The following is a 93966-nucleotide window of genomic DNA, read 5'->3' as shown; positions in this document are numbered from 1 at the left end:
GGCGGTGCTTCCCACCCGGGGACTGTGCTCGGCTGCTGTGCTCGCATAGGTGGCGGACTGGGCGGTGCTTCCCACCCGGGGACTGTGCCCGGCTGTTGTTCCCATCCAGGTGGCGGACTGGGCGGTGCTTCCCACCCAGGGACTGTGCCCGGCTGCTGTTCCCGCATAGGCGGTGGGCTGGGCGACATTTTCCACCCGGGAGCTGTGCTCGGCTGCTGTGCTCGCATAGGTGGCGGACTGGGCGGTGCTTCCCACCCAGGGACTGTGCCCGGATGCTGTTCCCGCACAGGCGACGGACTGGGCGGTGCTTCCCACCCGGGGACTGTGCCCAACTGCTGTTCCCACACAGGTGGCGGACTGGGCGGTGCTTCCCATCCGGGGGCTGTGTCCGGCCGCTGTTGTTCCCATGCGGGTGGCGGACTGGGCGGTGCTTCCCATCCGGGGGCTACACTCGGTTGCTGTTCCCGCGAAGGTGGCAGATCGGACGGAACTTCCCATCCAGAAATTGAGTTCGGTAGCACCTCTGGTGATTGGATCGACTGTTCTGATTCCGGCACAGAGGACCATGCAGACGGAGCTTCTGATCCACTAGGTGCATCTGGATAATAGACAAAATATGGTTCTTCCAGTTCGATCGGCGGATCCGGCGGCGGAAGTACAAAATCCGGCTCTACCTCTTCCGATTCGGATACATAGACATCTGCATTCTCGTCCGGCTGCTCATCAATCACATAAGGAGGGGTCAGTTCTCCATAATGATCCTGAAAATCCCCAAGAAACCGCTCCCCACAATAAGGACAATATTTAAAATCGCTTTTGACATTATTCCCACAGTTTTTGCAGAGCATCTTTTTCCCTCCGCACCATAATATAAGGACATTATATCACAAAAATATTTTGGGCGCAATAAAAACCCCGGTTCTCACCGGGGTTTTCTTTGGAACTCTTTGAGGGTTTAATCAATCACAGGCTCAATCAAGCCATAAGTACCATTATGCCGTTTATAAATCACATTTACCCCATTGGTCTCCGCATTCAAAAAGAGGAAAAATTCATGTCCAAGCAGGTTCATCTGGAGAATTGCCTCGTTCACGTCCATCGGACGCATATCAAACCGTTTAATCCGCTCGATATGGTATTCCCCGACCTCGCTCTCGTGCTCCTCACCCGCTTCAAGATTTGGGGCGTCAAACGCGGTTTCACGCAGCCTTTTTTCCAGTTTGTTCTTGTTTTTTACGATCTGGCGGAAGAGGGAATCCACCACCGCCTCCAAAGAATCAAAGCGGTCGGAAGTGGTTCTTTCCGCGCGGTAAAACATCCCCCGCGACTGAATCGTTACCTCCACTGTCTCGCGGTCCCCTTCATTGGTCACAGTAACGCTGGCATTTGCACCATCGTCAAAGAACCGATCCAGTTTACCAAGTTTGCGTTCGATGCGATCTTTGAAAGAATCGCGCACAGATGTTTTACGGGCTGTGATGGTAATATTCATAAGTTCAACCCCTTTGTTTATCATGGAAACCCGGCAGAAACATCCATTGACTTTCAACAGTTTGTCCAGATTTCCTGACCTTATTATATATCACATTGGTTGAAATTACAATAGGCTAGACAAAAATTCACAAAGAATTTTATTTTATTGCCTACCTTTCAGCACTATCGAAACGATCCCGCAAGCGATCCCGCCGATTGGGAAAACCACCCAGGCAGGGCTCCATGAATCCGACAGGATACCGATCGCCAGAAAGACCGCTGCCGCTGCAAGGAGAATCACTCCGCAGATGGTTTCCACCTTTTTGGCAGCATTGGAGACATCTGGCTGGTGGCGCCGGTTGTAGCCCTCAACATTGTACTTCTCTTTCTGCAGCCCAAAATAAATAAAAATCCAGCTTGCGGCGGCTACCAGCAACATAAATCCTGCGGACGCCCGATCTTCTGAAACTTGAAGCTCCAGGAACTGCATCAGGAGCACGCCCAGAATCAACAAAGTGACACTGGAGGCCATTGCGATTGCAAACCACTGTCCGAACTGCTGTCTCTGCGCATCGGTGTAGAAATCGACGATCTGCGGATGCTGTTTTTCAAAATATTCCTTTCGGATGCCAAACAGCACAAACAGAAAGAGGCCGATCGTGAGACAGGGAAGAAAACATAGATAGGCCAGTGTTTCGCTGCTTTCCTCCATCCAGAGAAAAGCAGCCAGCCCCAGGATGATCAGCGCTACCCCTCCCGCAGTCGCAACGCTGAACTGGTTGTAAAACCGGTCGTACTGCGCAGTATCCTCCACCATGTCTTTCTCCACATCCCCGCGCACCAGCATATCCAGATCGCAGGAAAACAGGCTGCAAATCTCAAGCAGATTTTCCATCTCCGGGTAGCTCTGTGCAGCCTCCCATTTGGAAACCGCCTGCCGGCTGACTTGCAGATGTTCTGCAAGCTGTTCCTGAGTCATGTTGTTCTTTTTCCGTAGGAGCTGCAGGTTTTCTGAAAATTGCATTTGACCTCACCTCATGTTCAAATTTGATGGTTTGATTCTACCCGGGAAGCCCCGCAACTTCTACCAACTTGCTGTTACCTTTGGATATTTTTCGCGCAACTTCTGGTTGCATCCGCTTTACATGCGGGTTTACAGACAAAGACAGCCGCCGTTCTTCTCTGGCGGCTGTGCTCGTACCATCAAGGCATTTGGAAAGCATCAGAAGCATTCTTTCCAAGTGTGAAGCGAGATTGCCGCACACTGGCTTTAGATTACATCGTTATTCAGTACAAAAATCCTGCCAGCACTGAAAAACAAGCAGTTGTTTTTCAGTGCTTTGACTGGATCAAATGGTTCGATGAGCATGGCGGGTCACATGGCAGCCCATGTTGACCGCCACGGGGAGACTGGCGATGTGGGTCGCACCCGCTTCAATATTAACCGCGAGTGCAGTTACCCGCCCGCCGAACCCCTGCGGCCCGATCCCGGTCTGGTTGATCCGCTCAAGCATCCGCTTTTCCAGTTCGCGGTAGAACGGGTCGGGATTGCCGGACGAGGTGTCCCGGCAGAGAGCACGTTTGGCGAGCAGGGCACAACCTTCAAAATTACCGCCGATTCCCACTCCGACAACAACCGGCGGGCAGGGATTGCTCCCCGCTGTCTCAACCGCCTGCACAACATAATCAACAATCTGATCCGCAGTGGCGGCTGGAGTCATCATCCTGAGGCTGCTCATGTTCTCGCTGCCCGCCCCCTTGGGCGCAACGGTGATCGAAATCCGATCTCCTGGCACCATCCGCAGATGAAGCATCGCCGGCGTATTATCGTTGGTATTGACCCGACGGAGCGGGTCTCCCACCACCGAGCAGCGCAGCAGCCCATCAAGGTAACCCTGCCGCACTCCTTCATGGATTGCATCCTCCAATCCGCAGACATGCGCGTCCTCGCCCAGTTCGGCAAAAACGACCGCCATCCCGGTATCCTGACAGACCGGGATACACAGTTGTTCCGCTGTCTCATAGTTGCGCACAATGTCACCCAAAACCTCCCGTCCCAACGGGGACTCCTCGATCTGGCAGGCGTGTGCAAGGCAGTCCTTCATATCCTGCGGCAGGACTCTGTTCGCCTCGATGCATAGTTCTTTGACTGTCTGGATCACCAATTCCCGGCTGATTTCACGCATCTTCAGCGCACCTTCTTTCCGTTCAAAATCACCGCCGACGGACGGCCGCAGCATTCGAGCGGTTCCCGGTCGAAAAGCAGGATGTCCGCGTCCTTGCCTGCTTCGATCGAACCAACCCGGTCGGAAATCTCACAGATCTTCGCCGCCTCAATCGTGATCGCCCGAAGTGCTGCCTGCGGTTCCATCCCATGTTCAACAGCGAGCCGCGCACTCATCAGCAGGTAATGTTCAGGCACTTCTGGATGGTCGGTGCAGATCGCGACCTGCACCCCTGCCGCCCGCAAAATTCCCGGGCCAGAGGCACTCGCGTTCGACAATTCGGGCTTCGTGCGTGCGCCAATCAGCGGCCCGACAATTACCGGGGCCTGTTCTTCAGCAAGCTCATCCGCGACCAGATGCCCCTCTGTGCCGTGGACGATCACATAGCCAAACCCAAATTCGTCTGCAATCCGGATCGCAGTAAAGATGTCATCGGCGCGGTGGGCATGGATATGTGCCTTGATCCGATGGTCAAGCAGCGGCAGCAGCGCTTCACATTTGGCGTCGTACTCCGGCTCATCCAGTTCATCGTCCTTTGCTGCTTCCGCAAGCTGCTTGGCATATTTCTGCGCCTTGGCGAGCTGTTCCCGAATCAGCGCGGCAACCGCCATCCGGGTCGCCGGACCGCCATCCTTCTCGTGATAACAGTTTTTCGGATTCTCCCCCATCGCCATTTTGATCGCCAGCGGCGCGCGGACGATCATCTTGTCCACCCGTTTCCCGCAGGTTTTCAGCGCGCAAAACTGACCCGAAATCGGGTTTGAGCTGCCCGGCCCGGTTACGACAGTGGTCACGCCATAGCTCAGTGCCTCAGCAAACGAACGGTCAAACGGGTTGACCCCGTCGATCGCCCGCAGGTGCGGGGTCACCGGATCGGTCTCCTCGTTGCCGTCGTCCCCCTCAAAGCCCATCCCGTCCTCCCACATCCCAATGTGGGAATGTGCGTCAATCAGGCCGGGCATGGCGATCTTCCCCTGTGCATCTATCGTTTCAAAATCCGCGGGGCAATCCTCCATCGGCCCCACCGAGACGATCTTTTCCCCCACGATTTGAATATAGCCGCTCGCATAGTCCCGTCCGGCCATCGTGCGTATCTCTGCATTTATAATCAGCATCTGTTCTATCCTCCAACAAAAAAGGGCACCGCGGTGCCCTTCGATTCCGGAATCCCCCGGCGCGATTATCTGGATGAATTGCGGCTTCGGGACGTCCCGCGCTTGACATCGGTATACCGCTTGAGATCGGACATCTTGTCGTCGCTCGCCTGTTTAAACTTGCTCATCATGTCCTCAAACGACATATTCTCATTCGTAATGGGCTGGCGGCGCTCAAACCCATAAGAAGCCTCTCTGGGGGGCCTGCGCTGATGCTGCTGACGCGGAGGGCGATCCCCCTGCTGCCCGCCCTGATGGCTGCGGAACGGGCGCTGCGGCGGCGCGGAAGGGGCGGGCGCTGCCTGCTTGATCGACAGACTAACCTTTCCCTCGGGGTTGATCCCGATGATCTTCACCTTTACCATCTGGTTCAGGGAAAGATGATCGGAAATTTCCTTGACATAAGACGAAGCGACCTCGGAAATATGTACCATCCCCGTCTTGTTTCCCGGCAGCTCCACAAAAGCTCCAAACTTCGTGATACCGGTCACTTTACCCTCTAAAATACTCCCTACCTCAAGCTGCATAATGTATTACGCTGCCTCCCTTAAAAATCTTGTGTTTTCACCATTTGCCGCAACCTGATAAAATCGCTCGCGCGATGAAAAACCGTTAAGAACCCGCCGCATCCCGAAAGACGTGTTCATCCGAATACCCCATCCCCAGCTTGTCCCGCGCAATACGTGCAAGATAGGTCTGGTCGTCCCCGAGGGAAATCTGGCGTTTAATCTCCTTGTTGCTGATCCGCTGCTCCTCACACTGTTGGATTACCATCTGCAGCTCCTCCTGCTTTGAGACAATCTCCATATGCAAAGAGGCGAGCGAAACAACAATGTATACTCCAAGGAGGAAAAGGCTGATCTTCAATACAGGATTCCTTCTTTTAATCCGTTCTTTTTTCCGTACATGCTCTGCTTTCATCTTTTCAGCATACCTTTTCAGAAAATTTGGCGCGTCATCCTCATGAAGTTACTTTTTCAAATTATACAATATCTTACGTCTCTTTTTCAAGGGTATATTCAAATTTTTTGCCTGCTTTTTCAGAATTATACTGCTTTTATGCAGAATTTTCCGTCCAAAGCGGCCTGCCTTTTCCAAAAGGTGTACAATAGGCGCAACAAATATCCGCCAGAGGGTGCACAGCACCCATCTAGCTGCCCGGATGATTCCCTTGGAGACCCGGATCACCAGCGCACCAATCGTACAGTAGTAGAGCAGAAATCCGACTCCTTCCCCAATCAAAACGAAAATACGAATTTGCCCGTTGTCGGCGGCGAGCATATAAAAAAAGGTGGCTCCGGCGCAGATCACAGAAAAGAGCAGGTCCTCGGCGAGTACCGCGAGCGTTGGATGCGGCAGGGCGATCCGGAGGATGCGGAATAGGTCATAGCAGACCCCCAGACCAGCACCAAGTGCAATTGAGAGCAAAAACAGCCAGGTCTGTCCTGCGATTGTAATTCCCATCTGCACCCCTCCCCATTTAGCGGAACAGCCTGCCCAAAATACCGCCTCGTACCGGCAGGTTATCCGCATAGGACAGTCCGTCGATCCGCTCCCCTTCCAGGCTGAGTTCCCCGGTATCTACATCAATCCGATTGATGTGAAGCCCTGTCCCCCGAATTGCAAGCTCCCCCGTTTCGCAGAAAAGCACCACACTCTGCTCGTCAAAGCTGTCGATCTCGGTCACTCCAGTGACAGTCATCTTCCTGCGTCCCTCCATAATGATATTGTGCGGCGCGGCTGGCTTTTTTTCCTCGACCATCGTGTTTTACCTCCCTTGTCGTTCTCTTTAATAGGTATGCGCCATCCGGGAAAAAAATACACGCCTCCCTGCAAAAAACCAGGCAGCGCGCATCATCGGCAGGTTCTGTCACCAAAGTCTATTAGAACCCGTATTCACAACCATTCGACACCGTCTGATCATGAATACAGGTTCTTATTTTTAAGTGGTCTGGCTGTCAAGCAGATAATGGAGCATCTGCTCGGGATTTTCAAGGAAACGGCGGGTCAGCTGATAGTGTTCTGTTTCGCGATAGGGGGCGCGGCGAATCCCGCTTCCATCTAGCAGAAACAGGTCTGAGCCGGGATAGGCCATCAAAATCGGTGAGTGGGTCGCAATCACAAATTGTGAGCCTTCCCGCACCAGGTCACCGATCCGGGAGAGCAGGGTCATCTGACGCATAGGAGAGAGCGCCGCTTCCGGTTCATCGAGGATATAAAGCCCGTTGCCGCCAAACCGGTTGAGCAGTAAAGACAGAAAACTCTCCCCATGTGACTGTTCATGCAGGGAAATCCCCCCATAACTGTCGATGATTCTCGCCCCCATAGGCCCCCTGTCCAGCTGCTCAATATTGCTCGCCAGATTGTAAAAGCTCTCGGCACGCAGGAAATAACCGTCCCGCAGCTTTCGTGCCCCCTTCCAGAGCCGGAGGAACCGGTGCAGGCCAGAGTGCGAATCAAAGGTGCTGAACCGGAAATTCCTGCTGCCTCCCTCCGGATTGAACCCAAATGCGACCGCGATCCCTTCGAGCAGGGTAGATTTTCCCGAACCGTTCTCCCCCACGAAAAAGGTGACCGGACTTTGCAGATCCAGCCCCTCCCTGGCGATCTGGCGGATGGCAGGCAATCCGGCCAGATAGGACCCCTCCGGGAGGCCGTCCGGAACCAGAACCCTGCGGATAAACAGGTCGTTCATTCTACGACGGTGTAAGCGTCGGCAGCGGTCTCCTTTGTCGCATATTCGCTCACCTTGACCACCTTCACCTTGAGCGGCTTCTGCCCCATATTGATCTCGATCAGGTCGCCCTCCTTCACGTCGTAGGATGCGCGGGCGATCTTCCCGTTGACCACGATCCGTCCTGCGTCGCAGGCTTCGTTTGCGATGGTGCGGCGTTTGATCAGCCGGGTCACTTTCAGATATTTATCCAGTCTCATGCTCATTCTCCTTAACAAAAACAAAAAGCCCGCCGCATCGGATGCAGCGAGCCTACATAAATTCCTTACTTACCGGCAACGGCATCCTTCAGAGCTTTGCCTGCGCTGAAAGACGGGACGGTTGCGGCTGCAATCGTAATCGGCTGCTTGGTAATCGGGTTGATCCCCTGGCGCTCCTTGCGCTCCTTGGTTTCAAACGTACCGAATCCAACCAGTGTGACCTTCTCTTTCGCGACAAGCGCTTCAGTGAGTACCTCAATCACAGCGGTCAGCGCTTTTTCGCTGTCTTTTTTGGACAGCTCAGATTTCTCTGCTACCGCATTGATAAGATCTGCCTTTGTCATATTTTGACCTCCATACCTTTTAAAAATCTTTGACTATATCTTCAGACAAAATGCCTGTGATAATACATCATTTCTGTTTAATTTCTTTCCAGAGCCTGTCCAGCTCCTCAATCGGCGTGGTTTTCATGTCAATCCCACGCTTCCGGGCAAGCGTCTCCACCTGTTCGAACCGGCGGATAAACTTTTCGCAGGAATTGGTCAGCGCGTGTTCCGGATCGGCCTTAACAAATCGCGCCACATTAACCGCTGAAAAAAGCAGATCCCCCAGTTCCTCTTCGATATGGGCCTGATCCCCTTCACCGACCGCTTCCTTCAGTTCGGAAAGTTCGCTCTCGAGGTCGCGCATCGCCCAATCGCAATCGGTATAATCGAACCCGGCTTTCGCCGCCCGATGCTGCACCTTCTCGCTGCGCATCAGCGCCGGCAGCACTGCTGGTACGCTGCGCAATGTCTCAGCAGCGGTTTTCTGCCCCTTGCTCTCCTGCTTGATCCGATCCCAGTTGGAAAGCACCTCACCGGTTCCGGAGACAGCCACCTCACCAAACACATGCGGATGGCGTTCCACCAGCTTTTTGCAGATTCCGTCGCAGACGTCCGAAAATCCGAACCGTCCGGCTTCCTCTTCCATCCGGGCATGAAACACGACCTGGAGCAGGACATCTCCCAGTTCCTCCTGCAAAAGCACAGGATCCTCCTTGTCGATCGCCTCGACAACCTCGTAGGTTTCCTCCAGAAAGTTTTTGCGGATCGTGTGGTGATCCTGCTCCCGGTCCCACGGACAGCCATTCTCCCCCCGGAGAAGTTCCACGATTTCCAGCAGGTCGGATATTCCATACTGTTTTTTCTGCGTAAACCTGTCCAACATCACAAAACTCCCCTTCTATCCGCTTTTTAAGAGGACTTTTAGTATTCTAACCTAAAAGAGAATGTTTTTCAAGTGCCTTTGCAAACTTTTCTCCCCCCGGAAGCATGAAAATATCCGTTTTTGTCACAGTTTTTGTCAAAAATACAACACAGAGGTAGACCAGACCCCCGATTGCGATTGCCAAAAGCGTCACAAAACGGCTCGGAATCAGGCGAAAGATCAGATCATGGGAGGTGCGGGCGGCGACAGCACAGCAGACCGATGCAAAAAGCGGCTTCCCAAATACGCTCCCCGCCGGGATGCGGACGCCGGTTACACCCACCAGCGCCCAAAGGCTGGCCAAGACCACGAGCAGGTAACAGGCAAGCGTCCCGACCGGTGCAGCCTGAATATTGAGCTGCGGCACCGCAACCAACAGATAGTTCAGTCCGAGCTTGAGCAGACCGCCGATCAGCAGCAGACGGACTGGAAGTCCGGCGCGTCCCACCGCCTGTAGAATCGCATTGACCGGCAGCGAAATTGCCACAAAAACCGCGCTGATTCCCATAATCCGCAGGGCAGGGGCAATGACCGCAACCTCCATCGGCCTGGAAAAAAAGAGCAGGCGCAGCACCGGTTCTGCCATGGCGCAGACACCGAGTCCGGCAGGCATCGCTATCATTGAGGCAAGACGGAGCGAGGAACAGATATTGCGTTCGAGGGAAAGCCGGTTATGGGTCGTCCAGGCGGCGGTCACTGCGGGTAACAGGCTCACCCCAATCGTGGTAGTCAGAGAGGGCACCAGATTGTAGATCGGAACCGCAAGGCCGGAATAACAGCCATAAAGATAGGAACCAAGTCGGTCGAGCCCTATCCCCGACGGGATCGCCCCATCGTACATTGTGAGCAACAGCTCCGGGGCGTTTATGATTGCGTGGTTCAGGCGGTTCATCACCGAGATCAGGTCGATAAAGGAGGTTAGATTGGAGATCACTGCCGCAAAGCAGACCGGCAGGGCGAGCGCCACAAGCCTGCGCGCAAGGGCCCGCGAGGATGCTGCCGGAGGCGCGGCACGCCATACTTCCGGGCGGATGCTGCCTTTCCCCAGCTTGTGACGGACTACCATATAAAATGCGCCGCAGAACGAACTGACCGTTACACCAAGGATCGCGCCCGCTGCCCCGTAGGGCAGCACCGCAAGCTGTGCCTGCTCGAGTGAGGGATACACCGCCCCAAATACGGTGCCCCCTGTCTGGTATTCGCGCAGCCCGGTATAGACAATCCCATACGAGAATGCCAACCCGAATAGAAGCCGTGTCACCGCCTCTACCACCTGTGAAATTGCGGTCGGAAGCATCTCCTGCATCCCCTGCCAGTAACCCCGGAACGCCGCCATCACGCACCCCAGGAACAGGGCGGGCGAGAGTGCCTGAACGGCCAGCCTGGCGTCCGGATTGCGGACCAGATCGGAGAACCAGCCCGCTCCCATAAACATTACAAAAGAGCCCGCTGCCCCAATGATAAAAAAGACCCCTACCGAAACCCGAAGGAGCCTGCGGGCATCCCGCACCCGTCCCCGCGCCATACTTTCGCTCACCAGTCGTGAGACCGCTACCGGCACTCCTGCTACAAACAGCGCATAAAGCGGATAATATAGGTCATAGGCAACATTGAAACAGCTCATCCCAACCCCGCCCAGAATATTGGTCAACGGGATTTTGAAGAGCGCCCCAATCAGTTTCACAGCCACTGTCCCTGCTGCCAGTATGATCGTACCATACAAAAAGCTCTGTCTGTGCTGCTCCTTCACAGGGAATCCCTCCATTCTCTTGTTCAGGTATATGATCCTGCGGACAGGATTATGCAGTCTGCTGTCCAATCCGGCTGCTATATTGGAAAGATGCTCCAAAACAGTTGAAACGGGTCGAAAAATCGGGTAAAATAGAGGTATCTGAATTCAGGAGGACTGCCTTATGTACCAGACAATCGGCATTATCTGTGCAATGGACAAAGAATTTGCGCTGATCCGCGATGCACTCAGCCACGGGCAAACCGAAAAAGTGGGGCTGCTGACCTTTTACGTCGCCGAACAGAATGGCAAAAAGATCGTTGCGGCGGTCAGTGGGATCGGCAAGGTCAATGCCGCCTGCTGCGCACAAATGATGATCTCCCGCTTTGGAGCGGAATGCATCCTCAACAGCGGGGTATGCGGCGCACTTTCTCCCACCCTGCACCGGATGGATATTGTGCTTGCGGATGAGCTTTGTTACCATGATCTGGAGGAAGAACATCTGCGCGATCAGCTTCCAGGATTTTCCCGGTTCCATCCGGACACCGAGCTGAACGGCCTGGTCCGGACTCTCTGTAAAGAGCAGGGGCTTTCCTGCGTCACCGGACGGGTCGCATCGGGCGACGCGTTCGTCCTTGACCCCGCAGTAAAAGCGGAAATCGCGTCCCGCACCGGCGGCGATGCGATCGAGATGGAAGGCGCAGCGATTGGGCATACCTGTGCGCTGAACCAGCTTCCGTTTGCGGTAATCCGCTGTGTCTCGGACGGCCTTTCCGACTCCGAGATGGATTACAACACCTTTGCCGGGATCGCCGCGCAGAAATGTGCAAAACTTGTGCTTGAGGCGATCTCCCGTCTCTGATTCAATCTCCACAGATGAAAAGAACGCCGCTCCGCTTTTTCGCAAGGTGGAACGGCGCCCTCTTTTTAGGGCCTGCTTCATATTTGGGGTAAGAGCGTTTTAACAGCGAAAACCTGGATCCCTGGCCAAGCTTCCAAGCGATAAGTATCCTCTCTGGGGCTTCCTGATTGTACCAAACTGCGAAAAGCCGAAGACCCTTTTTGGCTGCTAAAAGAGCCACATCTGGTAAAGCTCTTCCAAGCGCGCCTGTAAAAACGGCTCGATTGATTCCGCATCGGCAATCGTGCAGTGAAGGTCCGCATTCTTTCCGGTAAGCGAGATGAGCGCATCCGCCGCGATCTGCGCCGGGAGTTCCCCGCCCGCAAAGGAAAACGAAAGCAGCCGTTCCATCCCCGCCATCTTGAGCGGGAAAAACGGGCAGCCATACCGCACCGAAAAATCGCAAAGCTGCATCCCCCGCGCTGGATAGGGATCGCTTCCCCTCCATGGGCAGAGTGTCGCGCAGAGTGCTTCCCGTTCGTTCCCGGAAAGCGGCAGGACCTTCAGGTTCCATGCATCCGAATGCAGGAGATCGGAATAGATCACGGTGACCCCTGTAGGCACGTCCACGCTGCTGACCGCCAGCTCGCAGACCGGTTTCTGACGAAAAACCCCCATCCGATCGAGCAGCCCTACCCCCTGCACCGGTGTGGCCGACCGGGAAAACGCCTCTATCAGTTCCCCGGTTTCTTCCCGGGAAATCCCGCGCGACCATAGCATAGCCGGGATCGCTGCCAGCGAGCAGGCAGACAGCATCTCTATCTCAAGCGCATTGTCCCGCAGCCACTGTGCGAGGATGTGGGAGGATAATGCTCCCGCTCCGCTGCCGGAGAATGCCAATCCGAGTTTCATGGTAGACCTCCTCCAATGAAGATACTACCATCTTATGTCCAGCCCGGCTCAAATGTCACAGGGTCAGTCGAGCGGCTGGTAAACCGCCATGATTGCCAGTGCAGTCCGGAGGCCATCCACCGCCGCACTCATGATCCCCCCTGCGTAACCCGCGCCCTCCGCACAGGGATAGACCCCTTTTACTGTAAGAGACTGGTAATCTTCGCCGCGCAGAATCCGTACCGGAGAGGAAGTCCGGGTTTCGACCCCGGTAAGCAGGGCATCCTCCGCCGCAAATCCCCGGAGTTTTCTGTCAAAGTCAACCAGCCCCTCCCGCAGCAGGCCGGTCACAAAATCCGGAAGAATTTGGGTAAAGTCACACGGGGAAATCCCGCGCGCATAGGTAGGCTCTACCCGTCCAACGGTCAGTCCTGGTTTCCCTTGCAGGAAGTGCCCGACATCCTGGGCCGGTGCGCGATAGTCCCCCTCTGCCGCCAGATACGCCGCCTCTTCCAATCTGCGCTGAAATGCCACTCCATCAAGCGGATGGGTTCCGTAGTCCTCCGGCGCAACCCCAACCACCAGCGCGGAATTTGCATTTTTCCCATCCCGCGCATAGCAGCTCATACCGTTGGTAACGACCCGCCCTTGTTCGGATGCGGATGGCACCACCATTCCGCCCGGGCACATACAGAATGTGTAGACGCCGCGCCCATCCACCCGTTTGGAAAGCTGGTATTCCCCGGGAGGGAGGACGGGATGCCCCGCTAGATCGCCATAAAGCCCTCTGTCGATCTGGCTTTGCAGATGCTCGACCCGCACCCCTACCGAAAATGGTTTGGGCGCAAGTGCAAACCCATGCCGGTGAAGCATCTCAAAAGTATCGCGCGCACTATGCCCCGCCGCGAGGATAAGCTGTTCCGTCGGGATTTCCCCGTCCGATGTCACTGCCGCTGCCAGCCGTCCAGATGAAATCCGCAGGTCGGTCAAGCAGGTGCCGAAACGCACCTCCCCGCCCAGCGCGATGATTTCCTTCCGGATATTCCGGACCACCTGCCGAAGCCTATCGGTTCCAATATGCGGCTTTGCTTTTTGCAGAATTTCTTGCGGTGCACCGAATGCCGCCAGTTCACGCAGAACCCAGCCGCATTTTGGATCACCGATCCGGGTGGTCAGCTTCCCGTCTGAGAAGGTGCCCGCGCCCCCTTCCCCAAACTGCACATTGGTGCGCTCATTTAAAATACCCTCCCGCCAGAACCGCTCAACAGCTTCCACCCGTTCTTCCATCGCGGCACCCCGTTCAAGGATCAGCGGGCGGTATCCATTTCGCGCAAGCAGCAGACCCGCAAACATCCCTGCCGGGCCGAATCCGACCACTACCGGCCGGTGATCCAGCGGTCGGGCACCTCGCGGTATCTCCAGCGGCTTGTCCTCCGTCCAGATCGCCCGGTTCCCCGGCACGCGCGCCGCGGCAGATGCCTCTCCACCCTCAAGCGAGATCGAAACGGTATGCACAAAATGCGGTTTCTCCCGTTTGCGGGCATCGAGCGAGGTCTTGGAAATGCAGGCGGAAACCACCTCCCGCTCGGATACGCCCAGCAGCTTGACCGCTTTGGCGATTGCGGCGGATGGCGCTTCCTCCAACGAGGTGCGGATGGCATGGATCAAAATTGGCATTAATAACTCTCCTAAAATATTTTTTACAAATCATTGACAAGTAAACGAGCATTTGATATTATTAATATCGAAAGGTGGGTGATTTTAATATTTTTAATATAATAAAAATATATTATAATCAAGGAGAATAATCATGAAAAAAAGACGTTTTCTGGCTAGTTTTTTTGCACTTTGTATGTTTCTTTCAGCAAGCAACATAAGTGCCTTCGCAGCTGAAAATGAGGACGTAACCGTGCAACCCCCTATCGTTATTGGGCGCTATGATGGACCTCTCTACGGATTTGAAGATTCTGGTGAACCAAATCCAAGAATTATTACCACGGCACGAGTGAATTCATATGCGACTTATGACTCAAAGAATGGCGTTCAAGTACATATCACTTTATATGCGTCTCCCTTTGAAGATCCCCAATTCACTTCAATGGCTGGAGATGTAAATGTCGATCTAAGCGGAGAATCGACCAAAACCGAATTTCTCGAATTTGCAGATGGAGAGCGCTCTATAGAGACCGATGTAGATACCGGGGCGACAGGTAAAAAAGGCGATAAGGGAAGAATTTCTGTAGAGGGCGTAGCTACCGCTAATAAATCCCTATCGGGTGGCGGGGAATTTAACGTTGCATATTCTATTACGATCCCATGAGAACTATATTTAGTATATCTAAAACTAATGGATGGAGCATACTTCTGATCTGCATCCTGCTGCTCGGCGGATGCGGGAACAGCGCCGCCGCAAAACCGGTCATCGGACGGCTGTGGACGCTGGAACGGTTCTCGGCCCTTGGGGAGGAATCCCCTGAACCCCCGGAGGAACCGCCTCTGGTGGAACTGGTCTTTGCGGATGACCGCACCTTTACCCTCTCCGACCGCACCAGCCAGCAGGAATGGCGCGGGACCTATCGCGCGGAAAAGGTGTACGACTTCTATGAAAAAGGCGGGGTTTCCTGCCGTCTGGAGCTGGACTTTGCGGACAGTCCGACACCCGTTATCGGAAGCTACGGGACAAGGTACTACTATGACGGCACCCAGCTCCCATCGCTGCTGCTTTCCTCCGAAGATTGGGTCTGTTCCTTCCTTGCATATGAATAACACTGTCCATCCGCCGAAACAGGGGCGCCCGGATTCTCCGGGCGCCCCCAGTTTATTTTTCGTCAATCGTGACCACAGCGGCGTATTCCCCGACCGCCCATGCCAGTTTCCGTCCCGGCACCGAGATCGAAACCGGCAGACTGCTCGACCCGGTTGAAAGCTCACGCTCTGAAAAGTCAATCTCTGCAACGATGTCTTTGGCGGTAAGCGTCTCCATCACCTCGGAACTCCCGATGATCCGTACTCCAAAAAGCTGTGTGGTATTGATCGTCACATCGTAGTTGATCGGCACATTGACCGGCGTGATCTGTGAGACATTGAAGTATGCCTCAGTCAGACCCTCCCCGCCAAAGCTGACACCGACCGAACGCAGATTTTCCACACTGATAAACCCGGTTGGCAGGCTGATGTCAAACACCTGTACAAATCCCGGCGTCACCTCACTCAGGTCCACATAACCAATCTGGAGTTCCTCGTAAGAATCCACCACCTCCTCGGGTCCCGCAACCAGAATGCTGTTGTCTGTCATCTCAAACCGCAGATCGTCCCGCGGGAATCCAGAAGGCATATTCAGGTATTCAAAACGGAGCGGCAGACGTTTCTGTTTGAGCACCTGCACAGTTACATTCGCGGAATCGCTCTCCATCGTGAGCCTATCTTTGGGAATTTCGTGACCTTCCTCATCAAACAGTTTAATCTCGCTGCGGATGGTCTGGTTTTCGGTCAGCGGACGCCCGGAGAACGATGCAGACACGATGCACTGTGCAATCCGGCTGATGTCCGCTTCCGGGCCGGTCACCTCGACCGCGCGGGGACTGATCGTTGTCCCTGCATTCAGATACCCGTCAGGCACCTGAGGACCGTCAATATCCATTTTTACTTCGAACCGTTTGGTGGTGATCCGGTCAACCCGCACATTCACCGTAGACGGCTTGATCTCACGCACCACATAGTTTTGATTGGCAGTCAGCACATTTTTGAGCTTGACCGCATAATCGCCCGGGGTGGAGATCCCTTCCAGATCAGCAACGATCCGGATTTCCCCCTCCTCCAGTCCGCCGACGACAATCCGCCCGCCCTCGACTACCACTGTGACTTCCGCCTGCGGATCCTCAACAATCCGCAGGCTGTTGATCGAAAGCAGCTCTTCTTCCGCATAAACATCGACCGGCACCCCTTTGAACTCCCAAGGGATTTCATTGTCGACAAAAATGACGACAAACATCCACGAAAGAACGCCCATCACGAGCGAAAAGATCATCAACAGGCGGCGGCTTTGGAAAATCTGCCCAAAATCCAACTTCTTCATGCTTTTTTCGCCTTCCTCCGCTCAAATTTTTTCTCGGAAGGTTCACTCGGTTCCGGGAGCAGCTCGTCGGTGAGGTACTGGCGCAGCCGTTCAACCGAGTAGCCGCGCTCAAGCTTTCCATCGCGGCAGACAGTAATGAATCCCGTTTCCTCCGACACCACCACGACCACTGCATCACTCATCTCGCTCATTCCGAGCGCGGCGCGGTGGCGAGTCCCCAGTTCACGGCTGATCTCCGAATTATCCGACAGCGGCAGGAAACATCCGGCCGCGTGAAGCCGCCCGTCCCGGACGACCATCGCACCATCATGCAGCGGGGAATTGGGAAAAAAGATGTTGCCGATCAATTCGGCGCTGGGGCCGGAATCAATCACGGTGCCGGTCTTGATGATGTCGCCCAGACGGGTGTTTCGCTCAATGACCACCAGCGCACCGATCTTCTGCCGGGAAAGGGACGCCGCCCCTTCCACCAGTGCATCTACAAACCCTCTCCAGCGCTCTCGAACCTCGCCCTCATCCATCCCAGAAGAGAAAAACTTCAATTTTCCGATCTGGGAGCGCCCTACCTGTTCGAGTGCGCGGCGCAGCTCCGGCTGAAAGACCACGACCATCACCACAAGTCCGGTTTGCAGGATATTTTCCATCAGAAAGCTCAACGTCCGCAGCCTGAGCTGGGTGGCGAGGACGCTCATCAGCAACAGGATCATAATTCCCTTGACCAGCTGGGCTGCGCGAGTCTCCCGCACCAGTTTGGCCACCTGGTAGAACAGGTAAGAAATAATCGCGATGTCAAGCAGGTCCTGCGGCAGTACCGTACCAAATACGTTTCTCAGATTGTTCCATAAATCCGCCATACGCTTTCATTCCCCTCGGCTTTTGAAGAGGCGGCCAGCGAACCGGCCGCACAGTTCTCTTATCTTATATTTTATCACATGCTATCATGAAATCAATCCTTTTTTTCCACAAACCGGACAATATTCTGCACCGCACAGATTAGCCCGCGTGCATGCTCCTCGGTATTGAATGCCCCTGCACTGACCCGGACCGTACCGCCGATGCCGATGGTGCCGAACTTTTTGTGGGCGGGAGGCGCACAGTGCAGGCCACCCCGCACCGCAAATCCTGCGCGGTTGAGCTGACTGGTGACCTCCTCGGAGCTAATCCCCTCCACATTGAAGCTCAAAACCGGCAGGTTTACGCCATATTGAGGAGGGGCCGTATATAGTTTTACCCCCTGAATTCCGGCAAGCCCCTCATAAACACATCGCGCAATGTAGGTTTCATGCCGGGCGATCCGCTCCGGGCCACGCTGGTTCACAAAGTCAATCCCAGCCCCCAGCCCGATAATCCCGGCGGTATTGAGCGTCCCTGATTCCAGCCGGTCAGGCATGAAGTCCGGTTGGCTGTAGTCGGCGGATGCGCTCCCGGTGCCGCCCTCCACCAGAGGGCGCAGCCGCTCCCCAAACCGGGTGATAAGAAGGCCTGTCCCCGACGGCCCATATAGCCCCTTATGCCCCGCCGTACAGAGAAAATCAATCTGCATGGCAGACAGGTCGATCGGCTCGACTCCTGCGGTCTGGGCAGCGTCCAGCACAAAATACAGCCCATAGGCGTGTGCAAGCTGCGCAAGACGCTCGACCGGCAGTTTGATTCCAAAGACGTTGGATGCATGAGTGCAGATAATCGCCTTGGTATTGTACCGGATTGCATTTCGGAACGATTCTACCGTCTGGTCATCCTCCTCAAACGTTTCCGCGATCGTGTAATCCAGCTCCCCACGCATCGAGAGCGCATGTACTGGCCGAAGCACCGAATTGTGCTCGAGGTCGGAGATAATCACATGGTCGCCCGGCCGTACCAGCCCTTTGATCGCCGTATTCAGGGCATAGGTGCAGTTTTGGGTAAAGACCACCTGCCCCGCATCCTCCGCGCCAAAAAATGCCGCGACCTTTTCCCGCACGCAGTAGACCTGACGCGCTGTCTCGGTTGAAAGGTCATGCCCGCTGCGCCCAGGGTTTGCCCCATAACGGAGGATTGCGAGATCCACCGCGTTTTTGACTGCAGCCGGCTTCGGAAAGGTGGTTGCAGCATTGTCAAAATAAACCATCCTTCAGCCCCCCTGAATCTCCACGACCTTGATCCCCGCACCCGCGAGAATCCCTGCCGCCTTCGACACATCCCCGCTGATCCTGATTCCATAGCCGCAGCCCTGGTTGCTGTTTGGCGCGGTGTTGCGCTGGACATATGCGCTGATCCCGCTGCTCTCCAAAAGTTTCTGGCCCCGCATCGCACTGGTGACCGAGCGGACCACCAGAACAGACTGTCCGTTGTTCGCCATATCAAAAGTCCCCTAACATAACAAAATACAGCGGTCCCACGGCTGTCCGCCGAATGGAAATACCGCTGTATCATCTTATGCATTTCCAGGACGATCTGCTCCCTCTTACGGAAGTCTTAGCCGTCCAGCCGGTCCCCGACCCGCTCAAGCAGACAGACCGCGTGCGCACAGATTCCTTCTTCCGCGCCGGTAAACCCCATCTCCTCCTCGGTCGTCGCCTTGACGTTGACGTTGCCCGGATTGGTAGCGCAGGCAACCGCGATGTTCTCCCGCATCTTGCTGACATATGGCTTCAGCTTCGGTTCCTGCGCCACCACTGTTGCGTCGATGTTTCCGATCTGCCAACCCATCTCCTCCATCACCAGGCGCACCTTGCCAAGCAGCCGAAGGGAATCGGCATCCTTGTAGGTCTGATCGCTGTCCGGGAACAGACAGCCGATGTCACCAAGTGCAAGCGCACCGATGATCGCATCCATCACTGCATGCAGCAGGACATCCGCGTCCGAATGTCCCAGCAGCCCGAGCGTGTGCGGTACCTTTACCCCACCAAGCACCAGCCTGCGGCCTTCCACGAGCTGATGTGCGTCATATCCATGCCCAATCCTGAAATCCATCATTGTTCCTCCATCTGTCGTTCTGCCAGAGCCTGCGCAATCAGCAGGTCGACTGGCGTCGTAATCTTGAGATTCGTATATTCCCCCCGGGAGAGATAAACCTTCTGCCCAATTGCCTCCAACATCTGGCAGTCATCTGTAAAATCCTGGCCTGCCTCCCGGGCGGACTGCGCCGCTTCCCGGTACCGGCCGAGCCGGAATACCTGTGGGGTCTGCACCGCATAAAGGGTTTGACGGTCGGGGGTCGCGCAAATCATCCGGTCGGCGTCTGCCACCTTGATCGTATCCACCACCGGCACCGCGGCGGCGGCAGCTCCGTAACGGATCGCGCTGAGCACCGCATCGGCGATCACCTGCTGGGAGACAAGCGGTCGGGCGCCATCGTGCACCGCAAGATAGTCCGCTTCCCCGCTGACCGCTTCCAGCCCCTGCATGACCGACTGCTGGCGGGTCTGCCCGCCGGCAACCACCGAACGTACCTTGCCGATCCCATAGCCGTTGACCAAAGCAAGCACATCGGGAATGTCGTCCGAACGGGCCACTACCACCAGTTCATCGATCCAATCGCTCTGGCTCAAAGCCTGCATGGAGCGCACCAGCACCGGCACCCCGCAGACCTCCTCAAACTGTTTATCCAACCCATTCATCCGGGACGCGCTGCCGGCCGCCGGGATCACCGCCGATACAAACGGCTTTTCCCACTCCTGTTTTGATGCCATCCTTCCGCTCCTCCCATCGTTTCATCCACCCGCGCGGTTCCGCTTGCCAGTGATCTCCCGGATTTCCAGACGGATCACCGCCACTTTCGAAAGGGATGCCCGAATATAGGCGTTCTGTGTTTCCGCCATCGACGGGGTCAGTCTGCCGCAGAGCAGCTCAAGCGCCCGCACTTTCTCCGCCTCTTCCTCGACCAGCGACGCTCTCCCCTGCACGATCGCGCTTTCATAGCGGGTGGTGAACTTCTCCTCGATGACCTGCCCCGAACCCACCACCGTAAAGGATGCCTTCGGGTTTTCCCGCAGAAAATCGAGCTTCTGCCCCTCCTGCGCACAATGGATATAAACCGCATTATCCTGCGGTACATAGACATGATTGACCGGTACCCCGTACGGCTGCCCATCCGGCGAAACCAGCGAAAGAACTCCATAACTGCTGCTGTCGAGCAGCCTGCGCGCCTCTCCCTGGGAAACCATCCGTTCGGCTCGTCTCATCCAGCCCACCCTTTCCAAAATTCCCGATCGTCACTCCCGCTAAAGTGACGGTATGTTGTACATTTTTCTTTATTATATCAGATTTGCCAGGCAGGTTGCAAGAGGATGCGTGTATTCCCGAACCTGAAACATGGGTAGGAAATCTGTGACCTGCGGAGCCGAGCCTGCAAACCGGTAATTTCATCCATTGATTCTTGCGCCTCTCTGTTGGTTGTGATAAAATCAAACTGACGAATCAAGCGTTATGGGGGATTGTTATGATTATTATTGCAATAATATGTACCATTTTAGGTGGTGCTCTCGGGGCATTTCTCGAACCTGTTTCTTTTTCTGTTTCCATTCCGATTGCGATTATGGGCGGCTTTATTCTAAGAACCTGTATTCATAATCAGAGGATGCCGGATGGGCGAGGGATTTTGTTGCCCTGCAAGGCGAAAAAACGCAGACAATACTTTGTGTATTGCAAGATTTTTCAACGCGGCAGGCCTGCAAAAGACCCGCTCAGACGGTGTCGAATGGTTGTGAATACGGGTTCTAAGAGCAATTAAGGACAAAAAAGATTAGGGGCTGTTTGAAAAATCGAAACAGCCGTCTTGGATGTCGGGCAAAAGGTTCCTGGTGTCCGGCATTATCGACACGAATGGGAAAAGAGATGATATCCGCAACCGGTTGTAAAACCAGATTCTTCATGGTACAATGGTTGGGACAGGGGGCATGTTTCCGACGCAGCAAACACGTCCATGACCCACAGGGAAATCAAAAACAGGAGGTTGTTCGGATGAAATACACCAAAGAGACCCTGATCGGTGAAGCGCTCGATCAGGACCTATCCCTCTCGAAATATTTTATGGAAATGGGGATGCACTGTCTGGGATGCCCGGCCTCGCGCGGCGAATCCATCGAGGAAGCCTGCATGGTACATGGGGTCGACTGCGAAGCGCTCCTGAAAAGGCTGAATGCCCATGCAGGTTGAACCAACGGCGCTCCGCCTGCCCAAACTCGATGCCCGCCTTTCTGCGATCGCTTCATTGGTGCGTCCGGGGGTACGGTGCGCCGATATCGGGACCGATCATGGCCACCTGATCGCGTGGCTTGCCGCCAGTGGGCGGATTCTATCTGGATTTGCGTGCGATATTAACCGCAAGCCGCTTGATAAAGCGGCTTGTTCGCTGTCGGAATACGGCGTATCGGACCGCGTGAAGCTGATTTTGTGCGATGGGCTTTCGGGGCTGCATCCGGGCGAGGTGGACGACATTGTAATCGCCGGAATGGGCGGCGATCTCATCTGGGAGATTCTGTCCACCCAAAGCTGGACCCGCGACCCGGCTCTGCGGTTTCTGCTTCAGCCGATGACCAAAACCGAACGCCTCCGGCGCAGCCTGTGGGAAAACGGATTCGATATCCTGCGGGAAGAACCGGCGGAAGCCGGCGGATTCCCATATACAGTCTTGCAGACAGCCTATACTGGGAAGGTGCGCCACCCTTCCCAGATCGAGGCATATACCGGCCTGCTCTGGCAGGACAGCCGCCCCGCAGCGATAAACTATCTCGAAAAGGTCACGCGGCAGGTGCGGGAAAAGGTGGAGGGGCTGTCTGCCAGCGCCCAAAACCGGGAAGAATATATGTCATACCGAACTTTACTGACAGAATTGGAAAGCAGGTGTAAAAAATGACCATACAAGACGTATACAATAAAATTGATCAGGCCGCACCGTTCTCGCTGGCAATGGAATTCGACAATCCCGGCCTTCTGGTCGGCGACCCTTCCGAAGAGGTAAACGGTGCGCTGGTTGCGCTCGATGTGACCGACGAAGTGATCTCCGAGGCGGTATCCAGAGGCGCGAACCTGATTGTCACCCACCATCCGGTGATCTATTCCCCACTCAAACGGGTGACTTCCGACCTGCTGGTCTGGAAACTGGTGCGCGAAAACCTGTCGGTTATCAGTGCGCATACCAATCTGGACATCGCTCGGGGCGGTGTAAATGACATCCTTGCCGAAAAACTTGCATTGTCCGGGGTAGAAACGCTTCCGCCCGACCACATGGTGCGGGTCGGGACTGTCGAACGCGGGATGACTCCACCCGAATTCGCCTATTATGTGAAGCGCATGTTGGAGCTTCCCGCAGTGCGGTACTGCGACGGCGGGCAGGCGGTCGAACGGGTCGCAGTCTGCGGCGGAAGCGGCGGAAGCTGTTTGGAAGAGGTCATTGCAAGCGGCGCACAGGCGTTCGTGACCGGTGATGTCAAGCACAGCGTGATGCTCGAAGCCGTACATCGTGGGATCACCCTGATCGACGCAGGGCATTATGGCACCGAGCATCATGTACTGGGGTATCTGTCCGGACTGGTGCGGGATGCGTTGGGTGGAGATGCTGTTGCAATTGCCCGCAGTGACGCTGATCCCGCGACCGTCATCTAAGAGAACGAATTGGAGAAGCATATGAAACCAGTTTCGCTCAGCAAAACTGAATCTTACGACCTTCCGCAGATGCTGGAAGCGGTTCGGCGCCACCTGGACCTGCTGGACTTCCGGATTGACCCTGGTTCCAAAGTTGTGGTAAAGCCAAACCTGATTATGCGCTGCCGCCCCGACCGGACGGCAACCACCAACCCAGTTGTAGTGGAGGCAGTGATCCGGTCAATCCAGGCCATGGGCGTGTCGGACATCACCATTGCCGACAGCCCCGGCGGTCTTTACACCCCGCAGGTGCTCGCTGCAAATTATGAACAGACCGGGATGAAGGCGGTCGCAGAGCGGTGCGGGGTCGCACTGAACCTTTCCTGCGGTTCGAGGACAGTGCGGTACGAAGAAGGCCGGCTCTGCCGCGCATTCGATCTGATCGACCCGATTGCGGGCGCGGATGTGGTTATCAACCTCTGCAAACTGAAAACCCACTGCATGACTACCCTCTCCTGCGGGATCAAAAACCTGTTTGGCTGCATTCCAGGGCTGCTCAAGCCGCAGCTCCACTACCGGTTCCCGGACGGGAGGCAGTTCGCGCAGATGCTGGTCGACCTATCCCTGCTGGTCAGGCCGTCGCTGACTCTGGTGGATGCGGTGGACGCGATGGAGGGGGACGGTCCGACCGGCGGCAGCAGGCGGCACATCGGACTGACCGCTGCCGCTGTGGGGGATGGTCTTTATGCCCTCGACCTGATGATGGCGCATCTGATCGGCCTGGGGCCTGGGCAGGTTCCAATGCTGGCGGATGCGGTTGAGCGGGGACTATGCCCCGCCTGTTGGGAACAGGTCAAGCTTACCGGGGACCCGGATGCGCTCTCCTGTGCAGTGACTGATTTCGTCATGCCCGCGAGCAAAACGCTTGATTTTACAGGAAATGTGCCGCGCCCACTCGCCGGACTGATTCGCCGGCTGGAACCGCGCCTCGCCCCTCGCCCGCAGGTGCGCGGGAAAGACTGCGTTGGCTGCGGAAGATGTGCCGAAAGCTGCCCTGCAAAAACGATTGTGCTTGAAAACCGCAGGGCAAAGATCGACCTTTCCAGCTGTATCCACTGCTTCTGCTGCCATGAGATGTGTCCTGTCAAGGCGATCGACATCAAAACAACCCGCATTTTCCGGTTTCTCTCAAAATCTTGAATCCATCTTTTCTGTACAAAGGGGAATCCAGCATGAAAAAAATACAAATAATGGCTGCTGTTCTGCTGATACTGTTTGTTCTTTCGGCGTGCAGCTCCCGCAGTGAAAATCCTGCTCAGGCGGCTTCCGTCTCCCCCGAACCGACGGGCAGCAGTCAAGCCGAACCGCAGCCGGACGATCCTCCCGAGGAGGAGCTTTCCGAGCTGCCTGCTGTGGTAGGCAGCTATACCTTCGAAGTGCGCGGTGTGGAACCGCAGAACTACCCTGCCCTGGAAATCTATGCGGATGGGACATTCCGTTTTACTGCGAATCTGCTCAACTATCTGGGGCATTTCGAAGGAGGCTGTAAAGTCGACAATATGCAGGTCACGCTGACTGTGGATACGGTCGATTTTGAGGGGTTTACTGCGGACCAGGTCGGAGAGATTTACTTTGAAGTTGCAACTGGCAATGATCTGATCTATATGGGGAATGACTCGGAGGAACAGGCCATCGGCGTCACCAACCCGTATGACCTCTTTAAGCGCCAGAAAATGAATGCCGGAAAAGAACCGGAAACTTCCTCCGCAGAGGAATCCAGGGTTTCGATCAAACTGGTCAGCAACACGAGTTATGGTGAGAAAGAGCTAAGCGAACAAGCGGCGGTCGGGCCGATCCTTTCTATGTTGGAAACGCTCTCCCCCCTTTCCGACACCGACGACCTGATCGAAAAACGAGAAGGCAGTCCTTCGATCAACCTGACAATCATCCGGGATGGGAGCTCTGAACAATGGATCATCTTTCCCGGGACACCCGAATCAATCGGCGAGGAGGTTACAGTCCTGTTTGGTGAAAACGGACAGTCCTCGACCGATATCGGCCTATTCGAAATGTTGAACGGCATCCTGGTTTCATGAATGCACCAAAAAAGGGATTCGACGGTTTACCGTCGAATCCCTTCTCTTTTTTCATCCCAGTCGATGAAACGATGTTCTCTTAAAATTTCAAAATACCGGATCAACCGCGGCAGCAGCGGTTCCGCCTGTTCCCCGAACTGCTCCCGCACCGCCTCCGAGATGGCATAGACCGACCGCTCTCCGTCGATCATCTCCCAGACAAAGCTGCCATACCGGTCGAGCGCAATCCGGCTCTGCTTCGGACGCCCCAGAAACTGCGCAATCCGGTCAAAAAAACCGGTATGCACCACTGTGACTGTCACCATTCCGTCTTCGCCCTTTTCCCAGGAAAAAGACGGGTTCCTACAGGGGATAAAATCCAGATAATTCTGCTTCTGTCTGGCCATCGGCTCAACCAATGCGGCTCGCTTTGCGCCAGATCGAAAATTTAAGCACCGACAGAATCAAAAGCACGAAAAAGACGAGGGAACCAATACTGCCAAGGGAAAGTTTTTCTGAAAGGTCAAGCACTGCGTCAAGATAGACCGGCTCACCGAGGGAGTCTACACCGACTTTGATAACCGCAAACACCGCAAGCAAAACACCGACCAGCCCTTCCCCGGCAATCATACCGGAGGTGTAGAGAATACCGCTGTCAATCGCATCTTTGCGTGCCTCGTCCGAGCGAGCCTTCCGACGCTCAAACCAGAGGCGGAGCAGGCCGCCCGCCATGATCGGTGCACTGAGGTGGATCGGCAGGTAAAGCCCGACCGCGAACGGGAGCACCGGAATCCGCAGAATTTCAAGCCCCACCGCGATACCTGCACCGGCAAACACCAGTGTCCATGGAAGGTTCCCGTTCATGACCCCTTCTACCACCATCTTCATCAGCATCGCCTGCGGGGCGGGCAGCTCTGTCAATCCGAATCCCCATGCGGCATTCAGCAGATAGAGCACACCGCCAAGTGCCAGTGAGGCGGCAACCACTCCGATCAGCTCCCCGATCTGCTGTTTTCTGGGAGTCGCGCCGAGGATATAGCCGGTTTTCAGGTCCTGGGAGGTATCCCCCGCGATTGCCGCGATGATACAGATAACCGACCCGATCGCGATTGCGCCGCTCATGCCATGTCGCCCAACATCTCCGGTATATTTCAGCAGGATGGTGGAGAGCAGCAGGGTCGCGATAGCCATGCCCGAGACCGGATTGTTGGACGATCCGACCAAGCCCACCAGCCGCGCGGAGACTGTCGCAAAGAAAAAACCGAACAGAGCGATTGCAACTGCTCCAAGCAGGGTCACTGGGATGGCAGGCGCCAGCCAGATAACGATGATAACGACCGAGATGATGACTGCAATCAGCCGCATCGGCAGGTCATCATCGGTGCGCAGCGAACTTTTGGAAGAGGGGCCCCGGTTGTAGCTCTGAACCGATTGCAGAAAGGTCCGGCCGATCAGCGGCAGCGATTTTGCGAGACTCAGGATGCCGCCGGTTGCTACCGCCCCCGCTCCAATATATTTGATATAGTTGTTCCAGAGTGTCGAGGGATCCATCGTGGAGACCGGGTCTGTGCCGGGAAAGATAATCGACACCCCGCCAAACAGCGAGATCAGCGGCATCAGAACCAACCAGCTCAGGATACCGCCCGCCATCATATAGGAGGAGATGCGGGGTCCGCAGATGTACCCGACGCCGAGCAGCGCGGGCAGGACATCAATCCCAACTGCGGCACCTTTATAGCTTTTGAGATCGTAGTTGACCTTGCTCGGAAAAAGCTTCAGGCCATCCGCAATAAATTTATAGGCTGCTGAGATGCCAAGGCCGGCAAAAACCGTGGTGGACTGGGAACCACCGCGTTCCCCGGCGAGCAGTACTTCCGAGCAGGCGGTTCCCTCCGGATAAGGAAGGACGCCATGCTCCTGTACGATCAGGGCCTTGCGCAGAGGGATCATGAAGAGAACCCCGAGCAGACCTCCACAGAGTGCAATCAACGAAATTTCAATCAGGGACGGGCTGGAGACACCCCACTCGGCCGCCCACATGAACAGCGCCGGGAGGGTAAAGATCGCGCCTGCCGCGACCGATTCACCAGCAGAGCCGATCGTCTGCACCATATTATTTTCAAGTATTGAATCCTTGCGCAGCAATACACGAATAATCCCCATCGAGATCACTGCGGCGGGAATCGACGCCGAAACGGTCATACCAACCCGCAGCCCGAGATAGGCGTTCGCCGCACCAAAAAGCACAGCGAGCAGGATTCCAAGAACTACCGAGGTCGCGGTGAATTCCGGGACGATCCGATCAGCGGGGATGAATGGTTTGAACGAGTTATTTTTCTCCATCTGTTTTACCACTTTCTTTTGGATTGAGGGGAGCGATCAGTTCCGTACGGCAAAACGAACCATCAGACGGTTCCTTTCACAGCTCAAATGGCTGCCAGTCCGGTTGACGGCATGTCCGAGCCTATTTTTCCACATTTTTACCGCGCGATTCATCAAAAGAAGAATGACACCGCAATGCGACGCATTGCAGTGTAAACCACAAATCTCCGGTCAGATCAACTCGATTGCGTTGGTAATAATCTGGAAGGTTTTTCCGATCGAATCCAGCTTCCAGAACTCATTGGTCTGATGATAGGTGACCGGGTCTTCCGGGAAAAGTGCACCGAACGCGACTGCATTTTCAAAAGCGCGCGCGTAGGTACCGCCGCCGCATGAAACGGGCGGAAGATCTGTCCCGGTGCACTCCTGGAAAACCCTTTGCAGAGTCTGCACGAGCGGGGAGTCCTTTTTCACATAGAGCGGCGGCATATAGGAAGTGTTGCGCGTCTCAAAGCCGAACTGCGCTGCTGCTTTTTCGGCGGCTCCGACTACCTGTTCGAGTGGAACGGTGACCGGAATGCGCAGGTCACAGCAAAGGCTGGCGTGCTTTTCATCCACATGAGCAATTGCGGGATTGATTGTCGTGCAGCCCGAAGGCTCGTCCGAAAATGCGATTCCAAGCCCCTCGGCGGTCGCGATTCCGGCGAGCGACAGGAATGGATGCTCTATCCCCTGCGCGCGGAGCTGTGCGCACAGTTTCAAAAGGGCGTTTTCCCCCTTATGCGGCTCCATTGCATGGGCCGCGCGTCCCTCCGCCTCATAATGTTTCCCTGCAAATTCCGCTTCGGCAAATGCGGGAACAATATTGTACATCTGCCCACAGTGGAGCGAAAGAGGCGGGATCGAATCATCGAGGTCACGGTGAAAATCCAGATGCAACAGACCCTTTTCAGCGAAGGTCACAGGATACTCCGAGTCCGGGGTGAATGCACAGTCAGGCAGCTCTTCAGTCTTTTTATACCGTTCAATACACCGCCATCCACCAGCTTCTTCGCTGCCGCCCAGAACCAGGCGCACCCGTTTGCCGAGATTTACGCCGCTGGCAGCGATCGCCTTCATTGCGTAGAGTGCGACCATCGCGGGACCCTTATCATCCGAGACGCCACGCCCATATAACTTTCCGTCAATCACAGTACCATCGAATGGATCAGCAACCCATCCTTCCGGATCGACCGAAACGGTATCGAGATGTGCGACGACCGCCACCAGCCGTTCTCCCTCACCCATCTCGATCCAGCCCGCATATCCATCGAGATTTTTGGTGCGAAAGCCAAATTTTCTGCCGAGATCTAACATATATTCGATTGCATCGTAGATGCCCTGTCCCAGCGGAGCCCGCTCGCTTACAGGACCACAATCTCCATTCACACTTCTAATTTTGAGCAGACCTTTTAGATCATTGATAAACTGGGCTTCCTCCCATGGATATTGTTTCATAGTTTCGCTCCTTTGCTGTTTCAGTCAATACCACTTTATCTATTATATTGTCCAAAAAATCGTTTGTAAAGCCTTGTCAGAAAAATGTTCCAAATACCTGACCGAAAAAAGTAATTTTGTGCCTCCTGGTAACCTCTTTTATCAAAAATGTGGTCCCGCAAAAATACAGTCCATGCATGGTGGATTTTAACTGGTGTCCAGGGAAAGCTATCATTGCATGGTTTCAAAAAAATGTTTTTTGGAATCCCCGGCAGATTTGCCGCAGCAAGATGGTTATAAGCATCCGATTTCATAGCGAAAAATAGTTGGCAGGTGATTTTTTTGGTGGTGGTTGCCGCAAAAGATCCAGACAAACAGCTTTTTAAACTGCTTCAGTGTCACGGTGGACGGATTTCTCTTTTGAATGTGCGTACCCTGTCCGCAAAACTGGAAGGGGAAACGCCTGACCTGGTGTTCGCAACTGGACCACGGTTTCCGCGTCTCTCCTGCGAAAACGCAGTTTTGATTCTGCGCAATGGCAGAGAACTACCCGTGGGACCCGTCAACCGGCACGCAATCGCAATTCTGAACAGTTCCGACCCGCGCACGCTCAAGCAGGCTGCGAGCCGTCATCTGCCCGCGCTGACCTGCGGACGCCTGAGTTCTGACACCTTTACCCTCTCCTCGCTGACCCCGGACAGCGCAGTGATTTCTCTCCAGCGCCCGGTGCACGCATTTGATGGCTCCACTGTCGAACCATTTGAACTTCCTGCCGCATTTTCTTTTCCCCCCGATCCGTTCTGCCTGCTTGCGTGTGCCGCCATTTTCTGTCTGCTTGGCAAAAAAAATCCGCTCGCGGGGTTGAGCCGCTGGCATCTGAGCCTATAGCACCTGCTATCCAGAGCAATGATTGCAGATCCGATCTTATTTTTTCATAGAAGGTACAGCCCATTCAAAGCAACCTCCCTGACTTTTTAATCGGGATAAGCTGAAATCTGGATACACACACAAGATTTGTCAGTGATAATCCATTCCCTGTGGACGATACTAGTACTGCAAACGCAATCAATTCTACCAAACGATTTTAAGGAGTGTATATCATTATGGCTAGTAACAAACATGTTGTCCCCGAGGCGAAAGATGCGATGAACCGTTTCAAGATGGAGGCGGCGAACGAAGTCGGCGTCAACCTGAAACAGGGCTACAATGGTGATCTGACCTCCAGACAGGCTGGTTCGATCGGTGGCCAGATGGTCAAAAAGATGATTCAGGCATACGAGAACTCGATTAAGTAAACCCTACCGGACAGCCCTATGATATAGTCAACATCCTTGAAACCCATTCTGCTTTCAAGGAAGGGGACAAGGCGTACCTGTTGACTATATAAGACGAAACAGAGCCGTCAAAGTCGGCTCCCTGCGGGCAAAAAACGCAGGCTTCAAAAGAAAGTAATGATCCTTTTGAGGTTTTTCGACTATAAAACCGGGTGGAAAAGCAGTTTGCTTTTCCACCCGGTCTCTGTTTTTAGGGAGCGTGCTTTCAAATTGATCTATTTTACATTTAAGTTCATAACACAGAAAAAAGGACAAGCAAAAACAAACCGCTTTTTGCTTGTCCTTTTCCGCATTCTGTCTGATAACCGCTCTGTTTTTATGTTGCCTTAAAAAGTTGAGATACGGCAGACTATTTCATCATGCTGGCAACTTCATCCGCAAAGTTCTCTTCCTTTTTCTCAAGGCCCTCGCCCTTCTCATAGCGGACAAATCCAGTGATCTTAATAGAACCGCCAAGCTCTTTTGCAGTCTGCTCGGTATACTGTGCGATGTTAATATCGCCATTCTTTACAAATGCCTGCTCAAGGAGGCAGTTCTCCTTGTAGTATTTTCCGATTCTACCATCAACCATCTTCTCGATGATATTTGCAGGCTTGTTGCTGAGCTTCGGATCATTCGAAATCTGCGCCTTGAGAATCTCCTTCTCATGCTCGATCACGTTAGCCGGAACAGCAGCGGAATCCAGATATCCCGGATTGATTGCCGCAACCTGCATCGCAACATCTTTTGCGTAGGCACCAAAGCCTTCTTTATCGGCAACATCCGAATCGAAGGTAACCATAACACCGATCTTACCGCCGCCATGGACGTAAGTGGTCAAAACACCCTCCGCATAGGTGAAGCGGCGAATCTTCATGTTCTCACCAATCGTGAGAACTTTGTCACGCAGCTCTTCCTCGACCGTCAGATCAGAACCAACCGCTTTCATCGGCAGAAGCTCTTCCACCGAAGCAGGTTTATTTGCCGCAACTGTTTTTGCACAGGAAGTGACAAACTCCATGAACTTTTCGTTCTTCGCGACAAAATCAGTCTCCGAGTTGACCTCGATCACGACGCCCACTTTTGTTGCCTCGTCGACCATCGCAAGTACAACGCCCTCAGCCGCAATCCTGCCAGCCTTTTTGGTAACAGCTGCGAGCCCCTTTTCACGGAGCACCTCGATTGCCTTATCCATATCGCCGTCGGTCTCGGTAAGTGCCTTTTTGCACTCCATCATGCCGACGCCGGTTTTCTCTCTCAACGCCTGTACGTCTTTCGCTGTAAAAGCCATTTTATTCAAACCTCCATTCTATCGTTTCCGCACAATCGAATTTATTCCGCTGCCGCTTCCTCTTCTTTCTCTGCAGCAGCTTCTGCGGATTCCGCACCCTGACGGCCTTCAATGATTGCATCAGCCATTGTGGCAGAAAGCAGCTTAACCGCACGAATTGCGTCATCATTGCCCGGGATTACATAGTCGATTTCGTCCGGATCACAGTTGGTATCGACGATCGCAACGATCGGAATACCAAGCTTTTTCGCTTCTGCAACCGCAATCTTCTCTTTTCTGGGGTCGACAATAAACATTGCTGCCGGCAGCTTCTTCATATCCTTGATACCGCCAAGGAACTTTTCGAGCTTCTCGATCTCGAGGTTGAGCTTGCTGACCTCTTTCTTCGGCAGACGGTCAAAGGTTCCATCCTCTTCCATCTTGCGCAGCTGTGCGAGACGGTCGATTCTGCGGCGGATGGTCTTGAAGTTGGTCATCATACCGCCCAGCCATCTGGCATTTACATAATAGGCGCCTGCGCGAGTCGCTTCCTCACGGACCGAATCCCCCGCCTGTTTCTTGGTCCCGACGAACAGGACATTCCCGCCATTTGCGGCAAGGTCGCGGACAAACATATACGCCTCGTCCAGTTTCTTGACTGTTTTCTGGAGGTCGATGATATAGATGCCGTTTCTCTCCGTAAAGATATAACGTGCCATTTTAGGGTTCCATCTTCTGGTCTGATGACCAAAGTGAACGCCCGCCTCCAACAGTTGTTTCATAGATACTACGCCCATGATAAATTCCTCTCTTTCGGTTCATTTCCTCCATCACGCTTTCGGCTCGCCCTATCATCCCCGTGAGGACACCGACAAAACGATGGCATGATGTGTGTTTTGCTGACAATCGTTCCATATCAGCCGTAATATAATACCATAACCAGAAAGGAATTGCAAGAGGGTGCGGTGCATTTATCCGGAATAGTTTGTGTAAATTTCCAAAAAAAATTCCGCAGCAGCAAAAACTGTGCGGAATAAAGTCCAATCTGCTTTTTAATCTGCCTGACAGATTTTTGAAAACGGGGTTTCAATCGCCTGATGCGGGCAGGCTTTCGCACAGTTCCCACAGCGGATGCACTCCGGACTATTCGGAGTTTGGTGAACCGGTATATCCAAGCCGCATGTCCTCTGGCAAAGACCGCATGCCGTACATTTTTCAGCATTGATCCGATAACGATAGAACGCGATCGGGTTAAAAAGCCCGTAAATCGCACCGAGTGGGCAAAGATACCTGCAAAACGGACGATAGATCAGCATGGACAGAACCAGCAGAACCACCAGAATCAGATTTTTCCATGCAAACAGCCACCCGATCGTCTGCTGTAGCGAGGGGTTTGCAGAGACAAGCGGCCATCCGCCAAGCAAAGTGCCGGATGGACAGATATATTTGCAGAACCATGGTTGGCCCTGCCCGATAAAATTCACTGCATAAAGCGGCAAAAGGATCACAAACCCCGCCAAAATCAGGTATTTGAGAAATTTCAGCCAGCGATCCCCCGGAATTTTCCGGAACTTTTTGGGAAATGGGATTTTGTGGAGAAGGTCCTGTACCAGTCCGAACGGGCAAAGCCAGCCACAGACAAACCGTCCCAGAACCGCCCCGAACAACAGGAGAAAACCCGAAACATAAAATGCAAATTTGTAGTTTCGGTCCGCAAGCACAGCCTGAAGGGAACCGATTGGGCAGGAACCAAGCGCTCCTGGGCAGGAATAACAATTCAAACCGGGAACGCAAAGGGATTTTGTCTTTCCCGTGTAAATCTTACCACGAAGAAATCCTGCCAGATAGCCATTTGTTAATGCAGTAAAGCCAATCTGCACCAAAAGGCGCAGCCGGTTTCCCGCTCGTTTCAGATGATTACCCAATTCCGATACACTCCAAACAGATATTTGCCGCTTTTGTAAACACGGTATATACCTCTCCGCGCAGGATGCCAGCAACGATCATAGCTGCGCCGACAATAAGCAATGCCGCGGCCTTCCAGTTAGCCTGCACCAGCTTCACTATGCACCATCTCCAGACGTTTTTGAATTTCCTCCGACCACTTGTCCTTTGTGCGGGCACCAAGGTGAGGTTCCCCCACCAGGTTCCCCTCTTTATCCACAAAAATGGTTTCGGGCACCGCCTGCACATATCGCAGTTTTGCATAGATCAGATCAGTAGACGGCATCAGGTGGAGATAGTCCGCACCGGTCTCTTGGATAATTTCCTTCGCCAAATCCACCTGTGACTGGACCACATTCCAATTCTGGTCATAAACATCCATCAAAATACCGACAATCTGCACCCCCTGATCCGCATATTCCTCTGCGAGTACGCCAAGGTCTGGCATCTCCCCGAGGCAGGGATTGCAGTAGGTCGCCCAAATGTTTATCATGGTCAGGTCAGCATTCGAAAAAATTTCCTGCGTGACCTCATTGCCATCCAAATCGGTGGTTTTAAAATTCTTCAGGGTTGGTTCATCCGGATTGGCATCTCCGGACATATTTTCTGAAGAGACAGGCTCCTCCACCTGTGCAGAAGCAGACGAGGATGCAACAGGTTCACTGCTCTGCTCCTGTCCTCCCCCTGACTTCGCACATGCAGACGACGACAACACCATAAGTGATGCCAGCATCACCAGAAGCAACCGGTTTTTATTGAACATCATACGCAAATCCTCCCATATCCAATCGGAGCAATCCAGTTCTGAAAGCTCCTGTTTTCAGTCATTGGTCAACCCGCTTCCAAATAACATGTCACTTCGAAGCGATTTGGCTATATGTATGCCCATCTTCAAACGAAAAGTAGCCAAAACTGCGCATCGAAAGAAAGTCGGTTTCGGTAAAGATGATATGATCTGTCAGCTTGATCTGCACTGTTTTCAAGGCTTGGTAAAGCTCGTGTGTGACAGAAATATCCGCATTTGAAGGATTCACCAGTCCCCGCGGATGGTTATGAGAGAAGATGACAGACACCGCCCGGAACCGAAGCGCCAGTTCAACAATGTTGCGGATATAAACTGACGCCATATTTATGGTTCCCTCACCCACAATATCGCAGTAGGAAACTCTCCCCTTGTTATCCAGAAAAAGGACACAGATATTTTCCCGGTTCGATCTGCCGATGAACTTCGGACGCAGATATTCCACCGCCTGCTCTGTTGTTTGAATTACCGCACCTTTTTTGTTGTATGCATTAAGATAATAACGGCAGCCGGATGCAAACAGTTTGATCAGAACAGCAGCGTTCTCACCGATTCCCTCTACCTCGCAAAGCTCTGGAACCTCCGCATCAAATACAGCAGTGATGTCCCCAAAATACTGGATCAAACGATGTGCCAAATCATTGGTATCTCTTCGGGGTATCGCATAAAACAGGATTAGTTCCAGCACCTCATGTGGTTCAAACCCATCCAGGTCCTCTTTCAAAAAGCGTTTTTTGAGCCGCTGCCTATGACCATCATGATAGCCGGACATCCTTTACACCACCCGACCTGTTTCTTTTATTCCGGAAGCTTTCTGCTTCCGGGCTTCACCGCCGGCAGCTTCCCCTCACGGCAGAGCGGGCAATCCTGCGCTTCCCACGAGACGACCTCTACCGGATAAACCGCCTTGAACGGGAACCCAAAGTCAACAGCCCCGTTGCTGCGGTCGACGATCGAGCCAATCCCGACCACCACGCCGCCCAACGATTTCACCAGCTCGGCAACCTCTTTGACCGAACCTCCAGTGGTCACAACATCTTCGACGAGCAGGCAGCGCATTCCAGGCGTGACCTCAAACCCGCGGCGCAGTTCCATCTTACCGTCAACCCGCTCGGTGAAGAAATTTTCGCACCCAATCTGCCGGCTGACCTCGTAGGCCATCTGTACTGCTCCCATCGCGGGACCAATCACGACATCAATTTTTTCATCCTGATAAAGCTCTGCAAGCGCACCACAAAGCTCCTCACTATATTTCGTATGCCGGAAGATTTTGGCACACTGCATATATTTGTTGGAATGGCGGCCGGATGTCAGAAGAAAGTGCCCTTCCAGCAGCACACCGGACTCTTTTAAAATCTCTTCTACTCTTTCACGTGTAATCATATATACAACCTCTTTCTGAATTGTTATGGCGGCGCAAACCTTTGCTTCTGCGCATATTATAGCAAATCCTTCGTTTTTTGCCAATAGAATCTGCCGTATTTTAAAAAAATATGCTATAATGGCTGTAAAAAGAGCTGGTATCACAATTACGGCCAGAAGATATGCAGGTTTCCGCTCTGGTAGCCAATTCCAGCAAACTGCTGCAAAAGCAGCGTTTCGAATCCTGAGAACGGAGGAACTTATGAAGGAATTCACAATCAATGCCAATGATGCCGGCCAGCGGGTAGATAAATTCCTAACCAAAGCGGTCCCGCTTCTGCCGCAAAATCTGCTTTACAAATATATCCGGCTAAAACGGGTAAAGCTGAATGGCAAGCGCTGCGAAATTTCCACTCGTTTGGCGGAAGGGGACCTCCTTGCCCTCTACATCAACGATGAATTCTTTTCTCCTCCGCAAAAATGTCTGGAATTCTTATCGGCTCCCATGCGGCTTGACATTTTATATGAGGACGACAACCTTCTGCTGGTAGACAAGCGCCCGGGGCTTGTCGTACATGAGGACGACAGCCGCCTTCCTGATACCCTGATTAATCGAATCCTGCACTATCTCTATCAAAAAGGAGAATACCAGCCCGGGCAGGAAAACAGCTTTGTCCCCGCTCTCTGCAACCGGATTGACCGGAACACTGGCGGGATCGTGATTGCGGCAAAAAATGCCGCCTCCCTGCGCGTGCTGAACCAGAAGATCAAAGACCGGGAACTGCAAAAACTCTATCTCTGCATCGTCCATGGAAGGATGCCAAACACTTCCGATACCCTCAAGGGATACCTTGTCAAAAACAGCGAAACCAATACCGTTACGGTTTCAGAGCGCCCGCTCAAAGACGGCCGGACGATCCTCACCCGTTATCGCGTCCTTGCAGAGCATGGCCACCGGTCCCTGCTTGAAGTCGATCTGCTCACCGGCCGTACCCACCAGATTCGGGCACACCTGGCTTCTATCGGGCATCCGCTGCTCGGGGATGCAAAATATGGACATCAACGCGACAATAAGGGAACCGGACACAAGTTTCAGGCGCTTTACTCCTATAAACTAACCTTTCGATTCCGCACTGATGCCGGGATTCTCAACTATCTGGACGGAAAAACATTTACGGTCCCAAAGGTCTGGTTTCAGGACGAATTTAATGATATGGAAAAGACATCCCATCGGATCATATGATCCGATGGGATGTCGCTTTCTTATGCACTGACGGGGATCGACTCACAGCGGGACTCGCAGGTGACGATAGCACCAGTGGGGCATCCTGTGACACACTTGCCGCAGTTGATGCATTTCTCCGGATCAATCGAAGCGACATTATCTGTCACAGTAATCGCGCCCTGCTCACAGGCTTTCTCGCACTTCTTACAGCCGATGCAGCCATTTTTACAGACCTTGCGTGTTACAGCGCCCTTATCCTTGGAACTGCATCCAACATAGATCGTGTTGGTAGCAGGGATCACCGAGATCAGATGGTTCGGGCACACCTTGGAGCACATTCCGCAGCCGACGCAAACCGACTTATCCACAACCGCGATTCCGTTTACAATCGCAATCGCGCCATACTGGCAGACGTTCATGCAGTCGCCAAATCCGAGACAGCCGAACTGGCAGCTCCCCTTGCCGTTATAGAACATCTTGCTTGCCGCACAGGTCTGTTTGCCCTGATAATCCATGCTGTCCTCGGTAACATTACAGTTTCCCGAGCAGTGGACAACCGCGTACTGCGGTTTGACCTCTTCGGCTACAACACCCATTGCAGCGCTGACTGCCGCCGCAGTCCCTGCACCGCCAGGGATACAAAGGTTGGTTTTTGCACCGCTGTGCGCGACCGCTTTTGCATAGTCATCGCATCCGGCGTATCCGCACGCACCGCAGTTTGCGCCCGGAAGCTCTGCGCGGATCGCATCAAACAGCTCATCGGCGGGCATTGCCATCACCTTTGCGGCAATCACGAGGATCACAGAGCAGACAAGGCCGATCCCGCCAACAATTACGACTGGTAACAACATCTTTACTACCCCCTATCAATGGAACAGGCCGTCAACGATGCCGCTGAAGCCCATAAAGCTGACCGAGCAGATCGCTGCCGCAGTCAGGGTGATCGGGATTCCCTGATATGCCTTCGGGATCGTCCTGGCTGCGTCAACACGGGAACGGACGCCCGAAAAAAGCACCATCGCCAGCATGAAGCCCAGACCGGAACCGACCGCATTGACCATCGACTCGGCAAAATTGTAGCCTTCATCCAGATTGAGGATGGTGACGCCGAGCACCGCACAGTTGGTGGTAATCAGCGGAAGATAGATTCCCAGTGCAGCATGCAGGGATGGGATGTACTTTTTCAGCGCAATCTCGATGAACTGCACTAACGCCGCAATAATCAGGATGAATGCGATCGTCTGGAGGTAGGCCAGCCCATTCGGGAGCAGAATGTATGTGTAGATCGGCCAGGTTGCAGCGGTGGCCAGCGCCATGACAAAAGTTACCGCAACGCTCATGCCGAAAGCGGAATCCAGCTTTTTGCTGACGCCCAAAAACGGGCAGATACCCAGGAACCGGGAGAGGACGTAGTTATTGAGCAGTACCGCGCTGATGAGAATAATTGCAAATTGTTTCATGCGTTACAGCCTCCTTTTTGGGCAGCTTTGCAGGCCGCAGCCGACGGGCAGCCTTCACAGCCAAACTCTTTTTTCTTGATCGCTTTGCCTTTGGTCAGGAAGTTGACCAGCGCAACCAGCGCTCCAAAGACCATGAAACCGCCGGGAGCGAGCAGGAATACGATGATCGGATTTTCCCAGTGGAGGTTGATGCCATTCTGAATGCCGATCCAGGAAGCGCCGGACATCCAGGTCCCGTTGCCGAGGATCTCACGGACCGAACCCATGCAGAAAAGCGCAAGCGTAAAGCCGATGCCCATGCCAAGGCCATCCAGTGCAGAGGAAATTACGTCGTTTTTGTTTGCGAACATCTCGGCGCGGCCGAGGATGATGCAGTTTACGACGATGAGAGGCAGGAATACGCCGAGCGCGCTGTCAAGCGCCGGGGCATATGCCTTGACCAGGAACTGGACGATGGTCACAAACGCCGCAATGACAACGATATAGCAAGGGATTCGGACGGTGTCCGGGATCACCTTTTTGAGCAGAGAGATTACGATGTTGGAGCAGATCAGAACAACGGTAGCCGCAAGGCCCATGCCAAGCCCATTGATCGCCATGGTGGTGACCGCAAGGGTCGGACAGGTACCGAGGATCAACACCAGAACAGGGTTTTCTTTGATAATACCATTGGTCAATGTTGCCAGATAACTTGGTTTCGCCTTTGTAGAATTAGCCATTATACACCCTCCCCTACGCGTTTACGCTGTCGAACGCGGTATAAGCAGTCTGTACGCATCTTTTAAATGCATTGGACGAGATGGTTGCGCCGGTAATCGCCTGTACGCCCTCAACACCGCTGGATTCCACCCCAACAAACCGCTGGATGAAATCCGCCGAACCGGTTTTGGAACCAAGTCCCGGGGTTTCACTGTTGTCAAGCAGCTTTGCGCCCGTGACCTTTCCGTCAGAGCTGATGCCGACCATAATCGTATATGCACCGCCAAACCCCTTGTCCTGCACTTTAAATGCATAACCAAGCCCACTGTCGTCCTTGGCCACAGTAAGCACGCCTTCCAGTTCAACCGGAATCTCGGTAAACGATGCCGCACCCGGCAGCACCTCGATCATCGCCGCATCCGAAGCTGCTTTTTCAGAAGCCGCAATCAGAGGAGCTGTCGCGGTATAGGTTGCGCCGAGCAGCGCCGAGCAGACAATACAGATAACCGTCAGAACAATTACAGGTTTTGTCATATTCATAAATCGCACGCCTCCCCTTATTTGTTTTTCTCTGCAAAGACAGCGCCAAACGGTTTGGTCATCGTGAGGCTGTCGATGTGCGGAGTCAGAATGTTCATCAGAAGGATCGCAAAGGACATTCCTTCCGGATAGGAACAGAATGTGCGGATCACCATCGTGATGAAGCCGATACCGATACCAAAAATAATCTGGCCTTTCGGAGTGACCGGGCTGGTCGAATAATCGGTCGCCATGAAGAATGCACCGATCATAACACCGCCGGTGAGGATTGAGAAGATCGGATCCTGTCCAAAGAGAAGCGCAAATACAAAGACGCTGCCGATCACCGAAACCGGGATATGCCAGGTGATAATGCCGCGCCAGAGCAGGAATGCACCGCCGATGATAAGCGCGATCGCGCAGGTCTCACCCAGCGAACCACCATGCTGCCCGAGCAGAAGCTGCATAAATCCGGGTTTTTCGACAACATGGCTGCTAAGCGGGGTCGCCGCTGCAAGGTAATCAACACCCATGACATTGCACATCGCACGACCGGGGGTAGCACTTGCAACGGTATCCGCAACGCCATGCAGGGGCGCAACCCAGTTGGTCATTGCGGTTGCGAACGAAACCAGCAGGAAGATACGGGCGGTCGCCGCCGGGTTTGCGAAGTTGCAGCCGATGCCGCCGAACAGGCATTTTACCACAACGATCGCAATAAACGAACCGACAATGGCCATCCAGAGCGGAAGCGTAACCGGGACATTAAATCCAAGGATCATGCCGGTGACAACTGCGCTGCAATCATGGATACTGCTCTGGGTTTTGGTCACCATACAGAAAAGCTGCTCAAAAACCACACAGGAAATCACACAGGTTGCCACCAGTACGAGTGCAGGAAAGCTGAAATAATAGAGCGCTGCCAGAAGGGACGGAAGCAGGGCGATTGCCACTGTGAGCATGACCTTCTGGGTATTGATCGAATCTTTGACATGTGGGGACGGGGTCATCATCAGCTTGGAGCTGACCGCCGATTCCGTCTGTACCACCTGATTTTCAGTGTTTGTAGCCAAAATAAGCCCTCCTATCTTATTTTTTCGCCGAAGCCGCACGAACCTTCTGTTTTGCCAGTTTGTTTGAGAAGGTCAGGTTCCGTTTGGCGGGGCAGACATACGAACAACAACCGCATTCCATGCAGAGCATGACCTTCAGCCGGTTCAGCATTTCGATATTGTCGTTTTGGGCGGCAAGTTCTATCTGACGCGGCTGGAGCTGGTAGGGGCAGGTGTTCATGCAGCGCCCGCAGCGGATGCAGGGGCTTTCCGGCTCGATAATCGCGCGCTCCGAGCTGAATGCGAGCAGAGCATTGTTGTTTTTGAGTACCGGATAGCTGTCGCTGTAAACGAGAATGCCCATCATCGGACCACCCATAATCAGCTTTTTGGCAGGCTTTTTATAACCGCCGCAGAAAGCGATAACATCCGCATAGCGGGTACCGATCGGGACAACCACATTCTTCGGCTCGGCGATCGCATCCCCATCGACAGTCAGGCATTTGGTGACCAGCGGCATCCCTGTGCGCAGGTACTGCCCGATAAACGCGACCGAAGTCACATTATCCAAGATGACGCCGGCATCCGCAGGCAGCATCCCCTCTTTGACCACCCGCCCGGTCGTCTCGAAGATCGTGACTTTCTCGGCCCCCTTCGGATAGAGGGATGGCAGACTGCAAACTTCGACGCTGGGATCGTTCGCAGTCTCTTTTTTGAGCAGTTCGATCGCCTTCGGTTTGTTGTTTTCAATGCCGATCTTCACCTGTTTGATCCCGATGAACTTTTTGATTGCCGCAATTCCGTCCAGAATATCCTGCGTACGCTCAAGCATCGTGCGATAGTCGGAAGTAATGTAGGGTTCGCACTCCGCCGCGTTGATGACCAGTGTATCGACCGCATCCAGATTTTTGGGGTTCATCTTGATGTGGGTCGGAAAACCTGCGCCGCCAAGCCCCACCAGACCGGAATTCTTGATCGCCTTGACAAAATCCGCGTGGGTTTCCACAACAGGCGGCTTCACATTTTCATCCACTGTCTGCTCGCCGTCAGCCGCAATGACGACGACCTGGCATTTCGACCCGTTGGCGACCACGATCTCGCTGATCTCCTTGACGGTGCCCGAAACGCTCGAATGGATCGGTGCGGAAAGGAACGCATCACTGTCGCCAACCAGGGTCCCGACCTTTACGGTATCCCCCTTTGCGACGACCGGCTTACACGGCGGTCCCATGTGCTGTGACATCGAAATGCAGACTTCCTGCGGGATCGGCATCACGACACTAGGGCTGTTTTCCGTGTTTTTGAAGTGTCCGATTTTCGCACCCTTCATGGTTTTTTGCAAAAAACTCATTTCCCTTTTCCTCCTTGAGATTTACATTGCAAATTATCATTGAAGCACTTGAAAAGAAGCATTCTGATTCTTTTCAAGCCTGCGGCGAGACTGCCGCAGGCGGCTGCTGACAGCAGCCCTGTTCAGATTACAGAATCATCCAACACGCCCTGCGTGCTTCTGCCTGCCGCTTAAAAACAAGCTCTTCTCTTTCAGTATGTTGACTATATCACAATTCTGACGCTGGAACATCAAAAAAAGATTCTGTTCAGATACGGCAGGAGCTGCCGCAAGAGTATGCCGGTCAACAGCCCCATCCCCACTCCGGAGATCATCAAAACCGGCAGGTAATAAAACACCGCGCTGCTTTCAAGGATCAGAGCTGCCACAGAAATCTGCCCGACATTGTGGGACACCCCTCCGGAAATGCTCAAAAAGGTATGGCTCAATCTGTTGCGGCCCAGCTTTTTCAGCAGCAGCATCATCGCCACCGAAAGCAGCCCCCCGGAAAGGCTCAGACACGCACCAACCAGTCCGCGGGTCAGGAGGACAAAAAACGCCTTCAGCCCCGCCAATAGAAAGGCTTCCCGCTTACCCATACAGAACAGGCAATACATGGTTACGACATTGGAAAGCCCCAGCTTGATCCCCGGAATTGGGACCAGTCCGGAAAATCCGGCTTCTACAAGGTTAAGCACAACCGAAAGTGCGAACAGAAGCCCCAGAAGCGCAGGTCTTGCCGCTTTGTATCTCATGGCGTCCCCTCGAACTGGTAGACACCAGTCTGATCTGCCGGAAAAAATCTGTCTTTCAGATTTTCCGAAACATAAACCCGGTTTTCCAGATCAACCGCCACCAGGCCACAATCAAAGTTATTCAGATTCTCAACCACAAATTCACGCCCCATGATGAACAGCCAGGTTGACATAAAATCGGCGTACGCACCGTCCGGAGAGATTACCGAAACCGACATCAGCCCCTCCTGGGCAGGATAACCGGTTCTCGGGTCAAGGATGTGGTGGTAACGAACCCCACCCTGCTCAAAAAAGCGTTCGTAATCTCCTGACGTAGCGATCGTAAGATCCGGGATCGTGACAACCCCAAAATATTGGTTGGGCGTGCCTCTCGGGTCACGGATGCCAAATTTAAAGGGGGTTTTGTCCGGCTTTTCCCCGATCACCATGATGTTCCCCCCGATCGACAGATACCCGGACTTGACACCGCATTCCTGTGCGATTCTTCTGGCAACATCGCAGGCATACCCTTTGGCGATCCCCCCAACATCCACCGCCTGCCCTTCCCGGGCAAGACGGGCAGATGCAGAATCTGGATCGAGCTGAACGTCCTGATAGCCCACCAACGCGAGCAGTGCATCAATCCGGCTCTGCTCCGGAACCTGCGGATGATCGGAGGTAATCCCCCATGCAGAAGCGAGCGGCGCGATGGTCACATCAAAAATGCCGCTTGTTTGTTCCGCATATGCAACGCTGCGGGAAAGCAATTCATATGTATCTTCCGAAAGCTGGACTGCGTTTTTCCCCGCATTCCGGTTCAACTCGCTGATCTCTGAATCCTCCAAATGCATCGACATCCGGGATTCAATCGAGGAAAGCTCCTGCGCAACCATATCTCTTGCCTCTTGCGCATGCTTCCCATAGAAACTATATTGCACGACAGTGTCCATCACGAATGAGGTTCCTGTTACCAGACGGTTTGCAGACGCCCGTTCCAGCGCTCCAAGCACCAGGGCGATCCCCAAAGCAGAGATCAGGAGTGCAACCCATTTCTTTTTTACCATTCCGTCCCCTCATTCAACTACTTTTTCCCAGCCTGCCCTCACGAAAACACCCCGCGGGCAAGCGGGGTGTTTCCCTAAGATACAAGCCGAACAGCTTATTTATCGCAATCGCAATGATCGTCCCCGCAGTCCTCTTCCAGATCGAACTCGAGCAGTTCACCGCAGTTCGGGCAGGTAGTCTGCCCCTCTTCCAGCATGTCGGAGTCGATGCAGACAGTGTCCCCGCAGGTCGGGCAGCAGACTTCGTAGAGGTCGCCGTCCAGATAATCGTCATCCTCATCGTCCTCACAGCCGCAGCCACACTCATCATCGAGGTCATAGAAATCCTCTTCCAGGCTCCCCAGATCCTCGTCGATCGTTTCCACCTGCTCACTCAGCTCATCAATCTGAGACTCCAGGTCGGAAATGGTAAGGGACATATCATCTATCGCACCAATCAGCGCATTGATAATCTTCCCTTCTTTGGTCGAATCATCAATGCCCAGCCCCTCGGCCAGTCCCTTGATATAAGCAGCTCTTTCGGTAATTGTCATAGCAGTTACCTCCCTTTTTTATAAAATATCACAATAATCGAAAAAATCTGTAATTATGCGCGCTCCATATATTCACCGGTACGGGTATCCACTTTGATGTGATCCCCTTCCTCGATAAACAGCGGAACCTTGATCTCAGCGCCTGTCTCGAGCTTTGCGGGCTTGGTAGCATTGGTCGCGGTATCGCCTTTAAAGCCGGGATCGGTCTCAACGACCTCCAGCTCTACAAAGAACGGGGGCTCCACACCGAATACATTCCCCTTGTAGGAAAGAACCTTGCAGTCCATATTTTCCTTGACAAACTTGAAATTGTCCCCAAGGGTATCTGCGGAAATCGGGATGTTCTCATAGGTCTCATTATCCATAAAATAATAGAGATCGCCGTCCTGATACAGGTACTGCATGTCCTTTCTCTCGACAAACGCAGTCGGAAATTTTTCGGTCGGGCTGAAGGTTTTCTCAGTCACCGCACCAGAAATGACATTCCTGATCTTGGTTCTGACAAACGCTGCGCCCTTTCCAGGCTTCACATGCTGGAACTCGATGATCTGGACAACATTTCCATCCATCTCAAAGGTCACGCCATTCCTAAAATCGCCGGCAGAAATCATATTGTTACCTCCAAAAGTTATGATACAATCCTTGATGTTCCCCGATTCCAGGCAGGGCAACGCTGTATCAATGATTAACACTCTAATTTTATAGCAAAATCACAAATATTGCAAGCCCTTTTGCGGGGAATCTGATAATTTATTCTGTATATCCATACAAAATCTTACAGTTTCAGGATGTTGAGAAGATGTCGCAAACCTGATGCGGGCTATTGCCTGTACTCGCCTCAACGGATGGCTATTATGGGAGGACCAGCAGCTTTTTTTCGGATGCGGTCAAATTCTCGCATCCATCCGCCGTAATATGGACGAGGTCCTCAATCCGCACACCAAACTTCCCCTCCAGATAGATGCCAGGTTCCACCGAAAGCACCATGCCTGCCTCGCAGATTGTTTCGTCAGACTTTGAAAAAGCTGGCGGCTCATGGATCTCAATTCCCAGAGAATGCCCGGTCCCATGTCCGAATGCCTCCCCATATCCGGCCGCTGTAATCAGGTCCCGCGCAGCCGCATCGACAGTCTTACAGGAGACTCCCGCGCGCACCGCTGCGATCCCCGCAAGCTGGGCATCCAGCACTGTTTGATAAACCCGGTGCTGCTCATCCGAAAGCGCACCTACTGCGACAGTCCGGGTCATATCCGAGCAGTAGCCGTCGATCATGCAGCCGAAATCCATCGTGATAAAATCTCCTCGCTCTACCGGTTTTTCCCCCGGCACTCCGTGAGGCATGGAGGAATTTTTTCCAGAAACCACGATGTAATCAAAGGAAGGGCGCTCGGAACCATGCCGGTAACAGAAATCCAGCAGCTCGCCGGCGATCTCACGCTCGGTTCGGCCTTCCTTAATATAACCGCAGATGTGGGAAAATGCATCATCGGTAATCTTCTGGGCCGCTCTGACCGAAGCGATTTCCTCCGGCGATTTAATCATCCGCATCCGCCGGATCGCCGAGTCAATCTCCGGCTTCGAAACCAGAGAAACCTTGGGGAGGCCTTCTTTGAATCGGGCGTATTGAGAAAGGTTCAGATAATCCCCTTCGACCGCCGCCGTCCGGACGCCATGTCTCTGGAACCATTCGCTGACCTGCTCAAACAGTTTCCCCTGCAAAACGACCTCGCATCCATGGATGTCTTTTTTTGCACGCTCGTAATAACGCGAATCAATCAAAAAGACCGCTGGCGCCTGTTTGAAAACCAGCAGGGTACCCGCTGACGAACGCAGCCCGGTGAAATACTGCCGGTTGACCGCTTCGCAGATCAGCATTGCATCGATATCATCCGGCAGCTGCTGCGCAAGCCTCTGTAGCCTGTCTTCCATCTGGATATTCCCTCCTCATTCGATCCGCGACAGTGCATCGACTGCCAGCAGGTAGCTTCCCTTTCCAAACCCAAAGATACCGCCCTTGCAGACCGGCGCGATCACCGAAACATGCCGGAATTCCTCCCGCGCATGAACGTTTGACAGGTGGACTTCGATCACCGGAATACGGATGGCCGCGATTGCGTCTCGGATCGCGATGCTGTAATGGGTATAAGCGCCTGCATTGAGGATCACCCCGTCGTAAACGCCCCGCGCCGCATGCAGACGGTCGATCAACGCCCCTTCGCTGTTCGATTGGAACACATCACATTCCATCCCCAGACGGTTTGCATATGCGACCGTCTCCTGATTGATCGAATCAAAGCTCTCGGAACCATAAATTCCCGGTTCCCGCTCCCCCACCAGATTGATGTTGGGTCCATGCATCAGCAGTATCTTTTTCATGTGATATTTCCCCCCGCTGTCAGATAAAGCTCCTTCATTGCAGCCGCATCCTCTGCCTGTGTTCCTGCGGATTCGCAGATAATCGTCGGCGTGCAGCCCTTCTTCACGATCAGTTCGGCAACCGGTTCAAACTCCGGTCCGAATTCAGTATCCGCAAAGGTCAGATGGCATTTTTCACCGCCTGGGATGGTGTAGGCAATCTTGCTGAAATGGGAATGGAACATCCGCATCCGGTCGATTCCGATTTCATTTTCCATCTTCTCAAAAATTTCAGCGAATGCCGCCGCCGTGTTCAGGCTGCCAAATGTCCGGGCGTTCAGGTGCCCAAAGTCAATACAGGGCAGGATCCGTTCATCGAGCCTGCAAAGCGTGAGCACCTCTTCCAGCGTGCCAAGCTGGTTGACCTTGCCCATTGTTTCCGGACACATATGGATGTGGGAAAGCCCTTCCCCGTCGAGTGCCGCTATGCATTTTCTGGTGGTGTCAATCGCCAGCTCAAGCGCCTGCTCCCGACTGATTTTTCCACAGGAGCCGGTATGGATAACCACCCGGTCACCCCCCAGTGCGTCAACCGCCCGCGCTGACTGCAATACATAGTCAACACTCTTGTCCCGCTTTTCAGGGTCGACACTCGACATTGAGATATAGTAGGGGGCGTGCAGGCTGAGCTGAATGTCCTGCTCCGCCGCAACCTGCCCGAATGCTCTCGCAGCGGCCTCCGAAATTTTAACACCCCGTCCGCACTGGTATTCGTAGGCATTCAAGCCCCATCTCCCCAGATATTCCGGGATCTGTGTATTTTTTTTATAGCCCAGTTCAGAAAAGCTTTGCGCATTCCCTGCCGGGCCAAACCTGGTTTTCAAATTCATAATTCTTTTCTCCGATCTCTGCGCAGAACCACTCGCTCGGCTGCGCGTTTCAATTTAAAAAACAGGAACCGCTCCAACTCCATTGGCTCAACCAGAATCGAGACGATCCCCGCCAGATTACCGCAAAGTATATCGGTAAAAATCTGATCTCCAATCAACGCCATTTCCCGCTTCTGGACCCCCAGCCGCTCGCCTGCACGCCGCACGCCCCGCGTCAATGGCTTTGCCGCGTTTGCGATGCATCCCAGCCCCAACTTTCTGGCGAACGGCTCTACCCGTTCAGGGCGGTTGTTCGAGAGGATCAGCAGCTTGATTCCCGCCTTTTGCATCTGTGCGATCCATCTCCGGGCCTCATCCGGGACCTCGGGGTTATCATGGGTGGTCAATGTATTGTCCACATCAAGCAAAACCACCGAGATCTGGTGCACCGTAAACCATTCCGGAGCAATCTCCCAAATCCGGCGGAACCTGTAACAGGGGTAAAAAAGCGACATATGCGCCCCTCCATTGTGCTGTTTTGCGTATCCCGGAATAAATCTTCAACGAGTGCTTCACAGCATTTCCATAGCAAAGCTGCTTATAATAATCTTCTTCGAAGATCCCGCCACGGGCTTGAAAAGAAGCACTCTGATCCTTCTCTCGAGTGCTTCGATTATAGCACAGATGTCCGATTTTTACAACTATGGAAAAGGAAAAACCGGCAGGAGATTCCCGCCGGTTCCTGTTCACAATATGCAATTATTTGAACTTGCGCTTGCGAGCAGCCTCAGATTTCTTTTTGCGCTTGACAGAAGGCTTCTCGTAGTGCTCTCTTTTACGGACCTCAGCGAGAACGCCGGAGCGGGCACAGGAGCGTTTAAATCTACGCAGCGCGCTGTCCAAAGACTCATTGTCTTTAATTCTGATTTCTGACATTTACCAATTCCCTCCCCACGCCTTAAGGCCGGAGTTATCATCCACAGTTTGTGGATAACATAGTTAATTATACAATGCATCTGTGCAATTTGTCAAGCCATTTACTTCCAACCAAAAAAATTTCATGATTTCGCCACAAAACTACGGTTATGCAAGCATCTGGTATATTTTTTATTTGCGGCTGTTTTCCTCAAAATACTGGTCGATCGCTTCACGCAGCCGCTGCCGCGCCTCATCCATCGTGATCCCGGGAGTCTGTGCACCTGCCATCGTGTGATGTCCTCCACCGCCGAGCTTTTCCATAATAATCTGGACATTGAGCTGTCCCATACTGCGGGCGGAGTAGGAAACTCCCTTGCCCTGCTCGAACATCAGGAACGATGCCTGCACACCGCTGATATTGAGCAGTTCGTCAGCGGCCTGCGCCGCCGTGACCTGGATTTCCGTATCGTCCCGTTCGGTCGACCATGCGATCGCACACCCCTTGTAAACCTGCGCATTCGCAACCAGTTTGGCTTTGCGCTGGTAGGCTTCCATCGTTGAGGCGAACAGCTTTCTCACCTCTACTGTATCCGCACCCATCTTACGCAGATAGGCGGCAGCTTCGAAGGTACGCACGCCGGTTTTGATGATAAAATTTTTAGTATCAAGCATGATTCCCGCAAGCAGGGCCTCTGCTTCCGGCCGCCCGATCTTGATCTTTTCATTAAAATACTGCACCAGCTCGGTGACCATCTCGGACGCGCTCGACGCATACGGTTCGTGGTAAAAGATTACAGCATTGTCGATGTGTCCGACCATCTTTCGGTGATGGTCGATCACGACAACCGTATGACACGCATTGTACAGATCCACCGACTCGATGATGTTGGTTGTGTGGGTATCGCAAACCACCAAGAGGGTTTTTTTAGTCGCCCGCTGGAGCGCATCCTCGGGTTCAATCAGCAATCCATGGTAGCCGTTCTCGAGCATCCGGTCATAAATCTGGTTGACCAGATTTTTTTCCCGGCGGATCGCGATATATGCTTCTTTGCCCATCATCTTTGCGGCCTTCATGATTCCCACCGACGCCCCAAAGCAGTCGAGGTCAGCCATCCGGTGTCCCATAACGATCACATTGTCGCTGACCTTCATCAACTCTTCAAGCGCATTTGCTACAATACGGGTTTTAACTTTGGTGCGCTTCTCAACCCCGCTCGATACGCCTCCAAAGAATTCATAACCGCTCGCCCCGCGCACCGCGGCCTGATCCCCGCCGCGCCCAAGCGCCATGTCCAGAGCCTGCCGCGCAATCTGCTCACTTTCGGGCAATGTCTCCGCATCCCTTCCGACGCCGATCGAAAGGGTGGCAACCATATGGCGGTCGGTCTCGATCGCCCGGATCTGTTCAAGAATCTGAAACCGTCCCGAGATGATCCCCCGCAGATACCGTTCCTCCAGCACCGCAGTGAACCGGTCCCGTTCTGCCCTGAGCAGCAGCCCGCCATTATCGGTGATATACTTGCTCACCGTATACTCGATCTGCCCCATCATCCGGGTGCGCTCATTGTCAGGCAAGCCCTGCTGAATCTCCTCGTAGTTGTCCACAAGGATCAGCATAACCGACGGACGGCTCTCGAAATATTCCTGTGTATACTTTTTCAGCTCGGTGTTTTCATAGAAATACACCATATAAAGCGTATCGCTCTCGCTGACTGCCGGGACAGTATAAACCGCGTAGTTTCTGTCGTGATAGGAAACATCATATCCGCCAATTGGGCAGGGGTGGGTAATCTCGCCGCCCGCAAGGATCGTATAGATGCTGCGGGAACAGGTCTCCTCGCCCTTCAGCACAATTTTTTCCGCCAGAGGATTACACCAGAGGATTTCTCCATCCGCGGCGCAGACAAAAACAGGGATCGGATAATCCCGCAGGGCATCCCGCTGGATCGTATTAAGGGCATGTGCACTCTGCATGAGAAATGTGTTGATCTCCTGCCTCGCGTTACAGATATGCCAATAGGTGAGGCCGACACAGGCACAGGATACAAACGCACAGATGTAGAACAGCCGTACGTCGAAGAATGCCGCCGAAACCGACATCGCGATACAGCAGCCCGCAACAATATATAAAATTGGTTGGATCAGGGTTTTGTTTCTTTTCACAGGGATACCTCGCCCGTCTCTGAGATTGGATTCTGCATAAGCCCAATCTATATTTATGTAGATGGATTCTGTGGAGCCATCCGATCAGCATACGATTTCTCGTCCGCAGACAGCACCCCAACGGCATACTATGATTATTATACCATGGCTTTTGTAATCTTGCAATCCCTTCGTCCCTCTTATTGGAAAGGGCACCCAGCCTTGAACTGTAAAATCTGTATCGTATTTCTTTCCCTGTAAACAGCAAAAGGGCGGCTGCCTGACTTCGGTAGCCGCCCTGAATCATAAACTGTATTTATTATGCGTAGGTGTCGATTTTTTGCGGTTCTTCCTCTTTCTGAGCCTCTTTGTGCCTGTTTCCACTCGCATCTTCGGCCTTCCCCGGATCTTTCGCTTCCAAACTTTCGTCCTCGGTTTCCTTGCTCTCCTCGAGCAAATCTCCCAAGCGCCCACTAATGTCCATTTCCATCTTGCGCACCTTGCTGTTCAGGCTTTCCAGCTCATCTCGATTGACCTGCAAAGCGCCGCCCCATTTGCCAAAGGTTGCGTCATCTGATTCGATCGTGCGTGCAAGCGTTTTGGCCGCACGCGCAAGACCGTTCTTCACCGAATTCAGCTGTTCGACCGTATCTAGGCTTGTGCTGGAAGAAATCAGGCCATGCACCGTCTTGGTGTCCACATGCCGCGTCTCTTCCGGCGTTTTCTCCGGCTCAGACTTCTGAGACGATTCGGACGATTTTTTGTTCGACTGCTCCTCCCGCAACTCCTGAATTCTCTGCTGCTTCTGCGTGATCTGCTGCTGATAATTTTCAATCTCGCTCTCCAAAAGCTTCTGTTTGGCTTCTCTCTGCGCATCGCTCAATGTCTTGTCTTTGCTCAGCTTGCGTATATCGATCCGCCGCTTTTTCACTTCTTCCTTGAGAGACTGAATCTCTTTATTCAGATTCTGAATGGCATTTCCATTTTTTCCGCCGCGCCCGGCCTGCTGAGCCTGCGCAGTCCCAACTGTCCCAACTGCCCCAACATTCATTGTTTCTCCTCCTTAAACGGTTATATTGAAAACAAGCAGATACCCGCCTGTTATATACGGATGTTCACTGATTTGTTCGAAAAAACGAGCTTATTTCCTGACTTCACAAGTGCATGATCCACAGATTCTCTTGTCACACTGTCCAGAATACTTTTATCAAACGGCTGCCCTGGCTCCCAGTTTGGATTGACGGCCTTAACAGCATCCACAAATGCCCGCGTGTATGCCCTTTCATACTGTCCGAGCGTCCATGTCCCCTTTAGCCTGTCTTCTTTTGGGATACTAAGCTGGAACGCCCGGAACACTTCCGACCGCTTGGTGGTATCCCCATTTGCAACGCCATATTCCTGAAGAAAATGCCGCTTGGTTTCATCGAACATTTTTTGGCGCGCATCCTCCGAAACATTGATAATCTGGTGTCTTTCGGATTCCGGTATCCCAGTTGCAATCATTCCCGGCACGACAATCCCGCCCGGCCCGACATAATCCCCATCGGCGTTATATTGTCTCATCCTGTTTTTGATCGCGCTAACAGTTGTGTACCCGGCCCTTCCGTCGAGCGCACCCATCATATCCTTCATGACAACCTGATACTGCCTGCTGTTGACATCAATCCCCGCCGCCTTTAGTTGGTTCTGCACCTCGGGCGATGACAGGGACGACACCGAGAGCTTCGACATGGGGGACATCGGTGAGGAAATCCCCAACATCTGCTGTAAAAATGTAATGTTATAGTTGCCGCGGATCATGCTTTGTCCCTCCCCTGCTGACCGTTCCCAGCTATGTCCTTTTAATTATAATAATCGGCCGGCAGGCTAAAAAGGAAATGCTCCATCAAAAAAAATTTCCGAAGATCAAGCCCGCGTCGCCGTACTGTCAGGTTTTGGAAGGTGCAAAGGCTGTTTGACCGCTTCCTGTGCCACCTGCACACTTTTTGCGACCAGGAGCACGATGTCCTTGTTCTGTTCCGAAAGTGCGTTGAAGATCATCAGCATATCTGACCTCCTGTTTCTTTCCATGTCGAATCCTCCTCCCTGTTTTATCTCTTATTGATTTTATAGTTTTATTTTACATCAATAAGAGTTTAAAGTCAACCCGTACATGCTATTTTTCTTGACTTTTTTATCATTTATTGATATTATGAGATTGGAGGTGCTGCAAATGAATAATCGTATCCGCGAGCTGAGAAAAACACTTGGCCTGCGCCAAAGGGAATTTGCGGAACGGATCGGCTTAAAGCAGAACGCGATCAGCTATATGGAGAAAAATGGTTCTACAGTCACTGAACAGAACATCAAATCCATCTGTTCTCAGTTCAACGTCAATGAACACTGGCTACGCACCGGATTGGGTCAGATGTTTCTTGAAAATGAGAAAAAACAGAAGGAATTTTTTGAGATATTTGATGCACTTCTGCCGGATCTCCAGGATTACCTGATTAAGACCGCCAGAGACCTGCTGGATACCCAATCCCGGCTGCTGCCGGATTTGAACAGAGAAAATTGACTAACATCCTCTCAGGAAATCTGCGTTGTTTTCAGGTCTGCTGACTATACCGGTACTTTCCGGCAACACTATGGTCAGTGATTTGAAAAGGAGTGTTTTTCATGCTGTATCCAATCCTCAACGATGCCCGGGCAGTGATTGATCTTGGCGGCATCTGGCGGTTCCGGCTGGATGACGGGTCCGGTGTCGAACAGGGGTGGCAGGCCCGTCGATTGGAAAACTGTGATACCATCGCCGTTCCCGCTTCCTACAACGATCAAAAGGAAGGAGAAGCCTTCCGAGACCACTATGGACTGGCGTTTTACCAGACAGAATTTTCGGTTCCTTCCCTGCTCACGCAGGAACGGCTGGTACTTCGGTTTGGTGCGGTGACCCATCATGCACAGGTATACCTGAACGGCAACCTGATGATCTCCCACAAAGGAGGATTTCTGCCATTCGAGGTGGAAATTAGCGGGATGGTCCGGGATGGTTCCAATCTGCTGACTGTCGTGGTGGATAACCGGATCGACCACAGCACCCTCCCGGTCGGATGCGAAACGCCCGGGCAGCTCGGCGGTATGATTCCCGCCGACCCGGAAATTACCCTGAAAAAACAGAACTATCCCAACTTTGACTTTTTCAACTATGCCGGGATCGTCCGTCCGGTCAAACTTTACTCGACTCCAAAAGCGTTTATCGAGGACCTGACTGTGGTGCCCTCTGTACACGGAAACGATGCGGAACTTTCTTACGAGGTCAGGACCTGTGGTTCCGGTGAAGTTTCACTCACCGTGACCGACGAGGACGGAATCGAGGTTGCGCAGGCGTCCGGCGCATCTGGACAGATCACCATCCGGAATGTGCGGCTCTGGCAGCCGGGAAACGCCTACCTTTATACGGTCTGTGTGCGGTTTGGGACAGACTGCTACACGCTTCCGGTTGGGGTGCGCACTGTCGAACTACAGGGAAACCAGTTCCTCATCAACAGCCGCCCATTCTATTTCAAAGGGTACGGGAAGCATGAGGATTCCTACTTCCGCGGACGGGGGTTGGACGAGGCGCTCAATGTCAAAGACCTCGCATTGATGAAATGGCAGGGAGCCAACTCGTTCCGCACCAGCCACTATCCCTATAGCGAAGAGATGCTCCGATTGTGCGACCGGGAGGGGATCGTCGTGCTGGACGAGGCTCCAGCCGTAGGAGTCAACCTCAATTTTGGACTCTCAAACCACGGAAATGCAATCAACACCTATGAGACCATCCGCACGCATGAGCACCACCGGGAGGTGCTCCGCGACCTTGTGGCCCGCGACAAAAACCATGCCTGCGTCGTCATGTGGATCGTTGCCAACGAAGCGGATACAGCTTCCCACCCGGACAGCGCAGTGGACTATTTTCAGCCTCTTCTCTCGCTGGTCCGGGAGTGTGACCCGCAAAAACGGCCGGTCTCCCTCGTCGCAATCCAGAACGATTATCGGAAAGACAAGGCGATGCTGCTTTCGGACGTGGTCTGCCTCAATCGTTACTACGGCTGGTACGTTTACGGCGGTGATCTGGAAGCGGCGAAACAGGCGCTTGCCAAGGAGCTGGATTATTGGGCGCAGACTGGCAAACCGGTCATGTTCACCGAATATGGCGCGGATACAGTAAGCGGCCTGCATTTGGCCACCCCGACCATGTTTACCGAGGAATATCAAGTGGACTACTACCGAGCAAACAACGAAGTTGCTGACCGATATCCCAACTTCATTGGCGAGCAGGTCTGGAACTTCGCTGATTTTGCAACTTCGCAAGGCATCCTGCGGGTGGATGGAAACAAAAAAGGGCTGTTCAGCCGAGATCGCAGACCCAAGCTCGCGGCGCATTATTTCCGCCAACGCTGGCACGAAATCCCCGATTTTGATTATAAGCACTAGGAGCTGCTTGAAAAATCGAAACAGCCGTCTTTTTCTACAAAAATTGGAAGCGGCCGAAACATGGATGTTTCGGCCGCTTCTATTTCATGCCGCTCCTTTCTTCAACGCCGATTTCATAAGAGATTGTTTTGCAGTACATCTCCCATACACTGCGGCAATGATCCAAAAGCAACAGGCCCCCATTCAAAAGCCACACGGCTGGTACTCTGCCTTGTACATAGTACAGAGGGGCATCCTGGAAATCCCATTATTTTCGCAATTTCAAAAGATATTTTCGCAAATATCCCCCAGACAGGGGTTTTCATTTGATATGCTAAATCTATGATATATACTTTAAAATCGCTCGAAAATGCCCCCACTCCGTTTGCACACTATTTGCAAAAAATTCGGGCGTTTCGCATCTTTTCGAACTTTGTAAAGCTCATATAACGGCTTCAGAATCCACTTTGCAAAGGATTCAGTAAAATTAAGTAGTTCTAAAGGTGCGGAACTATTTTTGTATTTTGTGCGCAAAGCTACAGAGGAAAACTTGCTCTTCTTTCAGCGGTAAAAAACAAAGCGGCGGTAAGGAATAATCCACTTCCTTACCGCCGCTTGCTGCGTTTATATGGAATCATCCGGACGCATTTTTCAGAGGATCGAATCCAGTCACACACTGGCACCTGGCAACCTTTTTCAGCGGCGCAGACGATGTAAAATTCTGTCTTTATAGAGAATCCCCACCAGACCAATCGCAGCGGTCAGCAGAAAGATCAAAACTGTCATCTCCCAGTTCCCACTGCTCATCGTCGACCCCATTAGCGTAGAAGTAACCACAGACGGGATGCGCGCAAACGTCGAAAGGAACAGGAAAGATGCTGGTTTTATCCTGCTGATACCTGCCAGATAGGTCAACATATCTTTGGGAGTTCCTGGAATCAAGAAAAGGATAAACGTCACAACCTCAGCCTTTTCCGCGCTCTTGAAAAACTTAAACTCGTCCAGTTTTTCCTTGCCAAAAATTCGTACAACGGCTGGATAACCCAGTTTTCTTACAGCAAAAAAGATCGCTGTAGAAGCCATCAGAATCCCTGTCAGACAGATCATCAGCCCGCCCCATGCACCGTATAACATCCCGGCAAGCAGCTCAACCGGCTCCCCCGGGATAAAGGCAATGATGATCTGGAAAATCTGGATGCCGAGCAGGATCAAGCACCCCTTCCAGCCAAGAGAATAGACCCATTTCTGAAACTGTTGCTGAAACTCTGGCTCCTCAATCTTTGCAAAAAATGGCATACAGAGCAATGTCAACGCGCCAATTACCAATACTGTGCCTGCAACCAGCAATCCCAGTCTAATAAATTGCTTTTTTTCTTGCGAGGACCAATGCCTCATTTCTTCAAATCCTCCTTATTCAGCAGATACCAAAACCTTCTGTTGGTTCTGCCTCTGAAAAGCCACAAAACCGTCCAAAGGAACACGGCTGCAGCGGCTATTATGTGATTTTTTTATTAATATCTTCTTTTCGATAACATCTCTGAAAACTCAAGAATTTGTTACAACCGAGGCTCCAAACGGCATTAACGCAAGTCTAGCGATCTTAAAACACTGTATCCCGATCGGAATGCCTATAATCGTCAAGCTCCACAGGCATCCAATCAACGCGGCCTCTGCCGCAAGCAGCAAGCCGCTGGCTATCAGCCAGAGGATATTCAGCAGCATCGTCCCCGCTCCCCCGCCATACCGCACCTCTTTCCCAAAGGGAAAAAAACTGAGCTGCGCGAACTTAAAGCACTGTATGCCCACCGGGATTCCCACAATGGTGATGCACCAAAGCACTCCTGCCAAAACCCAGCCGAGCCCGAGCCAAATTCCACCAAATAGAAACCAGATCAAATTTCCAAGACATCCCATTTAGATTCCCCCTTTGTCAATATCGTCAGAAGGCGGAGCACATCTGTTGTCTGCGAAAACCATAGAGCATCGTTCCAAACTCTAGCAGTTTATTCAAGGATAACATATTTCCCGAGAAACACCTGCTTTTTAGCCTTTGGAGAATACCCTTTCTAACGCAGGAAGTGGCCACTCTAAACATAAAACGAGCAAAAGTCCAAAAAGACTTCAAAATTCGGAAAGATGTACAGAAAGGACGCTCCGATTTCCAGAGCGTCCTTTTGAAAAAGCAACAGCTAAAACTTATTCGTTGATCTTGATAACAACACCCGAACCAACGGTACGACCACCCTCACGAATCGCAAAACGCAGACCTTCTTCGATCGCGATCGGAGTAATCAGCTCAACATCCATCTCAACGTTATCGCCAGGCATACACATCTCAACGCCCTCGGGCAGTGTGATCACGCCGGTAACGTCAGTGGTACGGAAATAGAACTGCGGACGATAGTTGTTGAAGAACGGGGTATGACGGCCGCCCTCATCCTTTTTCAGGATATAAACCTGTCCACGGAATTTGGTGTGGGGATGGATCGAGTTGGGCTTACACAGAACCTGACCACGCTCGATCTCGGTTCTCTGAACGCCGCGGAGCAGTGCACCGATATTGTCGCCTGCCTCAGCATAGTCAAGGATCTTGCGGAACATCTCGATACCGGTAACGACAGTCTTTCTCTTCTCATCGGTCAAACCAACAATCTCAACCTCATCACCAGTGTTCAGCTTACCGCGCTCAACACGACCAGTCGCAACGGTGCCGCGTCCAGTGATGGTGAAGACATCCTCAACCGGCATCAGGAACGGCAGATCAGCCTTACGCTCCGGAGTCGGGATGTAGTCGTCAACTGCCTGCATCAGTTCAAGGATCGGCTTATAAGCGTCATTGCTGATATCATCCGGTGCCTCAAGAGCCTGAAGTGCAGAACCCTTAACGATCGGAATATCATCACCCGGGAACTCATAGCTCGAAAGCAGCTCACGGATCTCCATTTCGACCAGCTCAAGCAGCTCGGGATCGTCAACCTGATCCGATTTGTTCATAAAAACAACGATATAAGGAACGCCAACCTGACGGGAGAGCAGGATGTGCTCACGGGTCTGGGGCATCGGGCCATCCGCAGCAGAAACAACCAGAATCGCACCATCCATCTGTGCAGCACCGGTGATCATGTTCTTAACATAGTCAGCATGTCCCGGGCAGTCAACGTGCGCATAGTGACGGTTGTCGGTCTCGTACTCAACGTGAGCGGTATTGATCGTGATGCCGCGCTCTCTCTCCTCCGGGGCCTTATCGATCATGTCGTAAGCCTCGTATTTCGCCTGGCCTTTCATTGCCAGCGTCTTGGTGATCGCCGCGGTCAGCGTGGTTTTGCCGTGGTCAACGTGACCGATGGTGCCGATATTTACATGCGGCTTGTTTCTTTCAAAATGTGCCTTTGCCATCGTAAATGTTCCTCCCTTGTAATCCTTATTTTTTTATCATAGGTCTCTTGGTCTTATTCTACCAAGTTAAGCTGCAAAATGCAAGCCTAAAAGACAGATTATTCCGCTTTTTTGCCGCGAGAACTCATGATATCCTCGGCAATCGACTTCGGAACCTCGATATAGTGGCTCGGTTCCATAACATAACTGCCGCGTCCCTGGGTTTTGGAGCGCAGATCGTTGGAATAACCGGCCATCTCGGAGAGCGGCACAAACGCCTTGATCTCCTGCGCACCGAACACCGCTTCCATTCCCTGAATCTGTCCGCGGCGGCTGTTCAGGTCGCCGATAACATCGCCCATATAGTCCTCCGGAGTGTTGACCGCAACCTTCATGATCGGTTCGAGCAAAACAGGGTCAGCTTTCGACATCGCCTGTTTGAACGCCATCGAAGCGGCGATCTTGAACGCCATTTCAGAGGAGTCAACCTCATGGTAAGAACCGTCGTAAAGGGTGACCTTCACGTCAACGACCGGATAGCCGGCGAGCACTCCCGCCTGCATTGCGCCCTGAATACCCTGGTCGATCGGACCAATGTACTCTTTGGGGATCGCACCACCAACGATTGCATTGATAAACTCATATCCCTTGCCGCTCTCGTTCGGCTCGATCTTGATCTTGACGTGACCATACTGGCCTTTACCGCCCGACTGACGTGCATATTTGTGATCGACGTCAGCAAGCTTGCGGATGGTCTCCTTATAGGCGACCTGCGGTTTACCGACGTTCGCCTCGACCTTGAACTCACGGAGCAGACGGTCGACGATGATCTCCAGATGGAGCTCGCCCATGCCTGCGATGATCGTCTGACCGGTCTCCTGATCGGTCCAAGTCTTGAAGGTCGGATCCTCCTCGGCGAGCTTACTCAGGCCAATACCCATCTTTTCCTGACCAGCTTTGGTCTTAGGCTCGATCGCCAGGTTGATAACCGGCTCCGGGAACTCCATCGACTCGAGAATGATCTCGTGTTTCGGGTCGCAAAGGGTATCGCCAGTGGTCGTATTCTTCAGGCCAACTGCCGCAGCAATGTCGCCTGCATAAACCGTATCGATATCCTTGCGGTGATTGGCATGCATCTGAAGGATACGGCCCATACGCTCGGAATTCTGCTTGCTCGAATTATAAACAGTCGCTCCTGCATCGACAGTACCCGAATAGACGCGGAAGAAGCAGAGCTTGCCCACATATGGATCGGTTGCGATCTTGAACGCCAGAGCTGCAAACGGCTCTTTATCGCTCGCATGGCGAACCTCGGACTCTTCAGTCTCGGGGTTGGTCCCCTTGATCGCCTCAATATCGGTCGGAGCCGGCATAAAGTCGATCACCGCATCGAGCAGCTTCTGGACACCCTTATTTTTATAAGAGGTACCACAGCAGACCGGAACAATGTCGTTATTAATTGTCGCCTTGCGCAGCGCAGCTTTGATCTCTTCGATCGTAATTTCCTCGCCCGCGAGGTATTTCTCCATGATCCCCTCATCGGTTTCGGAGATCGCTTCGAGCATCTGCTCACGATACTCTTCCGCCTTCTCCTTCATCTCCTCGGGAATCTCCTCGACGCGCATATCCTTGCCGAGGTCGTCGTAATAGATGTCCGCCTTCATCTCGATCAGGTCGATGATCCCTTTGAAAAAGGTCTCTGCACCGATCGGGAGCTGGATGGGCACCGCATTACATTTGAGGCGCGCGCGCATCATATCGACGACACGATAGAAATCCGCGCCCATGATGTCCATTTTATTGACATATCCCATACGCGGGACATGGTATTTATTTGCCTGGCGCCAGACGGTTTCCGACTGAGGCTCAACGCCGCCCTTTGCGCAGAATACGGTGACCGAGCCATCGAGCACTTTCAGCGAGCGCTCAACCTCAACCGTGAAATCAACGTGTCCAGGGGTGTCGATGATGTTGATTCTGTGGCCCTTCCAGTAACAGGTGGTCGCAGCGGAGGTGATGGTAATACCACGCTCCTGCTCCTGCGCCATCCAGTCCATTGTCGCCGTACCCTCGTGGGTCTCACCAATCTTGTGGTTGATGCCTGTATAATACAGGATTCGCTCGGTAGTGGTGGTTTTTCCGGCGTCAATGTGGGCCATTATGCCGATATTACGGGTTAATTCCAAAGAGACGTCTCTTGGCATAGTGTCCTCCCTTATTTTTTGCGCACCGACGCCGGTTCAGCAAAAGCTGACCCCGCCGGGTGAAAGATAAAATAGACCTGCGAAAACCCGTAGCGCATTACCAGCGGTAATGTGCAAACGCTTTGTTTGCATCCGCCATCTTGTGGGTATCCTCGCGTTTTTTCACCGCGCCGCCGGTCTGGTTCAGCGCGTCCATGATCTCCCCGGCCAGACGCTCTTTCATCGTCTTTTCGCCGCGGTTTCTGGAATAGTTGGTGATCCAGCGCAGACCGAGGGTCTGACGGCGTTCCGGACGGACCTCCATCGGAACCTGATAGGTGGCGCCGCCGACACGGCGTGCTTTTACCTCCAGCACAGGCATGATGTTTTCCATCGACTGCTCGAAAGCCTCCAGCGGGTCCTTGCCGGTTTTTTCTTTGACAATATCGAATGCACCGTATACAATCTTCTGGGCAACGCCCTTTTTCCCATCATACATGATGTTGTTGATCAGGCGTGTCACCAGCTTGGAATTGTAAACAGGATCAGGCAAAACGTCACGTTTTGCAATGCGACCTCTTCTTGGCACTTCGCTTCCCTCCTTCATAATTGTAATGAATTCATTGGTACTCGAAAGTGACAAAACTTCCGTACGTGCCAGTTTTCAGCCGCTCATCTATTATGATAGCCTGAAAATGGCAGAATACTCGAAAAGTTTTATTACTTCTTGGCACCAGCCTTCGGACGTTTGGCGCCGTATTTGGAACGGGCCTGCATCCTCTTCGCAACGCCCTGCGCGTCGAGCGTACCGCGGATGATGTGGTAACGGACACCAGGGAGGTCCTTAACACGACCGCCGCGAATCAGAACCACGCTGTGTTCCTGCAGGTTGTGGCCGATGCCCGGAATATAGGACGTGACCTCAAAACCATTGGACAGCCTGACCCTTGCAACTTTTCTGAGCGCGGAGTTCGGCTTTTTTGGGGTGGAAGTTCTGATAGCAGTGCAGACGCCCCTCTTCTGCGGCGAATTCTGATCGATCGCAACCCGTTTTTTCGAGTTCCATCCTTTCAGGAGCGCAGGCGCAGTGGACTTCTTCACCGTGACCTCTCTACCCTTGCGGACAAGCTGGTTGAAGGTTGGCATATTTGCACCTCCTTAAATAAAAATTTTATTTCAAGGGGCAGAGGAAATCCCCTGCCCCGCTGAAACCAGAACCATGAGTAATCTCACAGTTTTTTATTATATCCTGTGACCGCACCCCTTGTCAATACATACATTTAAATTTTACAATTTTTGTACAGATGCACAACAAACAGGCGCGTATCCACACCGATGCTGGAGAAAATCCGGAAAATCAGACCGTTTGAGCGGCGTCTGAAGGTTCGCCGTCCAGCTCGGTAATGAAGTCATAGTCTCCTTTTTCGGCGTTCGAATCCATGCTGACCAGTTCGAGCGTGTCATAATCGACCGTACCAGTACCAGCCGGCACCAGCTTGCCGATGATGACATTTTCTTTCAGACCGGTCAGTTTGTCGATCTTGCCTTTAATCGCAGCCTCGGTCAACACGCGGGTGGTCTCCTGGAACGAAGCTGCCGACATAAAGCTCTCGGTTGCCAGCGAAGCCTTGGTGATTCCCAACAGGACCGGAATCCCCTCCGCATGACGGCGAATCCCACCGTCTGCCGCGTTCAGCTCGTCGACCTCGCGGTTGACCTGTGCCAGCTCGCTCTTTTCAATATTCGAACCGGAGATCAGCGCGGTGTCGCCGCCGTCTGCAATCTTGACCTTGCGCATCATCTGGCGGACAATGACCTCGATATGCTTGTCGTTGATGTCAACACCCTGTGTACGGTAGGTGCGCTGCACCTCTTTGATCAGATAATCCTGCACTGCGAGATGTCCACTGACCGCAAGGATTTCGTTCGGCTCAATCGCGCCTTCGGTAATCATATCGCCTTTTTTGACGCGGTCACCTGCCGAAACACGCAAGGTGGAACCATAGACCACCTGACGCTCGAACCGTTCGCCATCATCCGCAGTGACGACCACAAAGTCGCCGCCCTTGGGATCCTTCTCGAACGAGACTTCCCCATCCAAATGGGAGATAATCGCGCTGTTCTTGGGCTTGCGGGCCTCGAACAGCTCTTCAACGCGCGGAAGACCCTGTGTAATATCCGAGGTGGACGCAATACCGCCTGTGTGGAAGGTACGCATGGTGAGCTGGGTACCCGGCTCACCGATCGACTGTGCCGCTATGATGCCGACCGCCTCACCGATCCCAACCGGCTGACCGTTGGCAAGGTTGGATCCATAGCATTTCGCACAGACGCCGATCTTGGACTCGCAGTTGAGCGGGGTCCGGATTTTAATTTCAGTGAAGCCCGCATCACGGATTTTGATTGCATCCGCTTCGGTCATCATCTGGTCGCGGGAGACGATTACCTCGCCGGTGGCCGGGTCTACCACGTCGTCCGCCACGTAGCGGCCAATCAGACGCTCGGTGAAGTCCTCGATGACACGCCCGCTGTCCACGATGTCGCAGACCACAAGCCCCTCATGGGTGCCGCAGTCGTGCTCTCGGATAATGACCTCCTGCGAAACGTCAACCAGACGTCGGGTCAGGTAACCCGAGTCAGCGGTACGCAGCGCGGTATCGGCAAGGCCCTTACGTGCGCCTCGGGAGGAGTTGAAGTATTCGAGGATGTTCAAGCCCTCACGGTAGTTCGCCTTGATTGGGATTTCAATCGCACGTCCGGAGGTATTTGCAATCAGCCCGCGCATACCGGCAAGCTGCTTGATCTGGTCCATTGAACCACGCGCGCCCGAATCTGCCATCATGAAGATCGGGTTGCTTGAGGTGAACGTATCGGTCAGTGCATCCTTAATCTTGGCCGAGCAGTCGTTCCAGGTGGTAACCACCCGCTCGTAACGCACATCGTCCGAGATAAATCCGCGGTCGTACTGCCGTTTGATCGTCTCGACCTTCTTCTCCGCCTCTGCGATATATTCCGCTTTTTCGGGCGGGATCACCGCATCGTAGACCGCAACAGTGATCGCGCCTCTGGTAGAATATTTGAAACCCTGCGCCTTGATCCGGTCGAGCACCTCGGCCGTTTTTGCGGTGCCGTAGGTGCGGATACATTTATCAATAATTTTTCCAAGCTCTTTCTTGCGCACCAGAAAGCTGACCTCAAGGTCAAACATCCGCTCAGGGTCATCGCGGTTGACATAACCGAGATCCTGTGGAATCGGATCGTTGAAGATGATGCGCCCGACTGTCGCGTCGATGATTTTGGAAAGGGACCGGTCGCCCACTTCACGGGTCACACGGACTTTGATTGGCGCATGCAGTCCAACCGCACCCGCCTGGTACGCCATCAACGCCTCATCACAGTCACGGAACACCTTGCCCGCGCCCTTTTCATCCTCACGCAGCATGGTGAGGTAGTAGGAGCCAAGCACCATGTCCTGCGTCGGGACCGCAACCGGCTTACCGTCCGACGGTTTGAGCAGGTTGTTGGCCGCGAGCATCAGGAACCGCGCTTCAGCCTGTGCCTCGGCAGAAAGCGGGACATGCACCGCCATCTGGTCGCCATCGAAGTCCGCATTATACGCAGTACAGACCAGCGGATGCAGTTTGAGCGCACGTCCTTCGACGAGCACCGGCTCGAACGCCTGGATTCCTAGGCGGTGAAGGGTCGGTGCGCGGTTGAGAAGAACCGGATGGTCCTTGATAACCACTTCAAGACAGTCCCAAACATCCTTGACAGTGGCGCGCTCGACCATCTTACGCGCATTTTTGATGTTAGTGGCGACCTTGAGATCGACCAGACGCTTCATAACGAACGGCTTGAACAGCTCGAGCGCCATCTCCTTGGGCAGGCCGCACTGGTACATCTTCAGCTCCGGGCCGACGACGATAACCGAACGCCCTGAGTAGTCGACACGTTTGCCGAGCAGGTTCTGGCGGAACCGGCCCTGTTTGCCTTTGAGCATATCCGAGAGGGATTTCAGCGGGCGGTTATTCGGGCCGGTGACCGGGCGGCCGCGGCGGCCGTTGTCGATCAGCGCGTCGACCGCCTCCTGAAGCATCCGCTTTTCGTTGCGCACAATGATATCGGGTGCACCCAGTTCAAGCAGTTTTTTCAGACGGTTATTGCGGTTGATAACCCGGCGGTAGAGGTCGTTCAGGTCGGAGGTGGCGAACCGTCCGCCGTCCAGCTGAACCATCGGACGGATGTCCGGCGGGATAACCGGCACCACATCGAGAATCATCCATTCAGGCCGGTTTTGGCTCTGGCGGAACGCCTCAACCACCTCAAGCCGCTTAATCAGCTTGATCCGTTTCTGTCCGGCAGCGGTTTCGAGGTCGGTTTTCAGCTCTGCAGCTAGCTTGTCGAGATCCAGCTCGGCAAGCAGCTCCTTGATCGCCTCCGCACCCATGCCGGCGCGGAAATCGTCCTCATACGCTTCCTTGAGATCGCGGTATTCCTTTTCAGAAAGCAGGGTATATTTTTTCAGGTTGGTCATGCCGGGATCAATGACCACATAGGATGCGAAATAGAGCACCTTTTCGAGCAGGCGCGGAGACATGTTGAGCAGCAGCCCCATACGGGAACTGGTGCCTTTGAAATACCAGATGTGGGAGACAGGCGCAGCCAGCTCAATATGGCCCATCCGCTCGCGGCGAACCTTGGAGCGGGTGACCTCGACGCCGCAGCGTTCGCAGACTTTTCCCTTGTAGCGGATGCGCTTATACCGTCCGCAGTAGCACTCCCAGTCCTTGGTGGGTCCAAATATCTTTTCACAGAAAAGCCCTTCCCGTTCGGGCTTTAACGTGCGGTAGTTGATGGTTTCGGGCTTCTTGACCTCTCCGCTCGACCATTCACGAATCAGGTCGGGCGACGCCAGTCCGATTTTGATTGATTCAAATACGTTAAATTCCAAATGCGAACCCCTCTTTCTTGTTTATGGCAGAATCTTTCCGGCGAGCTGCGCAGGGATTCCCGCGCGATCCTGCCTAGAAATTGTCGTCATTCGGGATGTTGTCCAGCCCGAGTACCTCGAGCGGGTCAAAGCTGTCCTCCAGGTCGAGGTCCGGCTCCATGTCGAGCAGGTCGAGATCCGGTTCCGCATCCGGATCAACGTCGGGATGCTCGATGTCAAACCCGTCCTCAAACTCCCCGGCAACCTCTACCCCTTCCATGAGGGAATCGTCCACCGGTGTGAGGCCCATGTTGTCGTCATCGTCAAACGTCTGCTTGAGATCGATCTCCTGATCGTCCTTATCGAGCACCCGCACATCAAGGCCGAGCGACTGAAGCTCCTTAATCAGAACCTTGAATGACTCGGGAATGCCCGGTTTCGGCACATTCTTGCCCTTGACGATCGACTCGAACGTCTTGACGCGGCCCACCACGTCATCCGACTTGACAGTCAGAATCTCCTGAAGGGTATAAGCGGCGCCGTAGGCTTCCAGCGCCCAGACCTCCATCTCTCCAAACCGCTGTCCGCCGAACTGTGCCTTACCTCCCAGCGGCTGCTGGGTGACCAGCGAGTACGGGCCGGTCGAGCGGGCATGGATCTTATCATCAACAAGATGATGGAGCTTGAGATAATACATATAGCCGACAGTGACCGGGTTGTCAAACAGTTCACCGGTACGCCCATCGCGCAGCCAGGTTTTACCATCTCGGGACAATCCGGCCTGCTCAAGGCAGTCGGCGATGTCCTCTTCGTTCGCACCGTCAAAAACCGGGGTCATGACCTTCCAACCCAGCTCTGCGGCAGCGCGGCCCAGATGCACTTCAAGCACCTGTCCAATGTTCATACGGGACGGAACGCCCAGCGGGTTGAGCAGGATGTCGAGCGGACGCCCATCAGGCAGATAGGGCATATCCTCCTGCGGCAGTACGCGCGAGACAACACCTTTATTGCCGTGGCGGCCCGCCATCTTATCTCCAACGCTTAATTTACGCTTCTGGATAATGTAGCAGCGAACAACCATGTTCACGCCGGGTGACAGCTCGTCACAATTCTCGCGGGTGAATACCTTGACATCGACCACCGTACCATATTCGCCGTGTGGGACGCGGAGTGAGGTATCGCGCACCTCACGGGCCTTCTCGCCGAAGATCGCACGCAGCAGCCGCTCTTCAGCATTCAGCTCGGTTTCACCCTTGGGTGTGACCTTGCCGACCAGAATATCGCCTGCACGCACCTCCGCACCGATTCGGATAATACCGCGCTCGTCCAGTTCCTTAAGGGCATCGTCACCCACGTTAGGGATATCGCGGGTGATCTCCTCCGGGCCGAGTTTGGTGTCACGGGATTCGGTTTCAAATTCCTCGACGTGAATCGAGGTGTAGATATCATCTTTGACCAGACGCTCGTTGATGAGAACCGCGTCCTCGTAGTTATAGCCCTCCCAAGTCATGAAGCCGATCAGCATGTTGCGTCCAAGACTGATCTCTCCGCCGTCGGTCGAGGGACCGTCGGCAATTACCTGCCCGACCTCTACCCGCTCGCCCTTTGCGACAATCGGACGCTGGTTGATGCAGGTACTCTGGTTGGAGCGCATGAATTTGATGAGGTGATAGGGGTGGCGCTCGCCCTGCGCGTCACGGATAACGATCTCGTTGGCACAGACCGACTCAACTTCGCCGGAATGTTTGGAAACGACCGCAACACCCGAGTCAACTGCGGACTTATACTCCATACCCGTTGCGACAATCGGGGCCTCCGGGATCAGCAGAGGTACCGCCTGACGCTGCATATTCGCGCCCATGAGTGCGCGGTTGGCGTCGTCGTTCTCGAGGAACGGGATCATCGCGGTCGCGACCGACACCACCATTTTAGGCGAAACATCCATATAATCGACTTTTTCGCGTTCGCAGACCATTACCGCATCACGGTAACGGACGCTGACCCGCTCGTTGGCAAAGGCCCCTTCAGACGTAAGCGGCTCGTTCGCCTGTGCAATGACATACATGTCCTCAATATCGGCGGTCATATATTCCACTTCATCGAGCACCCGCCCGGTCGCCTTGTCAACCCGGCGATAAGGCGCTTCGATAAAGCCATATTCATTGATTTTTGCGAAGGTTGCGAGATAGGAGATCAGGCCGATGTTCGGGCCTTCCGGAGTCTCGATCGGGCACATCCGCCCATAGTGGCTGTAGTGGACGTCGCGGACCTCGAATCCGGCGCGGTCACGGGACAGACCACCGGGGCCGAGGGCGGAAAGGCGGCGTTTGTGGGTCAGCTCGGCGAGTGGGTTTGTCTGATCCATGAACTGGGAGAGCGGAGAGGAGCCGAAAAACTCCTTGATCGAAGCGACCACCGGCCGGATATTGATGAGCGCCTGCGGGGTAATGACATCCATATCCTGCGCCTGGGTGGCCATCCGTTCACGGATGACACGCTCCATACGGGAAAAACCGATCCGGAACTGGTTCTGGAGCAGTTCACCGACCGAACGGATGCGGCGGTTGCCCAGATGGTCGATGTCATCGACCGTTCCGACTCCTCTGCCCAGTCCGCAGAGATAGTTGATCGAAGCGAAAATGTCGTCCTTGATGATGTGTTTGGGGATCAGCTCGTCATGACGTGCGACGATCTGCGTTTTTTTCTCATCATCGGTGGCGCAATTCTCAAGGATTTCGCGCAGCACGACAAACCGGACCTTCTCATTGACGCCCAGTTCGGAGCAGTCAAATCCAACGAAGTCGTGGATATCAACCATGCCGTTGGAAAAGACCTTGATTTCACCGTCCGCATCATCCTTGAGGTAAACGGTATCCACGCCCGCTTTTCCAATCCGTTCAGCGAGTTCACGGGCAAAGACATCGCCTGCATCGGCAAGCAGTTCGCCGGTGAGCGGGTCGATAACCGGACGGGCAGCTGTGCGCCCGAGGATGCGCGGCGCGATCGCAAGTTTTTTATTATACTTGTAGCGTCCCACCTTGGAGAGGTCATACCGGCGCGGGTCGAAAAAGAGCGCGTCGATGTGGCTCTGAGCGGACTCAACGGTCGGCGGCTCGCCAGGGCGCAGCTTGCGGTAGACCTCGAGCAGCGCCTCTTCGAGATTGACCGTCGAATCCTTCTCGAGTGTCGAGAGGATCAGCGGGTCGCTGCCGAACATCTCCAGAATCTCGTCATTGGAGGAAAGGCCCAGCGCCCGGACAAAGGTGGTCACCGGCAGTTTGCGGTTTTTATCAATACGGACGTTGTAAACGTCGTTGGAATCGGTTTCATATTCGAGCCATGCGCCGCGGTTGGGGATGACCGTGGCAGTAAAAAGCTGCTTTCCGCTCTTGTCGTGCGCCGCACCGTAGTAAACGCCCGGAGAACGCACCAGCTGCGAAACGATAACACGCTCCGCGCCGTTGATGATGAAGGTTCCGCTCTCGGTCATCAGCGGGAAGTCGCCCATGAAAATGTCCTGCTCCTTGACCTCCCCGGTCTCTTTGTTGAGCAGGCTCGCCCGCACCCGAAGAGGGGCCGCATAGGTCGCATCGCGTTCCTTGCACTCCTCAATCGTGTACTTTGGCTTATCGTCGAGGTGATAGTCGATAAAATCCAGAACCAGGTTGTCCTGATAGTCGGAAATGGAGGAAATATCCTTAAAGACTTCCTTCAGCCCTTCATCCAGAAACTGCTTGTACGAATTTTTCTGAACCTCAATCAGGTTCGGCATCTGAAGCACTTCATTGATGCGTGAAAAACTCATACGGGTGGTTTTGCCCTGTGTAACCGGCTTGACATTCACCATAGGCTTTGATCACTCCATTCATCTGATTTGCCCCCGGGCTGGGGGCATGTGTGTCCGCCGCGCCAGAAAGGCGCTGTGAATTCCCCGGCTCCCCTTTCGGCAAACTCTGCGGTGACGCACAGCGAAAATTGCAAAAAAAGGTTGCCAAACCTGTCGAAATCTGTTATAATTGATTACGGCAGATTACAGAAAACGCCATTTTGATACAGTATATTATTTTACCATGGTTGGTCAATCATGTCAAGCGCAATTTTGTAAATAATCCAAAAAACCCTTTTTTTGCAAACGATAATGGAAATTTACGTAAAAGCTCCGGCAGAATCGTCTGTCGGAGCTTTTGTGCTTTTTGAAATAAAGATACCTTTTAACAAGCAGGCGTAGATGCATCTTTGAGTCTGCCTGAAACCAGCCTTCTGTCCGCCCTCATCCCCATCCCTTTGTGCAGGTAAATAGCACTTTTCGCCACAGGCTTTTCCAAAGACTGGCATCACATTGACAAACACTACTCCTTTGAGCGGATGTACGCGTCGATCGCTTCCGCCGCAGTCTTCCCCGCACCCATTGCCAGAATGACAGTAGCAGCTCCGGTGACTGCGTCACCTCCGGCAAAGACCCCTGGTTTGGTGGTCGCGCCGCGCTCGTCTGCGACCAGGCAGCCGCGCCGGTTGGCCTCCAGCCCAGTGGTAGTCGAGCGGATCAACGGGTTGGGGCTGGTTCCGATCGCCATAATCACCGTGTCTACTGGGAGAAAGAAGTTGCTCCCCTCCTTAACGATCGGACGGCGGCGCCCGGACTCATCCGGCTCCCCAAGCTCCATCTCGACACATTCCATGCCGGTCACCCGTCCATCCTGATCCCCGGTGATCCTGACCGGATTGTTGAGCAGCTTAAAGACGATCCCCTCTTCCTTGGCGTGATGGACCTCTTCCGCACGCGCAGGCAGCTCCTCCATCGAACGGCGATAGACGATATAGACCGTCTCGGCACCCATCCGCTTGGCACAGCGTGCCGCATCCATCGCAACATTGCCGCCGCCGACCACCGCGACCGCATGGCTCTTTGCAATCGGGGTATCGTATCCCTTCTGGTATGCCTTCATCAGATTGATACGGGTGAGGTATTCATTGGCCGAATAAACGCCGAGCAGGTCCTCCCCCTCGATATGCATAAAACTGGGAAGTCCCGCGCCTGAGCCGATAAAAACCGCCTCATAGCCCTGTTCAAACAGCTCATCCACCGAGTCCACCCGGCCGATCACCATATTGGGGCGGATTTCTACCCCCATCTGCTCGAGCTTGCCGACCTCTTTCGCCACGATCGACTTTGGAAGCCGGAATTCCGGGATTCCGTAAATCAGCACGCCGCCCGCCGCGTGGAACGCTTCATAGACGGTGACCGTATATCCCATTTTGGCGAGATCTCCCGCACAGGTCAGCCCGGCGGGGCCAGCTCCCACAACCGCCACGCGGTGCCCGTTGGGGGCCGGCTTTTCCACCTTGTCCTCCCCATAGGCTAGCTGCCAGTCAGCGACAAACCGTTCGAGCCGGCCAATTCCGACCGGCTCCCCCTTGATTCCGCGCACACATCTGCCCTCGCATTGGGTTTCCTGGGGGCAGACCCGTCCGCAGACCGCCGGAAGCGAGTTTGTCAGCGCAATCTCCTGATAAGCCCCGGCAAAATCCCGGTTGGCAACCTTCTCGATAAAGGCGGGGATATGTACATTGACCGGACATCCCGCAACACACGGCTGATTCTTACAGTGGAGGCAGCGCGCCGCTTCTTCGACCGCCATCTCTTCGGTATAGCCGGTCGCAACCTCAAGGAAGTTATGGTTGCGCACATCCGGCTGCTGTTCCGGCATCGGAACCTTGTGGGGTGCCATATTAGCCATTTCGTTTCCCTCCTGTCAGGCGGCAGACATGCGAACGGTCTGCCGCTTCGCGCTCTTTGTAAAAGGTGTTGCGCTTCATCAGCTCATCAAAATCTACCTGATGCCCGTCGAAGTCAGGCCCGTCCACACAGGCAAACTTGGTCTCTCCGCCGACCTTGACCCTGCATCCGCCGCACATACCAGTCCCGTCCACCATGATAGGGTTAAGTGAAACCAGCGTCTTGATTCCATACGGTCTGGTGGTCTCGGCGACAAACTTCATCATGATGACCGGGCCGATCGCGATGACCTCGTCGTACTGCCGGCCTGCCTCAATCAGCTCCTGGAGCTTGTTGGTCACCAGACCCTTCTCGCCATAACTGCCATCATCGGTCATGAGGTAGAGATGGTCGGTGACCGCCTTCATCTCCTCTTCGAGGATCACAATATCTTTGGAACGGAACCCCGCGATCATGTCCACCTGTTTGCCCGCATCATGCAGTGCTTTTGCCTGTGGGTAGGCGATCGCGTTGCCCACGCCGCCGCCGATCACGCAGACCCGCTGCACCTCCGGGGCGATCTCGGTTGCAACACCGAGCGGCCCCACAAAGTCAAGGATCGAATCCCCTTCCTCCAGTGCGTTCAGCAATCTGGTCGAAGCTCCGACCATCTGGAAAATAATCGTCACAGTGCCGCGTTCGCGGTCATAGTCCGCGATGGTCAGCGGGACGCGCTCCCCCTGTTCATCCACGCGGAAGATGATGAACTGTCCGGCCTTTGCCTTGCGGGCAATGTGCGGCGCTTCCACCTCCATCAGTGTCACGGTGGGATTCAGTGCGCGCTTGGTCACAATTTTATACATATAGCCCTTCCCCCCAGCTACAAAATAGTCCAAAATGTTGCTCAATTTTTCAAAAAATCATGGTTTTCACGGCGAGCCGCAGCCCGTCACAGGCGGGATATCAGCACGAGATCTGTCAGAACCCCGCAGGACGCGGAACGCTTTGTCCCATGAGGCACTTTTTGCTCCGGCCTAAAAGGTCAGTTTTCCTATGTAAGCCGGCAGTCGGGTGAATTGCTAGCCAAAGGGCAGCAGGAGGGGACTTTTTGCAAGCGAAAAAGCCCCTGCAAAAGACACTCCAAACAAAGCCGCCTGTCTTTTAGATATTATAGCAACCTTTCAGGCGGACTGCAACAAGGAATTTGTACAGGCCCGCAGCTTCATGGCTGTTCCTCATCCTGCCTCTGGAGCAGACCCGGACGCCCCGCTCACCTCGACCTCACATTCAGCGGTATATCCGCCCTCCTCGGTCGTGACCCGAACCGTCGTTTTTCCCTCCGAAACCGCGGTCACCGTCCCGGACTGGTCGACACTGGCGATCCCTGCATCCGCCGATTCCCAGACCACCTTCTGGTTTTCCGCTTCCGCAGGCTCAACGGCCGCCTCAAGCGCCGCAGTCCCTCCCACTTCCAGATTCAGCTGGCTGGTATCAAGCGATACGCCGGTCACTTCAACCAGTGCATCCGGCTGATCCTCATCATCCCCGCTGCCGGTTCCGCCGCCCGACCAGGCCCCGGCCAGATAGCTGCTGATCCCGCTGGCAATCCCCTGCGCGATCCGGTTTTGATACTTCGAGTTAATCAGTTTGCTGTATTCGGATTCGTTCGAGATAAAGCCTGTTTCGATCAGCACACAGGCGAATTGGGACTCCCGGGTCATGTAGTAAAGCCCGGACTTTGCGCCGCGGTTGACAGTATCGAGCGCAGCGGAAACATTTGCCGAAATCAGCGCTGCAAGCTGTTTCTGGAACGGATAGAAGTAATAGACCTCGCTTCCCTTCGCCTCTGGATTCCAGTTGGTGTTGTTGTGCACACTTACCAGGACCTGCGGATTGAACGCCCGCGCCGATTCCAACCGTGAAGCCATCGTGCTGCCGGGCGTAACCATCAGCACCGACGCACCCTGGCTCTTCAGCTCGTCGGCAAGCCGCTGGGCAATCTCGAGGTTGATATCCGCTTCATCCTTGTCCGGATAGAACCCGAGTGCGCCAGGGTCGTTTCCGCCATGCCCCGGGTCCACGACAATCCGCGCCCCTGAAAGCGAACCGGGAGAATTGTTAAACCGCAGCACCAACCGGGTCTCCTCCTCATAGTACGCCCGGTAACCGATAAATCCGCCCGGCTTCTTGAGATTGAGTGTCAGATCGGAGCCGCTCCATTCAGCGGAGGTAAAGAGCGCGTTGTCGCTGCCCAGCGTCCGGGATTCGGGTACAGAAGCAGTGTAGGCAAACTTGAACACGATCCGGTTTCCGTCGTAAGCGACGGTATAGGGAATCTTGCTTCCAGTCGTGAGCGAAACGGTGGTATACCCTCCCGAAGATTTGATGCTCATACCTGAAATTTTGTTGTTGTCCGGCATCTGTCCGCCGGTCGTGATGTCCTTGGAGTAGACCCGCACGCCTGATTGCAGTTTCCAGTAGCTCTTAGTCGTGTTGCCGTTTTTATAGATGATTTCGCTCCCGTAGGTGCGGTCGACCGTTCCCCGCGGCAGTGGATAATATCCAGAGTGTGAGCTGTCGTCCAGGGACGAGATCGGGAAGGTCTCCGCCTGATCCGCTACCACCTGCACCACGACGCCGTCCCCCATCTTAGCTTTCTTGTTGACCGTCACTGATGCTCCTTCCAAGGTCATCGAATGCCCGTCCGACATGACCGCCGTGACTGAGATCGCGCCGAGCTTTGTCGCCGATTCGGATGCAGAAGGCATGGTGAATACCCCGGTATAGGTACGGTATCCGGAATCGCGGTCGGTGTCGTCCCCCTCGAACTCGGTCTCGGTGAGGGTGATCTGCTGCCCGCCAAGCGACGCAGTGACCGATGAACCCTCATAAGCCAGCGCGGTGACAGTCACAGCCATACCGCCATCCACACTGATCGCACCGGTCGGCTGTATATCCTTCAGAACAATGACCTCGCGGGTGATCTGATAGGTGAACGTCTTGTTTTTATGGGAGATTGCAAAGGTGTTCAGGCCCTCCGCCAAATCCTTCCGGACTGTGAAATAGCCGCTCTCGTTGCGGGGAATCTCCTCCCCGTTGATCGTGACCTTCTCCCGCGGGTCGGACGCGCCCTGAAAGGTGACAGTCGGTTCCCGCGTCTTATAGACCAGCTCGGCCGGTTTGCTGATCGAAAGCTGCTGGAGAACATAGGTCTCGTCGATCTCGTTGTTCATGTACTGCACCAGCATAGTGGTCGTGCCGCCGGGATTGTCCGCAAGGGCTTTCAGCGAACGGAACGCGCTTCCGCTGCCCACACCGATGTCCCGCAGGTCGATCACCTGCTTAGTGAGCTGCTCCATCACCTGCCAGCCATACGGCTCGACGCCCAGCCGCTCGTTGGCGTGCATCGTGTAGAGGGTCACACCCGCGCCCTCCGCGACCCCTTTCCACCAGCGTGCAACCGTCCGGAACTCCGCTTTCGGATCGGTGGTTGAATCGAAGTTGCGGACCATCACAAAATCGAACTGTCCACTTTCGACAAACTTTCTGGTATCCGCGTTGCCGGTCCCGAGCGAGGTAGCATCGGCCGCCGTCTCGCTCCCGTCCGGATTGACCGACTGATTTTCCCAGACTGCGTCTACCATCAGGCCCACCTGCGTTCCCGGCGCGGCCTGACGAATCGCATCCGCCGCCGCCAAAACCATCGCCTCCGGAATCTGCCGGAGATAGTTTTGGTAGCCGATTCCGCCGCCGCTTTGCAGATAGGACGCATAACGCTCCGCACCGGATGGGGCGTCATAGTTTTGCAGAAGGATGCCGTCAAACTGGTATTTCCCGGCGAATTCCCCAATGCTGAACCGGATGCTGTCAAGCGTCTCCCCGTCGGCAGAGAATCCCCGCAGAAAATTTCCATCCGCATCCGCGAGGTCGGAGACATCGTAAGTCGCATAGACAAAAAAACCCATTTCCCGCGCCTGCGCCGCGAGGTAGTCTACACAGTCAAGCTCTGTCTGCGCCATCTGGAGCGCCGAGCTGGTGAACAATACGCTGCCCTCCCACTTGGTGTCGATAATGATGCTGTTCATCGTCAACTCCTGTGCGTGCTGCAGCGCCTGGTCTATCTGTGCGGCAACTGCGGCACGCGAGCGGTCCTCTCCGGTCAGGTAGTCCCGCCCTGCGGTGATCTGCACCGCGCGCATCTCCTCCGGAACGTTGAAATAGACCGGTTCTTCCGGCTCCTGCGGCTGTTCAGATGGTTCGGATTCGTCCGATGTCTCGGATTCCGAAGGGATATCCGTTTCCCCTTCCGGCAGGGACGGCGAATCCGGTCCGGACATGGAGGAATCCGGCGTCGGCTCGCCTTGTGAGCTGCTGCTTTCCCCCCGTTCTGGCAGCACCGTCTCAACCGGCGAACTACCGGATGCCTTGCCGTAAGGATTTCCCTGCAACAACGCCAAAACGCCCGTCAGCAGTGTGATCGCAACGAGCACTGCTGACAGGACGATTGCCATTTTCTTCTGATTTGGAGCCGGTTGTTTTGCCATAGGCGCCCTCCGATGCGCGGGAAAAGCCGTTTACAGGATTTTTTTCAGGTTTTCCCGCTCGATGCGCACCTGAGGCGTATCGGTGGAGAAGAGAGAATCGTAACTATAGATCGCGAACCCACCGTAATGGGACGCCTTTCGCGCGGTCTCGACCATCCGGGCGAGGATGTCCTCGGTATTCAGCCATTCCCCGCTGCCCGCGCCTGCCCACTGATCTTCGGTGCCGAGCTTATAGGCTGCGATTCCAACGTAAAGCTTGATGGTCGGGACTTTTATCATTCGGTCCCATTTTTCAACCGTCTGCGCATAGGGATTGGTGCCGTTCTCAAACCCGTAGTAAATCTGCGGGCAGATATAATCGAGATAGCCGGGATTCGCAAGCCATTTCTCAACATCAATGAACTGGCCGTTGTAGTTGTTCTGGGTGTTTCCCTGCGGGCTGATCCCGAACAGGCAGTTGGGATCAATCGACTTGACCGCCGTATACACCTCCCGCACCAGCTGATTGACATTTTCACGGCGCCAGTCCGCCTGCGGAAGGCTGCTCTTTGCCGCACGCCAGGTCGCCTGATCGAATGCCATATCGGTGGTGGGGTAGAAATAGTCATCAAAGTGAATTCCGTCCACATTATAGTTCGCAACGATCTCCTTCACTCCGTTGACAATCAGTGCCCGCGCCTGTGCACTCCCGGGATTGTAGTAGATGCCGCCATTCCATTCGACCACGCTGTCGCTGCCCGATTTGAGCCATTTCCGGGCCTGATTTTTGCTGGAAAGCGCATCCTTATAGCCACTCAGCCGCACCCGATAGGGATTGATCCACGCTTCGATCCGCAAACCATGTTTATCCGCGATCTCGCACATGATCTCAAGCGGGTCATAACCAGGATTTTCCCCCTCGGTCCCGGTCAGCAGATAGGACCACGGAAAATAATCCGACTGGTAGAGGGCATCTGCAAACGGGCGCACCTGTGCAAATACGGTGTTAAACCCCTCGTCCGCAATCTTGCCGAAAGCGGTGTCGATGTTGCTGGCAAACTCCGCTTGGGTTTTGTTTTTCGCCAGCGGCCCCAGAGTAAGATAGGAGAACCAGACCCCGCGCGCTTCCCCCTCGACCGGCTGGGCGGGCTGGGTCCGCTTGGCGAGCATTACCGCCTCCCCCTGTTCCGGCATCCCCTGCGAAGCGGCAGATTCCTCCTCCATCTCCGGTTCAGATGGTTCGGACGGTACCTGGTCTATTTCCTGGGAAACGAGCAGGCGCCCATCCTCTGCGGAAGGGGCCTCCACCCCATAAACGCTCCGGCTCTCTGACCGGCTGAGCAGAATTTCAGCATCCTGTGCGTCCGACACTCCAGGCTCTGCGGAGGCGCCCGAAGAGACAGAAGCCCTATCCGGCCCGCTGCATCCGGCGAACGACAGCACCATACAAGCCGCCAACAAAAGCAAGCCGGACAGAAGCAATATACCACACCATTTTCTCACATTTTTCACAGGCAAATCTCCTCCTGCCGCATGACATCATTCAGAATTTATGTTCATTTTACACATTTCGACCGTTTCGGTCAAGTGCAAAAGAATTGACAATTTCAAAAAATCAGATACACTAAAAGAAAGAGCGTTCTATTCCGCACTTGAAAAAACGTTTGAAAATGGAAATGATTGCTTTTGGCAAGGGCGCAGCATCGGCCATGTCCGCCTCCTGCCAAGGCTCCGTCGATCTCTCTATTTCCAAACAATCCCTGGACTGGAGGACACAATATGTTTTTTATAGGTATATTCGGTACAGATGCAAAAGTAGTACCCGTTGGCCAGATTTCAGGCGTCCCCTGCGCTGCCTGCGGTCGTCAGGCAGATTTCAGCGTCTGCCGCCAGTACAGCTATGTCCATGCATTTTTCATCCCGCTGGTCAAATATGGGATATCCTATCTCGCCACCTGTCCGCATTGCGCCAGCGTCTACGAGCTGAACCCCGAATCCGGCAAACGGATGCTGCGCGGTGAACCAGTGCACCCCTCCCCGTCTGACCTGCACCTTCTAAAAAACAACTGTGTCCCGCGCTGCGCATCCTGTGGCGCTCCACGTCAGCAGGGGGATGTCTTTTGCAGCAAATGCGGCACAAAATTGTGAGTACACATTTTTTTAACGTCATATTTTTAACGTCATAGAAAAACGCATCATCCAGAACTGGATGATGCGTTTTTTATGTTTCGTCGATCATCTTTTCACAAAGCCTGCGCAACAGTGTAGAAGCGGAGGACAGCGCCAGACAGAGCGTCAGAAGCTGTTCCCGGTCGGAGAGATCCGGTTCGGAGCCGAACGTCTCCAGCAGAACCTGTTCCAGCTGTCCACGCAGGTTCTCTTTCAGTGCGAGTGACGCTCCATAGGCGCAGGCAAATCCGGAAAAATCCGCTTCATGGGCAGTAAGGGTGCGAATATCCGACATGGAAAGCGTCTGTTTCAGATTTAACACACAAAGCAGCTGAAAAACCTGCTCCCGAGAATATTTCTTGCCTTTCACAGGCATAATAAGCTGTTCCTTGCTATAATTGTGAATCATCGACTTGGTGAGCAGCTTGTCCTGCGGGCGGCGTTTGTTGGCAGAAAGCCCATCCTCCACCAGCGTCAGAATCTGATCCATATACAGGTCGATCGCCGGGATCGACTCCACCGGGAGATTGGCGTCGGAAAATGCCTGTTCCAGCAATTCAGGAAATGATTTCATGATCTTACCTCACTGATTGATCTTTTTTGCCTCTATCATACCTCAAATCAGATTCTTTTTCAATCATATCTTGCAATTTCCCATGATATGCAGTATAATAATCCTATAAAGTAGTTTTGAAAACCATATTATAAAATATCAAAAACGAGGTGATCCTATGCCACGCATCTTTTTAAAAGCACGTGACCCTATCAGCAGCTATTCTCATTTTATCGGCGCAGGACTTTCCGTCCTAGGGCTCGCGGTGATGATCCTGCATCTGGCTGTCTCTGGCCCGGTTTCCTTGATGACCGTGATTTCGACCCTGCTTTTCTGCCTCTCTCTGATCGCACTCTACAGCGCAAGCGGATTTTACCATTTTTCCCGGGCTTCTGCCCGTATCATCGCCCTTCTGCGCAAGCTCGATCATGCGATGATCTACGTGCTGATTGCAGGAACCTATACCCCGGTACTGCTCAATCTGCTCCCTCCCACCAAGGCAATCCTTTTTACCAGCGCGATCTGGGCGGTTGCACTCGGCGGAATCGTAATGAAGCTCTGCTGGATCAATGCTCCTCGCTGGCTTGGCACCTCCCTCTATCTATTGCTTGGATGGGCCATTCTGATCGATCTTCCCGCAGTTGGTACCCTGCCCGCCCCAGGGATTGCGCTGCTCCTTGCAGGTGGACTCTGCTACACTTTTGGCGGTGTGATCTATATGCTCAAGCATCCCAATTTTTCAAAAACATTCGGATTCCACGAACTGTTTCATATTTTTGTAATCTTAGGGAGTATGTTTCACTATTTTATGGTGTTGTTTTTTATCGCCTGATGGTATTTCCTCTCCTGATGTGGTATAATTGAGATGCTTAAACCCAATTCTGTTTTCAAGCATTGGGCATATGCTATATGCCCGCTGACTGTACAAGGCGAACCCGATCTGCCTTTGGCGGTTCCCTTCTTGGGGAAGGGTTCGATTCTGGGATGCAAACAGATGAACACAATAACAACATAGGAGACGGCAAAAATATGGATTTCAAACTTGGTTATGGAACGCTCGGATTGATCGCGCTGCTGCTTACCGCAACGCTGATCTGGTATCAGGTCGAAAACGCACCGCTTGAGGTCCCTGCCGTAATCGAGTTTACCCCGCCGCCGGTGCTTGACCCTTATCCTGAACTGGCTGGCGTAAAGATCAATATCAATACTGCCACGGCAGAGGAGCTGGACCGCCTGCCAGGAATCGGCCCGGCAAAAGCGCAGGCAATCCGTGAATATATCGCTTCTCACGGACCGTTTGTCTCTGTGGAGCAGCTCCTTGAGGTCGACGGAATTGGTAAGGAAACGCTTGGGGAAATCCGCAGATATATCACCTTGGAATAGAGCTGATCCATGCCTTGATTACAGTCCCCTCTGCTCTTTGGAGTGGAGGGGGTTTTTGCAGCCAGATCTCCGAAAGCCTATCTTTATCCCTTGTCTTTCCACCCTCAATATGGTACTATTTTCAAAAAAGGGAGATGGTGCGATGGACGTAAAGACCCAAAAACAGCTTTTGGAATATCTTGGCCCCGAATATGAACCCAAAGTGATTGATGGCGAACCCTGCCTGTATAGAAGGCTGAACGAGCTCTATGAGATCGAAATTTCCCGGTCCGAATCTCTGTTCCATACATATGGTGTCTATATCTGGCATCTGCTGCGTGAAGGGCGCTGCCCTGTAGAAATGGTTGACATGAAAAGCGATATTTTCAGCCGCTCCACTCTGAAAAAACATCTTGATGCAATGGTCAGCCAGTATCAGAACCGGGTCTGATACCAAACTGACCGCCCAAATACCAGTCCTGGAAACAGGATTGGTATTTTTTATGGAAATAACCGGTTTTCCAAACAAAAAACAGGTTTCCCCTTGAGATTTTCCACCGCCTGTGCTATGCTTAACAGCAATGTGGCTCCAGCCGCAGCCTGGCAACCATGATGCATTCTGTGCATCCGGTGAATTGACTATACCATGGAGGACGTTGCTATGTCTATTTTTTTTGATGAAAAAAAACAAACATTCCACCTATGCAACAACGAAATCAGCTATATCATGGCTGTCCTTCCAAACGGGCAGATGGGACAGCTCTATTTCGGGAAACACATCCACCCAGAACGGGATTACTCGCACCTGCTGGAACTTGCAACCCATCGGCCGGTCACCGCCTATCTTCGGGAGGACGACCGCACCTTCTCGCTGGAACACGTCAAGCAGGAATATGGCGTTTATGGGACAACCGATTTCCGGCAGCCCGCAGTCGAGATTTTGCAGGAAAACGGAAGCCGTCTGTCTGATTTCCGTTACAAAGGGCATCAAATTGCCTCCGGGAAACCCCGTCTTGCCGGACTCCCCGCAACCTATACCGAGCGGGATGACGAGGCCGAAACCCTGACATTGACATTGGAGGACCCTGTTACCGGTATCACGCTCGAACTGCTTTATACCATCTTTTCAGAGGGAGGTGCTGTCGCGCGGAGCGCCCGGTTCACCAATCGTGGTAAAAAGGCGGTCCATCTGCTCACTGCGATGAGCCTCTGTCTTGATCTGCCGGACTGTAATTATGACTGGATGCAGTTTTCCGGTGCATGGGCGCGGGAACGGCATCTCATGACTCGAAAGCTCACGCCGGGAATCCAGTCGGTCGGAAGCCGGCGCGGCCACTCCTCTCCCCATCACAACCCGTTCATCGTTCTAAAACGTCCTACTGCAGATGAATTCCAAGGGGAAACGATCGGTTTCAGCCTAATCTACAGCGGCAACTTTCTGGCACAGGCCGAAGTCGACACCTACAATGTCACCCGTGTGCTGCTCGGCATCCACCCATCCGGGTTCGACTGGAAGCTCGAACCACAGGAGTCGTTCCAGACTCCCGAAGCGGTTATGGTCTACTCGGATAAAGGCCTGAACGGCATGAGCCAAAACTTCCACCAGCTCTACCAGACCCGCCTCGCCCGGGGCATCTGGCGTGACCGGGAGCGTCCGATCCTGATTAACAACTGGGAGGCCACCTATTTCGATTTCACCGAGGATCGGTTGGTTGAGATCGCCCAGAAGGCCATGGAATGTGGCGTCGAACTCTTCGTGCTTGATGACGGCTGGTTCGGCAAGCGCTGCAACGACCATGCCGGGCTGGGGGACTGGGTTGCAAACCCTGAGCGGCTCCCAAATGGAATATCAGGGCTTGCACAGCGCATTGAAGCACTTGGGATGCAGTTTGGGCTCTGGTTTGAACCGGAGATGATCAACAAGGACTCGGAGCTCTATCGCGCCCACCCAGACTGGCTGCTGGAAACACCCGAACGCCCCGCCTCCCACGGACGGTTTCAGTATGTTCTGGACTTTTCCCGTAAAGAGGTGGTTGATCACATCTACCACATGATGGCCAAAATTTTGGAAGAAGCGAACCTTTCCTACATTAAATGGGACATGAACCGCAGCATCACCGAATGCTTCTCGAATGCGCTTCCCGCCGACCGCCAGGGCGAGGTCTTTCACCGCTATATTTTGGGCGTTTATGACCTGTATGAGCGTTTGACCTCCCAGTTCCCGGAGGTTCTGTTTGAGTCCTGTGCGAGTGGCGGCGGACGTTTCGATCCCGGTATGCTCTATTACGCGCCGCAGGCTTGGGCCAGCGATGACTCAGATGCGGTCGAGCGGTTGAAAATCCAGTATGGCAGCTCATTCTGCTATCCGATCAGCAGCATCGGCAGCCATGTCTCGGTTGTCCCGAACCATCAGGTATTCCGCATCACCCCGCTGCACACCCGGGCGAATGTCGCCTGCTTTGGTACTTTTGGCTACGAGTTGGACCTCAACCAGCTGACTCTGTCGGAACAGGAAGAGGTTCGCCAGCAGATCAACTTTATGAAAGCACACCGCCGCACCCTTCAGTTTGGCCGGTTCTACCGCTTAAAAAGTCCGTTTGAGGGCAATGTGACCGCATGGATGTCGGTGAACAGGGATCAGTCCGAGGCAGTTGTAGGATGGTACCGGGTGCTTAACGATGTGAATGCACCATTTACCCGGATCCGTCTGCAAGGGCTTGACCCTGACCGCTGCTACCAGATCAATGACAGCGAAAGTTTCTACGGGGATGAGCTGATGTACGCAGGATTGATGATCAGCGACCCCTCTGCCGGAGAGGTTCCGGCTGGCGGGACCCCAAGCTGCGATTTCGATTCGCGTATTTTTGTCCTGAAAGCACTCTGACAGGCAAACGCTGCCTCCAGACAATCCATACCGGGGCAGGGCTTCCGGCAGCCTGCCCCGGCGCCTATCGTCCTACGAGCAGCTTTTGGAGCGATTGGCAGTTATTTTACCCTCTGTTTTAAAGATTCGCCCATCTCTTTGATGAAATTTACCGAAAGATGTTGAAATTTTCTATATTTTTTTGTAGAATAGAAGGGGACGTTGTTGAATCCAACTCTTTTTGCTTTCTGTTCGAGGAGAAAATGGTGTTTTGCCCGCAACGGCGCCGGTTGGCATGTTCAACGGGGGAAACGTGATTTTTGTTGAATGCATCCTTGTTTTCAGCAAGATGGATTCTCTTCCCGGAGAGGTGCAACGCATCGAAAGGATAGGTTATGAAAATGAAAAAAACGATGAACCAGTCTACAAGATCCTATATTCTGAATGGTTTTTCCATTCTTGCCCTGTTGATCACAGCACTCCTGCTGTTGTTTTACAGCAATATGAACAGTAGGCTTTATACTGCAAACCAGGAGCGGTTTGATCTAACCTACAATGCCAACCGGTTCATGAACGGTTCATCTTATCTGACCAACGAGGTACGCGCTTATGCTGCAACCGGGGACACAGTCCACTATGACAACTACTGGAATGAAGTCAACAATCTGAAAAACCGTGATCAGGGCGTCGCGGCGATGCAGGAAATCGGCATTACCAAAGAGGAACAGGCGCTGATTGATGCAATGTCCAACCTTTCCCAAGAATTGGTCCCCCTTGAAGAAAATGCGATGGAAAATGTCAAGGCCGGTAACATGAAGGAGGCCGTTGATTATGTTTACGGGAAGGATTACGATGCGGCGATTACACAGATCAACAGTCTGAAATCCCAGTTTCTTGAGACATTAGATTCCCGTACCTTCGCAGAGGTACAGGGACTGCTTCAGCTCTGTAATGTCATCAAGGTTGCCATCTTTCTGGCACTGGCGCTTGTCTGCATCCTTTTGGTGGTAAGCATACGATCCACTCAAAAACGGGTTCTGCGTCCGCTTGTGATTATCCGCGACCAGATGGGGGAAATCTCCAGCGGAAATCTTTCCTCCGAGTTTCCTCTGGAATCTGATACCTCCGAAATCGGGATGCTGGTGAAAGCGATCCACGAAACCAAACGGGATCTGAAGACCTACATCCATGACATTGACTCCAAACTTGCACAAATGGCAGATGGAAAGATGAATCTTGCGATCGATCTGGATTACCATGGGGAATTCCTGCCTATTCAGAAGGCGATGCGCCAAATTCTGGATTCGCTCAACAATGCGCTTGCGCAGATCCATGTGACTGCTGAACGGGTGTCTGCAAGCTCGGAACGGATGGCGTCCGGTGCTCAGGTTCTCTCTCAGGGCGCAATGGAGCAGTCTGCGAGTATTGAAGCGCTTGCATCCAGCATCCAGGAGCTGTCTCACCAGGTAACCAACACCTCCGAAGATGCCGAAACTGCCCATGCCTGTTCGACCCAGGCGGCAGGCGCACTGATGGTCTGTGACCAGAAACTCCGTACCCTGATTTCTGCTATGCAGGACATCTCAAATGCGGCGAGCCAGATCGGCGGGATCATCAAAACCATTGAGGACATCTCGTTCCAGACCAATATTCTGGCACTCAACGCTTCGGTGGAAGCAGCTCGTGCCGGTGAAGCCGGAAAGGGCTTCGCAGTTGTGGCAAACGAGGTGCAGAGCCTGGCAAATAAGAGTGCGGAAGCTGCGCAGAACACCTCCAATCTGATTGAAAATTCGCTGCGCATGATTAAGCAGGGGACCGCTTTGACCACAGATACTGCCAACTCGATGGACGAAGTGATGACAGGGGCGAAAAAAGCAACCGAACTGATCGCGCAGATCGCCGAATCTGCGGTACAGCAGGCGCAGTCGCTCAACCAGCTGACCAGCGGCATGGAGCAGATTTCCAGCGTGATCCAGACCAACAGCACCACCGCTGAAGAATCCGCACAGTCGGCACAGGAGCTTTATGGTCAGGCCGATGAGTTGAAGCGCGCAGTTCAGCATTTCCAGCTTCGGGAACAATCTGCTCTCGGAACCGGGTATCTGCGATGATTCCGGCACATGGCTGAAAACCCAAAACAAACCGAGATGCCGCGCCATCGTTTCAAACGGGTGGCGCGGCATCTCGGTTACACGGGTTCTGCCGGGAAATTCATAGGATTAGTTCGCAGCTTTCAGACGAAGGCGCAGTTTGTCGGCAATCATTGCAACAAATTCCGAATTGGTCGGCTTTCCGCGTCCATTGTGGATCGTATAGCCGAAATAGCTGTTAAGCGTGTCCACATCGCCGCGGTCCCACGCGACCTCGATCGCATGACGGATGGCACGTTCCACACGCGAAGCGGTCGTATCAAACCGTTTGGCGACGGTCGGATAAAGCAGCTTGGTTACCGAATTGATCATTTCAGGAGATTTGACCGAAAGTATAATCGATTCTCTGACATAGTGGTATCCTTTGATGTGTGCAGGCACACCAATCTGATGGATGATCTCGGTGACCATCAGTTCAAGGTCAGGTTCGCTTGCAGCGGTCGTTTCCGGCAGGCCGCTGGCGGTCGAAATCGTTCCTCCCGCGATCTTGACGATCCGCTCAACCATCTGGTCGACATCGAACGGCATCAAAAAGAAGTAACAAGCTCCGGCGCTCATGACTTCCTGTTCCAGCATAGGAGTGCTAAATGTAGAAGTCACCATGAAGCGCGGCGGATGTAACAGCCCCATCTCTTTGACCGCTTTCATGACGCCGATTGCGTCTAACTGAGGCATAAAAATGTCCATCAATACGACCTGAGGCAACGCCTCTCCAACTACGCGGGTAACAGCAAGCCCGTCACGAGGAGCGGTGATCGTCTCAAATCCATAGGTCCGAAGCGCCAGTGCGCATTTACTGCAATAATCCCCATTACCTTCAACAATCAGCACTTTTGTGTGCTCTTTCATCCAGCTCTCTCCTTAATCTCACGTCCCTGTCGGTATTTTACCATGATTTCCGGCACATTACAACGGCATTTGCAGACGAAAGCTTTATAAATTTTAGATAAAACTTTGTTCAAATTACCGCGTGTTTTTATGACTATTTTCGACTCCCTTTGACATTTTTTCCATATTTTCTGCAAAAATCCCGTATCCTCGAGTAGGATCGTTGACGAAAACGTGGGTAACTGCCCCCACCAGTTTCCCATTTTGCAGGATGGGGCTGCCGCTCATTCCTTGTACAATCCCCCCGGTTTTTGCCAAAAGCTGTGGATCGGTCACCCGAACAACCATGTTTTTTGTCGGATTGTTCTCGGTAATACTCACCTTTTCGATCGAAATGGTGTATTCCCGCGTCTGCCCATCGTCCAGTGTGCAGAGAATTGATGCGGGACCTTCGGTCACCTCATATTTCATCGCCAGCGGGACAGGTTTCGCATTTCGCAGCGGGCGCTCCCCTACCCCAAAAATTCCAACCTGTGAGTTGATGAGCAGTTCCCCGGTATGCTCCCCGGTGAAGCTGCCGCGCAGCTCGCCTGGTGAACCGCTCTCGCCGCGGTTCACCCCAGTGATCTCTACCCCGACAATTTCACCTGAATGCAGTGGCATAATGTCCCCAGTATCAACATCGCAAATCGCATGTCCCAACCCTGCGAATACGTTGCTGGTCGGGTTATAATAGGTCATGGTGCCAATCCCGGCTGAACTATCCCGCACCCAGATGCCGGCGCGATAAATACCGTCATCCCCCCGGACCGGCTGCAGATGGAGGAGCATCTCCTCCCCTGAGCGCTCCAGTTCGACGCTGATCTTCCCGCCCGAGCAGGAGGAAACCACTGCCCCAACATCCTCATTGGTCTGAACCGACTGCCCATTCATGGAGGTAATGATATCCCCCACCTTAATTCCTGCTTCTTTTGCCGGATTTTGAGAGGTGCCACCGCTGGCAATGTCGCTCAGACCGACCACAATCACCCCTTCGGTAAACATCTTAATCCCAAATGGGTTCCCTCCCGGAATGACCATCTCGCGATCAACCACCTGCACCTGCACCTGTTTGATCTCTACTCCATACGGCAGTTTAAGGTTCACATTATAGCTGTTGCCCGGGGCAGCATACGCTTCGGCCGGCAAGCTCCCCTGGCTGCTTCGGGTGGTGATCGGAAGGCTGGAACGTATGTTGAGGGTTTCTCCCGCCGCTACATAGTAGTGGTCGGGCAGGACCGCCTGTGTATAGAGAGCGACCGACTGCACCGCGACAATCGCAAGTGACAGCAGCTTCGCAAACCGTTGATATTGCTTTCTCATCGGATGATTCCCCCTACAATTTTTTTGAATGTCTTTCATGCCTTTACTGTTCCACCCCGCACAAATTTTATAGCGGGGAATAACTGCAAGCATTTTCGCCAGAGGGAAAAATGGCTGCTCGCCCCGATCCGAAATTTTCCGTAAAAATTTTGAAAAAGCATGGTGAAACGGTTTATATTATGTTACAATATTCGAGGACAGCCGAAAGAATCCGCTTATCATACGGTTTTGGGGCGAGTCGTCAACGGCAGACCAAAACTGGGTGGAACGTCTGCCAACTTTCCAATATCATTTTCACAGTGCGTGAGCGTTATAATCGAAGCATTTGGTCAGATTCTATAGCCATCGAATCTGCCCGCGGGCTTTTGCCGTATAAAACCCGTACTTATTTTTATCTATTCTGGCTATAAGTGCGGAATTGAGAACAGAACTGTAATAGGTTGTCCAGTCAGCATGTGAAAATTCCTATTTTTAAAAATGGGAAGTAAAATTTCCCATTTTATTGCAGAGAGGTGTCGGTAGATGCGGATTGCCATTGTTGGGTCTCGAGATGTAAAAGGGTTCACCCTCGAGCGGATGCTGCCGCACATTCCGCCGGAAGCTACTGAACTGGTAAGCGGGGGCGCACATGGGATTGATCAGATGGCAGAGCAGGCTGCTCAGGTTCTGGGACTGCCTATCCGGATATTTCGTCCCGACTATAAAACCAACGGACGCCTCGCACCGCTCGTCCGCAACCGACAGATCGTCGAATATGCCGATCAGATTTATGCGTTCTGGGATAATCAATCCCGTGGAACCGCATATACGCTTAAACTCTGTATCGAGCAGGACAAACCGTTTCGGATCATCCCTCTGAAATAATCCGATAGGATGCCCCCAACAAAATCAAAAAGTTCGGCAAAAAAACAACGTCCTCGAAGAGGGACGTTGGATTTGTTATTGGGTGAAACTATGCTGAAGTGTTGGTCGGCCTGCATAACAGGTTTGTTCCCTGGTGTCTTGTTCTGCGAAGCCTAGTCCTCAATTCAATTTGACGCAAGTGCTGTCAAGTGGTATAATAAGCTATCGTACTAATGGTTATGGTCGGACCGGCACATGGGTGCTGCCCTGTTTCCATCCTGGTGGACAAGGATACCGCAATGGAATGTCCAGCAACTTTTGAATATCGGAGGTCACACATAAATGAAGAAACTGCTTTCCACCCTGCTCGCCTGCCTGGTTGTTGCAGGCTCTCTTTCCGCATGTAAACGCACGACTCCCGAGCCGGAGCCTTCCAGTTCTGCCCCGGAGGAACCGCCGGTCGTCAGTTCCATCTATCAGGATGGCGCATATTCGGTTAAATATTCTGTGCCCGCTGGGGACAGCACCCTCGATTACCTGACCATCTCGGTTCTGGACGACGAAATTACCGTCCAGGATTATGGCTTTGAGCCGTACGAGAACCCCGACGCTTCCGAACCGGCGGACGAATCAGAAGCAGCTGTGCAGCCAGAACCGTCTTCTTCATCCGAACCGGAAGGTGAAGATACCGAGACGGTCGACTACGCTGCCGAGATCAAATCGGCCTATCGGGCGGCAGATGGCGATCTTGATACCATTGAGCCGGTGGAAGGGGCCGAAGAACACAGTTATCGGTTTGTGCGGATGATGCGTACTGCACTCGAATCCGCCAAGGAGGGAAATACCTCCACAGTTACCATCGGCACCCGGTTCCTGGATGGCAACTATGAAGGACGAATGGAGTCCGCTAATCGCGATGGATGGCAGGAATTTGTTACGTTGACGGTCGAAGGCGGAGAAATCACCGAAATCATCTATAATGCATCCGGTGAGGAGGATTCCTCCAAACTGATTACCGAAGATTCCGAATTGAACGCGCAGGCAGATGGTCCTGCCGATTACTACCCGGCGATTGCGCAGGGCTGTCTTGACAATGGTGGGGATTTCTCCAAGATGACTGCCCCGACCAATGGCGGCGCAGCGACCAAAACGTTTGGAAAACTCATGCGTGCATTGACTGCACAAATGACTTCAGGCGGTGAAAGAAAGATCGCTGTTTCTCGTCTCGCCGATGGCCTTTACACTGCCCGTTTTGCGGACTTTGACGAGAACGGCTGGAAAGAATACGTTGTACTCAAGATCAAAAACGGCAAAGTGACGGTCGATGAGTTTGACGCAATCTCCGAAAAGGATGATGCAGCCAGACGCTCCGCCGATACCGCACTTTCGGATCGGATGCGAGAGGCCACTGGCCTTTCCTACAGCGATGCTGTTTCTGCACTTGTGAATAACTGGGAAAAGGCTGAAAATGATGTTACCCAGGTGGACAATGTCGCAGGTGCTACCGTCTCTTCGAACAGTTTCAAACTGCTGGTTGGCCAGCTCCTCGCCACAGCCGCTGTAGAGGGAAATGCGGAAGTTCCCATCGAAGTCGAGCGTCTTCCGGAAGACGCCGAGGAATAAGAACCTGTATTCATAATCAGAGGATGCCGGATGGGCGAGGGATTTTGCTGCCCTGCAAGGCGAAAAAACGCAGACAATACTTTGTGTATTGCAAGATTTTTCAACGCGGCAGGCTGACAAAAAAACCGCTCAGACGGTGTCGAATGGTTGTGAATACGGGTTCTTAATGCCAGGATGTTGGTCTGGAAAGCAATATCCTTAATTACTCGGGTGATTTTCTCAATCTCAGCAGAGGAGTGGGCGATATTGTCCATAGCACTGGTCAGTCCGCACATTGAAGTGATCCCCAAAAGTTAGACAAAGTTTGAGACAAGAGATTGTTCAAGGAGCCGAAAGGGCTTGTTGTCTGTGAAGCGCAGGCGGCAAGCCCTTCAGCTTTGCCTTATACGGCAGTTGCTGTAGTAATCAAGATATTCCAAGAGTTTTTCCCAAACATCTTTTCTGTGCCAACGGATGAACCTCTGATGAACACTGCCCCACTTCCCGTAATCGGGAGGCAGGTCACGCCAGGGCGCTCCGGTTCGCAATACCCAAAATATCGCATTGATAAAACGGCGGTTATCCTGAGCAATCCCGCCCCACTGGCCTCGTTGCCCCCGCAAATGTGGTTCGAACAACTCCCATACTTTATCGTTTATATCATGCCTGTGATAGGATGCATCCATCTTTCTGTCCCCTGTCTTTTTAAAATAGTTCCATTCTATCACAATTCCCCCCTCTTATGTAGATGCTATCTATAAAAATGTAGAAAATATACAATATAGATTGGGATACTGTTCAAAAAGGCAGTGCTCAATTGAACAGCCATAGAAAGCGGTATACTGGTATTCAAATGAATCAAAGGCATTATTATGACCATCCTGAAAAAAATGAAGCATTGTTTTCGGGGCAAGCACGCAGCTTCAGCGCTGGAGAAGCATTCTGCCTTGCAGATGGGCGGCTGGAACGATTATAGGCAAATTTTTCCCGGTTGCTGACATTTCCAAAGAAATATGCTATAATATTCGATAAATCTGCTTGGAATGGATTTTGTATACTTGAGAATCGTCACACAATTCCTCTCTGCATTGATGATGTGATTCTGTAGTCGAAAAGAAAGGATGCTCAACTACTGTGTTCAGAAGAAAACTGCTCTCTTTTATGCTTGCTCTTGCGCTCCTGCTGCCGTTCGAAACACTCCCTGTTCTGGCCGCCGAGCGGCCTGAAGACACACTGAAAATCGAAACCACCGGCGAAACACTGCAAGGAACATCGGTCTACCGTTCCCCTGTAACCCTCACCCTTTCGGCTGAGCCAGGCGTACGGGAGGTTCTGATTAAAGAAGATGGGTTATGGATGTCCCTTTCGCTCGGCGAGGACGGGACATGCACTCTTAACTTCCAGAACGATGGTGTATACCGGTTCCGATTCTGTACCGAGGACGCCGATGGCCTGCGCAGCAAACCGCAGGATGTTTCGTTTATTATTGATGTTCAGCTTGCCGGTGTGCTGGATGCCTGCCGCGCGCTTCCCTCGCTTGACGCTTCGAATGACCAGATGGTTGAAGCCCGGCGTGCGGAGATCATGTCGGTACAGGGACAGTTCAGTGACCTGACCGATGTACAGCGCGCCTATTTCCCTGCTGACGAAGAGGAGCACCTTTCTGTGCTCGTGCGGTGGCTGAACCGTATGCGTCCCGGAATCGACGTTTTCCCGCCCGAAACACCGCTGGTAGCAGTTTCGGAAAAGAAAATCGGTGACTCAAACATCTATCCCGAGGGTACGCAGATCAAAGTCTACACCGAAATCATGCATGACGTCGACCATATGGCGATCCGTCGCGAAGATGGCGTCTGGCAGCCGATCGAAAAACAGTGGGATTCCTACATAGAAACCTTCAAGGAACCGGGGGTCTACACCTTCGACATCTGCTCGCAGGATGCCTACGGTAACCACAGCCCTGCCCGCGAATTCACCATGATTATCTCTACCGAGCTTTATGAGTTTATGCAAAAGGCAGAGGTCGCTGTTGAGCTTGACGCAGAACAATCCCTGCTCGACTATTACGCACTGGATATGCGAAAGCGCAGTATGGTTGGGCAAACCATCTGGCGGCGGCTGTCCACCCTTTACGAGATCAACTGCAATGTGACCGGGGTAACCTGGAAGGCTGAAGTGGATGGACAGCCAGTCGATGCGATTGGGATGCTGCGCGGCTTCCCATTAGGCAACGCCGTCTTTTCCATCGACGGCGCAGAGAGCGCACGTACCCTTCCCAATATCACCAAGAAAATCTTTTATGAATATTCGGTCACTTTCCAAGATGCGAAGAATGGAGAAAAAAAAGATCCTGCCCAACCGGTACTAATCCGGCTGGGCATCCCCCCCTTCCTGCGCAGCCACAAGGGGGTTGCGGTCTATGACAGCACAGGCAATGCGGTCGAATCCCGCATTCGCAGCGAGGACAGCGGTCTGGTGCTCGAGTTTTTGGCTGCACGTTCAGGCGCCTATTATTTCGCCGCAGATTCCTAAAACCCCCTGTCATTTTTCCTAAAAATCCGGCTTTCAATTTGTCGAAAGCCGGATTTTTTACACTACTGTTCAGACTGTACAAAACTATAGATTGACTGTTTGTAAATTTTGTGATATAATATCTGAAAAATGGATATTAGATTCGAATTATGTTCGGGATGACACGGAAATAGGTTTCGTGTCGCAATCAAACGGTCATTTTTAAGGTTGGATATTTGGATATATTTGGGTTTGTCTGAAAACAGTGAAATGCAAACTATCGGTTTTTAGACGGCTCTCAGGAAAGGGGGCGGGTATGGCATTCAGATCCAGCCTGCATTTTGCAGAAAGGTCGGTGCAGCATGTATCGAAAACAAAGCAATTCAGATTTTTCTATCGTGATTCCAACATTGACGCTCTCGGCTGTGATCGCTGGGACTCTCATCTTTTTTCCAGATACGGCCAGGCGGATCATCTCCATGCTCTATTCCATGGTGGTCGGTCAATTCGGCTGGATGTATATCCTCGCATGCCTCACCTCGTTTGCTTTCCTTGGATGGGTGACCTTCTCCAAGTTCGGGGACATCACCTTTGGCAAACGGGGAGAAAAACCTGTCTATTCCAACTTCGCGTGGGCAGGGATGCTGTTCACCTCCGGTGTTGGATCGAGCGCGGTCATACTCGGGTTCGTCGAACCGCTCTATTACCTCAAAGACCCTGCACTTTCAATCGAGCCGTTCAGCGAGCTGGCGTATGAATACGCCCATATGTATGGACAGTTTCACTGGGGACTGAGCGCCTGGGCGTTCTATATCCCGGCAATTACCGCCATCGGATTGATTGTTTTTAAAGATAACGAGCATCTTCTGCGGCTTTCGGTGGTCAACAACCATCTCCATCCTGGAAGCATCAGCCGATTTCTGGGAAAATGTATCGACGTGCTTGTCATGTTCGCGATTCTTGCAGGAATTTCCACTTCACTGGGGTTAGCTGTCCCGGTCGTCTCCAATCTGATCTCCGGACTGTTCCGCATCCCGAATACCCTGCCCTTGCAGATCGTGATCCTCATGATCTGGATTTCGATTTTCACATTCAGCGTCTTTCGCGGCCTGGACAGAGGGATTAAGCTCCTTAGCGACATCAATGTTGTTCTGTTGATTCTCTTTGGATCTGTCCTGCTGATTCTCGGGCCGACCATCGACATCCTGAAGATGGAGGTCAACAGCATCGGTCTGTATCTACAGGATTTTGTCCGAATCAACACCTGGCTCGACCCATTTGGAAGTGGGGAATTTCAGGAGATGTGGACGATCTTTTACTGGGGCTGGTGGCTGACCTTCATGCCGCTCATGGCGCTTTTTATCGTCCGTACCTCGCGCGGACGCACGCTGCGCAGCGTCGTCTGGCAGCAGATGCTGTGGGGGACCCTCGGCTGCTGGTTCTGTTTCGGCATCTTTGGCGGATTTACGCTCCATCTCCAGCAGACCGGTACCGTCGACTATGCCGCGATGCTTGAAACGCAAGGGCAGGAGGCAGTTGTCGTCTCGCTGCTGCGTGCAATGCCGCTCGCCCCGCTGATGATCCTGCTCTTCTGCCTGTTGGTTTTTATCTTTCTCGCCACAACGATTGACTCCGCCGCCTATATCCTCGCGAGCAGCAGCGCCAAAACCCTTTCGGTTGACAGCCAGCCCAGCCGGCCAATGCGCATCTTCTGGGCCGGAGTGCTTGCGGTACTCTCGATCGGCCTGCTGGTCATCAATGAGCTGAAAGCGGTTCAGACCATTTCGCTGATCGCCGGACTGCCGATGATCTTTGTCCAGTTTTACATGGTATTCGCGGGATACAAACTGGTCAAGCGGTTCGGTGCGCCAGCAGCGCAAAAACGTGACCGCGCGCGGGAGATGGCCGAATGAACGGGTTCTCCGGCTGGTTCGACCGAACCAGCGGTTATGCGCTTCATCGCA

93 protein-coding genes and 2 pseudogenes (1 of these 95 running past the window's edge) are annotated in these 93966 nt (G+C 53.4%); 26 read left to right on the top strand and 69 right to left on the bottom strand.

The annotated features are described in order from the left end of the window. A partial coding sequence (locus C814_RS24390; protein WP_207637134.1) for a hypothetical protein occupies nucleotides 1-255 on the bottom strand: 255 nt, incomplete at its 3' end. Here C814_RS24390 and C814_RS0104050 point away from each other — a divergent pair. Then, nucleotides 245-592 (top strand): hypothetical protein, encoded by a 348-nt coding sequence (locus C814_RS0104050; protein WP_196809902.1) that lies wholly within the window; start codon nucleotides 245-247, stop codon nucleotides 590-592. The two genes, C814_RS24390 and C814_RS0104050, sit on opposite strands and share 11 nt — an antisense overlap. A 363-nt stretch (nucleotides 593-955) precedes the next feature. On the opposite strand, the gene hpf is transcribed toward C814_RS0104050, so the two are convergent. From hpf to C814_RS09450, 13 genes are all read right to left on the bottom strand, one after another. Then, complete coding sequence (hpf, locus tag C814_RS09510) at nucleotides 956-1492, bottom strand: ribosome hibernation-promoting factor, HPF/YfiA family (protein ID WP_016315464.1); 537 nt, start codon at nucleotides 1490-1492, stop codon at nucleotides 956-958. A gap of 144 nt (nucleotides 1493-1636) precedes the next feature. Continuing rightward, nucleotides 1637-2497: a helix-turn-helix domain-containing protein gene (locus C814_RS09505; RefSeq protein WP_016315463.1), complete on the bottom strand. Its 861-nt coding sequence runs from the start codon at nucleotides 2495-2497 to the stop codon at nucleotides 1637-1639. A 325-nt stretch (nucleotides 2498-2822) separates the two neighbouring features. Then, nucleotides 2823-3659, bottom strand: coding sequence for a fumarate hydratase (locus tag C814_RS09500; protein WP_016315462.1), 837 nt, complete (start codon nucleotides 3657-3659; stop codon nucleotides 2823-2825). 2 nt (nucleotides 3660-3661) lie between these two features. Beyond that, the gene (locus C814_RS09495) at nucleotides 3662-4813 is read right to left on the bottom strand and encodes an amidohydrolase (RefSeq protein WP_016315461.1); all 1152 of its coding nucleotides are present in this window, start codon (nucleotides 4811-4813) and stop codon (nucleotides 3662-3664) included. A 65-nt stretch (nucleotides 4814-4878) separates the two neighbouring features. Further along, the gene (locus C814_RS09490; protein ID WP_016315460.1) at nucleotides 4879-5379 is read right to left on the bottom strand and encodes a S1 RNA-binding domain-containing protein; all 501 of its coding nucleotides are present in this window, start codon (nucleotides 5377-5379) and stop codon (nucleotides 4879-4881) included. Nucleotides 5380-5464: 85 nt separating this feature from the next. Continuing rightward, on the bottom strand, nucleotides 5465-5659 hold the full coding sequence (locus tag C814_RS09485; protein WP_242828995.1) for a septum formation initiator family protein: 195 nt from the start codon (nucleotides 5657-5659) through the stop codon (nucleotides 5465-5467). Between the two features lie 162 nt (nucleotides 5660-5821). Next, nucleotides 5822-6316: a spore cortex biosynthesis protein YabQ gene (gene yabQ, locus C814_RS24880; RefSeq protein WP_016315458.1), complete on the bottom strand. Its 495-nt coding sequence runs from the start codon at nucleotides 6314-6316 to the stop codon at nucleotides 5822-5824. 16 nt (nucleotides 6317-6332) lie between these two features. Then, on the bottom strand, nucleotides 6333-6614 hold the full coding sequence (locus C814_RS09475) for a YabP/YqfC family sporulation protein (protein ID WP_016315457.1): 282 nt from the start codon (nucleotides 6612-6614) through the stop codon (nucleotides 6333-6335). Between the two features lie 180 nt (nucleotides 6615-6794). Continuing rightward, complete coding sequence (locus C814_RS09470; RefSeq protein ID WP_016315456.1) at nucleotides 6795-7547, bottom strand: AAA family ATPase; 753 nt, start codon at nucleotides 7545-7547, stop codon at nucleotides 6795-6797. After that, a complete protein-coding gene (locus C814_RS09465; protein ID WP_016315455.1) occupies nucleotides 7544-7786 on the bottom strand; it encodes an RNA-binding S4 domain-containing protein in 243 nt (80 codons plus the stop codon). Before C814_RS09465 ends, C814_RS09470 begins: the two co-directional genes overlap by 4 nt. 65 nt (nucleotides 7787-7851) lie before the next feature. Beyond that, nucleotides 7852-8130: an HU family DNA-binding protein gene (locus C814_RS09460; protein ID WP_016315454.1), complete on the bottom strand. Its 279-nt coding sequence runs from the start codon at nucleotides 8128-8130 to the stop codon at nucleotides 7852-7854. Nucleotides 8131-8197: 67 nt separating this feature from the next. Further along, entirely contained in the window at nucleotides 8198-8995 is a 798-nt protein-coding gene (gene mazG / locus C814_RS09455; RefSeq protein ID WP_016315453.1) for a nucleoside triphosphate pyrophosphohydrolase, read from the bottom strand. A gap of 46 nt (nucleotides 8996-9041) precedes the next feature. Next, complete coding sequence (locus C814_RS09450; protein ID WP_016315452.1) at nucleotides 9042-10784, bottom strand: putative polysaccharide biosynthesis protein; 1743 nt, start codon at nucleotides 10782-10784, stop codon at nucleotides 9042-9044. 163 nt (nucleotides 10785-10947) lie between these two features. On the opposite strand from C814_RS09450, the gene C814_RS09445 reads away from it, so the two are divergent. Beyond that, entirely contained in the window at nucleotides 10948-11625 is a 678-nt protein-coding gene (locus C814_RS09445; protein WP_016315451.1) for a 5'-methylthioadenosine/adenosylhomocysteine nucleosidase, read from the top strand. Nucleotides 11626-11832: 207 nt separating this feature from the next. Here C814_RS09445 and C814_RS09440 read toward each other — a convergent pair whose 3' ends face one another. Together C814_RS09440 and C814_RS09435 are read right to left on the bottom strand one after the other, a co-directional pair. Next, nucleotides 11833-12516 (bottom strand): hypothetical protein, encoded by a 684-nt coding sequence (locus C814_RS09440; protein ID WP_016315450.1) that lies wholly within the window; start codon nucleotides 12514-12516, stop codon nucleotides 11833-11835. 63 nt (nucleotides 12517-12579) lie between these two features. After that, entirely contained in the window at nucleotides 12580-14172 is a 1593-nt protein-coding gene (locus C814_RS09435; RefSeq protein WP_016315449.1) for an NAD(P)/FAD-dependent oxidoreductase, read from the bottom strand. A gap of 133 nt (nucleotides 14173-14305) precedes the next feature. Here C814_RS09435 and C814_RS09430 point away from each other — a divergent pair, with 133 nt between their 5' ends. Beyond that, a complete protein-coding gene (locus tag C814_RS09430; protein ID WP_016315448.1) occupies nucleotides 14306-14815 on the top strand; it encodes a hypothetical protein in 510 nt (169 codons plus the stop codon). After that, nucleotides 14812-15261: a hypothetical protein gene (locus tag C814_RS09425; RefSeq protein WP_016315447.1), complete on the top strand. Its 450-nt coding sequence runs from the start codon at nucleotides 14812-14814 to the stop codon at nucleotides 15259-15261. The genes C814_RS09430 and C814_RS09425 overlap by 4 nt, the downstream gene beginning before the upstream one ends. A gap of 52 nt (nucleotides 15262-15313) precedes the next feature. Here the strand turns inward: C814_RS09425 and C814_RS09420 are convergent, their stop codons facing one another. From C814_RS09420 to C814_RS09390, 7 genes are all read right to left on the bottom strand, one after another. Continuing rightward, nucleotides 15314-16570 carry a CdaR family protein gene (locus C814_RS09420; RefSeq protein WP_016315446.1) on the bottom strand — a complete coding sequence of 419 codons (1257 nt, stop codon included), beginning with the start codon at nucleotides 16568-16570 and terminating at the stop codon, nucleotides 15314-15316. After that, nucleotides 16567-17424 (bottom strand): diadenylate cyclase CdaA, encoded by an 858-nt coding sequence (cdaA, locus tag C814_RS09415; RefSeq protein ID WP_016315445.1) that lies wholly within the window; start codon nucleotides 17422-17424, stop codon nucleotides 16567-16569. Before cdaA ends, C814_RS09420 begins: the two co-directional genes overlap by 4 nt. 92 nt (nucleotides 17425-17516) lie before the next feature. Beyond that, nucleotides 17517-18677, bottom strand: coding sequence for an aminotransferase class V-fold PLP-dependent enzyme (locus C814_RS09410; RefSeq protein WP_016315444.1), 1161 nt, complete (start codon nucleotides 18675-18677; stop codon nucleotides 17517-17519). 3 nt (nucleotides 18678-18680) lie between these two features. Then, entirely contained in the window at nucleotides 18681-18908 is a 228-nt protein-coding gene (locus C814_RS09405) for a putative Se/S carrier-like protein (RefSeq protein WP_016315443.1), read from the bottom strand. 116 nt (nucleotides 18909-19024) lie between these two features. Continuing rightward, the gene (ispF, locus tag C814_RS09400; RefSeq protein WP_016315442.1) at nucleotides 19025-19522 is read right to left on the bottom strand and encodes a 2-C-methyl-D-erythritol 2,4-cyclodiphosphate synthase; all 498 of its coding nucleotides are present in this window, start codon (nucleotides 19520-19522) and stop codon (nucleotides 19025-19027) included. Continuing rightward, nucleotides 19522-20241, bottom strand: coding sequence for a 2-C-methyl-D-erythritol 4-phosphate cytidylyltransferase (ispD, locus tag C814_RS09395; protein ID WP_016315441.1), 720 nt, complete (start codon nucleotides 20239-20241; stop codon nucleotides 19522-19524). Before ispD ends, ispF begins: the two co-directional genes overlap by 1 nt. A gap of 21 nt (nucleotides 20242-20262) precedes the next feature. Continuing rightward, the gene (locus C814_RS09390; RefSeq protein WP_016315440.1) at nucleotides 20263-20733 is read right to left on the bottom strand and encodes a pyridoxamine 5'-phosphate oxidase family protein; all 471 of its coding nucleotides are present in this window, start codon (nucleotides 20731-20733) and stop codon (nucleotides 20263-20265) included. Between the two features lie 257 nt (nucleotides 20734-20990). Between C814_RS09390 and C814_RS23470 the strand changes: the two genes are divergently transcribed. The 6 genes from C814_RS23470 to C814_RS09365 all read left to right on the top strand — a co-directional run bounded on the left by C814_RS23470 (nucleotide 20991) and on the right by C814_RS09365 (nucleotide 25230). Then, the gene (locus C814_RS23470) at nucleotides 20991-21281 is read left to right on the top strand and encodes a hypothetical protein (protein WP_016315439.1); all 291 of its coding nucleotides are present in this window, start codon (nucleotides 20991-20993) and stop codon (nucleotides 21279-21281) included. A gap of 230 nt (nucleotides 21282-21511) precedes the next feature. After that, nucleotides 21512-21706: a DUF1858 domain-containing protein gene (locus C814_RS09385; protein WP_016315438.1), complete on the top strand. Its 195-nt coding sequence runs from the start codon at nucleotides 21512-21514 to the stop codon at nucleotides 21704-21706. Next, the gene (locus C814_RS09380) at nucleotides 21696-22406 is read left to right on the top strand and encodes a tRNA (adenine(22)-N(1))-methyltransferase (RefSeq protein ID WP_016315437.1); all 711 of its coding nucleotides are present in this window, start codon (nucleotides 21696-21698) and stop codon (nucleotides 22404-22406) included. Before C814_RS09385 ends, C814_RS09380 begins: the two co-directional genes overlap by 11 nt. After that, nucleotides 22403-23155, top strand: a complete 753-nt coding sequence (locus C814_RS09375; protein ID WP_016315436.1) for a Nif3-like dinuclear metal center hexameric protein — start codon at nucleotides 22403-22405, stop codon at nucleotides 23153-23155. Before C814_RS09380 ends, C814_RS09375 begins: the two co-directional genes overlap by 4 nt. Before the next feature lie 21 nt (nucleotides 23156-23176). Next, on the top strand, nucleotides 23177-24334 hold the full coding sequence (locus C814_RS09370) for a DUF362 domain-containing protein (protein WP_016315435.1): 1158 nt from the start codon (nucleotides 23177-23179) through the stop codon (nucleotides 24332-24334). 32 nt (nucleotides 24335-24366) lie between these two features. Further along, nucleotides 24367-25230, top strand: coding sequence for a hypothetical protein (locus tag C814_RS09365; protein WP_016315434.1), 864 nt, complete (start codon nucleotides 24367-24369; stop codon nucleotides 25228-25230). Between the two features lie 26 nt (nucleotides 25231-25256). On the opposite strand, the gene C814_RS09360 is transcribed toward C814_RS09365, so the two are convergent. The 3 genes from C814_RS09360 to C814_RS09350 all read right to left on the bottom strand — a co-directional run bounded on the left by C814_RS09360 (nucleotide 25257) and on the right by C814_RS09350 (nucleotide 29028). Further along, the gene (locus C814_RS09360; protein WP_242828986.1) at nucleotides 25257-25535 is read right to left on the bottom strand and encodes a PqqD family protein; all 279 of its coding nucleotides are present in this window, start codon (nucleotides 25533-25535) and stop codon (nucleotides 25257-25259) included. An 85-nt stretch (nucleotides 25536-25620) separates the two neighbouring features. Further along, on the bottom strand, nucleotides 25621-27552 hold the full coding sequence (locus C814_RS09355) for an OPT family oligopeptide transporter (protein WP_016315432.1): 1932 nt from the start codon (nucleotides 27550-27552) through the stop codon (nucleotides 25621-25623). A 210-nt stretch (nucleotides 27553-27762) separates the two neighbouring features. Next, nucleotides 27763-29028 carry a Sapep family Mn(2+)-dependent dipeptidase gene (locus tag C814_RS09350; protein WP_016315431.1) on the bottom strand — a complete coding sequence of 422 codons (1266 nt, stop codon included), beginning with the start codon at nucleotides 29026-29028 and terminating at the stop codon, nucleotides 27763-27765. Between the two features lie 399 nt (nucleotides 29029-29427). On the opposite strand from C814_RS09350, the gene C814_RS09345 reads away from it, so the two are divergent. Together C814_RS09345 and C814_RS09340 are read left to right on the top strand one after the other, a co-directional pair. Continuing rightward, a complete protein-coding gene (locus C814_RS09345) occupies nucleotides 29428-29895 on the top strand; it encodes a hypothetical protein (RefSeq protein WP_196809901.1) in 468 nt (155 codons plus the stop codon). A gap of 215 nt (nucleotides 29896-30110) precedes the next feature. Continuing rightward, entirely contained in the window at nucleotides 30111-30302 is a 192-nt protein-coding gene (locus C814_RS09340) for an alpha/beta-type small acid-soluble spore protein (protein ID WP_016315429.1), read from the top strand. Between the two features lie 388 nt (nucleotides 30303-30690). Here the strand turns inward: C814_RS09340 and tsf are convergent, their stop codons facing one another. The 7 genes from tsf to pyrE all read right to left on the bottom strand — a co-directional run bounded on the left by tsf (nucleotide 30691) and on the right by pyrE (nucleotide 35719). Next, nucleotides 30691-31611, bottom strand: coding sequence for a translation elongation factor Ts (gene tsf, locus C814_RS09335; protein ID WP_016315428.1), 921 nt, complete (start codon nucleotides 31609-31611; stop codon nucleotides 30691-30693). A gap of 41 nt (nucleotides 31612-31652) precedes the next feature. Next, a complete protein-coding gene (gene rpsB / locus C814_RS09330) occupies nucleotides 31653-32387 on the bottom strand; it encodes a 30S ribosomal protein S2 (RefSeq protein ID WP_016315427.1) in 735 nt (244 codons plus the stop codon). 255 nt (nucleotides 32388-32642) lie between these two features. Further along, on the bottom strand, nucleotides 32643-33515 hold the full coding sequence (locus C814_RS09325; RefSeq protein ID WP_016315426.1) for a 4Fe-4S binding protein: 873 nt from the start codon (nucleotides 33513-33515) through the stop codon (nucleotides 32643-32645). After that, a complete protein-coding gene (locus C814_RS24875) occupies nucleotides 33508-33597 on the bottom strand; it encodes a CD1871A family CXXC motif-containing protein (RefSeq protein WP_347707283.1) in 90 nt (29 codons plus the stop codon). The genes C814_RS09325 and C814_RS24875 overlap by 8 nt, the downstream gene beginning before the upstream one ends. A gap of 37 nt (nucleotides 33598-33634) precedes the next feature. Beyond that, nucleotides 33635-34300 carry a TlpA family protein disulfide reductase gene (locus C814_RS09320; protein ID WP_016315425.1) on the bottom strand — a complete coding sequence of 222 codons (666 nt, stop codon included), beginning with the start codon at nucleotides 34298-34300 and terminating at the stop codon, nucleotides 33635-33637. An 88-nt stretch (nucleotides 34301-34388) separates the two neighbouring features. Then, nucleotides 34389-35108: a JAB domain-containing protein gene (locus tag C814_RS09315; RefSeq protein WP_016315424.1), complete on the bottom strand. Its 720-nt coding sequence runs from the start codon at nucleotides 35106-35108 to the stop codon at nucleotides 34389-34391. A 26-nt stretch (nucleotides 35109-35134) separates the two neighbouring features. After that, nucleotides 35135-35719, bottom strand: coding sequence for an orotate phosphoribosyltransferase (gene pyrE / locus C814_RS09310; RefSeq protein WP_016315423.1), 585 nt, complete (start codon nucleotides 35717-35719; stop codon nucleotides 35135-35137). 241 nt (nucleotides 35720-35960) lie between these two features. On the opposite strand from pyrE, the gene C814_RS09305 reads away from it, so the two are divergent. Continuing rightward, complete coding sequence (locus tag C814_RS09305; protein WP_016315422.1) at nucleotides 35961-36941, top strand: RluA family pseudouridine synthase; 981 nt, start codon at nucleotides 35961-35963, stop codon at nucleotides 36939-36941. Between the two features lie 20 nt (nucleotides 36942-36961). On the opposite strand, the gene C814_RS09300 is transcribed toward C814_RS09305, so the two are convergent. The 19 genes from C814_RS09300 to C814_RS23465 form a co-directional block, all read right to left on the bottom strand. Next, the gene (locus tag C814_RS09300) at nucleotides 36962-37774 is read right to left on the bottom strand and encodes an RnfABCDGE type electron transport complex subunit B (protein WP_016315421.1); all 813 of its coding nucleotides are present in this window, start codon (nucleotides 37772-37774) and stop codon (nucleotides 36962-36964) included. A 15-nt stretch (nucleotides 37775-37789) separates the two neighbouring features. Next, nucleotides 37790-38383, bottom strand: coding sequence for an electron transport complex protein RnfA (locus tag C814_RS09295; protein ID WP_016315420.1), 594 nt, complete (start codon nucleotides 38381-38383; stop codon nucleotides 37790-37792). Next, on the bottom strand, nucleotides 38380-39102 hold the full coding sequence (gene rsxE / locus C814_RS09290) for an electron transport complex subunit RsxE (protein WP_016315419.1): 723 nt from the start codon (nucleotides 39100-39102) through the stop codon (nucleotides 38380-38382). Before rsxE ends, C814_RS09295 begins: the two co-directional genes overlap by 4 nt. Before the next feature lie 13 nt (nucleotides 39103-39115). Next, a complete protein-coding gene (locus C814_RS22120) occupies nucleotides 39116-39622 on the bottom strand; it encodes an RnfABCDGE type electron transport complex subunit G (RefSeq protein WP_016315418.1) in 507 nt (168 codons plus the stop codon). 17 nt (nucleotides 39623-39639) lie between these two features. Beyond that, on the bottom strand, nucleotides 39640-40614 hold the full coding sequence (locus C814_RS09280) for an RnfABCDGE type electron transport complex subunit D (protein ID WP_031219499.1): 975 nt from the start codon (nucleotides 40612-40614) through the stop codon (nucleotides 39640-39642). A gap of 76 nt (nucleotides 40615-40690) precedes the next feature. After that, entirely contained in the window at nucleotides 40691-42004 is a 1314-nt protein-coding gene (gene rsxC, locus C814_RS09275; protein ID WP_016315416.1) for an electron transport complex subunit RsxC, read from the bottom strand. A gap of 230 nt (nucleotides 42005-42234) precedes the next feature. Continuing rightward, nucleotides 42235-42738, bottom strand: coding sequence for a Gx transporter family protein (locus C814_RS09270; RefSeq protein WP_016315415.1), 504 nt, complete (start codon nucleotides 42736-42738; stop codon nucleotides 42235-42237). Next, a complete protein-coding gene (locus C814_RS09265) occupies nucleotides 42735-43781 on the bottom strand; it encodes an FAD:protein FMN transferase (RefSeq protein ID WP_016315414.1) in 1047 nt (348 codons plus the stop codon). Before C814_RS09265 ends, C814_RS09270 begins: the two co-directional genes overlap by 4 nt. 95 nt (nucleotides 43782-43876) lie before the next feature. Beyond that, the gene (locus C814_RS09260; protein WP_016315413.1) at nucleotides 43877-44314 is read right to left on the bottom strand and encodes a CD1247 N-terminal domain-containing protein; all 438 of its coding nucleotides are present in this window, start codon (nucleotides 44312-44314) and stop codon (nucleotides 43877-43879) included. A gap of 53 nt (nucleotides 44315-44367) precedes the next feature. Further along, nucleotides 44368-44925 (bottom strand): elongation factor P, encoded by a 558-nt coding sequence (efp, locus tag C814_RS09255; RefSeq protein WP_016315412.1) that lies wholly within the window; start codon nucleotides 44923-44925, stop codon nucleotides 44368-44370. 241 nt (nucleotides 44926-45166) lie between these two features. Further along, a complete protein-coding gene (locus C814_RS09250) occupies nucleotides 45167-46243 on the bottom strand; it encodes a M24 family metallopeptidase (protein WP_016315411.1) in 1077 nt (358 codons plus the stop codon). 15 nt (nucleotides 46244-46258) lie between these two features. Beyond that, complete coding sequence (gene aroQ / locus C814_RS09245; protein WP_016315410.1) at nucleotides 46259-46690, bottom strand: type II 3-dehydroquinate dehydratase; 432 nt, start codon at nucleotides 46688-46690, stop codon at nucleotides 46259-46261. Then, nucleotides 46687-47559 (bottom strand): TIM barrel protein, encoded by an 873-nt coding sequence (locus C814_RS09240; RefSeq protein ID WP_016315409.1) that lies wholly within the window; start codon nucleotides 47557-47559, stop codon nucleotides 46687-46689. Before C814_RS09240 ends, aroQ begins: the two co-directional genes overlap by 4 nt. Next, nucleotides 47556-48053 (bottom strand): YqeG family HAD IIIA-type phosphatase, encoded by a 498-nt coding sequence (locus tag C814_RS09235; protein WP_016315408.1) that lies wholly within the window; start codon nucleotides 48051-48053, stop codon nucleotides 47556-47558. Before C814_RS09235 ends, C814_RS09240 begins: the two co-directional genes overlap by 4 nt. Nucleotides 48054-48297: 244 nt before the next feature. Next, nucleotides 48298-48474: a 30S ribosomal protein S21 gene (gene rpsU, locus C814_RS09230; protein WP_006875892.1), complete on the bottom strand. Its 177-nt coding sequence runs from the start codon at nucleotides 48472-48474 to the stop codon at nucleotides 48298-48300. A 171-nt stretch (nucleotides 48475-48645) separates the two neighbouring features. Continuing rightward, the gene (locus tag C814_RS09225; protein WP_016315407.1) at nucleotides 48646-50619 is read right to left on the bottom strand and encodes a DHH family phosphoesterase; all 1974 of its coding nucleotides are present in this window, start codon (nucleotides 50617-50619) and stop codon (nucleotides 48646-48648) included. A 298-nt stretch (nucleotides 50620-50917) separates the two neighbouring features. Next, the gene (locus C814_RS09220) at nucleotides 50918-51649 is read right to left on the bottom strand and encodes a hypothetical protein (protein WP_016315406.1); all 732 of its coding nucleotides are present in this window, start codon (nucleotides 51647-51649) and stop codon (nucleotides 50918-50920) included. Between the two features lie 50 nt (nucleotides 51650-51699). Beyond that, nucleotides 51700-52398, bottom strand: a complete 699-nt coding sequence (locus tag C814_RS09215) for a DUF3879 family protein (RefSeq protein ID WP_016315405.1) — start codon at nucleotides 52396-52398, stop codon at nucleotides 51700-51702. A gap of 105 nt (nucleotides 52399-52503) precedes the next feature. Beyond that, nucleotides 52504-52668, bottom strand: coding sequence for a hypothetical protein (locus C814_RS23465; protein ID WP_016315404.1), 165 nt, complete (start codon nucleotides 52666-52668; stop codon nucleotides 52504-52506). Between the two features lie 142 nt (nucleotides 52669-52810). On the opposite strand from C814_RS23465, the gene C814_RS09210 reads away from it, so the two are divergent. Both C814_RS09210 and uidA read left to right on the top strand, forming a co-directional pair. Further along, complete coding sequence (locus C814_RS09210; RefSeq protein ID WP_016315403.1) at nucleotides 52811-53155, top strand: helix-turn-helix domain-containing protein; 345 nt, start codon at nucleotides 52811-52813, stop codon at nucleotides 53153-53155. A 101-nt stretch (nucleotides 53156-53256) separates the two neighbouring features. Next, nucleotides 53257-55053: a beta-glucuronidase gene (gene uidA, locus C814_RS09205; RefSeq protein WP_016315402.1), complete on the top strand. Its 1797-nt coding sequence runs from the start codon at nucleotides 53257-53259 to the stop codon at nucleotides 55051-55053. 675 nt (nucleotides 55054-55728) lie between these two features. On the opposite strand, the gene C814_RS09200 is transcribed toward uidA, so the two are convergent. From C814_RS09200 to C814_RS0104010, 12 genes are all read right to left on the bottom strand, one after another. Further along, on the bottom strand, nucleotides 55729-56427 hold the full coding sequence (locus C814_RS09200; RefSeq protein ID WP_016315401.1) for a TVP38/TMEM64 family protein: 699 nt from the start codon (nucleotides 56425-56427) through the stop codon (nucleotides 55729-55731). A 150-nt stretch (nucleotides 56428-56577) separates the two neighbouring features. Continuing rightward, nucleotides 56578-56946, bottom strand: a complete 369-nt coding sequence (locus C814_RS09195) for a YccF domain-containing protein (protein ID WP_016315400.1) — start codon at nucleotides 56944-56946, stop codon at nucleotides 56578-56580. 282 nt (nucleotides 56947-57228) lie between these two features. Then, nucleotides 57229-58428: an elongation factor Tu gene (tuf, locus tag C814_RS09190; protein WP_016315399.1), complete on the bottom strand. Its 1200-nt coding sequence runs from the start codon at nucleotides 58426-58428 to the stop codon at nucleotides 57229-57231. A gap of 98 nt (nucleotides 58429-58526) precedes the next feature. Then, nucleotides 58527-60611 (bottom strand): elongation factor G, encoded by a 2085-nt coding sequence (gene fusA / locus C814_RS09185; RefSeq protein ID WP_016315398.1) that lies wholly within the window; start codon nucleotides 60609-60611, stop codon nucleotides 58527-58529. A 97-nt stretch (nucleotides 60612-60708) separates the two neighbouring features. Next, complete coding sequence (gene rpsG, locus C814_RS09180; RefSeq protein ID WP_016315397.1) at nucleotides 60709-61179, bottom strand: 30S ribosomal protein S7; 471 nt, start codon at nucleotides 61177-61179, stop codon at nucleotides 60709-60711. A gap of 131 nt (nucleotides 61180-61310) precedes the next feature. Beyond that, on the bottom strand, nucleotides 61311-61736 hold the full coding sequence (gene rpsL / locus C814_RS09175) for a 30S ribosomal protein S12 (RefSeq protein ID WP_016315396.1): 426 nt from the start codon (nucleotides 61734-61736) through the stop codon (nucleotides 61311-61313). Between the two features lie 211 nt (nucleotides 61737-61947). Further along, nucleotides 61948-65541, bottom strand: coding sequence for a DNA-directed RNA polymerase subunit beta' (rpoC, locus tag C814_RS09170; RefSeq protein ID WP_016315395.1), 3594 nt, complete (start codon nucleotides 65539-65541; stop codon nucleotides 61948-61950). A gap of 73 nt (nucleotides 65542-65614) precedes the next feature. After that, nucleotides 65615-69367 carry a DNA-directed RNA polymerase subunit beta gene (gene rpoB / locus C814_RS09165; RefSeq protein WP_016315394.1) on the bottom strand — a complete coding sequence of 1251 codons (3753 nt, stop codon included), beginning with the start codon at nucleotides 69365-69367 and terminating at the stop codon, nucleotides 65615-65617. A gap of 502 nt (nucleotides 69368-69869) precedes the next feature. Further along, entirely contained in the window at nucleotides 69870-71258 is a 1389-nt protein-coding gene (gltA, locus tag C814_RS09160; protein ID WP_016315393.1) for an NADPH-dependent glutamate synthase, read from the bottom strand. Continuing rightward, nucleotides 71251-72099 (bottom strand): sulfide/dihydroorotate dehydrogenase-like FAD/NAD-binding protein, encoded by an 849-nt coding sequence (locus C814_RS09155; RefSeq protein ID WP_022788264.1) that lies wholly within the window; start codon nucleotides 72097-72099, stop codon nucleotides 71251-71253. The genes gltA and C814_RS09155 overlap by 8 nt, the downstream gene beginning before the upstream one ends. A 372-nt stretch (nucleotides 72100-72471) precedes the next feature. After that, nucleotides 72472-75780, bottom strand: coding sequence for an N-acetylmuramoyl-L-alanine amidase (locus C814_RS22115; protein ID WP_016315391.1), 3309 nt, complete (start codon nucleotides 75778-75780; stop codon nucleotides 72472-72474). A gap of 30 nt (nucleotides 75781-75810) precedes the next feature. Next, nucleotides 75811-77271, bottom strand: coding sequence for a glycoside hydrolase family 10-like protein (locus tag C814_RS0104010; RefSeq protein ID WP_016315390.1), 1461 nt, complete (start codon nucleotides 77269-77271; stop codon nucleotides 75811-75813). A gap of 267 nt (nucleotides 77272-77538) precedes the next feature. Here C814_RS0104010 and C814_RS09150 point away from each other — a divergent pair, with 267 nt between their 5' ends. Continuing rightward, nucleotides 77539-77907, top strand: a complete 369-nt coding sequence (locus tag C814_RS09150) for a zinc-ribbon domain-containing protein (RefSeq protein WP_016315389.1) — start codon at nucleotides 77539-77541, stop codon at nucleotides 77905-77907. A gap of 73 nt (nucleotides 77908-77980) precedes the next feature. Here C814_RS09150 and C814_RS09145 read toward each other — a convergent pair whose 3' ends face one another. Beyond that, nucleotides 77981-78502: a DUF1836 domain-containing protein gene (locus C814_RS09145; protein ID WP_016315388.1), complete on the bottom strand. Its 522-nt coding sequence runs from the start codon at nucleotides 78500-78502 to the stop codon at nucleotides 77981-77983. A 157-nt stretch (nucleotides 78503-78659) separates the two neighbouring features. Between C814_RS09145 and C814_RS09140 the strand changes: the two genes are divergently transcribed. The 5 genes from C814_RS09140 (at nucleotide 78660) to C814_RS09130 (ending at nucleotide 84817) form a co-directional block, all read left to right on the top strand. Next, nucleotides 78660-79313, top strand: a complete 654-nt coding sequence (locus C814_RS09140; protein ID WP_016315387.1) for a PAQR family membrane homeostasis protein TrhA — start codon at nucleotides 78660-78662, stop codon at nucleotides 79311-79313. A 197-nt stretch (nucleotides 79314-79510) separates the two neighbouring features. After that, nucleotides 79511-79864 (top strand): ComEA family DNA-binding protein, encoded by a 354-nt coding sequence (locus C814_RS22110; RefSeq protein WP_016315386.1) that lies wholly within the window; start codon nucleotides 79511-79513, stop codon nucleotides 79862-79864. Nucleotides 79865-80006: 142 nt separating this feature from the next. Then, nucleotides 80007-80294 carry a hypothetical protein gene (locus tag C814_RS0103995; protein ID WP_016315385.1) on the top strand — a complete coding sequence of 96 codons (288 nt, stop codon included), beginning with the start codon at nucleotides 80007-80009 and terminating at the stop codon, nucleotides 80292-80294. A gap of 210 nt (nucleotides 80295-80504) precedes the next feature. Beyond that, the gene (locus C814_RS09135) at nucleotides 80505-82727 is read left to right on the top strand and encodes an alpha-galactosidase (RefSeq protein WP_016315384.1); all 2223 of its coding nucleotides are present in this window, start codon (nucleotides 80505-80507) and stop codon (nucleotides 82725-82727) included. 374 nt (nucleotides 82728-83101) lie between these two features. Further along, nucleotides 83102-84817, top strand: a complete 1716-nt coding sequence (locus C814_RS09130; protein ID WP_016315383.1) for a methyl-accepting chemotaxis protein — start codon at nucleotides 83102-83104, stop codon at nucleotides 84815-84817. Between the two features lie 108 nt (nucleotides 84818-84925). Here C814_RS09130 and spo0A read toward each other — a convergent pair whose 3' ends face one another. Next, a complete protein-coding gene (spo0A, locus tag C814_RS09125) occupies nucleotides 84926-85705 on the bottom strand; it encodes a sporulation transcription factor Spo0A (protein WP_016315382.1) in 780 nt (259 codons plus the stop codon). Between the two features lie 114 nt (nucleotides 85706-85819). After that, nucleotides 85820-87046, bottom strand: coding sequence for a SpoIVB peptidase (gene spoIVB, locus C814_RS09120; protein WP_016315381.1), 1227 nt, complete (start codon nucleotides 87044-87046; stop codon nucleotides 85820-85822). Between the two features lie 522 nt (nucleotides 87047-87568). Here spoIVB and C814_RS09115 point away from each other — a divergent pair. Then, nucleotides 87569-87910, top strand: coding sequence for an SLOG family protein (locus C814_RS09115; RefSeq protein ID WP_016315380.1), 342 nt, complete (start codon nucleotides 87569-87571; stop codon nucleotides 87908-87910). Nucleotides 87911-88231: 321 nt separating this feature from the next. Further along, nucleotides 88232-89512 carry an FMN-binding protein gene (locus C814_RS23460; RefSeq protein WP_016315379.1) on the top strand — a complete coding sequence of 427 codons (1281 nt, stop codon included), beginning with the start codon at nucleotides 88232-88234 and terminating at the stop codon, nucleotides 89510-89512. Nucleotides 89513-89682: 170 nt separating this feature from the next. Here C814_RS23460 and C814_RS23455 read toward each other — a convergent pair. After that, nucleotides 89683-89787: pseudogene (locus C814_RS23455) on the bottom strand (methyl-accepting chemotaxis protein); the annotation flags it as partial. Between the two features lie 132 nt (nucleotides 89788-89919). Further along, nucleotides 89920-90177, bottom strand: a pseudogene (locus C814_RS0103990) (transposase); the annotation flags it as partial. Between the two features lie 448 nt (nucleotides 90178-90625). Here C814_RS0103990 and C814_RS09105 point away from each other — a divergent pair. From C814_RS09105 to C814_RS09095, 3 genes are all read left to right on the top strand, one after another. After that, a complete protein-coding gene (locus C814_RS09105; RefSeq protein WP_016315378.1) occupies nucleotides 90626-92023 on the top strand; it encodes a hypothetical protein in 1398 nt (465 codons plus the stop codon). A 341-nt stretch (nucleotides 92024-92364) separates the two neighbouring features. Further along, nucleotides 92365-93915 carry a BCCT family transporter gene (locus C814_RS09100; RefSeq protein WP_081644911.1) on the top strand — a complete coding sequence of 517 codons (1551 nt, stop codon included), beginning with the start codon at nucleotides 92365-92367 and terminating at the stop codon, nucleotides 93913-93915. Beyond that, nucleotides 93912-93966, top strand: the start of a protein-coding gene (locus C814_RS09095) for a hypothetical protein (protein WP_016315376.1). Its footprint extends 191 nt past the window's final position; the window shows 55 of its 246 coding nt (coding positions 1-55); its start codon is at nucleotides 93912-93914; its stop codon lies beyond the right edge, outside the window. The genes C814_RS09100 and C814_RS09095 overlap by 4 nt, the downstream gene beginning before the upstream one ends.

This window comes from Anaerotruncus sp. G3(2012) (assembly GCF_000403395.2).
Lineage (GTDB): Bacteria > Bacillota > Clostridia > Oscillospirales > Ruminococcaceae > Anaerotruncus.
Note: the sequence above shows the minus strand (reverse complement) of the source record. Positions and strands in the feature narration are given on the sequence as shown.

Excerpts from the sequence above, each read along its gene's own strand:
- C814_RS09355 (WP_016315432.1), bottom strand. The coding sequence starts at position 27,552 with ATGGAGAAAAATAACTCGTTCAAACCATTCATCCCCGCTGATCGGATC.
- hpf (WP_016315464.1), bottom strand. The coding sequence starts at position 1,492 with ATGAATATTACCATCACAGCCCGTAAAACATCTGTGCGCGATTCTTTC.
- spoIVB (WP_016315381.1), bottom strand. The coding sequence starts at position 87,046 with ATGAGAAAGCAATATCAACGGTTTGCGAAGCTGCTGTCACTTGCGATT.
- C814_RS09140 (WP_016315387.1), top strand. The coding sequence starts at position 78,660 with ATGCCACGCATCTTTTTAAAAGCACGTGACCCTATCAGCAGCTATTCT.
- efp (WP_016315412.1), bottom strand. The coding sequence starts at position 44,925 with ATGATTTCTGCCGGCGATTTTAGGAATGGCGTGACCTTTGAGATGGAT.
- C814_RS09240 (WP_016315409.1), bottom strand. The coding sequence starts at position 47,559 with ATGAATTTGAAAACCAGGTTTGGCCCGGCAGGGAATGCGCAAAGCTTT.
- C814_RS09385 (WP_016315438.1), top strand. The coding sequence starts at position 21,512 with ATGAAATACACCAAAGAGACCCTGATCGGTGAAGCGCTCGATCAGGAC.
- fusA (WP_016315398.1), bottom strand. The coding sequence starts at position 60,611 with ATGCCAAGAGACGTCTCTTTGGAATTAACCCGTAATATCGGCATAATG.
- C814_RS09380 (WP_016315437.1), top strand. The coding sequence starts at position 21,696 with ATGCAGGTTGAACCAACGGCGCTCCGCCTGCCCAAACTCGATGCCCGC.
- C814_RS0103995 (WP_016315385.1), top strand. The coding sequence starts at position 80,007 with ATGGACGTAAAGACCCAAAAACAGCTTTTGGAATATCTTGGCCCCGAA.
- C814_RS24875 (WP_347707283.1), bottom strand. The coding sequence starts at position 33,597 with ATGATCGTTGCTGGCATCCTGCGCGGAGAGGTATATACCGTGTTTACA.
- ispD (WP_016315441.1), bottom strand. The coding sequence starts at position 20,241 with ATGGCATCAAAACAGGAGTGGGAAAAGCCGTTTGTATCGGCGGTGATC.
- C814_RS23465 (WP_016315404.1), bottom strand. The coding sequence starts at position 52,668 with ATGGAAAGAAACAGGAGGTCAGATATGCTGATGATCTTCAACGCACTT.
- C814_RS09350 (WP_016315431.1), bottom strand. The coding sequence starts at position 29,028 with ATGAAACAATATCCATGGGAGGAAGCCCAGTTTATCAATGATCTAAAA.
- rpsU (WP_006875892.1), bottom strand. The coding sequence starts at position 48,474 with ATGTCAGAAATCAGAATTAAAGACAATGAGTCTTTGGACAGCGCGCTG.
- C814_RS09250 (WP_016315411.1), bottom strand. The coding sequence starts at position 46,243 with ATGGAAGACAGGCTACAGAGGCTTGCGCAGCAGCTGCCGGATGATATC.
- C814_RS09360 (WP_242828986.1), bottom strand. The coding sequence starts at position 25,535 with ATGGTGACAGTCACAGTGGTGCATACCGGTTTTTTTGACCGGATTGCG.
- C814_RS09430 (WP_016315448.1), top strand. The coding sequence starts at position 14,306 with ATGAAAAAAAGACGTTTTCTGGCTAGTTTTTTTGCACTTTGTATGTTT.
- C814_RS09495 (WP_016315461.1), bottom strand. The coding sequence starts at position 4,813 with ATGCTGATTATAAATGCAGAGATACGCACGATGGCCGGACGGGACTAT.
- C814_RS09135 (WP_016315384.1), top strand. The coding sequence starts at position 80,505 with ATGTCTATTTTTTTTGATGAAAAAAAACAAACATTCCACCTATGCAAC.
- C814_RS09100 (WP_081644911.1), top strand. The coding sequence starts at position 92,365 with ATGTATCGAAAACAAAGCAATTCAGATTTTTCTATCGTGATTCCAACA.
- mazG (WP_016315453.1), bottom strand. The coding sequence starts at position 8,995 with ATGTTGGACAGGTTTACGCAGAAAAAACAGTATGGAATATCCGACCTG.
- C814_RS09485 (WP_242828995.1), bottom strand. The coding sequence starts at position 5,659 with ATGGAGATTGTCTCAAAGCAGGAGGAGCTGCAGATGGTAATCCAACAG.
- C814_RS09145 (WP_016315388.1), bottom strand. The coding sequence starts at position 78,502 with ATGAAATCATTTCCTGAATTGCTGGAACAGGCATTTTCCGACGCCAAT.
- tuf (WP_016315399.1), bottom strand. The coding sequence starts at position 58,428 with ATGGCAAAGGCACATTTTGAAAGAAACAAGCCGCATGTAAATATCGGC.
- C814_RS22115 (WP_016315391.1), bottom strand. The coding sequence starts at position 75,780 with ATGGCAAAACAACCGGCTCCAAATCAGAAGAAAATGGCAATCGTCCTG.
- C814_RS09420 (WP_016315446.1), bottom strand. The coding sequence starts at position 16,570 with ATGAAGAAGTTGGATTTTGGGCAGATTTTCCAAAGCCGCCGCCTGTTG.
- C814_RS23470 (WP_016315439.1), top strand. The coding sequence starts at position 20,991 with ATGATTATTATTGCAATAATATGTACCATTTTAGGTGGTGCTCTCGGG.
- C814_RS09220 (WP_016315406.1), bottom strand. The coding sequence starts at position 51,649 with ATGAATGTTGGGGCAGTTGGGACAGTTGGGACTGCGCAGGCTCAGCAG.
- cdaA (WP_016315445.1), bottom strand. The coding sequence starts at position 17,424 with ATGGCGGATTTATGGAACAATCTGAGAAACGTATTTGGTACGGTACTG.
- C814_RS09505 (WP_016315463.1), bottom strand. The coding sequence starts at position 2,497 with ATGCAATTTTCAGAAAACCTGCAGCTCCTACGGAAAAAGAACAACATG.
- C814_RS09235 (WP_016315408.1), bottom strand. The coding sequence starts at position 48,053 with ATGTCGCTTTTTTACCCCTGTTACAGGTTCCGCCGGATTTGGGAGATT.
- spo0A (WP_016315382.1), bottom strand. The coding sequence starts at position 85,705 with ATGAAAGAGCACACAAAAGTGCTGATTGTTGAAGGTAATGGGGATTAT.
- C814_RS22120 (WP_016315418.1), bottom strand. The coding sequence starts at position 39,622 with ATGAATATGACAAAACCTGTAATTGTTCTGACGGTTATCTGTATTGTC.
- C814_RS09315 (WP_016315424.1), bottom strand. The coding sequence starts at position 35,108 with ATGTCCGGCTATCATGATGGTCATAGGCAGCGGCTCAAAAAACGCTTT.
- C814_RS09445 (WP_016315451.1), top strand. The coding sequence starts at position 10,948 with ATGTACCAGACAATCGGCATTATCTGTGCAATGGACAAAGAATTTGCG.
- C814_RS09150 (WP_016315389.1), top strand. The coding sequence starts at position 77,539 with ATGTTTTTTATAGGTATATTCGGTACAGATGCAAAAGTAGTACCCGTT.
- C814_RS09340 (WP_016315429.1), top strand. The coding sequence starts at position 30,111 with ATGGCTAGTAACAAACATGTTGTCCCCGAGGCGAAAGATGCGATGAAC.
- C814_RS09320 (WP_016315425.1), bottom strand. The coding sequence starts at position 34,300 with ATGATGTTCAATAAAAACCGGTTGCTTCTGGTGATGCTGGCATCACTT.
- C814_RS09195 (WP_016315400.1), bottom strand. The coding sequence starts at position 56,946 with ATGGGATGTCTTGGAAATTTGATCTGGTTTCTATTTGGTGGAATTTGG.
- C814_RS09410 (WP_016315444.1), bottom strand. The coding sequence starts at position 18,677 with ATGGTTTATTTTGACAATGCTGCAACCACCTTTCCGAAGCCGGCTGCA.
- C814_RS09425 (WP_016315447.1), top strand. The coding sequence starts at position 14,812 with ATGAGAACTATATTTAGTATATCTAAAACTAATGGATGGAGCATACTT.
- C814_RS09500 (WP_016315462.1), bottom strand. The coding sequence starts at position 3,659 with ATGCGTGAAATCAGCCGGGAATTGGTGATCCAGACAGTCAAAGAACTA.
- aroQ (WP_016315410.1), bottom strand. The coding sequence starts at position 46,690 with ATGAAAAAGATACTGCTGATGCATGGACCCAACATCAATCTGGTGGGG.
- gltA (WP_016315393.1), bottom strand. The coding sequence starts at position 71,258 with ATGGCTAATATGGCACCCCACAAGGTTCCGATGCCGGAACAGCAGCCG.
- rpsB (WP_016315427.1), bottom strand. The coding sequence starts at position 32,387 with ATGGGCGTAGTATCTATGAAACAACTGTTGGAGGCGGGCGTTCACTTT.
- C814_RS22110 (WP_016315386.1), top strand. The coding sequence starts at position 79,511 with ATGGATTTCAAACTTGGTTATGGAACGCTCGGATTGATCGCGCTGCTG.
- C814_RS09460 (WP_016315454.1), bottom strand. The coding sequence starts at position 8,130 with ATGACAAAGGCAGATCTTATCAATGCGGTAGCAGAGAAATCTGAGCTG.
- C814_RS23460 (WP_016315379.1), top strand. The coding sequence starts at position 88,232 with ATGAAGAAACTGCTTTCCACCCTGCTCGCCTGCCTGGTTGTTGCAGGC.
- C814_RS09215 (WP_016315405.1), bottom strand. The coding sequence starts at position 52,398 with ATGATCCGCGGCAACTATAACATTACATTTTTACAGCAGATGTTGGGG.
- C814_RS09280 (WP_031219499.1), bottom strand. The coding sequence starts at position 40,614 with ATGATGACCCCGTCCCCACATGTCAAAGATTCGATCAATACCCAGAAG.
- rsxC (WP_016315416.1), bottom strand. The coding sequence starts at position 42,004 with ATGAGTTTTTTGCAAAAAACCATGAAGGGTGCGAAAATCGGACACTTC.
- rpsL (WP_016315396.1), bottom strand. The coding sequence starts at position 61,736 with ATGCCAACCTTCAACCAGCTTGTCCGCAAGGGTAGAGAGGTCACGGTG.
- C814_RS09370 (WP_016315435.1), top strand. The coding sequence starts at position 23,177 with ATGAAACCAGTTTCGCTCAGCAAAACTGAATCTTACGACCTTCCGCAG.
- C814_RS09470 (WP_016315456.1), bottom strand. The coding sequence starts at position 7,547 with ATGAACGACCTGTTTATCCGCAGGGTTCTGGTTCCGGACGGCCTCCCG.
- C814_RS09130 (WP_016315383.1), top strand. The coding sequence starts at position 83,102 with ATGAAAATGAAAAAAACGATGAACCAGTCTACAAGATCCTATATTCTG.
- C814_RS09405 (WP_016315443.1), bottom strand. The coding sequence starts at position 18,908 with ATGGCGAACAACGGACAGTCTGTTCTGGTGGTCCGCTCGGTCACCAGT.
- C814_RS09270 (WP_016315415.1), bottom strand. The coding sequence starts at position 42,738 with ATGAGATACAAAGCGGCAAGACCTGCGCTTCTGGGGCTTCTGTTCGCA.
- rpoB (WP_016315394.1), bottom strand. The coding sequence starts at position 69,367 with ATGGTGAATGTCAAGCCGGTTACACAGGGCAAAACCACCCGTATGAGT.
- C814_RS09115 (WP_016315380.1), top strand. The coding sequence starts at position 87,569 with ATGCGGATTGCCATTGTTGGGTCTCGAGATGTAAAAGGGTTCACCCTC.
- C814_RS09365 (WP_016315434.1), top strand. The coding sequence starts at position 24,367 with ATGAAAAAAATACAAATAATGGCTGCTGTTCTGCTGATACTGTTTGTT.
- yabQ (WP_016315458.1), bottom strand. The coding sequence starts at position 6,316 with ATGGGAATTACAATCGCAGGACAGACCTGGCTGTTTTTGCTCTCAATT.
- rsxE (WP_016315419.1), bottom strand. The coding sequence starts at position 39,102 with ATGGCTAATTCTACAAAGGCGAAACCAAGTTATCTGGCAACATTGACC.
- pyrE (WP_016315423.1), bottom strand. The coding sequence starts at position 35,719 with ATGATTACACGTGAAAGAGTAGAAGAGATTTTAAAAGAGTCCGGTGTG.
- ispF (WP_016315442.1), bottom strand. The coding sequence starts at position 19,522 with ATGGATTTCAGGATTGGGCATGGATATGACGCACATCAGCTCGTGGAA.
- C814_RS09435 (WP_016315449.1), bottom strand. The coding sequence starts at position 14,172 with ATGCCAATTTTGATCCATGCCATCCGCACCTCGTTGGAGGAAGCGCCA.
- C814_RS09375 (WP_016315436.1), top strand. The coding sequence starts at position 22,403 with ATGACCATACAAGACGTATACAATAAAATTGATCAGGCCGCACCGTTC.
- C814_RS09200 (WP_016315401.1), bottom strand. The coding sequence starts at position 56,427 with ATGAGGCATTGGTCCTCGCAAGAAAAAAAGCAATTTATTAGACTGGGA.
- C814_RS09210 (WP_016315403.1), top strand. The coding sequence starts at position 52,811 with ATGAATAATCGTATCCGCGAGCTGAGAAAAACACTTGGCCTGCGCCAA.
- C814_RS09260 (WP_016315413.1), bottom strand. The coding sequence starts at position 44,314 with ATGACAATTACCGAAAGAGCTGCTTATATCAAGGGACTGGCCGAGGGG.
- tsf (WP_016315428.1), bottom strand. The coding sequence starts at position 31,611 with ATGGCTTTTACAGCGAAAGACGTACAGGCGTTGAGAGAGAAAACCGGC.
- C814_RS09490 (WP_016315460.1), bottom strand. The coding sequence starts at position 5,379 with ATGCAGCTTGAGGTAGGGAGTATTTTAGAGGGTAAAGTGACCGGTATC.
- C814_RS09465 (WP_016315455.1), bottom strand. The coding sequence starts at position 7,786 with ATGAGACTGGATAAATATCTGAAAGTGACCCGGCTGATCAAACGCCGC.
- C814_RS09300 (WP_016315421.1), bottom strand. The coding sequence starts at position 37,774 with ATGTTGTTACCAGTCGTAATTGTTGGCGGGATCGGCCTTGTCTGCTCT.
- C814_RS09440 (WP_016315450.1), bottom strand. The coding sequence starts at position 12,516 with ATGAAACTCGGATTGGCATTCTCCGGCAGCGGAGCGGGAGCATTATCC.
- C814_RS09155 (WP_022788264.1), bottom strand. The coding sequence starts at position 72,099 with ATGTATAAAATTGTGACCAAGCGCGCACTGAATCCCACCGTGACACTG.
- C814_RS09265 (WP_016315414.1), bottom strand. The coding sequence starts at position 43,781 with ATGGTAAAAAAGAAATGGGTTGCACTCCTGATCTCTGCTTTGGGGATC.
- C814_RS09295 (WP_016315420.1), bottom strand. The coding sequence starts at position 38,383 with ATGAAACAATTTGCAATTATTCTCATCAGCGCGGTACTGCTCAATAAC.
- C814_RS09305 (WP_016315422.1), top strand. The coding sequence starts at position 35,961 with ATGAAGGAATTCACAATCAATGCCAATGATGCCGGCCAGCGGGTAGAT.
- C814_RS09390 (WP_016315440.1), bottom strand. The coding sequence starts at position 20,733 with ATGAGACGAGCCGAACGGATGGTTTCCCAGGGAGAGGCGCGCAGGCTG.
- uidA (WP_016315402.1), top strand. The coding sequence starts at position 53,257 with ATGCTGTATCCAATCCTCAACGATGCCCGGGCAGTGATTGATCTTGGC.
- C814_RS09475 (WP_016315457.1), bottom strand. The coding sequence starts at position 6,614 with ATGGTCGAGGAAAAAAAGCCAGCCGCGCCGCACAATATCATTATGGAG.